Source organism: Alphaproteobacteria bacterium, assembly GCA_040218575.1.
In the GTDB taxonomy this organism is placed as follows: Bacteria; Pseudomonadota; Alphaproteobacteria; order JAVJRE01; family JAVJRE01; genus JAVJRE01.
This window is the reverse complement of the sequence record JAVJRE010000007.1, coordinates 401,432-516,774: the sequence shown is the minus strand read 5'-3', so window position 1 is coordinate 516,774 and position 115,343 is coordinate 401,432. Positions and strand designations below refer to the sequence as shown.

Annotated in this window: 96 protein-coding genes and 1 pseudogene (2 of these 97 running past the window's edge); 54 read left to right on the top strand and 43 right to left on the bottom strand. The window is 66.7% G+C overall.

Annotated features, from left to right (window positions below):
• From RIE31_11780 to RIE31_11765, 4 genes are all read left to right on the top strand, one after another.
• Positions 1-1,107, top strand: partial view of an ABC transporter substrate-binding protein gene (locus RIE31_11780; GenBank protein MEQ8641264.1) — the 3' portion only. 111 nt of this gene lie to the left of the window's left edge; the window shows 1,107 of its 1,218 coding nt (coding positions 112-1,218); the start codon falls outside the window, past its left edge; its stop codon occupies positions 1,105-1,107.
• Positions 1,108-1,239: 132 nt separating this feature from the next.
• Positions 1,240-1,578, top strand: a complete 339-nt coding sequence (locus RIE31_11775; protein MEQ8641263.1) for a metalloregulator ArsR/SmtB family transcription factor — start codon at positions 1,240-1,242, stop codon at positions 1,576-1,578.
• Between the two features lie 23 nt (positions 1,579-1,601).
• Positions 1,602-2,153 carry an arsenate reductase ArsC gene (locus RIE31_11770; protein MEQ8641262.1) on the top strand — a complete coding sequence of 184 codons (552 nt, stop codon included), beginning with the start codon at positions 1,602-1,604 and terminating at the stop codon, positions 2,151-2,153.
• A gap of 74 nt (positions 2,154-2,227) precedes the next feature.
• Positions 2,228-2,947: an MIP/aquaporin family protein gene (locus RIE31_11765; protein MEQ8641261.1), complete on the top strand. Its 720-nt coding sequence runs from the start codon at positions 2,228-2,230 to the stop codon at positions 2,945-2,947.
• Here RIE31_11765 and RIE31_11760 read toward each other — a convergent pair.
• Together RIE31_11760 and RIE31_11755 are read right to left on the bottom strand one after the other, a co-directional pair.
• The gene (locus tag RIE31_11760) at positions 2,944-4,461 is read right to left on the bottom strand and encodes a Ppx/GppA family phosphatase (protein ID MEQ8641260.1); all 1,518 of its coding nucleotides are present in this window, start codon (positions 4,459-4,461) and stop codon (positions 2,944-2,946) included. The genes RIE31_11765 and RIE31_11760 overlap by 4 nt on opposite strands.
• Before the next feature lie 52 nt (positions 4,462-4,513).
• Positions 4,514-6,751 (bottom strand): RNA degradosome polyphosphate kinase, encoded by a 2,238-nt coding sequence (locus tag RIE31_11755; protein MEQ8641259.1) that lies wholly within the window; start codon positions 6,749-6,751, stop codon positions 4,514-4,516.
• 278 nt (positions 6,752-7,029) lie between these two features.
• On the opposite strand from RIE31_11755, the gene RIE31_11750 reads away from it, so the two are divergent.
• From RIE31_11750 to RIE31_11735, 4 genes are read left to right on the top strand one after another with little or no spacing between them, the layout of a single operon-like run.
• A complete protein-coding gene (locus tag RIE31_11750; GenBank protein MEQ8641258.1) occupies positions 7,030-8,040 on the top strand; it encodes a hypothetical protein in 1,011 nt (336 codons plus the stop codon).
• Positions 8,037-8,957, top strand: a complete 921-nt coding sequence (gene puuE / locus RIE31_11745) for an allantoinase PuuE (protein MEQ8641257.1) — start codon at positions 8,037-8,039, stop codon at positions 8,955-8,957. Before RIE31_11750 ends, puuE begins: the two co-directional genes overlap by 4 nt.
• Positions 8,954-9,982, top strand: a complete 1,029-nt coding sequence (locus tag RIE31_11740) for an NAD(P)-dependent oxidoreductase (GenBank protein MEQ8641256.1) — start codon at positions 8,954-8,956, stop codon at positions 9,980-9,982. The genes puuE and RIE31_11740 overlap by 4 nt, the downstream gene beginning before the upstream one ends.
• Before the next feature lie 47 nt (positions 9,983-10,029).
• On the top strand, positions 10,030-10,164 hold the full coding sequence (locus RIE31_11735) for a hypothetical protein (GenBank protein ID MEQ8641255.1): 135 nt from the start codon (positions 10,030-10,032) through the stop codon (positions 10,162-10,164).
• Between the two features lie 31 nt (positions 10,165-10,195).
• On the opposite strand, the gene RIE31_11730 is transcribed toward RIE31_11735, so the two are convergent.
• From RIE31_11730 to RIE31_11715, 4 genes are all read right to left on the bottom strand, one after another.
• Positions 10,196-11,200, bottom strand: coding sequence for a 2-oxoglutarate and iron-dependent oxygenase domain-containing protein (locus RIE31_11730; protein ID MEQ8641254.1), 1,005 nt, complete (start codon positions 11,198-11,200; stop codon positions 10,196-10,198).
• Positions 11,201-11,246: 46 nt separating this feature from the next.
• Positions 11,247-12,497 (bottom strand): Xaa-Pro peptidase family protein, encoded by a 1,251-nt coding sequence (locus RIE31_11725; GenBank protein ID MEQ8641253.1) that lies wholly within the window; start codon positions 12,495-12,497, stop codon positions 11,247-11,249.
• A 198-nt stretch (positions 12,498-12,695) separates the two neighbouring features.
• Positions 12,696-13,121, bottom strand: a complete 426-nt coding sequence (locus tag RIE31_11720) for a VOC family protein (protein ID MEQ8641252.1) — start codon at positions 13,119-13,121, stop codon at positions 12,696-12,698.
• Positions 13,122-13,158: 37 nt separating this feature from the next.
• Positions 13,159-13,884 carry a Crp/Fnr family transcriptional regulator gene (locus tag RIE31_11715; GenBank protein ID MEQ8641251.1) on the bottom strand — a complete coding sequence of 242 codons (726 nt, stop codon included), beginning with the start codon at positions 13,882-13,884 and terminating at the stop codon, positions 13,159-13,161.
• Positions 13,885-14,015: 131 nt separating this feature from the next.
• Between RIE31_11715 and RIE31_11710 the strand changes: the two genes are divergently transcribed.
• The 3 genes from RIE31_11710 to RIE31_11700 all read left to right on the top strand — a co-directional run bounded on the left by RIE31_11710 (position 14,016) and on the right by RIE31_11700 (position 18,614).
• On the top strand, positions 14,016-15,509 hold the full coding sequence (locus RIE31_11710; GenBank protein MEQ8641250.1) for a M81 family metallopeptidase: 1,494 nt from the start codon (positions 14,016-14,018) through the stop codon (positions 15,507-15,509).
• A 71-nt stretch (positions 15,510-15,580) separates the two neighbouring features.
• A complete protein-coding gene (locus tag RIE31_11705) occupies positions 15,581-17,110 on the top strand; it encodes a tryptophan 7-halogenase (GenBank protein ID MEQ8641249.1) in 1,530 nt (509 codons plus the stop codon).
• Between the two features lie 31 nt (positions 17,111-17,141).
• Positions 17,142-18,614 (top strand): sulfatase-like hydrolase/transferase, encoded by a 1,473-nt coding sequence (locus RIE31_11700; GenBank protein ID MEQ8641248.1) that lies wholly within the window; start codon positions 17,142-17,144, stop codon positions 18,612-18,614.
• A gap of 6 nt (positions 18,615-18,620) precedes the next feature.
• Here the strand turns inward: RIE31_11700 and RIE31_11695 are convergent, their stop codons facing one another.
• The 5 genes from RIE31_11695 to RIE31_11675 all read right to left on the bottom strand — a co-directional run bounded on the left by RIE31_11695 (position 18,621) and on the right by RIE31_11675 (position 25,732).
• A complete protein-coding gene (locus tag RIE31_11695; GenBank protein ID MEQ8641247.1) occupies positions 18,621-19,892 on the bottom strand; it encodes a multidrug effflux MFS transporter in 1,272 nt (423 codons plus the stop codon).
• Between the two features lie 118 nt (positions 19,893-20,010).
• Entirely contained in the window at positions 20,011-20,454 is a 444-nt protein-coding gene (locus tag RIE31_11690; GenBank protein ID MEQ8641246.1) for a GNAT family N-acetyltransferase, read from the bottom strand.
• A gap of 5 nt (positions 20,455-20,459) precedes the next feature.
• On the bottom strand, positions 20,460-21,644 hold the full coding sequence (locus RIE31_11685; GenBank protein MEQ8641245.1) for an aminotransferase class V-fold PLP-dependent enzyme: 1,185 nt from the start codon (positions 21,642-21,644) through the stop codon (positions 20,460-20,462).
• Entirely contained in the window at positions 21,637-23,700 is a 2,064-nt protein-coding gene (locus RIE31_11680; GenBank protein ID MEQ8641244.1) for a CocE/NonD family hydrolase, read from the bottom strand. Before RIE31_11680 ends, RIE31_11685 begins: the two co-directional genes overlap by 8 nt.
• A 10-nt stretch (positions 23,701-23,710) precedes the next feature.
• On the bottom strand, positions 23,711-25,732 hold the full coding sequence (locus RIE31_11675) for a CocE/NonD family hydrolase (protein ID MEQ8641243.1): 2,022 nt from the start codon (positions 25,730-25,732) through the stop codon (positions 23,711-23,713).
• Between the two features lie 314 nt (positions 25,733-26,046).
• On the opposite strand from RIE31_11675, the gene RIE31_11670 reads away from it, so the two are divergent.
• From RIE31_11670 to RIE31_11645, 6 genes are all read left to right on the top strand, one after another.
• Positions 26,047-27,609, top strand: coding sequence for an ABC transporter substrate-binding protein (locus RIE31_11670; GenBank protein ID MEQ8641242.1), 1,563 nt, complete (start codon positions 26,047-26,049; stop codon positions 27,607-27,609).
• 130 nt (positions 27,610-27,739) lie between these two features.
• Entirely contained in the window at positions 27,740-29,761 is a 2,022-nt protein-coding gene (locus RIE31_11665) for a CocE/NonD family hydrolase (GenBank protein MEQ8641241.1), read from the top strand.
• A gap of 318 nt (positions 29,762-30,079) precedes the next feature.
• Entirely contained in the window at positions 30,080-31,024 is a 945-nt protein-coding gene (locus RIE31_11660) for an ABC transporter permease (GenBank protein ID MEQ8641240.1), read from the top strand.
• Complete coding sequence (locus RIE31_11655; protein ID MEQ8641239.1) at positions 31,005-31,934, top strand: ABC transporter permease; 930 nt, start codon at positions 31,005-31,007, stop codon at positions 31,932-31,934. Before RIE31_11660 ends, RIE31_11655 begins: the two co-directional genes overlap by 20 nt.
• Before the next feature lie 3 nt (positions 31,935-31,937).
• Positions 31,938-32,957, top strand: coding sequence for an ABC transporter ATP-binding protein (locus tag RIE31_11650; protein MEQ8641238.1), 1,020 nt, complete (start codon positions 31,938-31,940; stop codon positions 32,955-32,957).
• Positions 32,950-33,945, top strand: a complete 996-nt coding sequence (locus RIE31_11645) for an ABC transporter ATP-binding protein (protein ID MEQ8641237.1) — start codon at positions 32,950-32,952, stop codon at positions 33,943-33,945. The genes RIE31_11650 and RIE31_11645 overlap by 8 nt, the downstream gene beginning before the upstream one ends.
• A gap of 17 nt (positions 33,946-33,962) precedes the next feature.
• Here RIE31_11645 and RIE31_11640 read toward each other — a convergent pair whose 3' ends face one another.
• Complete coding sequence (locus tag RIE31_11640) at positions 33,963-35,975, bottom strand: CocE/NonD family hydrolase (protein MEQ8641236.1); 2,013 nt, start codon at positions 35,973-35,975, stop codon at positions 33,963-33,965.
• 89 nt (positions 35,976-36,064) lie between these two features.
• On the opposite strand from RIE31_11640, the gene RIE31_11635 reads away from it, so the two are divergent.
• From RIE31_11635 to RIE31_11625, 3 genes are all read left to right on the top strand, one after another.
• Positions 36,065-38,110 (top strand): CocE/NonD family hydrolase, encoded by a 2,046-nt coding sequence (locus RIE31_11635; GenBank protein ID MEQ8641235.1) that lies wholly within the window; start codon positions 36,065-36,067, stop codon positions 38,108-38,110.
• Between the two features lie 288 nt (positions 38,111-38,398).
• Positions 38,399-39,964, top strand: coding sequence for an ABC transporter substrate-binding protein (locus tag RIE31_11630; GenBank protein MEQ8641234.1), 1,566 nt, complete (start codon positions 38,399-38,401; stop codon positions 39,962-39,964).
• Positions 39,965-40,157: 193 nt separating this feature from the next.
• Positions 40,158-42,185 carry a CocE/NonD family hydrolase gene (locus RIE31_11625; GenBank protein MEQ8641233.1) on the top strand — a complete coding sequence of 676 codons (2,028 nt, stop codon included), beginning with the start codon at positions 40,158-40,160 and terminating at the stop codon, positions 42,183-42,185.
• Positions 42,186-42,209: 24 nt separating this feature from the next.
• Here the strand turns inward: RIE31_11625 and hemN are convergent, their stop codons facing one another.
• From hemN to metC, 3 genes are all read right to left on the bottom strand, one after another.
• Positions 42,210-43,574, bottom strand: a complete 1,365-nt coding sequence (hemN, locus tag RIE31_11620; GenBank protein ID MEQ8641232.1) for an oxygen-independent coproporphyrinogen III oxidase — start codon at positions 43,572-43,574, stop codon at positions 42,210-42,212.
• Between the two features lie 88 nt (positions 43,575-43,662).
• Positions 43,663-44,274, bottom strand: a complete 612-nt coding sequence (locus RIE31_11615) for a pyridoxamine 5'-phosphate oxidase family protein (protein ID MEQ8641231.1) — start codon at positions 44,272-44,274, stop codon at positions 43,663-43,665.
• Positions 44,271-45,461, bottom strand: coding sequence for a cystathionine beta-lyase (gene metC, locus RIE31_11610; GenBank protein MEQ8641230.1), 1,191 nt, complete (start codon positions 45,459-45,461; stop codon positions 44,271-44,273). Before metC ends, RIE31_11615 begins: the two co-directional genes overlap by 4 nt.
• 112 nt (positions 45,462-45,573) lie before the next feature.
• Between metC and RIE31_11605 the strand changes: the two genes are divergently transcribed.
• The 10 genes from RIE31_11605 (at position 45,574) to ccoS (ending at position 56,618) form a co-directional block, all read left to right on the top strand.
• Positions 45,574-46,653 carry a malate/lactate/ureidoglycolate dehydrogenase gene (locus tag RIE31_11605; protein ID MEQ8641229.1) on the top strand — a complete coding sequence of 360 codons (1,080 nt, stop codon included), beginning with the start codon at positions 45,574-45,576 and terminating at the stop codon, positions 46,651-46,653.
• Between the two features lie 82 nt (positions 46,654-46,735).
• Positions 46,736-48,058, top strand: coding sequence for an MFS transporter (locus RIE31_11600; protein ID MEQ8641228.1), 1,323 nt, complete (start codon positions 46,736-46,738; stop codon positions 48,056-48,058).
• Positions 48,059-48,241: 183 nt separating this feature from the next.
• Positions 48,242-49,885, top strand: a complete 1,644-nt coding sequence (ccoN, locus tag RIE31_11595; GenBank protein MEQ8641227.1) for a cytochrome-c oxidase, cbb3-type subunit I — start codon at positions 48,242-48,244, stop codon at positions 49,883-49,885.
• An 11-nt stretch (positions 49,886-49,896) separates the two neighbouring features.
• The gene (gene ccoO / locus RIE31_11590) at positions 49,897-50,619 is read left to right on the top strand and encodes a cytochrome-c oxidase, cbb3-type subunit II (protein MEQ8641226.1); all 723 of its coding nucleotides are present in this window, start codon (positions 49,897-49,899) and stop codon (positions 50,617-50,619) included.
• A gap of 42 nt (positions 50,620-50,661) precedes the next feature.
• On the top strand, positions 50,662-50,904 hold the full coding sequence (locus RIE31_11585) for a cbb3-type cytochrome c oxidase subunit 3 (protein MEQ8641225.1): 243 nt from the start codon (positions 50,662-50,664) through the stop codon (positions 50,902-50,904).
• Positions 50,905-50,906: 2 nt separating this feature from the next.
• Positions 50,907-51,818 (top strand): cytochrome-c oxidase, cbb3-type subunit III, encoded by a 912-nt coding sequence (gene ccoP, locus RIE31_11580; GenBank protein MEQ8641224.1) that lies wholly within the window; start codon positions 50,907-50,909, stop codon positions 51,816-51,818.
• Between the two features lie 170 nt (positions 51,819-51,988).
• Positions 51,989-53,530, top strand: a complete 1,542-nt coding sequence (ccoG, locus tag RIE31_11575) for a cytochrome c oxidase accessory protein CcoG (GenBank protein MEQ8641223.1) — start codon at positions 51,989-51,991, stop codon at positions 53,528-53,530.
• Between the two features lie 24 nt (positions 53,531-53,554).
• Positions 53,555-54,049 carry a FixH family protein gene (locus RIE31_11570; GenBank protein ID MEQ8641222.1) on the top strand — a complete coding sequence of 165 codons (495 nt, stop codon included), beginning with the start codon at positions 53,555-53,557 and terminating at the stop codon, positions 54,047-54,049.
• The gene (locus tag RIE31_11565; protein ID MEQ8641221.1) at positions 54,046-56,424 is read left to right on the top strand and encodes a heavy metal translocating P-type ATPase; all 2,379 of its coding nucleotides are present in this window, start codon (positions 54,046-54,048) and stop codon (positions 56,422-56,424) included. The genes RIE31_11570 and RIE31_11565 overlap by 4 nt, the downstream gene beginning before the upstream one ends.
• Positions 56,421-56,618: a cbb3-type cytochrome oxidase assembly protein CcoS gene (ccoS, locus tag RIE31_11560; GenBank protein MEQ8641220.1), complete on the top strand. Its 198-nt coding sequence runs from the start codon at positions 56,421-56,423 to the stop codon at positions 56,616-56,618. The genes RIE31_11565 and ccoS overlap by 4 nt, the downstream gene beginning before the upstream one ends.
• On the opposite strand, the gene RIE31_11555 is transcribed toward ccoS, so the two are convergent.
• Positions 56,597-57,367, bottom strand: a complete 771-nt coding sequence (locus RIE31_11555) for a DUF2189 domain-containing protein (protein MEQ8641219.1) — start codon at positions 57,365-57,367, stop codon at positions 56,597-56,599. The genes ccoS and RIE31_11555 overlap by 22 nt on opposite strands.
• 31 nt (positions 57,368-57,398) lie before the next feature.
• The gene (locus tag RIE31_11550) at positions 57,399-58,037 is read right to left on the bottom strand and encodes a glutathione S-transferase family protein (GenBank protein MEQ8641218.1); all 639 of its coding nucleotides are present in this window, start codon (positions 58,035-58,037) and stop codon (positions 57,399-57,401) included.
• 319 nt (positions 58,038-58,356) lie between these two features.
• Between RIE31_11550 and RIE31_11545 the strand changes: the two genes are divergently transcribed.
• The 7 genes and pseudogenes from RIE31_11545 (at position 58,357) to RIE31_11515 (ending at position 64,381) form a co-directional block, all read left to right on the top strand.
• The gene (locus RIE31_11545; GenBank protein MEQ8641217.1) at positions 58,357-59,901 is read left to right on the top strand and encodes an aromatic amino acid lyase; all 1,545 of its coding nucleotides are present in this window, start codon (positions 58,357-58,359) and stop codon (positions 59,899-59,901) included.
• Entirely contained in the window at positions 59,898-61,514 is a 1,617-nt protein-coding gene (locus RIE31_11540; GenBank protein ID MEQ8641216.1) for an aromatic amino acid lyase, read from the top strand. The genes RIE31_11545 and RIE31_11540 overlap by 4 nt, the downstream gene beginning before the upstream one ends.
• Before the next feature lie 30 nt (positions 61,515-61,544).
• The gene (locus RIE31_11535; GenBank protein ID MEQ8641215.1) at positions 61,545-62,216 is read left to right on the top strand and encodes a dimethylsulfonioproprionate lyase family protein; all 672 of its coding nucleotides are present in this window, start codon (positions 61,545-61,547) and stop codon (positions 62,214-62,216) included.
• Between the two features lie 131 nt (positions 62,217-62,347).
• Positions 62,348-62,806 (top strand): annotated as a pseudogene (locus RIE31_11530) (YeeE/YedE family protein).
• A 10-nt stretch (positions 62,807-62,816) separates the two neighbouring features.
• On the top strand, positions 62,817-63,269 hold the full coding sequence (locus RIE31_11525) for a YeeE/YedE family protein (protein MEQ8641214.1): 453 nt from the start codon (positions 62,817-62,819) through the stop codon (positions 63,267-63,269).
• A gap of 18 nt (positions 63,270-63,287) precedes the next feature.
• Positions 63,288-63,938, top strand: coding sequence for a hypothetical protein (locus tag RIE31_11520; GenBank protein MEQ8641213.1), 651 nt, complete (start codon positions 63,288-63,290; stop codon positions 63,936-63,938).
• Positions 63,935-64,381 carry a hypothetical protein gene (locus RIE31_11515; protein MEQ8641212.1) on the top strand — a complete coding sequence of 149 codons (447 nt, stop codon included), beginning with the start codon at positions 63,935-63,937 and terminating at the stop codon, positions 64,379-64,381. Before RIE31_11520 ends, RIE31_11515 begins: the two co-directional genes overlap by 4 nt.
• 7 nt (positions 64,382-64,388) lie before the next feature.
• On the opposite strand, the gene RIE31_11510 is transcribed toward RIE31_11515, so the two are convergent.
• The 3 genes from RIE31_11510 to RIE31_11500 all read right to left on the bottom strand — a co-directional run bounded on the left by RIE31_11510 (position 64,389) and on the right by RIE31_11500 (position 69,616).
• Positions 64,389-66,542, bottom strand: coding sequence for a S9 family peptidase (locus tag RIE31_11510; GenBank protein ID MEQ8641211.1), 2,154 nt, complete (start codon positions 66,540-66,542; stop codon positions 64,389-64,391).
• Between the two features lie 106 nt (positions 66,543-66,648).
• Positions 66,649-68,190 carry an AMP-binding protein gene (locus RIE31_11505; protein MEQ8641210.1) on the bottom strand — a complete coding sequence of 514 codons (1,542 nt, stop codon included), beginning with the start codon at positions 68,188-68,190 and terminating at the stop codon, positions 66,649-66,651.
• Between the two features lie 19 nt (positions 68,191-68,209).
• Positions 68,210-69,616 (bottom strand): aromatic ring-hydroxylating dioxygenase subunit alpha, encoded by a 1,407-nt coding sequence (locus RIE31_11500; GenBank protein MEQ8641209.1) that lies wholly within the window; start codon positions 69,614-69,616, stop codon positions 68,210-68,212.
• 178 nt (positions 69,617-69,794) lie between these two features.
• On the opposite strand from RIE31_11500, the gene RIE31_11495 reads away from it, so the two are divergent.
• Positions 69,795-71,027, top strand: a complete 1,233-nt coding sequence (locus RIE31_11495; protein MEQ8641208.1) for a glycosyltransferase family 4 protein — start codon at positions 69,795-69,797, stop codon at positions 71,025-71,027.
• Here the strand turns inward: RIE31_11495 and RIE31_11490 are convergent.
• Positions 71,016-71,777 carry an FkbM family methyltransferase gene (locus RIE31_11490; GenBank protein ID MEQ8641207.1) on the bottom strand — a complete coding sequence of 254 codons (762 nt, stop codon included), beginning with the start codon at positions 71,775-71,777 and terminating at the stop codon, positions 71,016-71,018. The two genes, RIE31_11495 and RIE31_11490, sit on opposite strands and share 12 nt — an antisense overlap.
• 120 nt (positions 71,778-71,897) lie before the next feature.
• Between RIE31_11490 and cysD the strand changes: the two genes are divergently transcribed.
• Entirely contained in the window at positions 71,898-72,692 is a 795-nt protein-coding gene (gene cysD, locus RIE31_11485) for a sulfate adenylyltransferase subunit CysD (protein MEQ8641206.1), read from the top strand.
• Between the two features lie 5 nt (positions 72,693-72,697).
• Entirely contained in the window at positions 72,698-74,575 is a 1,878-nt protein-coding gene (gene cysC / locus RIE31_11480) for an adenylyl-sulfate kinase (protein MEQ8641205.1), read from the top strand.
• A 71-nt stretch (positions 74,576-74,646) separates the two neighbouring features.
• On the opposite strand, the gene RIE31_11475 is transcribed toward cysC, so the two are convergent.
• Genes RIE31_11475 through RIE31_11465 form a run of 3 tightly spaced genes read right to left on the bottom strand, consistent with a single transcriptional unit; the run spans position 74,647 to position 76,642 of the window.
• Entirely contained in the window at positions 74,647-75,498 is an 852-nt protein-coding gene (locus RIE31_11475; protein ID MEQ8641204.1) for a hypothetical protein, read from the bottom strand.
• 8 nt (positions 75,499-75,506) lie between these two features.
• Entirely contained in the window at positions 75,507-75,968 is a 462-nt protein-coding gene (locus RIE31_11470) for a hypothetical protein (protein MEQ8641203.1), read from the bottom strand.
• The gene (locus RIE31_11465) at positions 75,965-76,642 is read right to left on the bottom strand and encodes a ParA family protein (GenBank protein ID MEQ8641202.1); all 678 of its coding nucleotides are present in this window, start codon (positions 76,640-76,642) and stop codon (positions 75,965-75,967) included. Before RIE31_11465 ends, RIE31_11470 begins: the two co-directional genes overlap by 4 nt.
• A gap of 307 nt (positions 76,643-76,949) precedes the next feature.
• Here RIE31_11465 and RIE31_11460 point away from each other — a divergent pair, with 307 nt between their 5' ends.
• The 3 genes from RIE31_11460 to RIE31_11450 are packed head-to-tail and all read left to right on the top strand — an operon-like array spanning position 76,950 to position 80,885.
• The gene (locus RIE31_11460; GenBank protein MEQ8641201.1) at positions 76,950-78,155 is read left to right on the top strand and encodes a multidrug effflux MFS transporter; all 1,206 of its coding nucleotides are present in this window, start codon (positions 76,950-76,952) and stop codon (positions 78,153-78,155) included.
• 4 nt (positions 78,156-78,159) lie between these two features.
• On the top strand, positions 78,160-79,404 hold the full coding sequence (locus tag RIE31_11455) for a multidrug effflux MFS transporter (GenBank protein ID MEQ8641200.1): 1,245 nt from the start codon (positions 78,160-78,162) through the stop codon (positions 79,402-79,404).
• Positions 79,401-80,885 carry an aromatic amino acid lyase gene (locus tag RIE31_11450; GenBank protein ID MEQ8641199.1) on the top strand — a complete coding sequence of 495 codons (1,485 nt, stop codon included), beginning with the start codon at positions 79,401-79,403 and terminating at the stop codon, positions 80,883-80,885. The genes RIE31_11455 and RIE31_11450 overlap by 4 nt, the downstream gene beginning before the upstream one ends.
• A 6-nt stretch (positions 80,886-80,891) precedes the next feature.
• On the opposite strand, the gene RIE31_11445 is transcribed toward RIE31_11450, so the two are convergent.
• Positions 80,892-81,593 (bottom strand): RraA family protein, encoded by a 702-nt coding sequence (locus RIE31_11445; GenBank protein ID MEQ8641198.1) that lies wholly within the window; start codon positions 81,591-81,593, stop codon positions 80,892-80,894.
• A 19-nt stretch (positions 81,594-81,612) separates the two neighbouring features.
• Entirely contained in the window at positions 81,613-82,446 is an 834-nt protein-coding gene (locus RIE31_11440) for an enoyl-CoA hydratase-related protein (GenBank protein ID MEQ8641197.1), read from the bottom strand.
• 261 nt (positions 82,447-82,707) lie between these two features.
• On the opposite strand from RIE31_11440, the gene RIE31_11435 reads away from it, so the two are divergent.
• From RIE31_11435 to RIE31_11420, 4 genes are all read left to right on the top strand, one after another.
• Entirely contained in the window at positions 82,708-83,712 is a 1,005-nt protein-coding gene (locus RIE31_11435) for a fatty acid desaturase (GenBank protein MEQ8641196.1), read from the top strand.
• 72 nt (positions 83,713-83,784) lie between these two features.
• Complete coding sequence (locus tag RIE31_11430; protein ID MEQ8641195.1) at positions 83,785-85,296, top strand: aromatic amino acid lyase; 1,512 nt, start codon at positions 83,785-83,787, stop codon at positions 85,294-85,296.
• Between the two features lie 50 nt (positions 85,297-85,346).
• Positions 85,347-87,077, top strand: a complete 1,731-nt coding sequence (locus RIE31_11425) for an IlvD/Edd family dehydratase (protein ID MEQ8641194.1) — start codon at positions 85,347-85,349, stop codon at positions 87,075-87,077.
• A 19-nt stretch (positions 87,078-87,096) separates the two neighbouring features.
• Positions 87,097-87,762 (top strand): RraA family protein, encoded by a 666-nt coding sequence (locus RIE31_11420; GenBank protein ID MEQ8641193.1) that lies wholly within the window; start codon positions 87,097-87,099, stop codon positions 87,760-87,762.
• 82 nt (positions 87,763-87,844) lie between these two features.
• On the opposite strand, the gene RIE31_11415 is transcribed toward RIE31_11420, so the two are convergent.
• Positions 87,845-88,192 carry a RidA family protein gene (locus RIE31_11415; protein ID MEQ8641192.1) on the bottom strand — a complete coding sequence of 116 codons (348 nt, stop codon included), beginning with the start codon at positions 88,190-88,192 and terminating at the stop codon, positions 87,845-87,847.
• A gap of 127 nt (positions 88,193-88,319) precedes the next feature.
• Here RIE31_11415 and hydA point away from each other — a divergent pair, with 127 nt between their 5' ends.
• The 4 genes from hydA to RIE31_11395 all read left to right on the top strand — a co-directional run bounded on the left by hydA (position 88,320) and on the right by RIE31_11395 (position 93,091).
• Positions 88,320-89,795, top strand: coding sequence for a dihydropyrimidinase (gene hydA / locus RIE31_11410; protein ID MEQ8641191.1), 1,476 nt, complete (start codon positions 88,320-88,322; stop codon positions 89,793-89,795).
• Between the two features lie 12 nt (positions 89,796-89,807).
• Positions 89,808-90,581: an SDR family oxidoreductase gene (locus RIE31_11405; GenBank protein MEQ8641190.1), complete on the top strand. Its 774-nt coding sequence runs from the start codon at positions 89,808-89,810 to the stop codon at positions 90,579-90,581.
• Positions 90,582-90,588: 7 nt separating this feature from the next.
• Positions 90,589-91,362 carry an SDR family NAD(P)-dependent oxidoreductase gene (locus RIE31_11400; protein MEQ8641189.1) on the top strand — a complete coding sequence of 258 codons (774 nt, stop codon included), beginning with the start codon at positions 90,589-90,591 and terminating at the stop codon, positions 91,360-91,362.
• A 139-nt stretch (positions 91,363-91,501) separates the two neighbouring features.
• Complete coding sequence (locus RIE31_11395; protein ID MEQ8641188.1) at positions 91,502-93,091, top strand: peptide chain release factor 3; 1,590 nt, start codon at positions 91,502-91,504, stop codon at positions 93,089-93,091.
• A 12-nt stretch (positions 93,092-93,103) separates the two neighbouring features.
• Here the strand turns inward: RIE31_11395 and RIE31_11390 are convergent, their stop codons facing one another.
• The 9 genes from RIE31_11390 to RIE31_11350 all read right to left on the bottom strand — a co-directional run bounded on the left by RIE31_11390 (position 93,104) and on the right by RIE31_11350 (position 104,577).
• Positions 93,104-94,741, bottom strand: coding sequence for a rhodanese-like domain-containing protein (locus tag RIE31_11390; protein MEQ8641187.1), 1,638 nt, complete (start codon positions 94,739-94,741; stop codon positions 93,104-93,106).
• Positions 94,742-94,843: 102 nt separating this feature from the next.
• Positions 94,844-96,313: an amidohydrolase family protein gene (locus RIE31_11385; GenBank protein ID MEQ8641186.1), complete on the bottom strand. Its 1,470-nt coding sequence runs from the start codon at positions 96,311-96,313 to the stop codon at positions 94,844-94,846.
• Positions 96,314-96,346: 33 nt separating this feature from the next.
• A complete protein-coding gene (locus RIE31_11380; protein MEQ8641185.1) occupies positions 96,347-98,209 on the bottom strand; it encodes an adenylate/guanylate cyclase domain-containing protein in 1,863 nt (620 codons plus the stop codon).
• Between the two features lie 149 nt (positions 98,210-98,358).
• Complete coding sequence (locus tag RIE31_11375) at positions 98,359-98,745, bottom strand: response regulator (protein ID MEQ8641184.1); 387 nt, start codon at positions 98,743-98,745, stop codon at positions 98,359-98,361.
• Between the two features lie 182 nt (positions 98,746-98,927).
• The gene (locus tag RIE31_11370; GenBank protein ID MEQ8641183.1) at positions 98,928-99,770 is read right to left on the bottom strand and encodes a protein-glutamate O-methyltransferase CheR; all 843 of its coding nucleotides are present in this window, start codon (positions 99,768-99,770) and stop codon (positions 98,928-98,930) included.
• Positions 99,767-100,990 (bottom strand): chemotaxis response regulator protein-glutamate methylesterase, encoded by a 1,224-nt coding sequence (locus RIE31_11365; protein MEQ8641182.1) that lies wholly within the window; start codon positions 100,988-100,990, stop codon positions 99,767-99,769. Before RIE31_11365 ends, RIE31_11370 begins: the two co-directional genes overlap by 4 nt.
• Positions 100,990-101,355: a response regulator gene (locus RIE31_11360; GenBank protein ID MEQ8641181.1), complete on the bottom strand. Its 366-nt coding sequence runs from the start codon at positions 101,353-101,355 to the stop codon at positions 100,990-100,992. The genes RIE31_11365 and RIE31_11360 overlap by 1 nt, the downstream gene beginning before the upstream one ends.
• Before the next feature lie 25 nt (positions 101,356-101,380).
• On the bottom strand, positions 101,381-101,866 hold the full coding sequence (locus tag RIE31_11355; GenBank protein MEQ8641180.1) for a chemotaxis protein CheW: 486 nt from the start codon (positions 101,864-101,866) through the stop codon (positions 101,381-101,383).
• A complete protein-coding gene (locus RIE31_11350; protein MEQ8641179.1) occupies positions 101,863-104,577 on the bottom strand; it encodes a hybrid sensor histidine kinase/response regulator in 2,715 nt (904 codons plus the stop codon). The genes RIE31_11355 and RIE31_11350 overlap by 4 nt, the downstream gene beginning before the upstream one ends.
• A 213-nt stretch (positions 104,578-104,790) precedes the next feature.
• Between RIE31_11350 and RIE31_11345 the strand changes: the two genes are divergently transcribed.
• Complete coding sequence (locus tag RIE31_11345; GenBank protein ID MEQ8641178.1) at positions 104,791-105,825, top strand: glycosyltransferase family 4 protein; 1,035 nt, start codon at positions 104,791-104,793, stop codon at positions 105,823-105,825.
• Here RIE31_11345 and RIE31_11340 read toward each other — a convergent pair.
• The 3 genes from RIE31_11340 to lptF are packed head-to-tail and all read right to left on the bottom strand — an operon-like array spanning position 105,816 to position 109,166.
• Positions 105,816-106,823: an NAD-dependent epimerase/dehydratase family protein gene (locus tag RIE31_11340; GenBank protein MEQ8641177.1), complete on the bottom strand. Its 1,008-nt coding sequence runs from the start codon at positions 106,821-106,823 to the stop codon at positions 105,816-105,818. The genes RIE31_11345 and RIE31_11340 overlap by 10 nt on opposite strands.
• A complete protein-coding gene (locus RIE31_11335; GenBank protein ID MEQ8641176.1) occupies positions 106,820-108,064 on the bottom strand; it encodes a glycosyltransferase family 4 protein in 1,245 nt (414 codons plus the stop codon). Before RIE31_11335 ends, RIE31_11340 begins: the two co-directional genes overlap by 4 nt.
• On the bottom strand, positions 108,054-109,166 hold the full coding sequence (lptF, locus tag RIE31_11330; protein MEQ8641175.1) for an LPS export ABC transporter permease LptF: 1,113 nt from the start codon (positions 109,164-109,166) through the stop codon (positions 108,054-108,056). Before lptF ends, RIE31_11335 begins: the two co-directional genes overlap by 11 nt.
• A gap of 159 nt (positions 109,167-109,325) precedes the next feature.
• On the opposite strand from lptF, the gene RIE31_11325 reads away from it, so the two are divergent.
• The gene (locus RIE31_11325; protein MEQ8641174.1) at positions 109,326-110,162 is read left to right on the top strand and encodes a class I SAM-dependent methyltransferase; all 837 of its coding nucleotides are present in this window, start codon (positions 109,326-109,328) and stop codon (positions 110,160-110,162) included.
• A gap of 4 nt (positions 110,163-110,166) precedes the next feature.
• Here RIE31_11325 and RIE31_11320 read toward each other — a convergent pair whose 3' ends face one another.
• Genes RIE31_11320 through RIE31_11305 form a run of 4 tightly spaced genes read right to left on the bottom strand, consistent with a single transcriptional unit; the run spans position 110,167 to position 114,740 of the window.
• On the bottom strand, positions 110,167-111,372 hold the full coding sequence (locus RIE31_11320) for an O-antigen ligase family protein (protein ID MEQ8641173.1): 1,206 nt from the start codon (positions 111,370-111,372) through the stop codon (positions 110,167-110,169).
• On the bottom strand, positions 111,369-112,526 hold the full coding sequence (locus RIE31_11315; GenBank protein ID MEQ8641172.1) for a glycosyltransferase: 1,158 nt from the start codon (positions 112,524-112,526) through the stop codon (positions 111,369-111,371). Before RIE31_11315 ends, RIE31_11320 begins: the two co-directional genes overlap by 4 nt.
• Entirely contained in the window at positions 112,523-113,302 is a 780-nt protein-coding gene (locus RIE31_11310) for a class I SAM-dependent methyltransferase (GenBank protein MEQ8641171.1), read from the bottom strand. Before RIE31_11310 ends, RIE31_11315 begins: the two co-directional genes overlap by 4 nt.
• 4 nt (positions 113,303-113,306) lie before the next feature.
• On the bottom strand, positions 113,307-114,740 hold the full coding sequence (locus tag RIE31_11305; GenBank protein MEQ8641170.1) for a glycosyltransferase: 1,434 nt from the start codon (positions 114,738-114,740) through the stop codon (positions 113,307-113,309).
• Positions 114,741-114,926: 186 nt separating this feature from the next.
• Here RIE31_11305 and RIE31_11300 point away from each other — a divergent pair, with 186 nt between their 5' ends.
• On the top strand, positions 114,927-115,343 hold the beginning of the coding sequence (locus tag RIE31_11300; protein MEQ8641169.1) for a hypothetical protein. Its footprint extends 1,284 nt past the window's final position; the window shows 417 of its 1,701 coding nt (coding positions 1-417); it begins with the start codon at positions 114,927-114,929; its stop codon lies beyond the right edge, outside the window.

The window sequence follows — 115,343 nt, the reverse complement described above, 5'->3', positions numbered from 1 at the left end:
GGACCGATCGCCGAGCTCGTGGCGCCGATCGTCGCCGCCCGCAATCTGGCGGCGCAGCATGTCAACGAGCAGGGCGGCCTGCTCGACGGCGATACCTATGTCCTGGTGCTGGGCGATTCGGCCTGCGATGCCAAGGCCGCGGTTGACGCCGCCAACAAGGTGGTCAATGTGGACCAGGTGGTCGCTGTGGTCGGTCCCAACTGCTCTGGCGCGACCAGTGCGGCGGCGCAGTCGGTGACCATGCCGGCCGGCGTCGTGCTGCTATCGGAATCGGCCACGTCGCCGGCGATCAGCGACCTGGCGGATGGCGACACGGTATTCCGCGTGGCGCCGTCGGATTCCTTCCAGGGCCGGTCCATTGCCGAGCAGGCGCGCGCCGCCGGCTATCAGCGGGTCGCCGTGACCTTTGCCAATGACGACTACAACAGCGGTCTGGCCCAGGTCTTTATCAATTCGTTCCAGGACATGGGCGGCACGGTGGTGGCCAGCCAGATGCACGAGCCGGACAAGGCCTCCTACCGTTCGGAGCTGGCGACCCTGGCGGCGGACGGCAACCCGCAGGCGCTGATGGTCTTTGCCTATTACGGCGGCAGCGGCATCACCATCCTGCGCAACAGCCTGGAGAATGAGCTGTTCGACAAGTTCATGGCGGCGGACGGCATGTTCGACAATTCGGTAGTCGAACAGATCGGCGCCGAGAACCTGGCCGGCCGGCTGGCCGTGTCGCAGGCGGCGTCGGATACCGACAGCGAAGCTTATCAGCGCTTCGCCCAGGCCTTTACCGCCGCCGGTGGCGATCCGCAGTCGCCGTTCGTGGCCCATGGCTATGACGCCGCCTTCCTGATGGCGCTGGCGATTCAAAAGGCCGGGTCGGCAGATCGCAGCCTGATCGCGGCGGCGCTGCGCGAGGTGGCCAATGCACCGGGCGAGATCGTCCTGCCCGGCGAGTGGGAAAAGGCGCGGGCGCTGATCGCCGCCGGTACCGACATCAACTATCAGGGGGCGTCGGGCGACATCGAGTTCGATGCCAATGGCGATGTGAGTGGTCTCTATTCGTCCAATTCGGTCAATGCCGACGGTAGCTGGACGACCAAGCTGCTGAAATAGGGCTACGCGCTTCTGTTCCGCGAGAACGCCCGCCTCCCGTGGAGGCGGGCGTTTTTCGTTTCCGGCGGCAGATCGTATCCGGCTGCACAAAGCCTGTTGCGTGTGCGCCTATAATTCGATAATTTCCGAAATATGGAAGATATAGAAGCTGTTGAAGCCCTTTCGGCTCTCGGACAGGAAAGTCGTCTGCGGGTGTTCCGCCTCCTCATGCAGGCCGGGCCGCAGGGGCTGCCGGCCGGCGACATCGCACGTCGCCTGGCCCTGCCGCCATCGACTCTGTCGACCCACCTGGCGCAACTGGAAGCGGCGGGCCTGCTGGCCGCGCAGCGAGACGGCCGGACCATCCGCTATGGCGCGCGGCTCGACGGGATCGGCGCCCTCATCGCCTATCTGACGCGCGACTGCTGCAACGGCAATCCACGCCTGTGCGGCGCCCTGGTGGACAGCCTGGAACTGCGCGCACCCGCCTGAAACGCAGCAACGGTCACCAGGTCATGAGCAACGACGAACCCACGGGCCCAGCCTCCGGTCGCAGCCGTCCCTATCGTGTGCTGTTCCTGTGCACCGGCAATTCAGCGCGCTCCATCATGGCCGAGGCGATCCTTACGCGCCTGGGCCATGGCCGGTTTCAGGCCTTCAGCGCCGGCAGCCATCCGACCGGCCAGGTCAATCCGCTGGCCCTGGCCTTGCTGCAACGGCTCAATCATGAGACGCAGACCCTTCGGTCAAAGGACTGGAACGAGTTCGCAGGGCCAGAGGCGCCGGAGATGGACTTTGTATTCACGGTCTGTGACCAGGCGGCCGGCGAAGTGTGCCCGGTATGGCCAGGCCAGCCGATGACCGCCCATTGGGGCTTCGCCGATCCGGCTGCCTTCGAGGGCAGCCGGGCGGAGCAGGAGGTGGCGTTCGCCGACATCTATCGTCAACTCGAAACGCGCTTGTCTGTCTTTGCCAGCCTGCCTCTGGAATCGCTTGACAGGCTGAGCCTGAAGGCCAGGCTGGACAGCATGCGCGGTGCGGCCGTCGCGCCCGCCGGCACCGCATGACGGTTTTCCGCGGCGTTGGCGCTTCGGCGCCCGGACCAGCGAATACCGACGTCATGCAAACCGTCGTTGCGACGATGGACAATGGCCATACGGTCGTCCATTGGAGTGTGACGCGGCGGCTGGCGGCCGAGGTGCTGGGCACCGCCTTCCTGCTGGCGGTGGTGATTGGCTCCGGCCAGATGGGCGAGGACCTGTCCAACGGCATCGCCGGACTTGGCCTGCTGGCCAACGCGCTGGCGACCGGCGCCATTCTGGCGGTGCTGATCCTGATGCTTGGCCCTGTGTCGGGGGCGCATTTCAATCCGGCGGTGACTCTGTCGCAATGGCGTCTGGGCACCATCCCCGGCCGCCTGGCCCTGGCCTATGTGGCGGCGCAGGTCGTCGGCGGTCTCGTCGGCGCGGCGGTGGCCCAGCTTATGTTCGACCTGCCGGTGCTTGCGGCAAGCCAGGTGGCGCGGTCGGGTTCAGGTCTGTGGCTGGCGGAGTTCGTCGCGACCTTCGGTCTGGTGGCGACCATTCTCGGCTGCATCCGCTTTCGCCCCGATGCGGTCGCCTATGCGGTCGGCCTCTACATCACCGCCGGCTACTGGTTCACGGCTTCAACTTCCTTCGCCAATCCGGCGGTGACGCTGGCCCGAACCCTGACCACTACCGGCGCCGGTATCCGGCCGGAACATGCACCGGCCTTCATGTTCGTGCAGGTGGTTGCGGCGTTGTCGGCGACGATCGTCTGCCGCTGGCTCTTTGCCCTGCAGTCACCGGGCGGACGGGCATCGGCTGACGTCCTGGACTAGACCGCCGGCTGTTCCGCGCGCCACGCTTGATACGCCTTGTCGGCGGCGACCAGCCGACGGCCGATCAGCTCGTCCATGATGGCGGCACCCGTTCCCGGCAGGTCCAGCGCCACGCCTTTTCCCGTCAAGGTCGGCCGCGTCGCCGCCAGAATGTCCGGCATGCCGCCTGAAAGCGACAGGGCCAGGCGCAGCGCCTGCCCCAGGAAGACGGCGCGCTTGCCGACCTCTTGCGTCAGAAGGTCGATAGGAAAGTCCTGCGGCGGCTGGCTGGCGCCGGCGTATCGGGCATGAACGGCGAGGGCGATAAAGACGCGCTCGTCATGGCGCAGCCCCAGCGTCGGTAGATAGAGAACGCGGTCGCGGGCGTGATCGGCACGGCGATCGGGATGGTTGCGCCAGCCGATATCCGCCAGGTGACAGGCGGCGAGACGCAGCCGCCGGTCATGCGGCGATTCCGTGGAAAAGAGAGGGGCCAGCCAGTCGGCCAGGGCCTGGCCGATGGCGGCGGACCGATTTTCGCGATGGCCGACCGCGCGGGCGGTGGCAATCAGCGGGTCCTGCCGCCGGACGGTCTCGTCCATCAGGTCATAGAGATGGCCTTCGCGCAGGCCGAATGAGGAAAAGACCAGCCGGGACGGCTGTAGCCGCAGCAGCACACGCTCCATCAGAATGGCCGCCAGGGGCAGAGTCTCTATGCGGCGGCGGGGCACGCCGGCCATGCGGCCGAGCGAGCCGTGGCTCATACCGGCAATGGCGCGGGCAAGATTCCGCATGTCGCCGGCCGCCATGGCGTAGCCATGAACGATGTCCAGGGGATAGTCATGCTGGCGCATATGGATGCGGGCCAGGGCACGCCAGGCGCCGCCGACCGGATAGAAGGTCTGGTGGCGTGCCCGGTCGATCCAGGAAATGGCGGCGAGCGCCTGATCCATGGCGCTGGTGGCGGCGGCGGCATCGAAGGACCCGTTATCGAGAAAACGCAGCGGGCCGACAGCCAGAGTGGCGGCGCCACCGATCCGGCCGCCATCAAGCTGCACCAGTTCCAGGCTGCCGCCACCCAGGTCGCCGGCGGTTCCGGTGGCGTCCGGGTCGGCCGAGGCAACGCCCAGGGCGGCCAGTCGTGATTCCTGCTCGCCGGTCAGTACGGTGACCGGGCTGCGGGCCCGGCGTTCCGCTTCGGCAACGAAAGCGGCGCCATCCGCGGCATCACGCACCGCCGAGGTGGCCAGCAAGTCCAGCCGGCTCGCGTGCATGGCGCGGGCCAGATGGGCATAGCGCTCCAGGCTGGCGAGGGCGAGGGCGACGGCGTCGGGGTTGAGGCGGCCGCCGTTGGCCAGGCCGCGACCGAGACCGCATAGGGTACGCTCGTTGAACAGCACCGCCGGCGCGCGGTCACGCGCCTCGAACACAACCAGGCGGACAGAGTTGGAGCCGATGTCGATGACGCCAATGCGCCCGGCCGGCGGCAGCGGCAGCGTGGCCGGATCGTCGTTCTGAGAGCGGTCCCGCCTCATGGCCCGGTCACGCCGTTGGCCGGCGGCCGTAGTGGCGCGCTTGCCAGCGCAATCAGGCGCTGTCTGGGGCCGGCACCGGACGCGGCCGGAAACGGGCGGTGGGCGAATCGGCCAGGCTCAGCGGCGCCGCCGCGTCGCCGGCAAGCGCCCGCCCCCGCCCCGACAGAGAGGGGTTGGTCATGAAATAGTTGTGGGCGCTGAACGCGTCGGCGGGCGCAGCGATCCGGGAGTAGGTGCCGTCGGGGCCTAGGAGCCAAGTCTGGGCCTCGTCCTTCAAATTGGCGACCATGATCTGATCAAGCACCTGACGGTGGACTGTCACGTTGCCGATGGGCACCAGGGTTTCCACGCGCCGGTCCAGATTTCGCGGCATCCAGTCGGCCGAGGAAATATATACCTTTGCCTGGTCCGATGGCAGACCGTGACCGGCCCCGAAACAAACTATGCGACTGTGTTCCAGAAAGCGGCCGACGATGGAACGAACGGTGATTCTCTCCGAAAGGCCGGGCAGTCCCGGCCGCAGGCAGCAGATACCGCGGACCACGAGCTGGATGTCGACTCCGGCCTGGCTGGCCCCATAGAGCGCGTCGATGATTCCGGCGTCCACCAGCGAGTTGAGCTTGGCCCAGATGTGCGCCGGTCTGCCGGCGCGGGCGTGATCGGCCTCCTCGGCAATGAGACGGAGCAGGGTCTGACGGAGATTCACCGGCGCCACCGCCAGCTTGGCCAGGGCCTTGGGCTCGGCATAGCCGGTCATATAGTTGAACAGCACGGCGGCGTCACGGCAGAGAACCGGATCGCACGTGAAGTAGGAGAGGTCAGTGTATATGCGCGCGGTGACCGGATGATAGTTGCCGGTCCCGAAATGGGCGTAGGAACGGAGCGTGTTATTCTCGCGCCGCACCACCAGCGCGACCTTCGCATGGGTCTTAAGGTCGAGGAATCCGTAGACCACCTGAACGCCGGCCCGCTCCAGGTTTCGCGCCCAGCGGATGTTGCGTTCCTCGTCGAAGCGGGCCTTGAGTTCGATCATGGCGGTGACCGATTTGCCGGCCTCCGCCGCCTCGGTCAGCGCCCTGAGAACAGGTGAGTCCTCACTGGTGCGATACAGAGTCTGCTTGATGGCAACCACCGCCGGATCCTGCGCCGCCTGGCGGACGAACTGCACCACCACGTCAAAGCTTTCATACGGGTGGTGGACGATGATGTCCTTATGTTGGATGGCGGCGAAGCAATCCCCGCCGAAATCGCGGATACGCTCTGGAAAGCGCGTCTCGAACGGCGGAAAAAGCAGGTCCGGGCGGTCATCCACGATGAGCTGTCTGATATCCGCCAGGCCAAGGATGCCGTCATGGACGACGACGTCATGCATGTGGGCATCAAGTTTGCGAACAAGAAAGGATCGCAGGTCAGATGGCATGCCGGCGCTGATGTCGAGACGGATGACGATGCCGCGACGGCGGCGGCGCAGGGCGTTTTCATAGACCCGCACCAGGTCTTCCGCTTCCTCCTCGATTTCCACGTCGCTGTCCCGGATGACGCGGAACAAACCGGTTCCCCGCACGTCAAAGCCGGGAAAAATCCGATCGACATGCGCCGCGATAATATCCTCCAGCGCAATGACGCGGCGCGGCCCGTCAGCCGCCGCTTCCACCGGCGATGCGGGCAGGGCGACAAAGCGGTCGATCTGCGGCGGGATCAGAACCAGCCCGTCCATGAGCTCGCCGTCGCTCTGGCGCCGCATTTGCAGCGCCATGCCGAAGCCGAGGTTGGGGATGAATGGAAAGGGGTGGGCCGGGTCGAGAGCGATCGGGGTCAGACAGATAAAGACCTCAGCGGCAAAATAATCGGCCAGCCAGCGGCGCTCCGCCGCGGTCAGGCTGTCGGCGCGGACCACCTCTATCCCGTGGTCGCTCAGTTCGCGCTGGGTGTTGATCCAGCAGGTCTGCTGATTCTCGATGAGACGGGCGGCCTCCAACCGGATCGGCTCCAGTTGCTGAGCCGGGCTGAGGCCATCATCCGCCGGGCTGACGATACCGGCCTGCACCTGCTCCACCAGTCCCGACACGCGGACCATGTAAAACTCATCAAGATTGCTGGCGGAAATGGACAGAAAGCGCAGCCGCTCCAGAACCGGATGGCGCGGGTCGGCGGCCTGCTCCAGCACACGGTTGTTGAAGGCGAGCCATGACAGTTCCCGATTGATGAAACGCTCGGGCGAGGTGGCCAGCGCGACGCGGTCAGGCGCGCTGGCCGGGTGGGCGGCGGACGGGACGGCGTCCAGGCTCATCAGAGACTCCGGGGCAGGGGGAACAAGTACATCTAGCAGCGAATTGTGACAGTAGAATGAACCGGACCCGGCTGACGGCGGCATGGGACGGCGGCAGGGGGCGGGACGTCCGGCCGAGTCCGGAGGTTGGGGCAGCCGGTTATCCTATCATACCGGAACGAACCGCAGGAGCGCGGCCCTGGGCTGTGGCCGGTCGGACCATTTGGGGGGACTGGTGGGCGGTGGCCGACCGCGCCATGGTAGCGCCGTATCGCCACCACGTTTCATCTCAGATCGCCATGCCCCAGCCCACTGTCACGATGCTCGGCGCCGACGGCCCTCTGTTACTGGCCGGCCGGCCGCCGGCCGGCCTGTCGCCGGTGGCGGGCGATGTGCGGTTCAGCGCCCGGCGGCACCTGGCGCCGGGCCGGCCCCGTCGTCGCATCCGGCTGGATGAGATCGGCTACAGCCGCCGCCAGGCGGAAGGGTTTCCGGGCCCGGTGGCGCTGGCCGGCCCCTTTCGCCTGCTGAGCGAGGAGGGTGTGCGGACAGCCGGACGGATCATCCGCCGTCTCGCCCGGGAGCGGCGACTGGCGCCGGACCTGCCGAGTCTGATTCGCGGCGGGGTTTATCGCTCGCGCTTTCTGGACGGGCTGTGCGCGTCGCCGGAGGTGACGGCCCATGTCTCGCATATGCTGCACTGCGCGGTGGCGCCGCACCCACTGCTGCTCAACCGCGCCCACACCAATCTGGCGCCGGACGACGCGGCACTGGGGCGTGACCGCTGGCATGCGGGCTCCGTGCCGTTTGTCATCATGCTGGCGATTGCCGAACCGGCAGATGACCATGCGGATGATTTTCAGGTGTGGCGCGGCCGCGTGGCCGACGGTCTGGCCCGTCTCGCCGCCGGCAAGCCGCTGACCGCGGGACGCCGGGAGTCCACCGGGCTGGTGCGGCCCGGATTTGCCATTGCCATGCAGGGACCGGCGATCCTCCACTGGATTCGCGACATCAGCCGTGTGCCGGGCCGCATTACGCTGGTCAACTGCTATGTGCCGGCCGATCCGGCGGCGGTGGACAGGACAGAACTTGCCGGATTACAGGCGACCGACCCGGACATGCTGCTGTTGCCGGAATATGCCCGCATGACCGCGCGGCAGACCGCCCGGCGGCTGGATCAAGTGGCCGACCAGATCCGCGCCGGCCAGCCGGCGGCGGATCTGGCCCGGACTCTGGCTGCCAGCCGTGACGGGCTGGACCGCGCCATCGCTCAGTTGACCAAAGCCAAAGCAAGAGGACGAAAGATATGAACGACGGCTATCCGCGTGACCTTATCGGCTATGGCGCCGAGCCGCCCCACGCCCAGTGGCCCGGCCAGGCCAAGGTGTGCATCTCGCTGGTCATCGCTGTCGAGGAGGGGTCGGAATATTCCATCCTGCACGGGGATGCCCACTCGGAGTCGATCCTGTCGGAAGTGGCCGGCCTGACGCCTCTGCCGGGCCAGCGCGAAGTCAATATCGAGAGCATGTATGAGTATGGCAGCCGGGCCGGCTATTGGCGGATCATGCGCTCGCTGACCTCCCGCGGACTGCCGGCGACGGTCTATGCGGTGGCCATGGCGCTGGAGCGCAACCCGGCCGCCGGTGAAGCCGCCGTCAAGGCCGGGTTCGAGGTCATGAGCCACGGGTATCGCTGGATCAACTATCACGGCATGGACGAGGCGCTGGAGCGTGAGCACATGGAGAAGGCGGTGGATATCATCGCCCGCATCTGTGGCAAGCGCCCGGTCGGCTGGTGCACCGGCCGGCCGAGCATGAACACCCGGCGCCTGGTGGTGGAGGAAGGCGGCTTTCTCTACGATTCAGATTCCCTGTCGGATGATCTGCCATACTGGGAGACGGTGGCCGGCAAGGGCCATCTGGTGCTGCCCCATCAGTTCGACAACAACGATACCAAGTTCGTGCACCCCAACGGCTTTTCCTATGGGGGCCACTACGAGCATTATCTCAAGGACAGCTTCGATGTGCTGTACCGCGAAGGCGAGGTGGCGCCGAAGATGATGACCATCAGCCTGCACTCGCGCATTGTCGGCCGTCCCGGCCGCATCCTGGCGCTGGAGCGGTTCCTCGACTACGCCATGAAGCACGACGGCGTGTGGTTCGCCACGCGGGAGGAGATCGCCCGGCACTGGATGGCGACCCATCCCTATCAGGCAGGTGGCGCATGACCCTTGTGGTCACCGGCGGCACCGGTTTCGTTCTCAGCCATCTGGTGCGCCAGTGGCTGGAGAAGGACCCGTCGGCCGAGGTCATCGTGGTGGACCGGTCGGCACCGGACAAGGCAGCGGAAGTGTTCTTTCGCCCGGTGCGTCACCGCATCCGCTTCATCGCCGCCGATATCGGCGACTGGCAGGCATGGTCTGGCGCAATAGACCCCGCGGTGGTGAGCCGGGTGGTGCACGGCGCCGCGGTCAGCCCCATCGCCCCCGACCCCAGCGTCAACCCGGACAAGGACAATCCGGCACGGACCCTGGCCATCAATATCATGGGCACGGTCAGGGCTCTGGACTGGGCGAGGCAGTTGCCCAACCTCAAACGCTTTATCTATCTCAGCTCCGGCGTATACGGATATGGCCATCAGGGCCAGCCGGACGATCCGCCGGAACCTCCGATCACGGAGGACGAGCCGCTGCAGCCGGATGCGGCGCTCTATGATATTTCCAAGGCAACGGGCGAGCGTCTGGTGCGGCGCTTTGCCGACCTGTTCGGCCTGTCGGCGCTGAGCGTGCGGCCGTCGGCTATTTATGGGCCCATGGACCGCGACACCGGCGCGCGCAACGTCCATCCGGTGCCCTGGCATATGGCGCACCGGGCAGTGGCCGGCCAGGCGTTCCGGGTCAACAGCCTGCAAGGATCCTATGACTGGCTGTACGCGCCGGACGTGGGCCGCGCCATGGTTCATCTGCTGGAGGCGGATGCGCCGCGCCACGCGGCCTACAACATCGGCTATGGCGAGCGGGCGACGATCAGCGATCTGGCCGAGGGCGTGCGCCTGGCGGCGCCCGACTTCGCCATCAGTGAAGCGCCGGCGGCGGCGGCCGACTATGTGCAGCCGCTGCACATGCGCGGCGGAGTCTGGCGGGTGCGCAGCCGGGCCCGTCTGGAAGACGAGTTCGGCTGGCGGCCGACACCGCACCGGGACGCCATGGCCGATTATGTGCGCTGGCTGCGGGACTCCGGCGCCGGCAGCTAGCGTCCGCCGGGCCCGAGCGCGCGGCGCTGGATCACGGCTATGACGAAATGCGTCTGAATACCCATGCAGACATGACGGAGACCATCCGGCTCTGCGAACGCAACGGCTGGGCGCAGATCGCTACGGCGGGCAAGACGGTCCGCATGGGCAAGACGCTGTCTTCGGGGAAGTCGCCGGTCTGACCGCGACGGCCGGCGGCCTCTCCGGCGCTGCTCAGGACTGTGCTTGTGCCTTTGCCGCTGCCGCCGCCTGGCGGCTGAACTTGTCGATATGGTGGGCACCGGCAGTGACCGGCGCGAAGCGCGCCGGATGCTCCGCATCAACACAGGTCGGCAAGGCGGTCACTTCGATGTCGGGATTGATCTCCTGGAAATAGGCCAGAGAGATACGGCGACTGCCCAGCGCCTTGTCACGGGGTGGATTGACCACCCGGTGCAGGGTGGAGACCCAGCGGTCATTGGTCCAGCGCGCCATCAGATCGCCGATATTGATGATAAAGCCGCCTGGCAGACGGGGCGCGTCGGCCCATTTGCCGGTCTTGTCCAGCACCTGCAGCCCGCCCGGTGCGTCGTCGGGACGGAGAATGGTGAGCGTGCCGAAGTCGCTGTGGACGCCGGCGCGGAGCTGGCCGGGTCTGGGCTCTTCGGCCTGGTCGGGATAGTGGATGGCCGAGAGGATGCTGAAATGACGATCCATGCGACAGAGGAAATAATCCTCCTCCAGATCCAGGGCGAGAGCAAAGGCGCGCATGAGGGTGCGGCCCAGCTCTTCCAGGTCGCGATAATAGGCCTGCCAGGCCGGGCGCAGCGCCGCCGGCTTTTCCGGCCACAGATTGGGAGAACGCAGGGTCGCCAGAGCCCCCGGCGCGGACGGGTAGGGCTGCAGCGCGCCGATGGTCAGGCTCTCCTTGAGGTCGGGCGGGGTTTCCTCGCCTTCGGTCGCGGCCAGAGCGCCGCCGCCGAGCGGAATATAGCCCCGCACGATGTTGGCGGCCGGCTGGCGGATGGCCATCTTCTCCGCCATGGGCCGGTCAAAAAAGGCGCGAGCGGAGTCGTAGCAGGCCTGGATTCGCGCCTCGTCAATGCCATGGCCGACGACGCCGAGAAAGCCGATTTCGCGGCACGTCTGGTCTATGAGACGAGCCACTTTCCGCTTGGCGGATTCATCGCCGGTGCGGAAGGGTGTCAGGTCTATGACCGGAAAGGCTGTATCCGCCATGGTGCGCTCATATTGCTGTAGTAGACCGGAACGGCGCCGCTGCCGGTCAGGACAGCAACGCCTCGTCGTAGGGATAGGTGGAGAGGAGCTGATAGCCATTCTCGGTGATCAGCACCTGCTGCTCCATCTTGACGCCCTCTGCGCCGCTATCGGCGCCGATATAGCTTTCAACGCAGATGGTCATGTTCTCCAGCATCACATCGTCCGGGTCGGTCAGCTTGTCCATTTCGCCGCGGTGAACGATGGCCGGCCATTCATCGGCCATGCCGACACCGTGATAGAGCGGGTAGGCGTTGGCCGCATAGGCATTGGGAATGCGCCAGCTCTTTTCCACCAGCTCACGGAACGACATGCCGGGCTTGAGCAGCGCCATGTTGTGTTCGATCTGTTCGACCGACAGCTTGTAGAGGGTCTTTTGCTCTTCGCTCGGCTTGCCGGGGCCGCAGTGGAACGTGCGGCTGATGTCGGCGCAATAGCCGAAGGGACCGATGAGGTCGGTGTCGAAGGCAATCAGGTCGCCGGGACGGATCATCCGTTCGCCGCATTCCTGGAACCACGGATTGGTGCGGCCACCGGAGGCCAGCAACCGCGTCTCAATCCACTCGCCGCCCATCTCGATATTGGTCTGGTGGAGGATGGACCACAGTGCGTTTTCCGTAAGGCCGGGCTTCAGCGCCTCGTGCATACGGGCCATGCCGGTCTCGCACACCGAAATGCAGACATTCATGCAGGCGATTTCTTCCGGCCCCTTGACGGCGCGGGCGCGCTCCACCGGCATCTGGGCATCGGTGACGGTTATTCCGCGATCCTGCAGCAGGGCGACGCCCTTATAGTCCAGATGGTCGAAGGCGATGCGATGATTGCCGCCGCAGCGTTCCTTGACCAGGTCGGCGATCTCGTCGGCCCATTGCACGGCCCGCTCGTCTGCCTTGCCGCCGGCGACAAAATAGAACCACATGATGGCCGGCCGCACCTCGCCGATGGACTCCAGCGCCCTGGCCGCCTGGAGAGCGCCTACCGCATCAAACTCAAACAGGACAGGCTTGCCCTCCGCCGGCACGAACGCATAGCGGCAGGCATTGTGCAGCGACCACACGGCCATCTGTCGGCTGCCGGTGGCATAGCGCACATTGATCGGGTCGTAGAGGACAGCGCCACCGAGGTCCAGGCGCCGTAGCTCCGCCTGCAACCGCTTGAGACGGAAGGCGCGCAGCGCCACCATGTCGATCTGCGCCTCATAGTCCTTGATCCCGGCGCCGGGCGTGTTCTTTGCCACCATCGTTATGTCAACCGACATGTCGCCTTCCCCCCAAAAAGAGCATTGAGCAGCGTTCTGAAAGGCTGCCGGTGTCGCACCACAGGGCTGTGCCGGATCCCGCGAGGGGTCAGGCACAGCCCTGTTTTCAACGGGGAGTGTGGACCCGGTTTGGTTCCGGCTCAAGCCGATTCAACGCGCTGCCTGAACTATTCCGGCCGGACCGATTCGGGGCCAGACCTATTCAGGGTGGAAGAGCGTCTCGGCGTGAGCGAGGCAGTTGAACTCCAGCGCATTGCCGCTGGGATCACGCAGGAACATGATGAGTTGCTCGCCACGGCGGCCGGCATCCAGCCGCTGCGGCCTGGTGATGAACTCCACGCCGGCGGCGGTGAGTCGTTCAGCCAGGGCGTTGAAGGCCGGCTCGTCAAGGATGGCACCGAAATGGCGCGACGATATGTCATCGTCGTGAATGGGCTGGCCAGCCGCCAGACGGTCGGCCCGGGGATGGCGATAGGCCGATACCTTGTGACCGAAGAAGTCGAGCACGATCCAGTCCGGGCTTTCCGCCCCCGCCGTGCACCCGATCAGATTGACATAGAAGTCCTTCGCTTCCGGCACGTCGCGTACGGTGAAGGCCAGGTGGAAGGGCGGTCGCGCGGTCATAGTTCCTCCTGCAGGGTCGCAGCATCGCTAAGGGTGGTCAGGCGGCGTGGTCATGGGCCGACATACCGTCAATCAGGGATTGAAGCGCCCGCGGCTCGGCAATGACAAGGCCGCGGCCCGCCCGGCTGGCGATGCCCGTGGCGGTCAGGTGGGAAAGGGCGCGGGCAACGGTTTCGCGCGTGGTACCGGCCAGGCTGGCGATGCGGGCATGGGCCGGCAGGCGCTCAATGCGTACGCCGTCGCCGTCGGTATTGCCGGCTGCATTGCCAGCCGCCTCCTGGGTCATGTGCTGTATCTGACGATAGACCCGCTGCAGGGCGGAGAGAGTGGTCAGGTCCATGACCCGGTCATCCAGCGCCCGCACCATGCCGGCGAGACGGCGCAGCACGGACCAGGCCATGTCCGGATGGTCGGCCAACAGGCGGCGGAAGGCGGCGCGCGGCAGCATGGCAAGACGGCAGTCGGTCAGGGCGACGATGGCGGCGGAGCGTGCACCGCCGTCTATGGCCGACAGCTCGCCCAGATAGTCGCCGGCCGAGAGGGTGGCGAAGGCCACTTCGTGGCCGGTGCGGGAATAGTTGAACACGCCGACCGCGCCCCGCGTGATGAACAGCACGTCGTGACCGCCGCTGTCGCGATCGAAAATGGTCTCGCCTTGGGCCACCTCGCGCCAGGCGCACTGGCCGGCCAGGCGGGCGCGGGCCGCGCCGTCGAGCGGCGCCAGCAGGGTGATGGCATCCAGTGCGGTCGTATGGTCAGCCATCCGCTCGGTCCTTCGGCAAGCTCCGCCGGTGAGTGTGGCAGACGGCGGCGGCGGCCTGAAGGCCGGCCGCGACCGCTTGGAGGCCGACACCGACCGGCGCATGATGTCGGCCTGGCCAACGGAGCGCTCCCATGAAACTGTTTGCCGCCTCTCTGGCGACCGAGACAAATGCCTATTCGCCGATCCCGACGGACCTGAACAGCTTCAGGGATACGCTGTGGTTTGAAGGCGGCAGCCATCCCGACCATCCGACCCTGATGACCGCGCCCCTATGGGTGGCGCGGCGGCGGGCGCAGCAGGAGGGGTGGAATCTGGTGGAGGGGCTTTCAGCCTGGGCCGAGCCTTCGGCTGTCGTGCGGCGCGATGCCTATGAGGCCATGCGCGACCAGATTCTGGCGGAACTCAGCGCTGCCCTGCCGGTGGATGGTGTGGTGCTGGGTCTGCACGGCGCCATGGTGGCGGACGGCTATGATGACTGTGAGGGCGATCTGCTGGCGCGCATGCGTGCCATGGTTGGGCCAGACGTGGTGATCGCAGCGGAACTGGACCTGCATTGCCATCTGACCCGGGCAATGACCGACGCCGCCGATATTCTGGTCATTTTCAAGGAGTATCCGCACACGGACTTCGTCGAACGTGGCGAGGAAGTGGTGGATTTGTGCCTCCGGACCATCCGCCACCAGATACGTCCGGTCATGTCGGTGCATGACTGCCGCATGATCGGTCTGCACCTGACCAATCGTGCGCCCATGCGCGGATTTGTCGAATCGCTGTTCGCGGCAGAGCGTGAGCCAGGGATTCTCTCGGTCTCGCTGGCGCATGGCTTCCCCTATGCGGATGTGCCGGAGACCGGCGCCAAGGTGCTGGTGGTGAGTGACGGCGAAGCCAGCCGGCCAGCCGGCGAAGCCCTGGCCACACGCCTGGGCCATGGGTTCTTTGCCTTGCGTGGTCAGACCATGCCGCCGCTGGTGGCGGCCGGACAGGCGGTGGACGAGGCACTGGCGGCGGGCGGCGGGCCGTGGGTGCTGGCCGACCCCACGGACAATCCCGGCGTCGGCGCGCCGTCGGATTCCACCGTGCTGCTGCGTCACCTGCTGGAGCGCGGCATCGCCGATGCGGCGGTGGGGCCGATCTGGGATCCGATGGCGGTGGCCATGTGCCATGCCGCCGGCGAGGGCGCGGAACTGGCCCTGCGGTTCGGCGCCAAGGTGGCGGCGGCGTCGGGCCAGCCGGTGGACGCCCGGGTGCGGGTCATCCGCGCCACGGCCGACGCCAGGCAGAGTTTTGGCAAGGCGCGGGTAGCCATGGGCGATGCGGCGGCGGTCGAAATACTGCCGGACGGCCGGACGGATGACGGAGCCGGCAGCGGCGGCGGCCCGGCGGTGGTGCTCACCAGCTTCCGTTGCCAGGGCTTCTCGCCGGACCTGTTCACCGGCATGGGAGTGACGCTGGCCGACCGGCGCGTGGTGGTGGTCAAGTCGACCAACCATTTCTCCGCCGCCTTCGCGCCCATCGCCAAAGGCATTGTCTATGCGGACTCCGGCGGGGTGGTGACCTATGACCATGCCAGCCTGCCGTATCAGCGGGTGCCGCGTCCCATCTGGCCGCTGGATCCGGTGAACTGATGCGGGCCGCGGTTTGACCGGCTGAACCGCGCTCCATAGTGTGCCCCGGATGAACGGGTCAGGGGGATCATGTGGCACTGAAACTCAATCGCATACTTGTGGTCGGCGGCGGCACGGCGGGCTGGATTGCCGCCACCTGTCTGAATGAGTGCATGCGTCGCGCCGGCGCCGGTGCGGAAGTGGCTTTGCTGGAATCGGAAGCCATCGGCATCATTGGCACCGGCGAAGGCTCGACCCCCATTCTGCGACGCTTTCTTGACGAGTTCATCGGCGACGAAGACTCCTTCCTGCGCGAGACCGGCGCCACCTTTAAACTGTCGGTGCTGTTCCAGGGCTGGCAGAAGGACAAGGTCTATACCAACCCCTTTGAGAGCGTGAACTTCGACGGCCTGCCGCCGGGGTCGCCGGTGCATTTCGACTATCTGCGCGCCGCCTGTGTGGCGCGGGGCGAGGATCTGGGACTGGCGCTGGGTTTTCATCCCCACCTGCTGCGCCAGAACAAGGCGCCGATGCTGCAGAAGGGTAATGAGGTGGAGCGGCTCGGCACCTATTCTTATCACTTCGACGGCCATTCGGTTGGCGCCTGGCTGTCGAAGCGGGCGCAGGCCGAAGGCGTCAAGCGCATCGAGGGCAAGGTCGTCGAGGTCCGGAAGGACGAAAGCGGCAATGTGGCCAGCCTGGTGCTGGAGGACGGCCGCATCGAGACAGCGGATTTCTTCGTGGACTGTTCCGGATTCCGCCGCCTGCTGGTGGGTGAGGCCATGGGCGAGCCGTGGATTGATTACACGCCGTTCCTGCCGGTCAATTCGGCCATTCCCTTCCCGGTCAAGCGCAAGGACACGGACCCCATCCGCAGCTATACCGGCGCCACCGCCATGAAAGCCGGCTGGATGTGGGAGATCCCGCTGCAGCACCGGATCAGCCAGGGCTATGTGTTCTGCGATGCCTTCACCACGGCGGAAGAGGCGCAGAAGGAAGTGGAGGCTCTGCTGGGGCACGAGATCGAGCCGGTGCGGCACATCCGCTTCACCACCGGCCGGCTGCGCAACATGTGGGTCAGGAACTGCGTCGCCATCGGCCTGTCCTCCAACTTTACCGAGCCGCTGGAGGCGACAAGCATCGGTATCTCCATCGCCCAGAGTCTGTCGCTCAGCTCAGTTCTGGTCGAGGGGCTGAGCGACGACTCACCGGTCAAGCGCAAATACAATGCTCAGATCGCCGAGGTCTGTGACGGCATCCGCGATTTCATCGCCCTGCACTACCGCACGCCGCGCAATGACACGCCGTTCTGGCAAGCGGTCAACGCCGAGATCAAGGTGCCGGACAGCCTGGCGGAGAAGATGGACCTGTGGCGTCAACGGATGCCACAGCCGGGCGACGAATGGGCGCACATGCAGATCTTCGGTCACGCCCAGGACTTCTATGTGGGGCAGGGGGTCGGCGTGTTGAGTCCGGAAGTGGCGCAGCGCGAGATGGACTTTCACGGGGCCTGGCCGCTGGCCGAACAGATTCTGGGGCAGATCAAGGGCGCCGTGCCGCAAATGACCGGCCAGGCCATGGACCACCGGGCCTATCTGGAGCGCGTGAATCAGGCTGGCTGAACCATGAGATCTGAACCATGAGGTCTGTACCATGGTAGCGCCGCCCAATGTGGTGTGGCTGGTGAGCGATCATCAGGCGCTGGGCAACCGCCCGGCCATGGCCCGGTCCTTTGCGGTGCAGTCAGGCCTGGCGGACCATGGGGTGACCTTCACCAACGCCTATACGGTCCTGCCCATCTGTACGCCGTCGCGGGCCAGCATGTTGACGGGGCTTTATCCGCACAATCACGGCCTGACCGAGAATGAAGGTCGTTTCGGCGGCCGGCCGGGACTGGACCATGGCGACTGGCTGGTTCATCAGCCTTTCGCGGCGGCGGGCTATCGCTGCGGCTGGTTCGGCAAGTGGCACCTGCATCCGACGCAATCGGCGGCTGACTTCGGCTTCGAAGGGTTTTCCCTACCGGGCTATGGCTATCCCTACGGGGCCGATGCCTATGGCGATTATCTGAAGCGGTGGCGGCTGCCGCCACCGGTGGTGGAAATCGAGATGCCGGGCGAGTCCGGCCGGCCGGCCGGGGAGAGGGTCGCGTTGCGCGACGCCGCGAGCTGGTTTGATTTCGAAGCAGGCACCGCGCTGCTGCACGGCCCGGCCGAAACCCACGAGGCCTTTTTCGTCGCCCGGCTGGCCGGCGAATGGCTGAAGACGGTGGCCGGCGAGCCTTTTTTTCTGCGGGTGGACCCATGGGGACCGCACCCGCCCTATATGGTCGCGCCGCCCTTCCGGGACACCGTGGCAAACAGCGGCTTTGCACTGGGCGCGGGCTTCCATGCGGACCTGCGCGAGCGGCCGGCCCATCACCGTGCCTATCGCGATGGCTGGGCCCGGACCCTGGGTCTGGACGAAGCGGGCTGGCGGCATATGACCGCCCGCAGTCTGGAGCAGGCCGCCCTGGTGGAGGCGGCGCTGGCCAGCGTGCTGACAATGCTGGAGGAGCTCGGCCTTCGCGACAATACCATTGTCGTGTTCTCCGCCGATCATGGCGATGCGGTGGGCTCCAATGGCGGTGTCGCCAATAAGGGCGGGCTGCTGGTGGAGGAGACCCTGCGGGTGCCGCTGGTCATGGCCGGTCCGGGCCTGCCGGCGGGGCGGGTCAGCCAGTCGCTGGCGGCCAATATCGACCTCGCGCCCACTTTGCTGGAGCTGTGTGGCCTGGCCGGCGATGCCAGCGATCAGCCGTTCGACGGGGTCAGCCTGGTGCCCGGGCTGAACCAGCCGGCCAGCCAAACGCGGCAGGGACTGATGCTGGAGCACTACGGGCTGCATGAGCTTATCGTGCAGCGGGCCTATCTGGCCGACGGTTGGAAGCTGGTGGTGCAGGATGATGGCTTCATCGAACTGTATGACCTGCCGCGTGATCCGTTCGAGATGAACAACCTGGCGCGGCGCGAGGAATGCGCCGGGCGCCTGGCGGAACTGCTGGCCGGTCTGCGCCGCGAGATGCAGCGGACCGGCGATGATGACAACCGCCTGGCTGGTCTGCTGCGCTCGCAAGCGGCCGGATGACGCCGGTCAATCGGTGACGGGCGCGGAGCGGCACAGACGCCCGCGCTCGGTGACCAGCAGGACGATCAGCGTGGCGCTGGCCGACACCGTAAAGCCGAGGGCCAGCGGCGTCGCCGAGCCGTCGAAAGCCTGGCCGATGAGAAAACCGCCGCCGGCGCCGATCAGGATGGTCACGGCGCCGATCAGCGACGAGGCGATGCCGGCAACCTTTTGCTGCGGCTCCATGGCCAGCGCGTTGAAATTGGCGAACACCAGACCCGCCAGCAGCATGGCCATGACCTGCAGAGGCATGAAGGTCCACACTGTCAGCCAGCCGGTCAGGGCGAGGGCCAGCATGGTCAGGGCGACCGCCAGAAAGGTGAGGGTCGCCCCGTGGCTCAGGGAGCGCATGCCCATGCGCTCCACCAATAGAGCGTTGATGAAGGAGGACACGGCGATACCTCCGGCCAGCACCGCAAAGGCCAGCGGAAACCAGTCGCCGAGGCCGAACACCTGGCCCAGAAGCTGTTGCGCCGAATTGACGAAGCCCAGGAGCGCGCCGAAGAAAGCGCCGCTGGCCAGGGTGTAGCCGACGGTCTGACGTGAGCCGAAAATGGAGCGGCCTGCCTGCAGGATCGGCCCCGGGCGAATGGCCCGCCGCCACTCCGGCCGCAGGGTTTCCGGCAGCCATCGCCAGCAGACAACGAACATGACCGCCGCATAGACCGCCAGGACGGCAAAGATCGCCTGCCAGGGGGCGGCCAGAAGAATCAACTGACCGATGGATGGCGCCAGTATGGGCATGGCCATGAAGACCATCATCACCAGTGACATGACGCGGGCCATCTGCCGCCCGCCATAGCAGTCGCGGACGGCAGCGACACCGACGACACGCGGCGCGGCGGAGCCGAGCCCCTGAATGAAGCGCGCCACCAGCAGCGCCGTCATGTCCGTCGAAACGGCGGAGGCAATCGCCGCCAGGCCATAGACCAGCAGGCCGGCCAGCAGAATCGGTCGCCGGCCAAAGCGGTCTGACAGCACGCCCATGAACACCTGGCCAACACCAAACCCCACCAGGTAGGCGGTGATCACCGTCTGCGCCGCGTTTGCATCGGCCAGAGCGAAGGCTTGCCGGAAGTGCGGCAGGGCCGGCAGCATGATGTCGATGGCCAGGGCGTTGAGCGCCATCAGGGCGGCCATGACGGCGACGAACTGGCCGACGCTGAGCGGCGCATGGACCTGCGCCGCGGTGGCGGCGGGCGACAATGCAGCGGGCTGGCCGGGAGAGGTCTGGGACATGGTGCCTGTGGATGGATGTGCGAAAGGAGAGCCGGGAGCGGCGCGGCCGGCAGTGTTCCACAGCAACGGCGGCGGGTCTTGCCCCCGCACCCGATCCGGCCGGTCGTGGTAGGCCCGTTCAGTCGGCCAGGCGACGGATGTAGCTGACGGTCCGCTCTACCTCGCTGAAGCCCATGCTGTGATGCCAGGCATGGCTGACGGTGTTGTCCAGCAGGGCGTCGGAGCCCAAGTCCTCGCATCCCTGCTGGCGGGCCCACGCCGCGACCCGGTGCAGCAGCGCCGTGGCGATGCCCTGCCGCCGGTGGTCGGGTGCGACCCAGATGCCTTCGAGGAAGGCGGTGTCGGGTGCCGCGGCACCCGGCACATAGGCGCGGCGGCGCACTTCGGCGAAGGCGACCGGCCGGCCGTGGCGTTCTGCGACGAACGCAGCGAAGCCGGGGTCGGCGAACAGGCGGTCCAGCTCGCTCTGGTGAGCCGCTGGCGTATGGGGCCACAGATTGCCGCGCAATACCGCCAGACTGTCCCGTTCGTCGGGCATGATCCGGCGAATGGGAACGGTCACCGCGATCAGCCGGCGACGGCCCGTCCCGCCGCCGTATCGCTTGCGCCCATGGTTTCAACCCTACGCAGGATGATGGCGCACATCTCCGCCATTTCATCATCGTTGAGCGCACGAGGATCGATGAACAGATAGTTACCCGCGGTTGGCATGGCGCGCACGGCGACCGCCGGATCGCCGGCATAGAGCGCGGCCGCCAGGGCGCGGGCGTCGACGCCGGTGGCCGCCTGATCGAAGTGGACTTCCAGATCAGGCCAGGGATTGCCGGTCGGGTCGGCGCCGACCCGCGTCGTAACGCCGGGCCGGCCGGCGAAAGCCTGCTCGGCGATGGCCAACCGGTCCAGCAGGGTCTGGCGCACGGCGGCCGTATCCTGGGTCTGCCAGCGTTCCAGTGCGGCAAGTGCCCCGAGAATCCCCTCCTTGCCTACCTTCATGGCACGACCGATGCCGGCGGCCTGGTGGGCGAGCACGGCGCGGATCAGGTCCGCCCGCCCGGACACCACGCCGGAGGTGGGGGCGGCGAGGAACTTATGGCCGCTCTGGATGACCAGATCGGCGCCATCGCGGTGAAAGCGGTGGAGGTCTGCCTCGGCCGCCGCATCGACGACGACCGGCACACCACGGCCATGGCAGATAGCGGCAAAGGTGGGCAGGTCCAGCAGCCCGTCCTGCTGGCTGTGCCACGAGGCGACGAACAGGCCCGCGGCAGTCTGCTCGGTGATGACTGATTCCAGGTGGCTGGCGTTGCACGATGCACCGGAGACCGGGCGCAGGCTCCGGGCCGGCGTACCGGCGGCGACCACCGTACCCCCGGCCAGCCGCACCGCCTGGGTCACCTCCTGGCCATAGCTGACGAAGTGGCCGGTCATCAGGACGATCTCGTTCTTCATGCCGCCTGTATCCGGCAACTGCCGCACTCTGGCTTCGTCTGCGCCGGCCATGCAGGCGGCCACGGCCAGGGTGATGCCGGCGGCGGAGCAGGCGGTGATGCAGCCACTTTCCGCACCGGTGGCACGGGCGATGACCGGGCCCGCCCGTTCGTGCAGCTCGGCCAGGACGAAGCTGCGGGCAAGCGCCCAGTCGGCCACCTGACGCAGCGCCGGCGGCACCGGCGAGGCGGTGTTGATGGTCAGGGTGCCGCTGGCGTTGAGCAGCCGGCGCAGTCCCCAGCGCCTGTAGAGATCGTCACACATGGTCGCGGGGAATGGTCAGGTTCCACACCTTGGAGTGGATGCGTTTGTCCTTTTCATAGGTGTCGCAGGTGCCTTCGAGGAAGAAGTGCGCCGTGTCGCAGGTCAGCCGCGTCTTCAAATCGAAATGGATGGGCGAGTCCGTACGACCCATGTCCTGGGTACGATACTCGATCATCTCGGCGCTGGTGGGATCGCCTTCGCGGATGCGCGCGGTCTCGTCCTTGGTGCCGCCGACGGTCATGCCATGAGTGTCGATGCGGTAATGGCCGGCATCCACCCGGTTGATCACGTCGGTGGTCTGGGTCGCCGCGTCGGTGTGGATGATGCGCGCATAGCTTTCCGGCCGCAGCCAGGTGACCGGCGGCGGTGAGGCGCCCTCGGGCTCGGAATTGGGCTGCTGCCAGTCGGCGTCGGGACGCGGCGCGCGCTGCGGCAAGGTCAGCACCGCGTCGGCCGTGTCCACCGTCAGGGTCGCCGCTTCCGGCGATGGCCAGACCAGCGGCCAGTAGGTGGTGGACAGGGCCAGGCGCATGCGATGGCCCTGGCGGAAAGCGTGGGCGCAGTCGTTGAGTTGCAGCCGTACGCGCACCTTGCGGCCCGGTTCCAGCGGCCGCGGATGCTCATGGCTTTCGCGATGGGTCAGGTTCAGCACGCCATAGCTGACCCGCGCCGAGGCGCCGTCCGGCGCCACGTCGCACAGGCGGGCGATGAGGTTGGCCTGGGGCTTGTCGCTGGCGAGCGTCAGCTCGATCACCGGTGCCCCCAGGATCTCTGTGCGCTGGTCGAGAACCGGCGAGTCGAAGACCACCGACTTGCCGTCATCCTCACGCTGGTCGGTGGCGAACTCCGCGCCGGTACCGCCGGTACCGCCGGGGCACCATTCGCCGCCGGCGAGCCCGTTGGTCTGGGGCGTGCGGACCGTGACAATGGCCTTTTCACCCTGCGCCCCGTCGAGACGACCGGGCGCCAGGTGCAGTGGAGTCGCCTTGATATGGGGCGAGGGCCAGGACGGTTCTGTCACCCAGCGACCGGGCACATAGTCATAGCGCGCGGTCAGGGGCAGGTCTTCCTGCATGTAGGCGCGGTACATGGGCAGGTTCATGATTCCGTTGTCCACGCTTTTGAGCCAGTGATCCCACCAGCCCACCGCCTCGGCCAGCCAGTTGTAGGCCGGATCGGGGAAGCCCACATGAGGGAAGGCGTGCTTCCACGGGCCCACCAGCCCCAGACGCGGCACGTCGAGATTCTGCAACAGGCGGGCGACGGTGTTGGAGTAGCCGTCGAGCCAGCCGGCGCAGGCATAGACCGCGCATTTGATGCGGCTGTAGTCCTCGCACGCCGATCCCGGCTTCCAATAGTCGTCGCGCCGCTGATGACGCAGCCAGGTTTCGATGGAAAACGGCATGTTATCGAGGCGCTCCTGCCACATCTGGCGCCAGCGCTGGCCGACGATCTTGCCGTCGGGCGGGCGCGGAAAATTGCCGAAGAAGACGGTGCCCCAGTCCATGATGTCGGTCAGCAGGCAGCCGCCCATATAGTGCATGTCGTCGGAATAGCGATCATCGGTGGAACAGCTTGTGATGATCGCCTTGAGCGACGGCGGAGCCTCGGTCGCCACCTGTAGCGCGTTGAATCCGCTCCACGAATTGCCCAGCATCCCGACGTTTCCGGAGCACCAGGGCATGCGGGCCAGAAGTTCGATAACTTCTGCGCCGTCCTTGATTTCCGGAATGTCATATTCGTCGAACATCAGGCCTTCGGAATCGCCCGAACCGCGCTGGTCCACCCTGACCGCGGCATAGCCATGGCCGGCGAAATACTTGTGCATGGTCTCATCGCGGACGGCGGTGAAGTCGCGCTTGCGGTAGGGCATGTATTGCAGAACCACCGGCACGGGATTGCGCTCTGCATCGTCCGGCATCCAGGCGCGGGCCGCCAGTTTCGTGCCGTCGGCCAGCGTCAGCCAGAAGTTCTCGATCTCCACAACCTTGTGCGGAAAGTCCGTCTGAATCTTGAGCGCCATGCGGCCCTCCCTTTCGCTGTGTAGTTTGCTCATGGCTGTGCGCTCAGTTGCCGTCGCGGGGAATTCGTGTGTCAAAGGTGCGGGCGAAGATCCGCGTGTCGCCTTCATAGGCTTCAATGTCGTTGCTCAGAATGAAATGGGTGTGGTCCGAGGCAATGCGCGAGCGTGTATGTACGCGCGTCTGCCAGTCGCCCTTGCCAAGCGAAAAGTCGTAGTTGATTTCACCCCGGGCCGACAGGGGATCGTCGGGGCAGATGCGCATGTCCTCACTGCGCCAGGCGCCCAGCGCATTGCCGGTGTCCTCCAGCCGCACCAGGCCCTGGTTGAAGGTGATGAGGCTGCGGAGCTCGCCACTGGCCACGTCACGGGTGACAGTCTGGGTCTCGGTGGATGGTTCGAGCACTGTGGTGCGGGCCGGCGGGGCTGTTTCAGGCGGCCGGAAGGAGATGCGCGCATCCTCCGGGCGGGGCGCGCGCAGCGGCAGGTGCACGGCGCTGGCGCCGGCAAAGACGGTCAGGCGCACCGGCTCCGGCGAGGGCCAGACCATAGGCCAGTAGGCGGTGGATATGGCGACGCGCAGCCGGTGGCCCTTCGGCACCTGCTGGCCGATGTCGTTGAGCTGCACCCGAACGCTTGTGCGCTCCCCCGGCACCATGGGCACGACCCGGTCATGGCCGTGGCGGTGGGTCAGGTTGAGAATGCCGAAACTGATACGGGCGACGGTGCCGTCTGGTCGCACATCGTTGAGCCGCACGGCGACGAGGGCGACCGGCCGGTCGCTGGCCAGCTCCAGGGTCACCACCGGCGCGCCGAGCATTTCTATGGTCTCTTCCAGCGGCTCGGAATCGAAGGTGAGCGAGAAGGCATCGTCCAGCCGCTGGTCGGTCGGCAGATCGGTGCCCGTGTCGTGGGCGCACCATTCGCCGCAGGCCTGGCCGGTATCCTGTGGTGAGGCTACGTCCAGCGGCACGGTCTGGCCGCGGCTTTCGGCCATGCCGTCATGATTGAGCGCCAGCTCGCGCACGGTGATGCCGTCCGCCGGCGGCCACACCGGCTCGGCGATCCAGCGGCCGGGGCGGAGGGCGTAGCCGGCGGCGGGCGGCACGCTTTCCTGCATCCAGGCGCGCAACATGGGTTCATCGGTGATGCCGGTGTCCACGTCCTTCAACCAGTGGTCCCACCAGCGCAGCATTTCCTGAAGCATGCCCACAGTGGGCCCCGGCCCGCCGTCGAAGCCCCACTTGTGCGACCAGGCGCCGATGATCGCCTGGCGTGGCACCGTCAGGCCGGCCATCAGGCGGGGAATGGCGTTGGTGTAGGAATCCGCCCAGCCGCCCAGCGCCATGACCGGGCACTGAATGGCGCCATGGTCTTCGCCGACGCTGCCGTGGCGCCAGAAGTCGTCACGGCGCTGGTGGGCCAGCCAGGTATTGAGCGGCGGCCGGTGGTTCTCCAACCGCTCCAGCCACATACGGCGCCAGCCGTCGCCGACGATGGCCGGATCCGGCGCCACGGTGAGCCTGGCGAACATGGTCGCGGCCCAGGAGAAATTGTCGATCAGGAGGCTGCCGCCCATGTAGTGGATGTCGTCGGCGTAGCGGTCGTCGGTCGAACAGCAGGTAATGATCGCTTTCAAGGCCGGCGGCCGGAGCGCCGCAATCTGCAGGGAATTGAAGCCGCCCCAGGAAATGCCCAGCATGCCGACACGGCCACTGCACCACGGCTGGGCGGCGATCCACGCCACCGCGTCCACCCCGTCCTGCAGCTCCTGCGGCGAATATTCATCATCGAACAGGCCATCGGAATCGCCGGTGCCGCGGATGTCAAGCCGGACGCAGACATAACCATGGCCGGCGAGATAGCCGAACATGGCGTCGTCGCGGATGCGGGAATTGTCACGCCGGCGATAGGGCAGATAGTCCAGCAGGGCGGGCAGCGGTGTCGTGTCCGCGCCCTGCGGCATCCACACACGGGCGGCCAGGCGGGCGCCGTCGGGCATGGCCACCCACATGTCCTCGATAACCCGCACGGCGTAGGGAAAGTCGCTGCGGATTGTTGCCGTCATGATGCCCCCCGTGGCGCTCACCCCCGTGGCGCTCACCCCCCCGTGGCGCTCACCCCCCGTGGCGCTCACCCCTGTGGCGCTCACCCCTGTGGCGCTCACCCCTGTGGCGCTCACAAAGCAGTGTGCGTGATTTGCGGCCCGGCACAAGCCGGCTTCACGCAGACGGAGAGCCGGATCGGGCCACGGCGGGGCAGGCACCGGGCGGGCGAGGCCGCGAATCGGCTGGCGTCTGGTGATCGCCCTTGTGCCAGCCCGCGGTTAGACTAGACTTTGCGGAGCCGCGGGGGCGGCGACATGGAACTGGGAGGGACCCCATGACAGATTTCAAGGTTTCGCGGCGCGGTTTCGTTGCCGGAACGGCAGCGGCCGGCGCGGCGGCGGCGGTCGTATCGGCGACAGGGCTGAAGGCCGGAACGGCGCTTGCAGCGCAGACCGACAAGACAGTGACGGTGCGCCTGGCGCGCGACATTCAGGTGCTGGACCCCGGCTATATGGTGGGCGGCGCCGAGCAGATTACCCAGTGGGCCGTATTGCCCCGCCTGGCCTTGATGCGGGCGGGCGACGAATGGGGCTGGGAGCCGACGGATTTCGTCACCAAGCTGGAGCAGACCGACGATCTGTCCATCGCCTTCACCCTGCGGCCCGGCCATATGTGGTCGGACGGCTTCGGCGAGCTGACGTCGGAAGACGTCAAATACTCCATCGAGCGTCTGAAGGACTCCGAGTGGTCAGGCAAGTGGGAGTCGATCAGCCATGTTGAGGTGATCGACAAGTATAACGGCATCATCAAGATGGCCTTCCCCTTCGCGCCGGTCTGGCTTGTGGCCCTGGCCTCGGTAGGCGCCATTACCAACAAGGAGGCGACGGAAGCTGTCGGTGGCCAGTTCACCACGGAAATCCCGGCGCAGCTTGGTCCATACCAGGTGAAGTGGACGCCTAACGAGCGGCTGTTCTACAGCCGCAACCCCAACTGGATCGGCACACCGCCGGACTGGGCCAATGTGGACTATGTGCTGGTGGAGGACGACAACTCCGCCGAACTGGCCTACGAAGCCGGCGAGGTTGACATCAGCGAAGTGACGACAACGACGGCCGAGCGCTGGAAGGACAATCTGCCGGCCAATTCCGTCATGAAGGCGGTGGGCGGCCTGCGCTACACCTGGATGGGCATGAACACGGAGCACCCGCTGCTTCAGGACATCCGGGTACGCAAGGCGATCCAGCGAGCGGTGGACGTGGAGCCGATCCTCCAGGCGGCCTATTCCGGCCTGGCGCCGCGGTCTTACGGCATCGTGCCGCCGGGACTGATCGGCAAGCGCAACCAGTCCAACTACAGCTATGATCCGGACGCGGCCCGCGCGCTTTTGGACGAAGCCGGTGTCAGCGGTCTCAAACTGACCCTGCAGGTGCTGAACCAGCAGAAAAACGTGACCGCGGCCCAGATCATCCAGCAGCAGTTGGGCGAGGTGGGCATCGAGGTGGAAGTGATTCCGCTCGATGGCGGCCCGTTCTGGGAGCTGGGCCAGCAGGCCAAGGGCGACGCCTACAAGGATCTGCAACTGTGGATCATGCGCTACGGCGGTTCGCCGGACCCGTTTGACCACTTCCAGTGGTTCGTTAAGGACCAGGTGGGTGTGTGGAACTGGGAGCGCTGGGTGATTCCCGAGTTCGACGAGCTCTATCAGCAAGGCATCGAGGAATCCAATATCGCCAAGCGCAACGAGATTTATCTGCGCATGGGCGACATCATGGAGGACACCGGCGCCTATGTATGGATCACCCACGAGCCGCCGATCGCCATCTGGCGTGACTTTGTCGGCAACGTGGTCAATCCGCGTGGCGTCTACGACTTCACCCAGATGACCTACGAAGGCTAAATGCACGTGCGGTCGGTTGTGATCTGACTGAACGGCACAGGCGCTTTATGTGAATTGGGCGGTGGCTACCGGCAACGGTGGTCGCCGCCCTTTTCGTTTCTGCACCGCAGCAACATCTGACAGGTGAGCGATGAACGAGATCGCCTGGGACGCCTTTCCCAACGCCATTGAGAAGCACGATCCGGTGTGGATTGAGATGCCTGACGGGGCCCGGCTGGCGGCAACCATATGGCGGCCAAAAGACTCCGACAGCCGGCCGGTGCCGGCAATCCTGGAGTATGTCCCCTACCGCCGGCACGATTTCACGGCGCTGGGGGATTCGCGCCATCATCCGTGGTTCGCCGGTCAGGGCTATGCGTCGGTGCGGGTGGATTGCCGGGGCAGCGGCGATTCCGACGGCATTATGTATGACGAGTATCTGGCCCGCGAGTTGCAGGACGGTGCCGATGTGATCGCCTGGCTGGCGAAGCAGCCGTGGTGCAGCGGCAGCGTCGGCATGATGGGTATTTCGTGGGGCGGCTTCAACGCCTTGCAGGTGGCAGCGCTTAACCCACCGGCGCTCAAGGCGATCATTACCTGCTGTTCGACCGACGACCGCTATGCCGATGACATTCACTACATGGGCGGCTGTCACATCACCGAACAACTCAACTGGGCATCCACCATGTTCGGCTTTAACTCCCGGCCGCCGGACCCGGCGGTGGTGGGCGAGCGCTGGCGCGACATGTGGATCGAACGGCTGGAAAAGAATGCGCCGTGGATCCTGGAATGGACCAGCCATCAGCGGCGCGACGCCCACTGGACCCATGGCAGCGTGTGCGAGGACTTCGCCGCAATCCGCTGTGCGGTCTATGCGGTGGGTGGCTGGTCGGACGGCTACTCCAACGCCATTCCCCGCCTGCTGGCGGGACTGTCGGTGCCGCGCAAGGGCCTTATCGGGCCGTGGGGCCACAATTATCCGTGGAACGGCCGGCCGGGACCGGCCATTGGCGGTCTGCAGGACTTCACCCGCTGGTGGGACCATTGGCTGAAGGACGAAGACAGCGGCATGATGGACGAGCCCATGCTGCGCGCCTGGCTTCACGACCTGACGCCGCCGGCGCCGCAATATGCCGAACTGCCCGGCCGCTGGGTGGCGGAGGAGACCTGGCCGACGGCACGCATTGCGCCGCAGACCTATGTGCTGGGCGACCGCATCCTGGCGCGGCAGGCGACGACCGATGCCGCACTGACGACGGTGTCGCCGCAGACGGTGGGGATGGGGCAGGGCGAATGGTGCCCCTATGGCCACGCGGCCGAGCATCCGGCCGACCAGCGGGCGGAGGACGGCCAGTCCCTGACCTTTGACACGCCGCCGCTGGAGGCGGACATGGCGCTGCTGGGCCAGCCGGTGGTGACGCTGGACCTGTCGGTGGATCGGCCGCAGGCCTTTGTTTCCGTGCGCCTGAACGCGGTCTTTCCCGATGGTGTGTCGCGCCGTCTGACCTATGGCCTGCTCAACCTCAGCCATCGCAAAAGCCACGCCGCGCCAGAGCCGATGACACCGGGCCGCCGTGAAAGCGTGCAGGTCAGGCTGAACGATCTCGGCCAGATGATTCCGGCGGGCACCCGGTTGCGTGTGGCCATATCCACCAGTCACTGGCCGCTGGTCTGGCCGTCGCCGGAGCCGGTCAGGCTGACGGTGCATGCCGGCACGTCGTCCCTGGCGCTGCCGGTGCGACCGCCGCGGCCGGAAGACGAAGACCTGGCGGAATTCGCGCCGGCGGTCTACGCCGCACCGATGAGCCACCGTCAGGACAGACCCTACAGCCGGTCACGCATGGTGCACCACGATGTGGAGACCGGTCAGATCGTCGTCGAGGCAATCAAGGACCGTGGCCGCATCTACCTGAGCGAACCGGATATTCTCTATGAGGGCGCGGGCCGCGAACGCTATGCCGTCACCGAGGGTGACCCGCTTTCGGCCGAGGCCGAGATCACCTACAGCCTTGGGCTGCAGCGGGGCGACTGGCGTATCCGCAGCGAGACTCACACCCACATGACGGTGACGCAAACGGACTATGTGATCACCGCCCGGCTCGACGCCTATGAGGGCGGGCACCGGGTCTGGGCCCGGACCTGGCATGTAAGGGTGCCGCGCGACCACAGCTAGGCGGGCCCGGTGGACGCGCCGCAGGATATGCGCGCCATGCGTCCCGGTGCCGGGTCTGTGGCCGACCGGGGAGCGGCACGCGTATCGACGGGGAGGCCGGCGGCGGGCGGCGGCGCCTCTTGGGTTTTGGCCCAAAGCCCGGACGGGCTTGCGCAACCGGCCGCCATGGCTAGCATGATGACCCATTGGGGCCAGACCGGGAATCGGCAGGTTCGGACAGATTGGGACGGGGGGCAGGGTGAGTCGTCAGCCGGGGGTGTATCTGCCAGAGGTGAGTCTCGGTGACCAGCGGGCCAGGCTGCGTATCCACGGGGCAGCATGCTGATCTACGCCATCCGACGCATCGGCCTGGCGGTGATTATTGCCTTCTCCGCCATGCTGCTGCTGTTCAGCCTGATTCACCTGATTCCGGGCGATCCGGTATCCATCGCGCTAGGCACCCGGGCGACACCGGAAATCCAGGCCAAATACATCGCCAAGATGGGGCTAGACCAACCAATCTATGTGCAGGTCGCGAAGTTTATCGGCAACGTGCTGCAGGGCGATCTGGGCCGCGACGTGTTCTCCGACCGACCGGTGTCGGCGATGGTCGGCCAGGTGCTGCCGAAGACGGTCATCCTTGGCCTGTCCGCGCTGGGCTGGGCGGCGGTGCTGGCGATTCCGCTTGGCTGCTTCTCCGCCGTGCGCCGCAACAGCCTGCTGGACAAGGTGACCGGCGTTGTCTCTGTCGGCGCCATCGCCGTGCCGTCGTTTGTGGTGTCCATCTGGGTGCTGCTGCTGTTCTCCGTGGAATGGCGCCTGTTTCCGGTGATCGGCGCCGGCGAGGCGGGAGATTTCTGGGACCAGGCCTGGCATCTAGTGCTGCCGGCCTTCGCCGTGGGGCTTGGCTGGGTCGGTTATCTGGCGCGCATGGTGCGCGCCTCCATGCTGGAGGTGCTTGGTGAGAACTATATCCGCGCCGCCCGCGCCTTTGGCCTGCGCCATCGCACGATTTCCTATCGCTATGCCCTGAAGGTGGCGGTGCTGCCGACGGTGACGCTGATCGGTGTCGGTATCGGCGGTCTTTTGGTGGGCACGGTCTTCGCCGAGACCATCTTTTCACGCCCCGGTCTTGGCAAGCTGATCGTCGACAATGCCCTGCAGCGCAATTTCCCGGTGGTGCAGGGGGCGGTCCTGGTCACCGCCTTCATCTATCTGGGCGCAGTGCTGGTCGCCGATCTGATCGCCGCCTCCCTGGATCCCCGTGTCCGACAGTCCCTCTAAGAGCATACCGCCAGCGGTGGTCGCCGGAGACCCCGTAGCGGCACCCGCGCCCGACGGTAAATCGGCTGGCCCCTTCCGTCGTCTGCTGCGCGACCCCATGGGGTTGACCGGTCTGATCCTGGTAGTGGTGTTCTTCGGCACGGCGATCTTCGCGCCGATGCTCACGCCCTATGAGCCGTCGCGCATCAGTATCGTGGACGGCAAGATCGAGCGGCAATTGCCGCCATCGCTGGCCCATCCGGCCGGCACCGACCAGCTTGGGCGGGACGTGCTGACGCGGGTCTTCTTCGGCGGGCGGGTGGCGCTGCAGGTGGCGGCGGTGGCCGTCACCGTCAGCCTGGTGACCGGACTGATGCTGGGCATGATCGCCGGCTACGGCCCGCGCTGGCTCGACAGTGCATTGTTGCTGGTGTTCGACACCATCAACTCCTTCCCGGCCATCGTTCTGTCGCTAGCCATCATTTCGCTGACCCAACCCAGCCTGTTCATGGTGATTCTGGTGATCATCATCAACTTCATACCGAACTACGGACGCATTGCCAGAACCCAGACCCTGGCGCTGCGCAATACGGAGTTCATCCTGGCGGAACAGTCGCTGGGCGCTGGCGCCGGGCGTGTCCTGGTCCGCCATGTGCTGCCCAATATCGTCGGCCCCCTGTTGATCCTGGCGGCAATGAATGTGCCGGTGGTGGTGACGGTGGAGGCCGGGCTCAGCTTCCTTGGTCTCGGCATCCGGCCGCCGACGCCAAGCTGGGGGAACATGCTGTCGGAAGGCCGGCAGATTCTGCGGGTGGCGCCGTGGGTGGTGATCGCCGCCGGTATTCCGCTGGTTCTGGTGACGCTCGGCTTTACCTTCCTTGGCGAATCGCTGCGCGATATTTTCGATCCCAAGCTGCGGCGAGGCCGATAGCCCGTGGCCAACGTTCTCGATATCCGCAACCTGTCGATCGATTTCGAGACGCCGCGTGGCCATGTCCATGCCCTGCGCGACGTCAGCTTCTCGGTGCCGGAAAAGAGCACCGTCGGAATCGTTGGCGAGTCCGGCTGCGGCAAGACGACAGTGATTTCCGCCGCCATGCGCTTGCTGGCCGACAATGCGGATGTGGTCAGCGGCGAAGTGATATTCGAGGGGCAGGACATTCTGAAGCTCAGCCCGGCTGAGCTGCGCGCCCTGCGCGGCGAACGCATCTCCATGGTGTTCCAGGACCCGATGACCGCGCAGAACCCGGTCATCACCATCGGCCAGCAGATGGTGGACATTCAGTACCGTCGCAATATGACCAAGGCGGAGAAACGACGGGTCGCCATCGACATGCTGCAGCGGGTTGGCATTCCCGACTCCGAGCAGCGCATTGACCAGCATCCCTATCAGTTCTCCGGCGGTATGCGGCAGCGCATCTCCATTGCCATGGCGCTGCTGATGAACCCGTCACTGCTGATCGCCGACGAGCCGACCACCGCACTGGACGTCACCATGGAGGCGCAGATCATTCACCTGATCCGCGAGTTGCAGAAGGAGTTTCAGACATCGGTTCTGTTTGTTTCGCACAATCTGGGCCTGATCGCCGAGCTGTGCGATTTCGTGGTGGTGATGTATGCCGGCGAGGTCGTGGAACAGGGCAGTGTGCGGGATATCTTCTATCGTCCGAGCCACCCCTATACCCAGGCGCTGCTGGAGTGTGACCCGGCACGGGTCATGGAGCGGACCCGCCATCTGCAGACTATTCCGGGCGAAGTGCCCGACCTCAACCTCATTCCCACGGGCTGCGTCTTCGCCGATCGCTGTCCCCAGGCGTTCGAACCCTGCGCCGGGCAGCGGCCAGCCGACCATCCGGCGCCGCTTGCGGATGATGGACCCGATTCCCGCCATGTGACGCGTTGTCACCTGCTGGATCCCGCGCGGGCGCGGATAGTGGAGCCGGTCGGTGGCTGAGCTGCTGGAAATCAACGATCTGCGGGTTCGGTTTCGCAGCATGAGCCGCCTGCAGGCGCTGCTGACCGGTACCAGTGATCCCTGGCTGGATGCGGTGCTGGACGTCTCCCTGACGCTGCAGGCGGGTCGGACCTATGGCCTGGTCGGCGAATCGGGATCGGGCAAGACGACCCTGGGCCGGGCGATCATTGGTCTGGTTCGGGCGCACAGCGGCTCCATCCGCATCAACGGCGATGAAATTACCGGCCTGAAAGGGCGTCAGTACAAAGCGATCCGTCGCAATGTGGCGATGATGTTCCAGGACCCGGTGGCGTCGCTCAGCCCGCGTCTGACCATCAAGTCCATCATCACCGAGCCTTTTCGCATTCACCACATCAAAGACAAGGATCTGGACCAGGAGGCGCGCCGCCTGCTGGACATGGTCGGTTTGCCGGCGGATTTCGTCAGCCGTTATCCGCACGAGCTGTCGGGCGGCCAGGCGCGACGGGTGGGTGTTGCCCGGGCGCTGGCGCTGGAGCCGAAACTTATCATTGCTGATGAGCCGACGGCCGGGCTCGACGTGTCGGTGCAGGGCGAGATTCTCAATCTGATGGCGGATCTGCAGGACCGGCTGAACCTGACCTATCTGGTCATCACCCACAATCTGCCGGTGGTGCGCCATGTAAGCGACCGGCTAGCGATCATGTATCTCGGCCGCTTTGTGGAGCAGGGGGAATCAGATCGCATCTTCGACAGCCCGGCCCATCCCTATACGGAGGCCCTGCTGCAGGGCGTGCCGCAGCCGGACCCGGACAAGCGGCGCGACCTGGTGTCGATTGCCGGCGAGGTGCCGAGCCTGGCCCAGCGCCCGGCCGGGTGTGAGTTCCACACGCGCTGTCCCTACGCCCAGGACCGTTGTCGCCGGGAAGTGCCGGAGCGCCGTCTGATCGGCGACGACCACTGGGTGCGTTGTCACTTCCCTCTGGGCGGCCGGCCGGTCGCCGCCTGAGCCGGTCCGGCCAGCCTTCACACGCTGTCGCGGCGGATCGTCAGGTCCCAGTCGCGTCGCGTCACGACCTCGCCGCCGGCGCGCGCCTCCAGATGGACGAGAAGGCGGAAGTCCTCGGCCGTTGCCCACATTTCGTGGCGTGAGTCGATGCGCGCGTCCCAACCGTCACGGCGCAGATGGTGGCTGCCGGTAATGACCGCCCGCGCCGTCAGGGGATCATCGGCTTCGACCGAATAGACCAGGTCACCGCCGCTGCTGACGGTCAGGTCCAGATCGTCGTGCCGCACCTCGCTGTTGCCGCTGCCGAAGGGTATGTGCAAGGCGGCCGCACCGCTGGCGGGGTCGAAGCGAATGTCGCGGCCATGGGCCGCCCGCGCCGGGGTTTCGTCCTGTGGCGGCGCGAAGTCCGGCAACGGTCGCCGGCTTTCCAGCGCCGGCTCATGCACCGGCAGATGGAGGCGGGCCGAGAGGCTGTCGAGAGTGACGGAGGCCGCCACCGGCGATGGCCAGACAGTGGGCCAGCAGGTGGTGGAGAGCGCCAGGCGCAGACGGTGGCCGGCCGGCACTACCTCGGCCAGATCATGCAGGCGCAGGCGGACCTCAACCGGCGCGCCGGGGACAAGCGCCCGGGCCGTCGCATGGCCGGCCGCATGGGTCAGGTTGAGCACACCATAGGACAGGCGCAGGCTGGTCCCGTCCGGCGCCACGCTGGTGAGGCGGGCAATAAGGTTGGCCTGGGGCTGGTCGGCGCTAAGCCGGCAGGTAAGGGCCGGCGTGCCCACCAGGCTGAGCGGCGCGTCCAGAGGCGCCGAGTCGAAGCACACCGACAGCGCGTCTTCCGGCGCCTGATCGGTTGGATGATCGGCCCGGCCAAAGCCGCACCAGGCACCGGAGTGAATGCCAACCGTCTGCACCGTGCGGATGGTCACCGGCGGATTGTTGGATGGCGCGCCGGCCGGTGCCGCAGGCGGCGTCAGAACGCCGGCATCCAAGCGCCAGTCCTGCCGGTTGCTGTGAAAGACAGCCGGATCATCAAGGCCGATCCAGCGGCCGGGCCGCGTATCATAATCGGCCCGCGGCGGCACCGGGTCCTGCAGCCAGACGCGCAACAGGGGGCCGTCCATGACCCCGGTAATCTCGCCGGCCAGCCAGTGTTTCCACCAGGCCAGCATTTCCTCGAGAAAGCCGATGCGCGGGCCGGGCCGGCCGTTATGGGGATACTGGTGGCCCCACGGCCCGATCAGCCCTTTGCGCGGGCAGGACAGGCCTTCGAGCATGCGCGCAACCGCGTCTGTATAGCCGTCGGCCCAGCCGCCCACCGCATAGACGGCACAGCGCACGGCGGCATAGTCCTCGCAGACGCTGCCATGGCGCCAATAACCATCGCGCCGCTGGTGGGCCAGCCACAGAGCGCTCGGCGGCTGCACATTGGCCAGACGGTCGGCCCACATGGCCTGCCAGGCATCGCCCACCACAGCAGGGTCAGGCGGCCGGGCAAGGCCGGTCAGGAACTGACTGCCCCAGCGCAGATTGGCCTCGATCAAACAGCCGCCCATGTAGTGGACATCGTCGCTGTAGCGGTCATCGGTCGAGCAGCAGGTGATGATCGCCTTGAGCGCCGGCGGGTTGAGGGCGGCCACCTGCAACGCGTTGAAGCCGCCCCAGCTTATGCCCATCATGCCCACATTGCCGGTGCACCACGGCTGGGCGGCGATCCAGGCGATGACCTGCACGGCGTCGGCATGTTCCTGGGCTGTGTACTCGTCGGTCATCAGCCCGTCGGAATCGCCGCTGCCGCGCATGTCCACCCGGACACCGGCGATGCCGCGGGCGGCGAACCAAGGATAGGTGATGCGGTCGCGCGGGCCGGTACCATCGCGCCGGCGATAGGGCAGGAACTCCAGCACCGCCGGCACCGGGTCGTCGCCAGCATCTGCCGGCAGCCACAGCCGGGCGGCCAGCCGCACGCCATCGGCCATGGGAATCCAGGCGGTCATGATTTCCCGCACCGGACGTAGGCTTTCGGCCATTTGGCGCTCCTCTCCCGCTGGTGACGCGAGACCAGTTTGACCGCCCGGCCGGGTAAGGCAAGATGGGCTCGCCAGGGCAGGGGGACGCCATGACCAAGCGCAGAAACTCACCGCCAACGGTGCGCACCGATTTTCCGCACCGCATCCGTGAAGTCCCGCACCTGTGGATTCCCCTGGCGGACGGCACCCGCCTGGCCGCCCGTCTGTGGTTGCCGGAGGATGCCGGGCCGGACAGTCGCGTGCCGGTGGTGATGGAATACATCCCCTACCGCAAGCGTGATTTCACGGCCGGCCGCGACGAGGCCATGCATCCGTATTGGGCCAGCCACGGCTATGCCGCTATCCGCGTCGATCTGCGCGGCAGCGGCGAATCGGACGGCGTGATGCTGGACGAGTATGTCAAGCAGGAGCAGGACGACGCCCTGGAGGTCATCGCCTGGCTGGCGGCGCAGCCGTGGAGCAGCGGCAGCGTGGGCATGATGGGAAAGTCGTGGGGTGGCTTCAATGTGCTGCAGGTGGCGGCGCGCCGGCCACCGGCGCTGAAGGCGATCATCTCGGTCTATTCGACGGTGGATCGCTACGCCGACGACATTCATTTCATGGGCGGCTGCCTGCTGGAATCCAATCTGGGCTGGGCCGATACCATGTTCGCCTATAACGCCCGGCCGCCCGACCCGGACCTGGCTGGCGCGGGCTGGCGCACCCGCTGGTTCGAACGACTGGAGGCTGGCGCGCCATGGGTCCTGGAATGGCTGGCCCACCAGCATCGCGATGACTTCTGGCGGCACGGTTCGGTGTGCGAGGACTATGGCGCCATCGAGACCCCATGCTACGCGGTCGGCGGCTGGTCCGACGCCTATACCAATGCGGTCTTTGAATTGCTGGCCAATCTGAAGGGGCCGCGCCAGGGCATTATCGGGCCATGGGGCCATCAGTATCCCCATCAGGCCTGGCCGAAGCCCGACTATGGATTCCTGCAGGATGCCCTGCTGTGGTGGGACCACTGGCTGAAGGGCGAGGCGAACGGGGTGATGGACCGGCCCATGCTGCGGGCGTGGATGGAGGACTGGACGGAACCCAGGGCGGTGCAGCTTGAGCGGCCGGGCCGCTGGGTGGCGGAGCCGGCGTGGCCGATTCCGCAGGCTGCAAGCCGCACCCTGCACCTCAACACCGATGGCCTGGGCGACAGACCGGCAGCCGGCCCGCCTCTGGTTTTGCCGCCGGCGCAGACCGTCGGCCTGACTTGCCTCAACTGGTGCGCCCACGGCGATGACGGACCGGAGCACCCGGAAGACCAGCGGCCCGACGACGCGCGAAGCCTGGTCTTCGACAGTGCGCCGCTGGACGAGCCGCTGGAGATTCTGGGGGCGCCGACCATCAGCCTGACCGTGGCCGCCGACCGGCCGGTGGCTATGGTGGTGGTGCGCTTGATGGACGTGGCGCCGGACGGTCGCGCGCTGCGGGTCACCTGGTCGCCCTTCAACCTGACCCACCGGGACAGCCGGTCAAGACCGCAAGCCCTGACTCCCGGCGAGGCGGTGACCGTGCGCTTTGACCTGAAGAACGCCGGCCACCGGTTCCCGGCTGGTCACCGCATCCGCGTGGCGGTCAGCGCGTCATACTGGCCCATCGTCGTGCCCTCGCCGCAACCGGTGACTCTGACGGTGACGCCGGGCGAGGGGTCGCTGGACCTGCCGGTCAGACGGCCGTCCGCGGCGGATAAACGGCTGGCCGACCTGCCGCCGGCGGAGCACGCGGCGCTGGCGCCGCGACGCCAGATGACTCCGCGGCGCAACCGGCCGCTGGCCGTGGAGCGCGACGTGGCCAGTGGCCGGGTGACCATACGCAGCGGTTCCGACACCGGTCTCGTCCAGCTCAGCGATGGCTGGGTGTTTGGTGAGGATTCGTGGCGTGAATTGTCCATAACCGATGAACGCACCGATTCGGCGCGCTCGGAATACTGGACGACCATGCGCTTTGAACGCGGCGACTGGTCGGTGCGCACGGTGACCCGTTCGCTGATGACCTCCGACGCCACCCATTTTCATATAAAGGCCGACCTTGAGGCCTTTGAAGGCGACACGCCGGTATTCAGCCGCACCTGGCTGCGGGCGATCCCCCGTCGTCTGGTCTGAGCCCGTTTCGCCTGGGCGCGGTTTGGTCGGGTCCAAGCGGCAGTCGTGATCCGCCGCTGGCCCCCCGCTGCCACTTCGGATTGCGCCACCACGGCCGACCGGCCAGGTCAACTCTTTGATTGTATTCAGATACCAGCCTTTGAGTCGGCGCCATGGTGGGCGGATTGGCTCTCGGCATGATTACCTGTGGGTCTGCTCCGATTCCGCATTGTCTGGCGCTGTAAACGCGCCCATGATTTCCGTTCAGGAATAAAAAGTGCACTGTCTGAATCCATCGGGGGCATGGCCATGAAGACTCTTGAGATATCGAGACGGCAGGTACTCGCGGGAGCGACAGCGGTCGGCGCTGGTGTCCTGGCGAGCGGGTTAACGGGACGAGGCATTGGCGAGACGGCGGCGGCGGCGACAGATCAACCTGTCGCGGTCCGCATGGCGCGGGACATTCAGGTGCTGGATCCCGGCTATATGGTCGGTGGCGCGGAGTACGTCACCCAACTGGCCGTGCTGCCGGCGCTGGCCCGTGTCGCGCCGGGCGATGAATGGCAGTGGCAGCCGACGGAGTTTGTCACCCGGCTGGAGCAGACCGACGATCTCAACATTGCCTTCGCGCTTCGACCCGGGCTGATGTGGTCGGGAGGCCATGGCGAATTCACGGCGGACGACGTCAAATATTCGATTGAGCGGCTCAAGGAATCAGAATGGTCCGGGCGCTGGGAGGCGGTAAGCCATGTTGAGGTCACTGACAAATACAATGGCGTAATCGTTCTGAACTATCCCTTCGCGCCAATCTGGCTGACGGCGCTGGCTGCGGCTTCGGGCGCCATCGTCAGCCGCTCGGCGACGGAAGCGGTCGGCGGCCAATTCACGACGCAGATTCCCTCGACGCTGGGTGCCTTCACCCATGAGTGGACACCCAATCAGCAGATCACCTTCACGCGCGATCCGTCCTGGACGGCCCGTCCAGCCGAGTTCGCGGTTGTGAACTATCTGCTGGTGGAGGACGACAACGCAGCAGAGCTGGCGTTCGAGGCCGGTGAGGTCAACCTTACGGAGGTGACCCCCTCGACGGCCGAACGCTGGCGCGACAATCCGCCCCGCAACTCAGTTATGAAAGCCATCGCCGGCCAAGGTTACACCTGGATGGGCATGAATACCGAACATCCGAAATTGCAGGATGTTCGCGTGCGCAAGGCCATTCAGCGGGCCATCGACCCGTCGGTCATTCTGCAGGCGTCCTATGGCGGGATGGCGCCGCGGTCGAACGGTATCGTCCCGCCGGGGCTGCTTGGGCACCGGACCTCCACCGCCTACGCCTACGATCCGGATGAGGCCCGCCGACTGCTGACGGAGGCCGGGGTGAGTGATCTCAGCCTGACGCTTCAGGTTCTCAACCAGCAGAAAAATGTGACATCAGCACAAATCATTCAGCAGCAACTGGCTGATATCGGCATCGCGGTTGAAGTGATCCCGCTGGACGCCGGCCCCTTCTGGAACATGGGGCAGGAATCCAAGGGCGATGCATACAAGGACCTGCAGCTGTGGATCATGGGCTATTCAGCGACGGCCGATCCGTTCGACCATTTTCAGTGGTTCGTAAGCTCGCAGGTCGGCGTCTGGAACTGGGAGCGGTGGTCGGATCCCGAATTTGACGCCCTGTATGAGCAGGGGACCAGGGAAACCGATTCGGCGAAGCGCAACGAGATTTATACGCGACTCGGCGACATCATGGAGGATACGGGCGCCTATGTCTGGATCACCCACGAACCGGCCATCCGCGCCTGGAGTCGCTTTGTCGGTGATCCTGTAGGCCCCGGCGGCGCCTATAACTTCGCGCTCATGACCTATCAGGGCTAGGACCGGCCCGTGGCCCGCCCGCCGCCGCTGGCCGGCGGCGGGGTTGTGTTCACGGCCCGACGCAGCGAGCCGGGTGAGGCCGGCTTCATCGGCCAAGGCTTGACGACTCGGCGGCCAGCCTTCTCAATCCCGGTTCATAGCCGGATTCCGCGAGGCCGATCCGCCGCCGCGGTCACAACAGGGGACCTCCATCATGCTTTATCGCCAGCCAGAAGACCTGCCGCACGGCGTGCGCGAGATCATGACCGAGTGGATCACCCTGAAGGACGGCACCAGGCTGGCGGCGCGGCTGTGGCTGCCGGAAGAGGCGAGCGCCGCCGCGCCGGTGCCGGCAGTTCTGGAGTATCTGCCCTACCGCCGGCGTGACGGCACTACCGGCCGCGACTCCGTCACCTATCCCTGGCTGGCTGGCCACGGCATTGCCGGTGTGCGCGTGGATGTGCGCGGCACCGGCGATTCCGAAGGCGTCATCCTCGATGAGTATGACCGACCGGAGTTGCAGGACGCGGTGGAGGTCATCGCCTGGATCGCCGCCCAGCCGTGGTGCACCGGCAATGTGGGCATGTGGGGCATAAGCTGGGGCGGGTTCAATTCCCTGCAGGTGGCGGCGCTGCGGCCGCCGGCCCTGAAGGCGATCATCACCATCGCCTCCACCGACGACCGCTATCACGGCGACTGCCATTTCATGGGCGGCTGCTGGATCGACGGCAATATGGGTTGGGGCAACCAGTTCTTTTCCAACACCACCCGGCCACCGGATCCCACGGTGGTGGGCGAGCGCTGGCGGGCCATGTGGCTGGACCGGCTGGAGAAGATGACCCTGCCGATGGAGATATGGCTGCACCACCAGCGGCGCGATGATTACTGGCGTCACGGCAGCGTTTGCGAAGACTATTCGGACATTACCTGTGCGGTCTATGCGGTGGGCGGTTGGGCCGACGGCTACACCAATTCCGTCTTTTCCATGATCGAGAATCTGAGTTGCCCGAAGAAGGCGCTGGTGGGTCCGTGGGCCCACGCCTTTCCCCATATGGCGCGGCCGGGGCCGGCCATCGGCTTCCTGCAGGAGGCAAAGCGCTGGTGGGACCACTGGCTGAAGGGCGAAGATACGGGCGTGATGGACGAGCCCATGCTGCGCCTGTGGATGCAGGACCATGTGCCGCCGCGACGGAGCTATGGCGAATGGCCGGGCCGCTGGGTGGCGGAAACCGCCTGGCCGCCGCCGGGGCTGACGCCGGCCACATTGTATCTGGGCGCCGACGGACTGAGCGACGGGGAAACCGCGGAAAGCGTACACAGCGCCACCACGCCGCAGGAGCTTGGGTTGAAGGCCGCCGACTGGTGCCCGTACGGCCGCGGCCCCGATATGAGCGATGACCAGCGTAGCGAGGATGGGCTGTCACTGTCCTTTGATTCGCCGCCGCTGGCGGAGCGCATGGAGATACTGGGCGCACCGGTGGTCACCCTCGACCTCAGCGTCGACCGGCGACAGGCGTTTGTTGCCGTGCGGCTCAACGATGTGGCGCCGGACGGCAGCTCACTCAGGGTTTCCTATGGCCTGCTCAACCTGTCCCACCGTGATGGCAGTGAGTTTCCGCAGGCGACTGAGCCTGGCAAACGCTATCGTGTGCAGGTCAAGCTGTGCCACATCGCCCACGCCTTCCCGGTCGGTCACCGTGTCCGCATCGCCGTATCTACCACCTACTGGCCCATCGCCTGGCCATCGCCGGAACCGGTGGCGCTGACCCTGTATGGCGGGAAAAGTGAGGTCCGGCTGCCGGTGCGGCCGGCGGATCCGGCGCTGGACGACAGCCTGGAGCCGTTTGCGCAGCCGGAAGCGGTGGCGCAGAACGCGCATGTGGCCCTGCGCACACCGGAACCCTTCCATCGCACGGAGTTCAACTCCGTGACAGGCGAGACGCGCTATATCCGGCGGCGTGACCGGGGCCGCACCCGCCACCTGGACGTGGACCTTGAAGAGGATGTGGGCGGCTATCTGACTCATTCGATCTTTGAGGGTGACGCGCAGTCGGCCTCCAGCGAAGCGGAGCAGACCCATCGCTTCCTTCGCGGCGAATGGGATGTCAGGACAAGCATCCGTTCGCACCTGACGGCGACCAGTGAGGACTTTTTGCTGCGCGCCAGCGTGGATGCCTATGAGGGGGAAACGCGGGTCTTCAGCCGGACCTGGAACGTACGGGTGCCTCGCGATCACCAGTAGGGCCCGGGCCACCCCGGCATGGGCTCAGACAGCGCGGGAGTGCTGGCGCGGGCTGGCCGGCAGGTAGGCGTCGAAGGCCGCCGCCGCGGCGCGCACCAGGAACCAGGCATCCTCGGCGACCGACACGCGGTTCCCGTCGAGACGGACAATGCCGTCGGCGGCCAGCGGCTGCAGCCGGCTCAGTGCATCGGCCGCAACAGTCGTGTCGCGACCATGGCGGCGGCATACGGCCGCCACGTCGACGCTCATATCGCACATGATGCGCTCAATCAGATCGCCACGCAGACGGTCCTCGGCGCTGAGCTGGTAGCCACGGGCGGTGGCCAGGTGACCGTCGGCGATGTGGGCGGCATAGCGTCCCATGGGCACATGATTCTGCACATAGCCGTGCGCCGTGCGGCCAATTGCCGATGCGCCGAGACCGATGAGCGTTTCGCAATCATCGACGGTATAGCCCTGAAAGTTGCGATGCAGCCGGCCGGTCGCGGCGGCGCGGGCGAGAGGGTCATCGGGAAGAGCGTAGTGGTCGAGGCCGATCCGCACATAGCCCGCGGCAGACAGCGCGGTGGCAATAGCTTCGGCCTGGTCCTGGCGGGCGCCGCCGTCAGGCAGCCATGACGGGTCAATTCGCTGCTGATGCTTTTTGAAGTCCGGTACATGGGCATAGCCGAAGACGGCCAGGCGGTCCGGCGCCATGGCGAGGCAGCGGGCGACCGTGTCCCGGCACGATTCAACACTCTGATGGGGCAGGCCATAGATCAGGTCGAAATTGATGGCGGTGACGCCTCTCGTTCGCAGAGCGGAGACGGCGGCGCTGGTCTCGTCCGGCGTCTGCAGTCGATTGATCGCCGTCTGAACGGCGGGGTCGAAGCTTTGTACGCCGAGGCTGGCGCGGGTGAAGCCGCAGTCGGCCAGGACATCGGCCATCGCAGAGGTCAGTGTGCGGGGATCAATCTCCAGCGCCACTTCCCCATCATCGGCGAACTGGAACAGGGTGCGCAGCACGGTCATCAGGTGGCGCATTTCGTCCGGCTGCATGATGGTGGGTGTGCCGCCACCGAAATGCAGGTGGCGGACAACCGGTGCAGTGGATATGCAGCCGGCGACCAGGCGCGCTTCCTGTTCCAGGGTCCCCACATAGCGGCTGACAGGCTCCGCCTTGCGGCTTACTTTCGTGTGGCAGCCGCAATACCAGCACATGGCCCGGCAGAACGGCACATGCACATAGAGCGACAGCGGCGTCCCGTCGCCTATGCCGGCAAGCCACCGGCCATAGACCGTATGGTCGACCGCATCGGTGAAATGGGGCGCGGTCGGATAGCTGGTGTAGCGGGGCAGGCGCGCGCCGCGCCAGCGGGCGACAGTTTCGCTGGTCATGCTCATGGGCATGATTTTATCACGCCGATGCTTGTGCGCCGGGAGCAGCGCCAATCGGTCGCAGCCCTGCACCATAGCCCGGTCCATTGTGGCGCCCGGCCTACCACATGGTGGCGGCGGCACGGCCCGGCCATTCCTGGTCATAGGGAGCGCCGCCGATCCTGTCGTCGCTGAGCGAAGCCAGAATCTGGCCGGGCGTCGGCAGGGTATCGGGGTCCGCATGGCGGGCCGGGTTCCACAGATCGGCGCGCAGGATTGCACGGGCGCACTGGAAATACACCGCCTGTACGTCCAGCACGATGACCGAGCGTGGAGCCTTTCCATCCACCGCAAAGGAGTCGCACAAGGCGCTGCCGGTGGCGAGATGGGCCCGACCATTGACGCGCAATGTGGTGCCGCTGCCCGGCACCAGAAACAGCAGTGCCGCGCGCGGATCGCGCACGATGTTGCGCAGGGAATCCACCCGGTTGTTGCCGCGCCTGTCCGGCAGCATCAGGGTTTGCCGGTCGGCAACGCGAACGAATCCCGGTCGGTCACCGCGTGGCGAGCAATCGAGCCCTTCGGGCCCGCCGCTGGCCAGAAGAACGAAGGGCGAGGCGGCGATGAACGCGCCATAGTGGTCGGTGATGTGATCCACCTCCTTGATGGTGGAAGTCTCGCCGGGTTGGCCGTAGATGGCCTCCAGCTCGGCAATGGTGGTGATGCGTGTCATGGGGCGTCTCCGGCGGCAGACAGGCGGGCCAGGCCGGCGGCAAGATCGGCCTGCAGATCGTCAGGGTCTTCCAGGCCGACGGCAAGCCGCAGGACCGGGCCTTCGGCGACCCATGATGTCACACTACGGTCGCGTGCAGGGTGAACCGGCAGAATCTGGCTTTCATAGCTGCCCCATGAGCTGCCCAGCGCGAAGACCGTCATGCCGTCCACCATGGCGGCAAGAGCGACGTCGGTTGCCGGCTTCAGGACCACGGAAAAGAGGCCCGAAGCGCCCAGCCAGTCGCGCTGCCACAGGCCATGGTCGTCGTGGCCCGGCAGACCGGGATGCAGCACCCGGGCCACCGCCGGCTGGCCAGCCAGCCAGCGGGCAAGCCGCAGGCCGCTGGCCTGGTGCCGGCGCAGCCGCACGCCGAGCGTGCGCAACCCGCGCAACGCCAGCCAGCAATCATCCGGTCCCACATTGGCGCCATGGTCGGTGATGCACTGACGCAGGGTTGCCGCCAGCTCGTGCCGCGCCGCGATCACGCCCATGCACAGGTCCGCATGGCCGCCGATATACTTGCTGGCCGAATAGACCGCTACGTCCACGCCATGATCGAACGGCCGGTAGAACAGCGGCGTAGCCCAGGAATTGTCCATGACCACACGTGCTCCGCCGGCGTGGGCGGCGGCGGCGATGGCGGGAATATCCTGCATCTCGAATGTATGGCTGGCCGGCGATTCCACATAGACCAGCCGCGTCGTCGGGCGCATCAGACCGGCAATGTGGCCGCCGGCGCGGGGATCATAATAGGCGACGTCCACGCCGGCGCGGCGCAGCCAGGTGTCGGCGAAGCGGCGCACCGGCAAATAGGCGGCATCGCTGATCAACACATGATCGCCGGCGCCGGCCAGCGCCGTCAGGACGTAGGCGAAGGCGGCGATGCCCGACGGCACGGCGAAGCACGCCTGCGCCTCGTCAATGGCGGCGAAGGCCTCTTCGAAGGCGTGAATGGTCGGCGTGCCACGACGGCCATAGACCGTACGCTTGCCGCCCGCATCATAGGCTGCCAGATTCTCCGCCATGGCCGCCATGGTCGGGTAGAGCACGGTAGAGGCGCGCAGCACCGGCGGGTTGACCACGCCGTGATGGGCAAACGGGTGCCGGCCGGCATGGGCCAGTATGGTATCGGTCTTGCGGACCATTGCGCGGCGGTCTCCCGGTTGCGACTGTGGACAGGCGCCAAGTCTGGGGGCAGGCACGGGCTGGCGCAATCGGGGCCGGGCCGGCGCAGGGCCGGAACAGGAGATGGCAGAAATGGCAGTGGTCTTGGGGCTGCGGGCAGACAATCTGGAAGCCTATGTGGCGGCCATCTTCCGCGCCCTTGGCTCGGACGGGAACGAGGCCCACCAGGTGGCGGCCCACCTGGTGGACGCCAATCTGACGGGCCACGATTCGCACGGGGTGGCGCGCATCCCGCGCTATGTGGGCTATGCCCGTGACGGCCTGCTGACCTTCAACGCCCGACCGAAACTCCTGCGTCAGTCGGCGACGCTGGCGGTACTGGATGGCGATGGCGGCCTTGGCCAGGCCATCGGCCACCGGGCCGTGGCGGAAGGCGTGGCCCGCGCCCGCCAGTCGGGTGTGGCGCTGGTGGCACTGACCAATGTCGGCCATCTTGGGCGCATTGGCGCCTGGGCCGAACTGGCGGCGGCCGATGGCATGGCCAGCCTGCATTTCGTCAATACCACGGGCGCCGGTATGCGGGTGGCGCCGTTCGGCGGCAGCGACGCGCGGCTGTCCACCAACCCCATCGTCATCGGCCTGCCGCGCCAGGACGCGCCGCCGGTGATCCATGACGCCGCCACGTCGTTCATCGCCGAGGGCAAGGCGATGGTCGCGCGCAGCCGCGGCGAGCCGGTACCCGACGGCGCGCTGTATGACGCGGCAGGCCGGCCGACGCGCGATCCGGCGGCGTTGTATACGGAGCCACCGGGGGCGTTGACAGCCTTTGGCCTGCACAAAGGCTCCGGCCTCAGCGTCATGGTTGATCTGCTGGCCGGAGCGCTCACCGGCGGCGGCTCCACCCGCGCCGGTGTGCGGCGACTGGCCAACAACATGCTGTCGGTCTTTATTCGACCGGACGGGTTGGGCGATCAAGCGGCCTATGAAGCGGAAGTCGGCCGGTTTCTCCACTGGGTCGCCTCGTCGCGGCCGCTTGTGCCCGGCCATCGGGTGCTTTTGCCGGGCGAGGTGGAGCGCGAGACCCGCGAGCGTCGCCGGCGCGACGGCATCCCCATGGACGAGGCAAGCTGGGCGGCGATCGGCCAGGCGGCGCAGGACGGCGGACTGGCGGCGGCGGAGAACGAGCGGCTGCGGGCAGCCGTGCCGGCCTGACGCCCGCGCTTGCGCTGCCGCCCCGGTTGAGCGCCAGATTGCGGGCGGCGCGCGACAGGCGGCCGCGCGGGCGGAGGACCCCATGACCATCAGCAGCCGGTTGGGCAGTATCGGCAGGGCGCTGGAGGACCGCAACTACCGCATACACACGGTCGGCTATACCGCGTCCTGGCTGACTTTCTGGGGACAGCGCCTGGCGACGGGCTGGGTGGCGTGGGAGCTGACCGGCTCGCCGTTCCTGGTCGGCGTCGCGGGCTTTCTCGATCTGGTGCCGGTGATCGTGCTGGGGCCGCTGTTCGCCGCCCTGGCCGACAGGCTCAACCGCCTGACCATGGTCATCATTTCGGCCTGGCTGGGGGTTGTCCAGGCGGCGCTTCTGGCGGCGCTGGCCTTCAGCGGGTCCATGACCTATGCCAGCCTGCTGGTGCTGGTGGCCATGCACGGCGTGGTCATCGCGCTCTACATGCCGTCCTTTTCCGGGCTGCTGCCCCATCTGTCGGCGAAGCGAAACCTGCCGGCGGCCATCGCCTTCAACTCGGCCATCGGGTCCACCGCCTTCTTTGTGGGCCCGGCACTGGCCACCTGGATGATCGCCGCCGACCCGGGCTATGCCTTTGCGTCCAACGCCGCAGGCTACGCCATCTATCTGGTGTCGCTGTACCGCCTGACGGTCAAACATGCGGCGGCGAGGCCCGCGGTGCGCCGCAGCCTGTTTGGCGATGTCGGCGACGGGGTGCGCTATGCGGTGGCGCACAAGGGCATCGGTCCGTTGCTGGTGCTGGCCTTCTTCGCCGGCCTGCTGTTTCAGTCGACCCAGAGCCTGATGCCGGTCATCGCCGACGGGGTCCATGGCCGCGGCGAGGCGGGGCTTGGCATTCTGCAGACCCTGTCCGGCTTTGGCGCGCTGGCGGCGGCGGTGTGGCTTTCGGTGCGCGGCCGGCTGGAGGGCACTTTGGCCCTGGTTCTGGCGGCTTTCGCCCTCTTCGCCGGCGCCGCCACGCTGTTTGCGCTGAGCCCGCTGTTCTGGCCGGCGGCGCTGCTCATCATCCTGTTCGGCGGCGCGCAAACCGTCTTTCGCACCGGCGCCATGACGCTTGTCCAGACCGCGGTGGACGACGCCATGCGCAGCCGCGTGGTCGGCGCGCAGCATCTGCTGCAAAGCGTCGCCGGGGCCGGTGGCGCGCTTGGCCTGGGGGCGCTGGCGGAGGTCATCGGCGTCGGACCGGCGCTTGCCACGGCCGGCATTGCGGCCGCAGCGGTGTTCGCGCGTGTCTGGCGCCGGCGGGCGGCCATGGCCCTGGCCCTGCCGTCGCGCGACGATGAAGAGGATAGCGGGCCGGGCGCGGCGACGGCGGTGGTATCGCCTCCTGCACCGCATGTGACACCTGGCCGGACGCGGGCATAATACGGCGCGACTGATCGGCGCAGGCAGCACGTACCGGCCGGAATTGATCTATGTCAGTCGCCTTGGGGGCTTGAATCGTTATAGCAGGGCGCTATTGAACGGAGCAGATCGCGGATCCGCCCTGCGGGCGGGCGGTTCGGGGCAACGGTTGCCGTTCAGAGTCAGGGTAAGGGGACAAGGCACATGCAGGCGACGGCAGTACATCCGGCAGCCAGTTGGCTGACCGGCGGGGCACTGATGATTGGGGCCGTGCTCGGGCTGATCCTGTTCGGCCGCGGTGACGATCCGGCCATGCAGTTCCATGGCCTTTTGTTCCTGCTGTTCGCGGTTGGCGGCATTTTCTTTCTGATCCGGCTGCACACCGCCGGTGGATCGGCGCCGCCGCGGCGCACCGGCGAGCGGCCCGACTATAATGATGCGGTGGTGAAGTTCGCCTCTCTCGCCGCTCTGTTCTGGGGAGTGGCGGGATTCGCCGTGGGCCTGGTGATCGCCTTGCAACTGGCTTTTCCGGTCCTCAACTTTGACCTGCCGTGGACCAGTTTCGGCCGGCTGCGGCCGCTTCATACCTCGGCGGTGATCTTTGCCTTCGGTGGCAACGTGCTGCTGGCCACGTCGTTCCATGTGGTGCAGCGCACCTGCCGCGCCCGTCTGGCCGGTGAAATCGCGCCATGGTTCGTGGTTGCCGGCTACAACCTGTTCATCCTCATCGCCGCCACCGGCTATCTGCTGGGCGTCACCCAGTCGAAGGAGTATGCGGAGCCGGAGTGGTATGCCGACATCTGGCTGACCCTGGTGTGGGTGGCCTATCTGCTGGTCTTTCTGGCCACCTTGTGGCGACGCAAGGAACCGCACATCTATGTGGCCAACTGGTTCTTCCTGGCGTTCATCGTCACCGTGGCCATGCTGCACATCGTCAACAACATGGCGGTTCCCGTGAGCCTGACCGGCGCCAAGAGCTATGTGCTGTTCGCCGGGGTCACCGACGCCATGACCCAGTGGTGGTACGGCCACAACGCGGTCGGCTTCTTCCTGACCGCCGGTTTCCTCGGCATCATGTATTACTTCGTGCCGAAGCGGGCCAACCGGCCGGTCTATTCCTACCGCCTGTCCATCGTCCATTTCTGGGCCATTATCTTTCTCTACATCTGGGCCGGACCGCACCACCTGCACTACACCGCCCTGCCGGATTGGGCGCAGACCCTGGGCATGACCTTCTCAATCATGCTGTGGATGCCGTCGTGGGGCGGCATGATCAACGGCCTGATGACCCTGTCCGGCGCGTGGGACAAGCTGCGCACCGATCCCGTCCTGCGCATGCTGGTCGTCTCCGTCGCCTTCTATGGCATGAGCACTTTTGAAGGCCCGGTCATGAGCATCAAGGCCGTCAATTCCCTGTCCCATTACACCGACTGGACCATCGGCCATGTGCACTCGGGGGCACTGGGCTGGGTCGCCTTCGTCAGCTTCGGCGCGCTTTATGTGATGATCCCGCAGCTATGGAAGCGGCGCGAGCTCTACAACCTGCGGCTGGTCAGCTGGCACTTCTGGATCGCCACCATGGGCATCCTGCTCTACATCACCGCCATGTGGGTGTCGGGCATCCTGCAGGGGCTGATGTGGCGCGCCTATGACAATCTGGGCTTCCTGGAGTTCTCGTTTGTGGAGACCGTCGAGGCGATGCATCCTTTCTATCTGATCCGGGCCGCCGGCGGCGCGCTGTTCCTCATCGGCGCCCTGATCATGGTCTACAACATCTGGCGCACGATCCGCGGTGACGTGCCGGAGCCGGCGGCGCAGCGTCGCCCGGCCGCCCTGGCGACGGCGTAGGGGAGGCGGACATGTTCAGCCACGCCCGCCTTGAGCGCAATTCCATCGTCCTGCTGATCGGCATCCTTGTCACCGTGGCGATTGGCGGCCTGGTGCAGATCACGCCGCTGTTCTACCTGGAAAGCACCATCGAGAAGGTGGAGGGCGTCAGGCCCTATTCGCCGCTGGAGCTGGCCGGTCGCAACGTCTACATCCGCGAGGGCTGCTACAACTGCCATAGTCAGATGATCCGCGCCCTGCGCGATGAGGTGGAACGCTACGGTCATTTCTCGCTGGCCGCGGAGAGCATGTACGACCACCCCTTCCAGTGGGGCTCCAAGCGGACGGGGCCGGACCTGGCCCGTGTCGGCGGGCGCTATTCCGACGCCTGGCACGTGGCGCACCTGGTCGATCCGCGCAGCGTGGTGCCGGAATCGATCATGCCGGGCTATCCGTTCCTCGCCGAGCGGCCGGTTCGGGTCCGTGACGTCGAAGCGCATCTGCGCGCCAACCGGGCGGTGGGTGTGCCTTATGACGATGCAATGATCGCGCAGGCGGCGGACGACCTGCGCGCGCAGGCCGATCCGGCGGCCGACGCCAGCGGACTGCTGGCGCGCTATCCCAAGGCGCAGGTACGTAATTTCGACGGCAATCCGGCGATGGTGTCGGAGATGGATGCCCTGATCGCCTATATGCAGATGCTGGGCACCCTGGTGGATTTTCAGACATTCGAGCTTGAAGACAATCTGCGCTGACCTTTGGCGACAGTGGCGGGGCGGGGAGCATGACGCGGCAATATGACCTATGACGGTGCACGGGCCTTCGCCGGATTCTTCGGCCTGTTCTTTTTCATCGCGCTGTTCATCGGCGTCCTGGTCTATGTCTTCTGGCCGCGCAACAAGGCCCGTTTCGAGCGGGCGGCGCGACTGCCGATGGAAGAGTCCACGGGCGAGCCGGGGGACGAAAGCGAAACCGATGGCAGCAATATTCGTCATGGCCGGCCAGGGTCTGACCGCCCAGTGTCTGATGGAGAGAGGTGAGCATGGCGCGACAGTCTGACCAACGCCGGTCCGATCGCGATCCGGGGCCGCGTGGCGAACACGCCGATGTGGGCACCAGCGGTCACGAATGGGATGGCATTCGCGAGCTGAACAACCCACTGCCGCGTTGGTGGACATGGACGTTCTACGCGACCATCGTGTTCGCCATCGGCTATTGGGTTCTGTACCCGTCGTGGCCGTTGATCAACAGCTATACCGAAGGCGTACTGGGTCACTCGCAGCGGGCGGAGGTCATGCAGGCCATTGCCAGCGCGCAGGCGGCGCAATCGGGCCTGCGCCAGGCGGTTCTGCAGTCCAGCCTGGAGGAAATCCGCCAGGACGGTGACCTCAGCCAGTTTGCCATTGCCGGCGGCCGCTCCGCCTTTGCCGTCAATTGTTCACAGTGCCACGGCCAGGGTGCGCAGGGCAGTGCCGGCTATCCCAATCTGAACGACGATTCGTGGCTGTGGGGTGGCAGTCTGGAGGCCATCGAGACAAGCATCCGCTTCGGCATCCGCAGTGACCATCCCGAGACCCGTCTCAACGACATGACCGCGTTCGGCACGCTGGACATTCTCAGCCGCGAGGAAATCGCCGATGTGGCCGCCCACGTGCTGGCCCTGTCGGGTCAGACGGCGGCGGACGGATTTGATCAGGCGGCGGCAGAACGCGGCGCGGTTGTCTTTGCCGAGCAGTGTGTCGCCTGTCACGGCCCGGCCGGCACCGGCGACCGGGAGCTTGGCGCGCCGGACCTGACCGATGCCCTGTGGCTGTATGGCGGCGACCGGGGGAGCATCATCGAGAGCGTGACGAACGGGCGCGCCGGGGTGATGCCGGCCTGGATTGACCGGCTGGACGAGGTAACGGTCAAGCAACTGGCGGTCTATGTGCACGCGTTGGGCGGCGGCGAGTAGCAACCTCTGAGCGAGCCGCCGTCAAAGGCCGGCCCGCCCTGCCGGCCCGGCGATGCGGCGAGGCTGATTGTCGCGGCGCCCCTGCCTTGAACGGATGCCGCCATTGGCCCAGATAAAGCACGGGACACTGGCGTGTTTCCCCTGTGTTTCGAGGCGCCAGATCGGGAGTCATGACGACAGAGATCGAAGCGCCCGTCGAAGCGGTCAACAAGGCCGATCAGCGGTCCCTCTACGCCAAACGTCAGGCGATTCGTCCGCTGGCGGTCCGTGGCACGTTCCGCCGCATCAAGTGGATCGTTATGGGGCTGACGCTGGCGGTCTACTACGGCACGCCATGGATACGCCTTGACCGCGGCGCCGGCGTACCGGATCAAGCGGTGTTGCTGGATATTCCGGCGCGCCGGTTCTTCTTTTTCTGGATCGAGATCTGGCCGCAGGAAATCTACTTCCTGACCGGTCTTCTGGTGATTGCCGCCCTGGCCCTGTTCCTTGCCACCGCCTTGCTGGGCCGGGTGTGGTGCGGCTATGCCTGTCCGCAGACGGTGTGGACGGATCTGTTCGTCCAGGTGGAGCGATTGTTTGAAGGCAGCCGCAACGCGCAGATCCGTCTGGCTCGCGCGCCGTGGGGTCCGGTGAAGATTTTCCGTAAGGGCGGCAAACATGTGGCCTGGCTGGTGATCGCCATGCTGACCGGCGGCGCCTGGGTGTTCTATTTTGCCGATGCGCCGAACCTGCTGGTGAGCCTGGTCACGCTGCAAGCGCCGTCGGTGGCCTACATCACCATCGCCATCCTGACCGGCACCACCTATCTGCTGGGTGGCCTGGCCCGCGAGCAGGTGTGCATCTACATGTGCCCGTGGCCGCGCATTCAGGGCGCCATGTTCGACGAGGACACTCTGATGGTGTCTTACCGCGCGGATCGCGGCGAGCCGCGCGGCGCCCACAAGAAGGGCGAGGCCTGGGACGGTCGTGGCCATTGCATAGACTGCAACAACTGTGTGGCGGCCTGTCCGATGGGAATCGACATACGCGACGGGGCGCAGCTCGAGTGCATCAACTGCGCGCTGTGCATCGACGCGTGCGACCGGATCATGGATCGCGTGGACTTGCCGCGTGGTCTGATCGGCTATGACACGTTCCGCCTGGCGGACGCCCGCGTCGCGGCGAAGGCGGCTAGCGCTCCGGCCGCCGTTCGCTCCGCGCCAACGTCCGGTCTGTCCGTGCCGAAGGCCTGGGGCGGCGGGCCGATGGCCTATCGTCTGGTGCGCCCACGCACCATCATTTACGCTCTGGCGCTGGGGCTGGTCTGCGCGGTCATGACTGTTGCCCTGTTGAGCCGTACGGACATGGAGGTCAATCTGCTGCGTGATCGAAATCCGCTCTATGTCACTCTGGCGGACGGGTCGATTCGCAATGGCTATACCCTGCGCCTGCTCAACAAGGCGCGGGAGAGCCGTGTTTTTGATCTGGCCATAGACGGCCTGCAAGGCAGCGAGATCGCGCTGGCGACGCCCGGCGGGCGTGATCTGGATAGCCTGGTGGTGGGCCCGGACACGGTGGAAAGCTACCGCGTCTTTGTCAGCGCGCCGCGCGCCAGCCTGCCGGATGATGGCAGCGCCGGGATTTATTTCATTGTCAGGGAACGGAGCAGCGGCGGCGCGCCGGCGACGACCTTGCGTCAGGGTACAAGTTTCAATGGCCCGCCTGGCTGATATGAGCGAGGTGGTGGCGAGGCCATGAACGACAAGACGGTCAAACGCCGCCTTACGGGCCGCCATGTGCTGGTGATGGTGCTGGCGTTCTTCGCTTTGATTTTCCTGGCTAATGGGGCGTTTATCTGGCTGGCGCTGGACACCTGGTCCGGCCTGACGTCGGATGAATCCTATGCCGAGGGACTGGCCTACAACGATACATTGCGTCAGGCCGAAACGCAGGCGGCGCTGGGCTGGCAGGTAGGGACCGACGTCCGGCCACTGGACGGCGGGCACATGGCCATTGAGCTGGAGCTCCGCGACCGCGACGGCAGCGTTTTGCGTGGTCTTACGCTGGAGGGTCGGCTGACGCGACCGACTGCCGCCGGGCTTGATCAGGCGCTGGCCTTCGTCGCGGTCGGCGACGGCCGGTGGCGCGCAGAGCTAGTGGCGCCGGTCGCTGGCCAGTGGGATCTGGAGGTAGAGGTGGCGCGCGACGACCAGGTGTTTCGCCTGCGCCAGCGGATTATGGCGCCATGACCGACACAGCCGCCACCAACGCCAACCCGGAGACTGGCAGCTTTGACTACAGCCGCTATGTGACTGAGCGGCCCGGCGGCGTGGCGGCGCTCAGCCTTCTGGTGGGAAATATCCACTGTGCGGCGTGTGTGCGTACCATCGAGACGGCGCTGGAAGGTCAGCCGGGCGTCGTCGAGGCGCGGGTGAACCTGACCAACCGCCGACTGGCGCTGGCCTGGCGCGACGGGGCCGCCGACCCGGCGCGGCTGCTCTCGCGGGTGACCGCGCGCGGCTACCGCCTGGCCCCGTTCGATGCGGCGCTGATGAACAAGCAGGACCGCACGCGCGAACGAGAGCTGCTCCGGGCTATGGCCGTGGCCGGATTCGCCGCGGCCAACGTCATGCTGCTGTCTGTCAGTGTGTGGGCCGGTCTTGCCGCCGACATGGGGCCGGCGACGCGCGGCCTGATGCACTGGGTCTCCGCCTTGATCGCCCTGCCGGCGGTGGTCTATGCCGGACGGCCCTTCTTCCACTCCGCCGTGGCTGCGTTGCGCGGCGGCCACGTCAATATGGACGTGCCGATTTCTCTGGCTGTGATCCTTGCCGCCGGCATGAGCCTGGCGCAAACCGCCAGCGGCGGCGACAGAGTCTATTTCGACGCTTCGGTGATGCTTCTGTTCCTGCTTCTGGTCGGACGCTATCTGGATCAGCGCATGCGTGGCCGGGCGCGGGATGTAGCAGCCAACTTGCTGGGCCTCAACGCGGTGGCGGCAACCGTGGTGGACCGTGACGGCCAGCGGCGGGCACTGCCGGTGGCCGATGTGCGCGCCGGGATGATTGTCCATGTGGCGCCCGGCGACCGGGTGCCGGTGGATGGCCGGGTCACCGCCGGTCGTTCGGAAGTGGACAACAGTCTGGTCAGTGGCGAGACGCTGCCGCAACCGGTGGCCCCGGGCGCACGGGTCTTCGCCGGCACACTTAATGGCGGCGGCGCGCTGACCATCACTGTGACGGCGGCCGGCGACGATACTTTGTTGGCGGATATTGTGCGGTTGATGGAGTCGGCCGGTCAGGGTCGTTCGGCCCTGGTGCGTCTGGCCGACCGGGCGGCGCAGATCTATGTGCCGCTGGTTCATGCGGCCGCCGCGCTGACCGCCGTGGCGTGGCTGGCGGCCGGCGCGCCGTGGACGGTGGCGGTCACCACCGCCATCGCCGTGCTCATTATCACCTGTCCCTGTGCCCTGGGCCTGGCAGTGCCGGCGGTGCAGGTGGCGGCGGCCAGCCGGTTGTTGCGCAGCGGCATACTGGTCAAGAGCGGCGACGCACTGGAGCGGCTGGCCCAGGTGGATCATGTGGTGCTGGACAAGACCGGCACCCTGACGCGGGGACAACCGGATCTGGTGGGCAAGGTCGAGGGCTGTGGCGGGTCCGTCGCCGATGATCTGCTGGCCAGAGCCGCCTCTCTTGCTTCGGCCAGCCGCCATCCGCTGGCGCGGGCGCTGGTGCGGGCGGCGGAAGGCGCCGGCCTCCACCTGACCGCGCCGGGCGATGTGCGCGAAGAGGCCGGCAGTGGACTGGAAGGAATGGTTTCCGGGCACCGTCTGCGGCTTGGCCGGCGCGACTGGTGCGGGTCCGCAGACAGTGATGGGGCTAGCCATAGCGAACCGGGCCCGGACAGGAGCGAGGGCGGGCTCAGGAACGCGGGCGGAGAGGCGGGCACGGGCGGGGATGGGGAACCCGCCGCGCCAGCGGGGCCGGAATTGTGGATCCGCGATGGCGATGCGCCGCCGCGCCGCCTGTGCTTTGTGGATCAGCCGCGCAGCGATGCGGCGAGCGTGGTGCGCGGGCTGCAGGGGCAGGGCCTGGGGGTCAGCCTGTTGTCCGGCGACCGGCCCGTCGTAGTGCAGGCGGTAGCCCGCCATACGGGTATTGACGACTGGGCCGGCGCCCTGCCGCCGGCCGGCAAGATTTCCCGCATCCAGGCGCTGGCGGCATCGGGTCGGCGCGTCCTGATGGTGGGTGACGGGCTGAACGACGCGCCGGCGCTGGCCGCCGCCTGGGTCTCCATGTCGCCGGCCAGTGCGGCGGACATCAGCCAGACCGCCGCCGATCTGGTGTTTCAGGGCGAGCGGCTGGCACCGGTCCATGAAGCTCTGGCGGTGGCCCGCAAGGCGCGCCGGCTGGTCCTGCAGAACTTCGGGCTGGCCGTGGCCTACAATCTGGTGGCGGTGCCCGTGGCGGCGCTGGGCCTTGCCTCGCCGCTGGTGGCGGCGGTGGCCATGTCGGCCTCGTCCCTGCTGGTGACGCTCAATGCCCTGCGCCTGCACCGCCGGCCCCGCGTCGTCGGCGCGGCGCCGTCGGGTGACGCGGCGGCGGACGTGATGGCGGCCACATGAGCATCATCATCTATCTTATGGCGGCGGCGCTGACTCTCGGCCTTCTGGGCCTCTGCGCATTCCTATGGGCGCTGCGCAACGGCCAGTTCGATGATCTGGAAGGCGCGGCCCATCGCATTCTGTTCGATGATGACGGCGCCGATGACGGCGACACGGGCCACCCGCCCGGCGATCAGTCCGCTGACCGCCCATAGGTGTCGCGGTAGGCGTGCCACGTGGCATGGCCGACCAGCGGAAAGGTGATAATCAGGCCGATGCCCAGTGTCACCAGACCGCAGGCGGTGACCATGACGATCAGCCAGGCCCACAGCAGCATGGGCTTCGGGTTTTCCCGCACCCGGCGCAGGCTTTCCAACATGGCATCGACCGGCTCTCTGTCGCGCTCGAGCAGCAGAGGAATGGAGAAGGCACTGATGGCAAAGACGAAAGCCGCCAGGACGCCGCCGACGGCGGTGCCCAGGGCAAGAAACACCAGGCCCCGGACGGTGAACAGCAAAGTGGTAAAGGCCTGATCAAGCGCCGGCGCCGCATGGCCATAGAACAGGGCGAACAGCACGGTGGCGAGATAGAGCCAGGCCAGCAGGGCGAGGGCCAGAAAAAGGCCAGCCATGGCCAGCCGCCCTGGCGCCCGCAGTGACAGCGACAGAGCACTGGCAAGGCTTACGGGCTGGCCCTTATCCAGCCGCCGGCTGGTGTCATAGAGACCGACCGCCAGCAACGGGCCAAGCAGCATGAAACCCGCCGCCAGCGGTACGGCCGCGTAGAGCATTTCCAGCCACATGAGACCGAGGGTCAGGGCCAGGCCGATAATGGTGAACAGGGCGCCATAGGTCAGGCCTATGTGCGGCACCCGCCACAGATCCTGCCAACCGGCCGCCAGCCAAGACCACGGCGCCTCCATAGGGATGCGCCGTGGCTCGCCGGCGGCCGGGTCGCGCGCCATGGTCATTGCCTGCACCGGGTGACCAGGAGATTCAGGCGGTGGCCTGGAGCTCAGCCCGCTCTTTGGCATGTTGCGCCACCACGCGCTTGACCGCCGGCCGCGCCGCCATGCGTTCCATATGCTTGCCCACATGACGGAAAGTGGCGGCAAGGCGCTTGGGGTCGGGATCCCACAGCTCCATCAGGTGAAGGTGGAAGTCGGGGGTCGTCACCGATTTGCCCAGCAGATAGGGGCCGCCGGCGGACAGGTGGCGATCCACCGCCTGCCACAGATCATCGAGCTGTTTGCGCGCCACCTCCTGCTTCTGCTTGCGGACTTTCGCGTTCTTCTCCTCCCGGCCGATGCGGAAGAAGCGGAAAACCGCTTCCTTCACCGTGTCGCCGACGAAGGCGGACCAGCGGTACCAGTCGGCCCGGCGCTTCGTGCCCACCTTGGGTGCCAGCTTGCCGGACTTGTCGGCAATGGTCATGAGGATCGCCATGGTCTCGGTGATGACCTGGCTGCCGTCGGTGACCGTCGGCACCTTTCCCTCGGGATTGAGTTTGAGATAGGCCTTGGTGCGCGGTCCGCGGCGGTCCACCAGCACCAGCTTGTAGGGCAGGCGGGTCTCCTCCAGTACCATATGCGGCACCAGTGACAGGGTGTTGGGATAGTAGTGCAGGTTCAGCATGGATCAGTTCCCCCGGGGCCGGCGAGGGCCGGCCCGCATGGGCCCATGATGCCAAAGGCCCGGCGAAGGGCAAGGCCCGTCGCATGACGGACGCCGCATTTTCATGGGCGAGGGTGAGAGGCCCGGTATACGTCCGGTCGTCGCCTCGGTCAGATACAGGGCCGGGCGTTGGGGACACGCGTTGGGGTCTGGCGCCAGGCGGCAGCCAGCGTCACAATGGACCGTTCGCCGGCGACGATATGCGAACACTCATTTCACTGGGGCAGTGAATCCGCGGCTGTGCGGCGGCTTGCCCGATGCGCCTTTGGGGAGATGCGGCATGACGGTAACCCTGGCCTCGCGGCGGGATTTTTCGCTGGCCAACCTGCAACGCGTGGCCATCGGCGGCGAATCGGTTCGCTTCTCGCCGGCGGCGCTTAAGGCCATCGGCAAGGCGCATGACGATTTCCAGGTTCATGTGGACAAGAATCGCGGCAAGTTCATCTATGGCGTGACATCCGGTGGCGGCCCCGATGCCAAGAACCATCGCGCGCCGGAAGAACAGAAAAAGCGCATGAGCCGTGGTATGCCGTTTGCCGCTCTGGCCTTCGGCGACGACGATCTGCCGGAGAGCGTGGTGCGCGGCGCCATTTTCGCCACCCTGGCCATGTTCATTGACGGCACCACCGCAACCCACCCCGACCGTGCCAAACTGATCGCCGGTATGCTGGACAAGCCGTTGCCGCCGGTGCCGGCACAGGGGCTGACGGCAGCCGGTGAGATCATGCCGTTGTTCGCGCTGTACAGCCCCACATGGCAGCAGAAGGTCAAGGGATACCAGGCCGGTAGCGGCAATGGCGCGCCCTTCGTCAGCGCCATGGGCGGTATCGCCGCTCTTCAGGCGCGTCGCCGGCTGGAGCTTGTGGAGAAGGTGTTCGCGCTGTCCATCGAAGGGTTGGCCGCGCCACTGGAAGCCTATGACCCGGCGCTCAAGCCGCTGTGGGCGGACCCCCACGAAGGAGCGGCGCTGGATGGCCTCAACCGCTGGCTCAAAGGGGTGCCGCGCAAGGGCCGGCGCACCTATCAGGCGCCGGTGTCGTGGCGCATCCTGCCGCGGGTTCTGGGCCAGGCCCACCGCGCGGTTGCCGCGCTGGAGGAGACGGCGGCCCATTCCATCGCCGTCACCGCCGCCAACCCCACCTTCGTCCCGCCGCGTCGTGGCCTGCCCTATGGCAAGACCATGAGCACCGGCACCTATCACAACGCCATCGTGCCGCCAACTCTGGACAGTGTGGCGGCGAGTTGGGTTGATCTGGCAACCCTCGCCCATCGCCATTCGGTCAAGCTGCACAAGGGCGAGTATTCACTGATCCCCGACCGCTTGCTGGTGCCGGGCACCGACTGGCTGTCAGGCCATTCGACCACCTATTTCGAGTATGTGCCGAACGGCTTTGTGGACGAGATGCGGCGCCTGATGGAGCCAAGTCTGCTGTCGCCGGCGGAGCCGGCCGCATCAGAGCAGGATGATATTTCCAGCCCCGGCTTCGCCGCCTGGCGGGCGGAAGCGAAGATCGCCCGGCTGCTGGACATGGTGCTGGCGGTGCTGGCGCCGGTGGCCAGCCAGGCCCTGTGGGTGACCAAGCGCAAGGCGCCGCCGTCGCTGGCCGGGTTCCTGGACGAAATCCGCCAGCTATTTCCGGTGGTGGAAAGCACCCGTCGTCTGGGCGATGACGGAAAGCGCCTGGCTGACGCTTTCTCTGCCATGGTGGAGAGCGGGTCGGACACTTTGCTTCCATCCGGACGGGCATCAGGGCGGGCACCAGGAAAGACCCCCCGTACGCGCGTCGCCACGCGCAAACGAACCGCAGGAGGGCGGACGCGATGACGGTCATCGTCAATAGCCGGCGTGACTTTACGCTGGAGAATTATCGTCGGGTCATGCTGGGTGGCGAGAGCCTGAAGGTGGGGCCGCGAGCAAAGAAGGCCATGACCGATGCGCGCAAGAGCTTTCGCGCATTTCTCGAATCCGATCCTACGCAGTTCATTTATGGTGTGACCAGCGGCTTCGGACCGCAGGCCAAGACGGCGGTCAGCCCCGAAGAGCAGCGCAAGCACGCCGAGCGGACCAACCCCACACGCCAGACCGGTGCCGGGTTCGGTACACAGATGCTGCCTGACCGGGTGGTGCGCGGCATCATCTTCTCACTGCTGTCGAGCCTGATCGAAGGCCATGGCAAGGTGCGGCCGGCCATCGCAGAGCGTCTGGCCGCCATGCTCGATCGTCCGCTGCCGGAGGTTCCCCTGTCGGGGCAGGTGGGCGCCGGCGAAATCCTGCCCCTGGCGCATGTGCTGTCGGCCATGCCGGAAGGCGACTGGGAGGAAGGCGAGCCCGGCGCTCTGTTCGCCGGCTCGTCGGCCACCGCCGGCCTGATTGCCGACGTGGCGCTGGTCGCCCGGCGTCGGCTGGAACTGGCGGAACAGGTCTTTTGTCTGTCCATAGAGGCCATGCGGGCGCCGCTGGAGGCCTATGATCCCGATCTGGTGCACCTGTGGGGCGACCCGTATGAGGGCGAGGCCATCCGTCGCATCAACGCCCTGCTGCGCGGCGGAGCAAAGGACCGGCGCTTCTACCAGGCGCCGGTGTCGTGGCGCATCCTGCCGCGGGTTCTGGGCGCGGCGCGGCGGGCGGTGGCCACCGCCGAGGAGGTGGCGGGCTATGCCATTGCTTCGGTCAACGGCAATCCGACCTATGTCCTGCCGACGAAGCAGAAGCCGCTGGGCTACACCGTATCGAACGGCGGCTATCACAATGGCACCGCCTATCCGGCCATTGATTCTCTCAACGCCGCCTATGCGGATCTGGTGACCCTGGCCGATCATCACACCACAAAGATGCAGAACACCGCGGTCAGCGAATTGCCCAACTACCTGACCAAGGGAGAGGGGTTTGGCACGGCTATTCTGGGTTTCATTCAGATCGGCTTCGGCGAGGAAGCGCGCCATGCCGCCCAACGCACCTTCCTGCCGCCCAGCGAAGGCGGCGGCTATGGCCAGAACGACGTGGCCTCACCCACCTTCTTCGCCTATCAGAAGCACCTCACGGCCAATCGCTGTTTCGATTCCGCCATGGCCATTCTGGCGACGGTGGCGAGCCAGGCGCTGTGGGTGACCGAGCGCAAGGCGCCGCCGCAACTGGCAGCGTTCCTGGACGGGGTCCGCAGCATCGTCCGGCCGTTCGATGGCAAGGGTGAGCGCAATACAGGCCGTGAGCTGGAGCGGCTGGCCACAGCACTGGGCGACGGCGCCCTGACCGGTGCTTTTCCGCCGCCCAGAACCAAAGCAGTCGCACGGTCCAGGGCCAAGGTCGTGACCCGCAAGCCGGCGCCGCGTCCGCCGGCGCGGCCAAAGCCAGTGGCGGGTCGCCGCCCGGCACCCAAACGCACCGCCGCCAAGCGCCCGGCGGCCAAGCGCGGCTCGCCGCGCCCCAAGCGCGGCTGATGGTCCGGGGAACGCCGCGCGGGAATGCCCATGAGTGACGGTGAGCCGGCGCTGGAACCGGACGAATCGAACCGGGTGCTGCGCTATCTGTTCAATGACCTGGCCGCACACCTTTCGCGTTGCGAGGCGCGGCAGAACGAACATGTGATGCAGGCGGTGACGGTTCTGAAGAGCCTGAAGCCGGATGCGGCGATGCAGGCGCCGCGGCCAATACCGGTGACGGCGCATCTGGCGGCCGCCACCAAGGCGGCAGAGGGCCAGCGCGCCTGGCGGTTGGCGCCCAATGTGCGCGGCCTGCGGCGGGCGCTGCAGTGGGTGCAGAATGCCAACTATTCGGGCAAGCCGGGATTCCTGCGCAGCTATGGCTACAGCCTGGTGGCGGGACCGGGCGGCCTGATGGAGAGCGATGCTCTGGCTCTGGGGTTCCTGTTGCTGGCGCCGGGCTTTCACTATCCGGCCCATGTCCACCCGGCAGTGGAACTGTATGTGCCGCTGACCGGCCCGGCGCAGTGGTATCGCCAGGGCGACGGCTGGGCCGAGCGCTCGCCGCCGGATGTGATTGTCCATGACAGCGGCCAGGCGCACGCCATGCAGGCGGGAGACACACCGCTGCTGGCGCTGTGGCTGTGGCTGGGTGATCTGGCGACGGCGGCGACCCTGGTGGATGGCCATCCGCCCCCGCAATCGCCGCCGACCGCCTGACAGGCGCCGGTCCGGCCCCTTAGCCCCGGGGCGGTCGGGCGAACTGTCGCATGGTCCTTGTATCGCCCCTGCCGGTCGCCACATTGTAAGGCACCGGACCGCCTGCCTGGCGGCAGCGACGGTCCGCCAATTGGCGGGAGAGGGTCATGACGGAGTTCACACCGGTGTCCGCCCTGATCGGCGGCGCTCTCATTGGTCTGGCGGCGACGCTGCTGATGCTGTTCAACGGACGCATCGCCGGCGTTAGCGGCGTTGTGGGCGGCGTGGCGCAGCGTCTTGGCGGCGGCGCCAAAGCATCGCCTGACTTTGCCTGGCAGGGGCTGTTCGTGCTTGGTCTGGTGGGCGGCGCCGCACTGCATCGGGCGCTGGCCGTTACGCCGCCGCCGGTGCAGATCAGCCAGTCGGTCCTGCTGCTTATTGCCGGCGGGTTGCTGGTGGGGATTGGCACCCGCATGGGCCATGGCTGCACCAGTGGCCATGGTGTTTGCGGAATGGCCCGTCTGTCTTCCCGTTCCATCGCCGCCACTCTGGTTTATCTGGCGGTGGCCATCGTAACGGTGTTCGTCACCCGCCACCTGATTGCCATATAGGAGGCTCCACATGGCCAATACATGGCGTGCCCTGGGCGGACTCACCGCCGGTCTGGTGTTCGGCTTCGGCCTCAGCCTGTCGCAGATGACCGACCCGGCGAAAGTGCTCAACTTTCTCGATGTGAGTGGCGCCTGGGACCCCAGCCTGGCGCTGGTCCTGGCCGGGGCGGTGGCGGTCGCCTTCATCGGCTATCGTCTGGTCTGGCGCCGGCCGGCGCCCCTGTTCGATGTGCGCTTTCACTTGCCGGAACGGCGTGACATTGATCCGCGCCTGCTGAGCGGCGCGGCGATTTTCGGAATCGGCTGGGGCCTGGTGGGGCTGTGCCCGGGCCCGGCCATCGCCGGGCTGGCGGCCGGACGCTGGCCCAGTTTCGTCTTCGTTGGCGCATTGATCGGCGGCATGCTGTTGTGGCGGGCCTATGACAGCCGCACCGCGCAGGACGCCGCAGGCCGCGGCGCCTGACACCGTGGCGGCGGCGCGATGATGGCGGTGGCGTTCTCCCGCCATCTGGTGGCCTCGCCACTGCAGGTGGCGGCGGCGCTGCGCTGTCTGGTGGCGGGAGACGCGGTCAGCCTGCGCCTGGTGGACCAAGCCGGCTGCGACATGTTGCTGGCGGCGGAGGCCGGCCTGCCGGTGCGCCGGTCGCGACCGGTACAGACGACAGGGGGCGCCACCGTCATGCAGGATTTCTGGATCTGCTGGCCGCCGCCGGCAGATACGCCCTTCCATCCGGCGGCGGACGCTATTGAGGCGCTAGTGAATGAGGGGCTGGCGCTGGGTGATCCGCCGCTGTGTGCGCCGCTTCGTCTGAGCGACCGGGTAGTGCAACGCTATCCCGTTGGGTCGGCCGGAATCGGCTTTCATCGCGACCATATCCGCTATGAGCGGCTGATTCTGATTCTGCTGCTCAAAGGGAAAGGGCGTTTTCGTATTGCGGAAGACCGCGCCGGCAGTGCGGCGAATGACGTGCCGCTGGGGCCAGGTGAGGCAGTGCTCATGCGCGCGCCCGGCTTTCCCGGAGACCGCAAGCGGCCATTCCATGCGGTTGATAACATTGTTGAAGAACGGGTGATCTTCAGCCTGCGCCACGATGCGCGGGCCGACCGGCCGGAATATCTGGAGCGAACATGAAACGATGGATGGTGATGAGCTGTGTCCTGGTCATGGCCATGACGCCGCCGGTGGCTCTCGCCCAGCAGGCAAGCCCGGCCGGCGGACTGACTTTCGCTTTGGAGCGGGCGGTGGTGCTGCGTGGCGCCTGCGTCGCTACACTATCGATAGAGAGCACCCTGGCCGGCGATCTTGATCGCTTCGCCATGGACCTGGCCGTGTTGGATGGGGCAGGCGTAACGGTGCGCCGCCTGCGGCTCGACCTGGCGCCGCTTGTAGCCGGGGCGTCCACGCGCTTTTCACTGCCACTTTGGGATGGCGACTGCGGCGGCGTCGCATCACTGCGGCTGGAGGCCATGCCGCAGTGCCGTGACGAGGCCAGTGGCGCCGATCTAGACTGTCTGGCGCTGACGACGCTGGCGACACGAGGCGCGACGGTATCCGGCATCCGTCTGCAACGCTGACCGGCCGTCAGTCGCCAATCCCGAACACCTTGAGCAGGAAGGCATAGGCCAGCGCCACTTCGCCCAGCTTGTCGAAGCGACCGGCGGACCCGCCATGGCCGGCTTCCAGATTGATCTTCAGCAGGGTCATCCGGTCATCGGTTCTGAGGGCGCGCAGCTTCGCTACCCACTTCGCCGGCTCCCAATAGGTGACGCGCGGATCGGACAGGCCGCCGGTGGCCAGCACATGGGGATAGGCCTGGCTCCGCACATTGTCGTAGGGCGAGTATTCCAGAATGTGACGATAATGTTCCTGTGACTCTATGGGATTGCCCCACTCTTTCCATTCAGGCGGGGTCAGTGGCAGGGACGGGTCGCACATGGTGTTCATGACGTCGACGAACGGCACGTCGGCAATACAGGCCATGAACAGGTCCGGCGCCATGTTGATGACCGCGCCGACCAAGAGCCCGCCGGCGGAACCGCCATGAATGGCGATTCGGCCGCGCCGTGCCAGGCCGTTGTCAATCAGCCCTTCGGCGGCTGAGATGAAGTCACGAAAGGTGTTCATCTTGCTGGCCATCTTGCCGTCGCGATACCAGCGATAGCCGCGGTCCTTGCCGCCCCGGATGTGGGCGTGGGCGTAGATGAAACCGCGATTCACCAGGGAAAACCGGTTAGTGGTAAAGGCCATGGGAATGGTGATGCCGTAAGAGCCGTAGCCGTACAGGAGAACCGGTGCGGTGCCGTCGAGCGGCGTATCCCTGTGCCACAGCAGCGACACCGGCACCTGTTCGCCATCGTGTGCCGGCACCATCAGTCGGCGTGTCTGATAGTCGGCCGGATCATGGCCGCTCGGCACTTCCTGGGTCTTGCGCAAGGTGCGCTGACGGGTGGCCATGTCATAGTCGAAGGTCTCGGCCGGGGTGCGCGGCGATGAAAAGACGAAGCGCAGTGTGTCCGTGGCAAACTCATAGCCTGGCCGGGGCGCCAGGTCGAACACCTCCTCGTCCATGGCGATGGAATGTTCGTCGCCGGTTGCGATGTGGCGAACCACAATACGCGGCATGCCGTCTTCCCGCTCGTGCCAGACCAGCCAGTCGCGAAACACCAGCATGGCCAGGATGAGGGTGCCGGGCCGATGCGGCACCACCTCCGTCCAGTGTGCGGGGTCGGGCTGGTCAAGCCGCGTGGCGACAATGCGGTAATCCTCCGCCATTGTGCCGTCGCAGGCGATGTTGGTGCGCAGATAGACACGCTCGCCATGATCGCTCAGGTCATAATCCTGATCGTGGCGGCGCGGCCGAAAACAGACCGGCGGTGTATCGGGCGCATCGGCCGGGACGATGTGCAGTTCCGCGGTGGAGTGATCGTGGGCATCGATAACGATGAGGCGACCACTCTCGGTCTTGCCGACCCCCAGATAGAAAGCGCTGTCCGCCTCCGCATAGACCCGCGCATCATCACCGGTCTGGCCGAGGGTGTGACGGCGCACCTCGGCCGGCCGGTGATTGTCGTCCAGCCAGGTGTAGAACAGGGTGGCGGAATCCGCCGACCACACAACGTCGCCCTGGGCGGAGGCGATTTCATCGGCGAGCCACTCGCCGGACTCCATGTCGAGGATGCGGATCAGGCTGTATTCAGAACCAGTGATATCCGTGGCGGTGGCCAGGCGGCGATGATCGGGGCTGTGCGCCATACCGGTGATTCGAAAGAACGGGTGTTGCAGGCTGGCGGCGTGGGAATCCAGCAGCACCTGTTCGCTGTCCGGCTGACCGCGGCGTGAGCGGCAATACAGAGGATGCTCCGCGTCTTCGGCAAAGCGCATGTAATAATCCCAGGGGCCGTCCGGGGTCGGGACCGATGAATCGTCCTCTTTGATGCGGCCGCGCATTTCCGCGACCAGTCTTTCCTGCAACGCTTCGGTGGGCGCCATGACTGCGGCGGTCCAGGCGTTTTCCGCCTCCAGATAAGCCAGAATATCGGGCCTGAGGACGGATGGGTCGCGCATGACCTGTTGCCAGTTATCGTCACGCAGCCAGGCATAGGGGTCGCTGTGGCGCTGGCCGTGGCGGACGGTCACCACCTCGCGGCGCTCCGCTACCGGCGCGTGAGCGGGGGGCGTATTGGTCGGGGGCGATAAGGGGGTCGATGACGGGGCGGAGTCGGGTCTTTGGGTCATGGGGTATCCGGGGAGCGTGGCCGGGCAAAGCCTGCCGGCAGAGTGATCACAGCTAGGCGCGGTTGGGCCGTCTTGCAAGACGGGACAGCAAACCCTGCGACAGAGCTCAGACGCGCGCGGTGAAGAGGTTCTGCCATTCCTTGCGCAGCCGCGCTTTTTCCACCTTGCCCATGGCGTTGCGCGGCAGGCTGTCGACCACCACCACGCGCTTGGGTCGCTTGAAGGCGGCCAGATCGCCAAGGCCGGCCAGAAGGGCGGATTCGTCTGGCGGCGGCCCACCCGCCGCGGCACAGACCAGCGCCACCACCGCCTCGCCCCACTCCTCATGAGGCACACCGATGACGGCGGATTCAGCCACCCCCGGCAGGCGGTCCAGCACCGTTTCCACCTCGCGCGGCGATACGTTGAGGCCGCCCGAGATGATGAGATCGCTGCTGCGGCCGGAGATCCAGAGCCGGCCTGCCTCGTCCAGCCGGCCACGGTCACCGGTGATGAACCAGCCGTCGTCACGGAACGCTTCGGCGGTTTTGTCCGGCGCCTGCCAATAGCCGGGAAAGACGTTGGGGCCGCGGATTTCGATGCCGCCGTCATGGTCGGCAGGCAGGATGCCGGACTCGTCCGTGATGCGCAGTTCCACGCCGGGCAGCGGCCGGCCGGCACAGCCGGGTCGCCGGTCATCCAGGGTGTTTGACGTGATCATCACCGCTTCGGTCATGCCGTAGCGCTCAACGATTGTCTGGCCGGTGCGGCCGGCAAAGGCGTGGAACAGCGCATCCGGCAGCGGCGCCGAACCGGACACGAACAGACGCATGTGGCGGCACGCGGCGGCAGTGAGCGCGTCTTCACGCAGCAGGCGGGCGTAGTAGGTGGGAACTCCCATGAACACGGTTGCCTGCGACAAGTGGCGCAGAACCGTGGCGGCATCGAAGGTGGCCAGCATGAGGCACTCTCCGCCGCCGGCCAGGGACAGGTTGAGGGCCGGAAACAGGCCGTGGGTGTGATAGAGCGGCAAGGCATGCAGCAGGCGGTCGTCGTCGCGCCAGGCCCAGACATCGCGCAGGGCCAGGGTGTTGGTGGCCAGATTGGCCTGGGTCAGGACCGCCCCTTTAGGCCGGCCGGTGGTGCCGGAGGTGTAGAGCATGACGGCGGCGGCGTCGGCGGCGGGCATGGGCAGCGGGGCCGCTTGCACCGTCGTCGCTGACAGGGCGTCGGCGAAGCCGCCGGCAGTGGTGGTTTCGAGGGGGAGAAGGCGGGAGCCTGCGGCACGCGCGACGCCGGCCAGGTCGTCTGCTCCGGCGGCATCGCACAGCAAAAGGGAAGGCCTTGCATCGCCGCACATATAGGCCAGTTCGGCGGGCCGGTAGGCGGTGTTGAAGGGCAGAAAGACGATGCCCGAGCGGATGCAGGCAAGGTAAAGCAGGGTCAGGGTCGGGCTCTTGCCGGCCTGCACCGCCAGCCGGTCGCCGGCGGCGAGCCCGAGGGCCAGCAGGCGGCCGGCCATGTCCTCCACCGCTGTCCACAACGCGCCATAGGTCAGGCTGGCGAGCGGCGAGGCCGCAGCCTCGGGCCACGACAGGGCCGGCCGCTCCGCATGGCGACGGCAGCTTTCCGCCAACAGGGCGGCGAGGGACGGTGCGCCGTCGCTCATGGTCCGCACAGCGTTCGGTTCAGGCGCCGGCGCTGACCGGGATACCCAGCTCCTCCAAAATGCGGCGGCGGATTTCCGCGGTGCGCGCCGCCGGCGCCAGGGTATCGCTCTCGACGACGAAGCGGGCGACGTTGCGGGCGATTTCCACCCGTTTGCCCTTGTCATCCTCATTGGCCGGCGGCACCCGCAGCACGGTGTCCTGGGAATAGGTGGCCAGCGTGCCATCGCCATTGCGCACCGGCTCCGGCAGGGGTTCGCCATCCTGCAGCATCTGGATATTGCGCCGCAACAAACGGCGGTAGAGCGCCACGCCGCCGTCGCTCATGCCCAGATTCTCTTTCTTGTGCAGGGTGATCGGCCCCTGCGAGGCGATGGCCTCATAGTCGCCGGGACGCTTCTGCCGTTCCTCGTAGGTGCGCTGCTCGGTCTGGCCCTCGAAATCAATCTTGTTGCGACCGACGCTGTCCCAGTCGGCCTTGCCGGAACTGTCCAGATGCTCGCCGAACCACCGCCAGCCGATGACCTTGGTTGTGGTGTCGGTCATCGGCGTCATCCATTTGGAGAGACCCACCCGGTTGAAGATCTTCTCCGTCTTGGGGTCCTGCCAGATGTCGCCGGTCTGGCTGAAATTGGGGCGAATGGCCTCCTGGACGCGGATCCACAGATTGTCCTGCACCCGCCGCACGTTGAACAGATAGAGGCCGGAGCCGCTTGGCATTTCGAACCACTCCACATGGGGCAACTGGGCAAAGGCATCGGAGAACTGGGTGCCGCTGACCCGGGTGTGGAGAAAGACCGTGTGATAGGGGTCCACCACGTTCTCGCCGATCTGCAGCCAGTTGCACGGCATGTCGATGGAGTAGGGCTTGGCCTCTACGTCCGGCAGGGTAAAGGTGTCGTAGATGGGAAAATCCGGCTTGTGGTCCGGCGGCCCCATATAGGCGAAGAGGATTCCCTTGTATTCCTGCACCGGATAGGCGCCCTGGCGGACGCGCTTGAACAGCGGGCTGTTCTCCGGCTCCGCCCCGGCATAGAGCAGGGTACCGTCCACATCGAACTGCCAGCCGTGGTAGCAGCAGCGGATGCCGTGGTCGCAGACGATGCCGAACTCCAGCGATGCCTGACGGTGCGCGCAGTGGGCGTGCAGCAGGCCCCAGTGGCCGGAGAGGTCCTTGAACAGCACCAGTTCCTCGCCCAGCACATTGAGCGCATAGGGCCGGTTGTCCGGCGGCAGTTCTTCGAGGATGGCGATGGGCTGCCAGTAGCGGCGCATGTATTCGCCGCATGGCGTACCAGGACCGGTACGGGTCAGATCGTTGTCGGGCTCCGGCTGGCTGGCCGTGTAATAGCCGCTGAAAGGCTGGCGCTCCGGCCGGTCAGCCGCACCGGTGCCGGTGGCGCGAGCGGCTTTGATATGCGTTGCCATCTGTATCTGTCCCGTCTTGCGAGGTCGCGGCGGAAGTGTGCCGCATGGCGGCCACCCGGGCAACATGGCCGGACGGGCGCGCCTGGCGGGCGGATCGGTTGAATCGGGATGACCGAAGCGGGACGACTGACAGGGCGATGTGCGATAGAAAGGCCCGTCAAGCCATTGTCGGTGGACCATGCGTTTCGTCGTTCATGACTATCCGGCCCACGCCTTTCCGCTGCAGCTTTGTCGCTGGCTGGCAGGTCGCGGCCATCACCTTCTCCATCTGTCGAGCCCGGCGGTGGGCTCGCCGCGGGGCGATGTTTCCCGGCGCCCGGACGATCCACCGACACTGCAGATCGAGCCGGTGGTGGGACGTCATGACCGGCTCGACAAATACAGCCTGGTGCGACGGGCGCGGCAGGAATGGGACTATGGCGGACGGCTTGCCCGGCGCGTCCGGTCGTTTCGTCCAGACGCCATTCTTGCGGGCAACGCCTCGCCGCTGATCCAGCGCCGTTTGCTGACGGCGGCCAGACGCTGTGACGCGCGTTTTGTCTACTGGCTGCAGGATATCTACGCGGAAGCGGCGGCGCGGGTGGCCATAGGCGGCGCGACCCGTGTGCCCGGCGCGGTCGATGGTCGCCGCCGACGGGCCCTGCTGGGCCGACTGGTCGGGGCCGTGGAGTATGGCGTACTGCGGGCCAGTGCGGCGGTCATCACCATTTCCCCCGATCATGTGCCGCTTTTGATACGCCACGGCATCAATCGCCAGGCGGTCACGATTATCGAGAACTGGGCCTCGCTGAACGATGTGCAGCCCGGCCAGAAGGCCAACGGCTGGAGCCGCCCGAACGGACTGGCGGACAGGTTTGTACTGCTTTATGCCGGCACTCTGGGGCTCAAGCACGACCCGGCGATCCTGGCCGACCTGGCCGATGACCTGGCCGGGGACAATGCCGTCGTGGCGGTGGTCAGCGAAGGCCGCGGCCGCGACTGGCTGGAGCAGGAGAAGGCCCGGCGCGGCCTTGAAGGCCTGCGATTGTTCGATTTTGCCCCGGCCTTTTCCTTCAGCGACGTGCTGGCGTCAGGCGACGTGCTGCTGGCCGTGCTGGAGCATGACGCCGGTGCGTTTTCAGTTCCCTCCAAGGTGCTGAGCTATCTGTGCGCGGGCCGGCCGATCCTGGCCACATTGCCGACGGAGAATCTGGCGGCGCGTCGGTTGCTGGAAAGCGGCGCCGGTGTGGTTGTGGCCCCCGGCGAGCGGCTGGCGATGGCCGACCAGGCGCGGCGGCTGATGGCCGACCAGGCGCAGCGCATAGCTATGGGCAAGGCCGGCCGCGCTTTCGCCGAACAAGCATTCGATATGGACCGCATCGGCCAGCGGTTTGAAGCGCTGCTGGCTGGCGGCAAGGCCTCAGCCGTCTGAGGCCCGGCTGAACAGCAGGTCGGCCTGCACCGGCCGGCCATCGCCATCGTGGCTCAGGTTGCGGGTGTCGCTCAAACGAAAGCCGCGCCCGGCGAGCCAGGCGATTACCTGATCGGCCAGCGCCTGGCCGGCATAGAGCTCAACCCACGAACATTCCACATAGAGTGCGCTAAAGCGGCCAAGCAGTGATTCGCACCCTTTGAGGACATCCAGCTCGCTGCCTTGAACGTCGATCTTCAGCAAGGCGGGCGCCACCACGTCCTGCGCCCTCAGGCTGGTATCGAGGGGCGCCAGACGGATCCGCGCCGTGCCGCCGGCCGTGGTGCCAAACAGACGTTCCTGCGCGTCGCCAATGGGCAGGAGGGATGAGGAATCACTGGCCGTCGCCAGGTGCATATCCGCCTCGCCGGTGATCGGCGCGACGGCCAGGGGAAACAGCCGCACCTTGGCGTCGCCGTCGAAGATGCGTGCAAAGTCCGCCGCTGGCGCGGCCTGTGGCTCGAAGGCATAGATCCGCGCGGCGGGCCAGCGGCGGCGGGCAAAAAGGCTGAACTGGCCGCGGTGGGCGCCAATATCCACCACCGTGGCAAAATCCGGCCATGCCCCGTCATGCTCTATCGCCGGGGCGACGCCGGTGGCGCGGAAGGCGCGTCGCCACCGGCCATGGCCGGCAATGGCCAGGAGTTTGCGCACACGCAGCCGGAAATGGGTCCAGAACCGGGGAGTGCTGGTGGACAGGGAGACAGGCACGACCTAGAGAAAATCCTTTGCGGCGGCGGGACCGGCCCCCTTATACCATCGCCAGACGATGTGGCGCCCGATGGCGGCATCGCGGCGCGGTCCGCCTGCAGGCATAAGACAGGACAGATCATGGACTCCCTGGACCGGTTGGAAGCGGAATCGATCTATATCCTGCGCGAGACGCACAGCCAGATCCGCCGGCCGGCATTGCTGTGGTCCATCGGCAAGGATTCCAACGTCTTGCTGTGGCTTGCCCGCAAGGCATTCTTCGGTCGCATCCCGTTTCCCGTGGTGCATGTGGATACCGGGCGCAAGTTTCCCGAAATGTATGCCTTCCGCGACCGCTATGCCAGGGAATGGGGCCTTGATCTGACCATCGGCGATTGTCCGCCGGTGGAGGAGATGGACCCGTCCCTGCCACCGGCGGCTCGCAGCGCGGCGCGCAAAACAGAGGGTCTGCGCCGGTTGATCGCCAGCCAGGGCTATACCGGCGTCATTGCCGGAATCCGTCGGGACGAACAGGCGATCCGCGCCAAGGAGCGTATCTTCAGCCCACGCAGCGCCACAGGCGAATGGGACGTGCGCGATCAGCCGCCGGAGTTCTGGGACCACTACAAGACGGAGTTTCCGCCGGGCACTCATGTGCGCATCCACCCGATCCTCGACTGGACAGAGCTGGACGTGTGGCGCTATGCGGCGCGCGAAGGCATTCCGCTGGTGGACCTGTATTTTGCCCGCGACGGCAAGCGCTATCGCTCGCTGGGCGACCAGGACATCACCTCGCCCGTGGCCAGTCAGGCGACGACGATCGAGCAGGTCATCGCCGAGCTTGAGGCAACGCGGGAGAGCGAGCGCGCCGGCCGCGCCATGGATCATGAGTCGGAAGACGCATTCGAACGGCTGCGCGCCGCCGGTTATATGTGATGGCCATGATGGCGGAATCGGAGCCCGGCTTCGGCCTGGTGGTGGCCGGTCATGTGGACCATGGAAAATCCACTCTGATCGGCCGTCTTCTGTATGAGCTGGATGCTCTGCCGCCGGAGGCCCGGGCGCGGGTGGAGGCGGCGTCGACCCGGCGTGGCCGCCCGCTGGAGTGGGCTTTTCTGCTGGATGCCTTTCAGGCCGAGCGCGACCAGGGCGTCACCATCGATTCAAGCCGGGTGCGGTTTCACCATGATGGCCAGTCCTATCGCATCATTGACGCGCCGGGCCATCGTGAGTTCATCACCAACATGGTCGCCGGTGCGGCCGATGCCGATGCCGCCCTGTTGCTGGTGGATGCGGCGGACGGGGTCCGCGAGCAGACGCGACGCCATGCCAGCCTGCTGCACCTGCTGGGCCTGAGCCAGATCATCGTGGTGGTCAACAAGATGGATCTGGTGAACCACGACCAGTCGCGCTTTGCCGCCATCGCCGATGAAGTGCGATCCTATCTGGGCGAGCTTGGGCTGACACCGCTGACGGTGGTGCCGGTGGCGGCGGCAACCGGCGCCAATGTCACGCAGCCTGCCGCCACCCTGGCCTGGCACCATGGTGACACGGTGCTGTCGGCGCTGGCGCGGCTGACCGCAAAGCCGTCGCTTGCCGACCAGCCCTTTCGCCTGCCGGTGCAGCATGTCTACCGCGTAGGAGAGCGGCGGCTGCTGGCCGGACGGGTCACCAGTGGCAAAATCAAGCGCGGTGACCCTGTGGTGCTGTCCCCATCCAATCGCCTTTCGGCAGTGGCGGCGGTCGAGACATGGCCGCCGGAGACATCGCCGGCGGAGGCCATGGCCGGCCAGTCCATCGCTCTGGAACTGACTGACGATCTGTTTGTTGAGCGCGGCGAGGTGGTCAGTCACGAGGCGGATGCGCCGATGGAGACCAATGTGTTCGCCGCCCGTCTGGTGTGGCTCGGCCAGCGCCCGCTGGAGGCGGGCGACGGCCTGACCATCAAACTGGGCACGGCGCGTCACCCGGTCATTGTGGAAGCGGTGCGCGCCCGTATTGACCCCGATACCCTGGCCCGTGATGCGGGCGGTATCGTGTCGCGTCATGGCATAGCCGAAGTGCTGCTGCGCACCCCCGCCATGGCGGTGGTTGAGATGGCCGGCGGACCGCCGGCGCTGGCCCGCTTCGTTCTGCTCGACGGTTTTGATGTGGTGGCCGGCGGCACAGTGGATATGCACGACTATCCCGACCAGCGCCTGTCGATCACCCGGCGCAGCAGCAACCTGACACCGGTGTTGCACAAGGTGACCGCCGACATGCGGGTGCGGCAGAAGGGGCATCAGGGCGGCGTGCTGTGGTTCACCGGCCTGTCGGGGTCGGGCAAGTCAACTCTGGCCATCGCCCTGGAGCAGGCGCTGTTCAGGCGCGGCTATCATGTCTATGTGCTTGACGGCGACAATGTGCGCGCGGGCCTGAACAGCAATCTGGGCTTTACGCCGGAAGACCGGGCGGAGAACATACGGCGGGTTGGCGAGGTGGCCGCCCTGTTTGCCGATGCGGGGGAAATCGTCATTTCGGCGTTTATTTCGCCATATCGGGCGGACCGCGAGCGGGCCCGCCAGGCAGCCGGATCGCGTTTTCATGAAGTTCATCTCAGCACCGACGTCACGGTCTGCGAAGAGCGTGACCCCAAGGGGCTCTATGCCCGGGCGCGGCGCGGCGAGATCGCCGACTTCACCGGCATCTCAGCGCCCTATGAAGCACCGGACTCAGCGGAACTGGTCCTGGATACCGCCAGTGCCAGTATCGATCATTGTCTGGAAACACTTGTGGAGTATGTGACGACACGGTTCCGCCTCGACTCCCGCAGCGACTAGCAGGCGATGGCCGGCGATCTGTGCCGGGCCCGACGAAGTGGTGATCGGCAGGATGGCAAGTGGGTCGCCGATTAGCCGGCCAACGGTGATTTCGCTACTCCGGGCGTCACCTGGCAGAGCAGGGAATCGATGCGCGTCTGGCTGGCGCTGAGCGGCAGAACGACGGCGCGCCAGCGCCCGCCGCCGCGGTCACTAGCGCCTTCGGCGCGGTCACCGGCGCCGTCGGCGCTGTCAAAAGACTCCGACACGTCAATGGCCCGCCCGACCCGGGCGGCCGTGCGCGCCAGATTGGCCAGCCAGTCAAAGCAGGCGTCGGGCGGGACCGGACCCTGCTCGCCGGTGCCTGGCTTGCCAGAAGTGGCCGGGCAAGCATCGGCCATGTGCCGGGCCTGCGGCCGCCGCTGCCAGGCCTGACGTATGGACGCCAGGGCGTCTGCGCTGCTGGCTGTCACCAGGCTGGCCGAGGCAATCTCGAAAGCCTGTGGCCAGTCGCGCGCCAGACGCGCCGGGTCGAGCTCAACCGCCGAGGGGCAGCGCCGTCCGTTGCGGCGCAAGGACCAGTAGTCAAACAGGTCCACGCCGGCGCCAGCGGGCCCGTAGTCGGCAAGCGCGGTCATGCTCTCTGGGGCCGTCGGCTGCGGCGTGGTGGCCCGCGGGTGGGCGTCCCATCCGGCCGTGGCCTGCCGCAGCGCGTCCATCAGCCGCTCAAGGGGCGGTTGGTGGTCGGCAGGGACGCTGTCAGCGGGGCTATCGTCCGTGGTGGTTGTCGGCACGGCGGTGGCGGGCTCCGGAGCTGGCGTGGCGAACCGCGTGGTGTGCGGCGCGCGTACCGGCTGGCGGGCGCGGACCGACTGCGGCGCGGCGGTGCGGCGACGCACCAGGCTGGCGTCGAGCGAGGCATGGTCGTTGGCAGGATCGCGCATGGCGTCTCTCAGCTGTTGCCGTCTGCGGCAGAGGCGTCGCCAGGCGGCCGGCGCGGCGCCAGGCAGAGGCAGGCCGGGTCGGCTGCGGCGGTGCGGTCCAGATAGACAGTGACCGCCTCGGCCAGCAGGCTTTGCAGGGTGGTGGCGCGATTGGCGGCGAGAATGCGCAGGCGTCGGTGATCATCAGGCGTCAGGCGCAGTGACAGGCGGGCAGGGGTCTGCCGGTTGGGCCGGGCGGAGCGGGCGGCTTGTGGCGGGGTGGCTGTGCGTGCGTCGCCGACGGCGCGCGGCGCATGGCCGAAGGGCGGCGGCAGACGGCGCACCGCCTCGGCATCGGTCGTGGCGGTGACGGACCTGCCGTTGGCCGGGCGTGCGGCGGCGGCCTTCGCCGCTTTCACCGTGGCGGCCAGCGTCGGACGGGCGTCGCCTTTGCGCACCAGCAGGGCGCTGGTCAGGTGCGGCTGGCTCATGATCGCCAGCCCAGGGCTACTGGCTGTCTGGCGGTGGCCACCGTCACGGTGTGTCGCCGTCCCAGGCGGTCGGCCAGATAGGTCCACAGGCTGGCGATTTCACCGGCCGAGCGTCCTGAGGCATTGGTTTCCAGCACCGTGCGGCCGTCGATCATGGACGCCGCGAAATCGGTTCGCTGGTGACAGATGACGGGCGCCACGGTGCCATGCTGGCTGAGCGCGATGGCTGCCTCCGCCGTGATACGGGCGCGCGGGGTGGCGCCGTTGATAACGAAGACGAAGGGCTTGTCCAGCTCTTCGCTGAGATCAACCGTGGCGCCGGCCGCGCGCAGATCATGGGGACTGGGCCGTGTGGGCACCACCACCAGATCGGCGACGCCGATGACCCGGGCGATGGTGTGGGTAATGGCCGGCGGCGTGTCCATGATGAGCAGGCGGATGCCGTCGCGGGTCATGCGTTCGATGTCATGGTCCAGCGATTCGAGGCCGGGCCGGGCGAAGGCCGGGGTCTCCTGCGCGCGCGCGTTCCACCAGTCCGACAGGCTGCCCTGCGGATCGGTGTCCATCAGGGCAACCGGCCCGAAGCCTGCCTGGTCCGCCGCCACCGCCAGATGGCCAGCCAGCGTCGTCTTGCCCGATCCGCCCTTTTGCGAGGCCAGAGCGATGATGTCCATGGGCCGCTCTCCGTTGCGGCCGTCCGGTCGGACGGCCTGTGGAAGGCGGACCATGCCGCCAAGACCCTGAACAGGTGATTAGGAAACCGTAGCGTTTGGGCCAATTTCGCTGGACATTGCCGGAACCCGCCGGCCGGGCGGCTGGACAGCCCCCGACCATCCCACTAGATCAAGGTCTAGCGGGTCTGTCCGCTGGTCGGCCGTGCGCTACCGCGCCTTCGTGGCCCGTCCCATCCCACTGCCGGTCATGCCGGCGTCTCTACCGCCGATCTGCCGCAGGGCACACCGGCAGATGGATTTGTGCGCTATGGCTCTGCCGCTGCGTCCGTCGCTCGCCATTCTGGTTGCCACAACGGCAACCGGGCCTTTGGCGCTGAACATCTTTCATCCGTCCATGCCCGGTCTGGTGGCGGTGTTCGACACCAGCTACGCCATGGTCCAACTGACCCTGACCCTGTATCTGCTGGCCATGGCCTTCTCGCAGCTCGTCTACGGCCCGCTGGCGGATCGCTACGGCCGGCGCATCACCATGCTGTGGGGGCTTGGGCTTTATGTTGCCGGCAGCATCATGGCGACAGTGGCGCCGACCCTGCCGCTGTTACTGGCCGGCCGCGTGGTGCAGGCCGCCGGCGGTATTGCCGGCATGGTCATAGCCCGCGCCATGGTCCGCGACCTTTATGACCGTGAACGCTCGGCCGGGGTCATCGCCTATATCACCATGGCCATGGTAGTGGCGCCGATGCTGGCGCCGACCATCGGCGGTTTTCTCGATGTTCATCTGGGCTGGCGATCGAGCTTTGCCTTTGTTGCGATCTTCGGCGGGGTGGTCATGGCCTTTGCGGTCTTTAACCTGCCGGAGACCCTGAAAGAGGCCGCGGCCCTGCCCAATATGGCGGAGATGGTCCGCGGTTATGGGCGGCTGATGCGCGAGCCGGCCTTTGTCGGCTATGCCTTTCAGGCGGCGTTTTCCACCGCGATATTCTTTTCCTTCATCACCGCGTCGCCCTTCATCATCATCAATCTGATGGGCCTGCCGCCCAGTGCCTTCGGCCTGCTGTTCGTCATGGTCTCGGGCGGCTTCATGGCCGGCAACTTTGCCGCCACCCGGGCGTCACGCCGGATCGGCAGCCATCGCACCATCGCCATCGGCATCGGGTTTGCCGTCGTCGGCATCGCCATCATGGCGGCGCTGGCGCTGGGCGGCGTGTTTACGTCGCTGGCGCTGTTCGGGCCGATGATGGCGGTGGCCTTTGGCAATGGTCTCAGCCTGCCCAACGCCATGGCCGGCATCGTCAGCGTCAATCCGCGCCTGGCCGGTACGGCTTCGGGCCTTGGCGGCTTCATTCAGATGGGGCTCGGCTCCGGCGCCACCTTTCTGGTGGGATCGCTGCAGGGCACCACGCAGATGCCGGTAATCGCGGTGATGACGGTTGGCGTGGTCTTCTCGGCCCTGTCCTACTGGCTGGCGACCTGGGGCAACCGGCGGCCCGCGCCGCACGGGCAGGGGGCCTGAACCCGTGCTGAGACTGGCCAAGGCACCGCCACTCTACATTCTGGTCCTGGCGACGGCGACCGGGCCGGTCGCCATGCAGATCTGGGTGCCGGCGATTCCGGGGCTGATCAATGTCTTCGATGTCACCTATGCCGCCGCGCAGTTCACGCTGACCTTCTTTCTGGTAGGCATGTCGGTGGCGCAACTGGCCTATGGTCCGCTGTCCGACCGTTTCGGCCGGCGGCCGGTGATGATCGCCGGGCTGGGACTGTATGTGGCCGGCAGCGTACTGGCGGCGCTGGCGCCGTCGCTGACTTTGCTGATCTTCGCCCGTGTGCTGCAGGCGTTGGGCGGAGTCGCCGGCATGGTGCTGAGCCGGGCCATCATCCGCGACGTCCATGGCCGTGATCGTTCGGCGACGATGATCGCCTATGTGACCATGGCGATGGTCGCGGCCCCCATGGTCTCGCCCTATCTGGGCGGCTGGCTCGACACCAATGTGGGCTGGCGGGCGATTTTCGTTGCCACATCGGTGTTTGGCGCGGTGGTGCTTGTGCTGGCGACTTTGCGTCTGCCGGAGTCCAATACGGAGCGCCAGGCCTTGCCGGGTCTGGGCGGCTTCTTCGCCGGCTATCCGGCCTTGCTGCGGTCGCTTCCGTTCAATGCCTATGCCTGGCAGCACGCCGCCAGCACCGGTATCTGGTTCTCGTTCCTTGGTGGCGCACCGTTCCTGATTTCCGGCGTGCTCGGACTGCCGAGTCAGGTATGGGGCGAGTGGTTCATCATCAGCGCCTTCGCCTTCATGACAGGTAATTTTCTCGCCGGCCGTCTCAGCGAGCGGCTGGGTATTGATCGCATGCTGCTGACCGGCACCCTGATTTCCTATTGCGGCGTTGGCGCCCTGTTCACCGGGGCGCTGATGGGATTGCTGTCGCCGGCATCACTGTTCCTGCCGATCTCTCTCATTTCCATCGGTCAGGGCCTGTCCATGCCAAACGCCCTGGCCGGCGTGGTCAGCGTCAACCCACGGGTGGCCGGCACGGCGTCGGGCCTGTCGGGATTTCTCCAGCTCGGCACCGGCGCCATCGCCACCCAGATTGTCGGCCGGCTGCTGGGCGAAACGGCTCTGCCTCTGGCTATCATCATGCTGTGTTTCGCAACCGTATCTCTGACTTTTTGCCTGATTGCCGTGAGGATCGGTCCCCGAACCCGCGGCTATGAGCTAGCATCCGCCACCGCAGCCGCCCGCAAAGAGGATCCCGCCGCATGACCGTCACACTCAACGCCATCGGCGATCTTGACCTGGATGCGGTGCGTCGCGTTGCGCTCGATGGCGAGGGGGTCCGCTTCGGCCCGGCGGCCCGGCAGCGCATCGCCAAAGCCCATAAGGACTTTCAGGCCTATGTGGAGGCCAATCGCGGCAAGTTCATCTATGGCGTGACCAGCGCCTACGGCCCTGACGCCAAGAAGCATACGGCACCCGAAGAACAGAAAAAGAAGATGCAGTCGGGCAACCCCTTCATCGGTCTCAGCTTCGGTCAGGGACACCTGCCGGAACACACCGTCAGGGCGATGGTGCTGGCGACCCTGTCGATGGTAGTGGAGGGCACCACCGCGGCCCATCCCGACCGTGCTGCGGCTATTGCCGCCATGCTGGACGGGCCGATGCCGGAGGTGCCGACCCAGGGGCTGGTGGGGGCCGGTGAGATTCTGGCCCTGTTCCACCTGTTCAGCCATATGCCGCGCTTTCCGGGCTATCAGGCGGGCACCGGCAACGGCACCCCGGCGACCACCGGTATGGGCGCCATAAGTGCGGTGTTCGCGCGCCGCCGGCTGGACCTGGCGACGCGTCTGTTCGCCTTGTCGGTGGAAGCGCTGGATGCGCCGCTGGAGGCCTATGACCCGGCGCTCAAGGGGTTGTGGGGCGATCCTTATGAGGCGCGCGCGCTGGACCGTCTCAACGCCGTGCTAAAGGGGGCCAGGACCAAGGGCCGGCGCTTCTATCAGGCGCCGGTGTCGTGGCGCATCCTGCCGCGGGTTCTGGGCCAGGGTGAGCGCGCCGTAGCGACGCTGGAGGCGGCGGCCCTGGACTCGCTTCATTCCATGGCCGCCAACCCGACCTATGTGCCGGCCGGCTGGCGCGGTCGCAAGGACGGCGGCAAGACGCTGTCCACCGGCGCCTATCACAATGCCAATGTACCGCCGGCCCTGAACGGTATGATGGCCACATGGGTTGATCTGGCGCTGTTGGCGCACCGTCACACCACCAAGCTGCATAAGGGCGAGGTGTCGCTGCTGCCCGATCGCCTGCTGCCGCCAGGCACCGATGTGGCGAGCGGCCGCTCCACCACTTATTTCGAGTATGTGCCGAATGGTTTCATCGAAGAGATGCGCCATCTGGCCCAACCGGTACTGCTGAGCCCGCTGGAGCCGGCGGCGTCAGAGCAGGACGATATCGCCGCCCCCGGTCCGGTCGCTCACATTATGGAGCAGCGGGTGGCGGCGCTGTTCGACATGACCATGGCCGTGCTGGCGGCAACCGCCAGTCAGGCGCTGCATGTGACGAAGCGGGCGCCGGCGCCGCCGCTCCAGCCACTGCTCAAGGAGATTCGTCGCCATTTCGCGCCCGTCGTCGACACCCGCAAGCTGGGCCCGGAGGGCGAACGACTGGCCGCGGCCTTTGGCGCAGCGGTGAGGGACGGCCACTTCGGGGCGGTCCGGCTGGACAGCCAGGCGGCGCGGGCGCGCTAGACCGGCTTACTCGATCGCGCCGCCGACCGTGCGGCGCAGGGCGTCGAGCGAGAAATCGCCGGCGCAGAGGTCGAGAATAACTTTCTCTTTGGCCATGATGCGCCCGACCGCGGCGGGAATGGCGGCCGCCACATGGTGCGGAATAACCACCGCGCCGTGACGGTCCGCATGGATCAGATCGTCGTCGGTGACGCTGAGACCACAGACCGTGACCGGCAGGCCGATCTCCTCGACGCGGATCCAGGCATGGCTGGGACCGATCTCCCCGGCGAGGATCTGAAAGCCCGGCGCCAGCATGTGGAGATCGCGCATGGAGCCATTAGTAATGGCGCCGAGAGCGCCGAGCCGCAAATGGACCCGCGTGTGCACTTCGCCCCAGAAGGCGCCGATCCCTGGCTCGTCATCGAGGTCTTCCAGAACGACGATGGCCGGCCCTGGCGCGGCCGCAACATGACCGTACCAGGCAAGCCGCCGCGCCGTCAGCTCCGCCCGGTCAGCGTCTGACGCCTGGGCCGCACGAATGGTCGCGGTGCGGGCATAGCCGACCATTGGCGGCAGGGACAGGTCAGCCACATGCAGGGTGCGCCGGGTGATGCCATCATCCACCGGCCGGCCGGTGGCCTCTTCGATGGCGTTGCAGATGGTTGGCGTGTCCCATTGGGCCAGGGTGGCGAGCAGGGCGGGATCATGCGGCGGGGCAGATGCCATGGCGGTCGGGACCTCCTGATTAGTCGGCGGCGGGTGGTGCAGGTTTGCGGCTGAAATCCGCCTTTCGCTGGTCGAGAAATGCGGCCATGGCCTCTTTCTGGTCGTCGCCGAAGAGGCTGGCGCAGGCCCGGGCATCGGCCTGCACCGCCTGGTCCAGCGGCAGGCCGGCGCTGTGGTTCATGTGCTGCTTGATGGTCGCCAGCGCGCCGGGGCTGAAGCCGGCCAGGCGCCGCGCCAGGCTGTCCGCGGCGTCGGCAAGCTGGCCAGCGGGAACCAGCCGGCTGATCAGGCCGATGGCCAGTGCGCGGTCGGCGGTGATGATGTCGCCCGACAGGACGAGGTCCAGCGCCACACCGCCGCCTACCAGGCGGCTGAGGCGGGCGATGCCGCCGGCGCCCGGCAGGATGGCCAGGGTCACTTCCGGCAGGCCGAAGCGGGCGCCGTCGCTGGCCAGGCGGATGTCAGAGGCCAGCGCCAGCTCCAGCCCGCCGCCGAGACACCAGCCGCCGATGGCGGCGACCACTGGCTTCGGCGCCTGCGCCAGGGCCTCGCCGACAGCGGCCAGGCGGCGGCAATAGTCCAGGGCCGCGTCCGGTGCCAGCGCGTGCAGTTCGCCAATGTCGGCGCCGGCGATGAAGGCCTGGTCGCCGCCGCCGGCGAAGACAATGACCCGCACTGCAGGGTCCGCCGCCGCATCCGCCACGGCGTTCGCCAGGGCCGCGACCAGGGCGCTGTTGAGCGCATTCATGGCGGCGGGGCGATTGACCGTCAGCCAGCGACAGCCGTGGCGATCACGGATCTGCAACGCACCGGCGTCTGGGCCGTCTGGACTGGCGGGCGGAGTAGGTGACATGCGGTGTCCCTTCGACGGGGCGTCGCGGTGATCTGGCGGCCCGCCAGCGGCCGAGAGTGGCAGCGGCCAATGAGCGCGTCAAACCGCTCCGCAGCGTGGCCTGGGGGCGGGCTGTGGCCCGTGACCTTCGATTTTGCCATAGAAAATCTCATGGGATTAAGCAAATATTCTCATTGAATGCCGCGCGGCCATAGCGTAATCAGATCGGACGGGTATGCGGTTGGACGCCCTGTTTCACGGGCCTCGTATAGGAGGTTGGCAATGTCGGTGTCAGCGGTCAGTGCGGGTCGCAGTCAGGCTCCCCGGACGCTGTGGAATCGTTTGACCGACGCCTGGTGGGCTTATGAAGCCCCCACCTATCTGCTGTTTGCCGGTGTCTATGTGGCGTGGGGTCTGCTGGTCTGGTTCCACGCCGCGCTGCCGTGGTGGTTGATGATCCCGCTCGGCGGCTATCTGGTGGCGCTCCATTCCAGTTTGCAGCACGAGAGTATTCACGCCCTGCGCCGTTCACCGGTGTGGCTGCGCACGGCGGTGGCCTACGCCCCCCTGGGGGTGTGGGTCGCCTATCCGGTCTATCACCGTATGCACTCCACTCATCATCGCAATGCAGACCTGACCCTGCCGGAGGCCGATCCGGAGAGCCGCTACGTCTCGCAGGATCGCTGGGCCCGCATGGACCCGGTCAGCCGCTGGCTGCGGATCGCCGACCAGACCCTGGTCTTTCATCTCACGCTGGGTCCGGCCCTGGCCTGGAGCCGTTTCTGGAGCGGCGAGCTACGCGCCCTGGCCGGCGGCGATACCAGCCATCTGCGCGCCTGGCTGTGGCATGTGGTAATGCTCGGGCTGCTCTTCGCCTTTGTCAGCGGCGTCGCCGGTATGGCCTGGTGGCAGTATGTGCTGCTGATCGCTTACCCCCATGTGGGCTTTATCCGCCTGCGCTCGTTCTTTGAGCATCGCTGGGCCGTCCGGCCCAGCGAACGGATAGCCAGCGTCGAGGCCGGGTTCGTCTTCGCCTTCCTGTTCCTGTGGAACAATCTGCATATCGTCCATCACATGCGCGCCACCATGCCGTGGTACCGCATCCCGGGCTTTTACAAGGCCAATCGCCAGCGGCTGCTGGCCATGAACGGGCACTATGTATTCACCGGTGGCTATCTGGACCTTATGCGCCGCTATGCGTTTCGCCCGACCTTCGTGCCGGCCCATCCGGCGACGCCGGGCGGTTCGGCGCCCGCACCTGCGGCCGTCGCCGACGGTGCCGCCTAAGCACCGCGGGCGCCCTCTTGCATGATGCTGGCCGACGGGCTTCCATAGCACCGGACTGATCCGGGGGAAGCCATGACCGTCACCATCCGCGACCGGCGGGATTTCTCACTGGACAATGTGTGCCGTGTCGCCATCGGTGGCGAGAAAGTGCGCTTTGCACCGGCCGCCATGGGCCGCATGACAAAGGCCTATGAGGCCTTTCAGACCTATGTGGATACCCACCGTGACCGCTTCATCTATGGGGTGACGTCGGGCGGCGGGCCCACCGCCAAGGTCCACAAGTCGCCGGAGGAGATGCGCCGGCTGCACGCCCGCGGCAACCCGTTCACCGGTCTCAGCTTTGCCCGGCGTGATCTGCCGCCGGAGGTGGTGAGAGCCAGTGTCTTCGCCATGCTGGCCATGTACGCGGAAGGGACCAACGCGGTGGAGCCGGGCCGGGCCAAGGCGGTGGCGAAACTGCTGGATGGCGATCTGCCGCGTATCCCCGAACAGGGGCTGGTGGTGCCCGGCGAGATTCTCGCCCGCTTCTTTCTGGTGGACCTGCTGCCGCCCAGGGCGCGCAAGGGGTTCGAGATCGGCGGCGCCAACGGCTCCCCCTTCACTAACGGCATGGGGGCGCTGGCGGCGGTCTATGCCGGCCGTCGCCTGGCGCTGGCCGAACGGGTATTCGCCCTGTCGGTGGAGGCCTTCAACGCACCGCTGGAGGCCTATGACCCGGCACTCAAGGCGCTGTGGGGCGACCCTTATGAAGGTCAGGCGCTGGACGCGCTGGGCCGCCTGCTGAAGGGCGCCAGGACCAAGGACCGGCGCTTCTATCAGGCGCCGGTGTCGTGGCGTATCCTGCCGCGGGTTCTGGGCCAGGCCCACCGCGCCCAGGCGCAACTGGCGGACACCGCCGCCATCTCCATGCGGGTGATCGCGTCAAACCCGACCTATGTGCCGCCGGCCATGGCCGATCGCAAGCGCGATCCGCACGGCAAGACCATGAGCACCGGTTCCTATCACAACGCCATCCTGCCGCCGGCCATGGACGCCATGGCGGCGAGCTGGGTCGATCTGGCGGAGCTGGCGCGGCGCCACGCCATCAAGCTGCACCGGGGCGATATTTCGCAACTGCCGGACCTGCTGATTCCCGAAGGCCAGAACGTCGGCTCGCCGGAGACCACCGCCTATCTGGAGTGGGTGCCGTTCGGCTTCGTCGAGGAGATGCGCCGCCTGGCCGAACAGCCGGCGGGCCTGTTGTCGCCGGTGGAGCCGGCGGCTTCCGAGCAGGATGACATTTCAGCGCCGGGCGAGTTCTCGTGGCTGATGGAGCGGCGTGTCGCCCACCTGTTCGATCATGTGCTGGTGGTGACAGCCGTATCCGCCAGCCAGGCCCTGCACCTGATGAAGCGTCGGCCGGCGCCGCCGCTGCGCCGCTTCCTTGACGAGATACGGGAGATTTTTCCGCCGGCCGGCCCGCGCGCCCTGGCGCCGGACGCGACACGCCTGACCGAGGGCTTCACCGAGGCGGTGGAAGGGGCGGCGGGCTTCGGCCTGCCATCGCTGGGCCGGCGGCCGGCCGCGGCCCGCCGCGCCGCATGACGGGCGTCGCATGATGGGCAAGACGGGGACGTCGGCTGGTGAGTGGGCCCATGAGTAAGAGCCGGCGGCCGTTCCGTTCCGCCGCCTGGTTCGGCAAGGCGGACAAGGACGGATTCGTCCACCGTAGCTGGATGAAAAACCAGGGGCTGCCGGACCACCTGTTTGACGGCCGGCCGGTCATCGGTATCTGCAACACCTGGTCGGAACTGACCCCGTGCAACGGCCACTTGCGCCGTCTGGCCGAACACGTCAAGCGCGGCGTCTATGAGGCCGGTGGTTTTCCGCTGGAGTTTCCGGTCACCAGCCTCGGCGAGACCCTGATGCGGCCGACCACCATGTTGTTCCGCAATCTGGTCAGCATGGATGTGGAGGAAAGCATCCGGGCCAATCCGGTGGACGCGGTGGTCCTGCTGGTCGGTTGTGACAAGACCACGCCGGCGCTGCTGATGGGGGCGGCAAGCTGTGACCTGCCGGCCATTGCCGTATCGGGCGGTCCCATGCTGAACGGCCGTTTTCGCGGTCAGACCATCGGCTCCGGCACTCATGTCTGGCGCTTCGATCAGGACGTCAAGGCCGGCGACATGTCGCTCGCCGACTTCATGGCGGCGGAGGCCGGCAACTCCCGCAGCGTCGGCTCGTGCAACACCATGGGTACCGCATCGAGCATGGCCAGTATGGTGGAGGCGCTGGGCATGGGACTGCCAACCAACGCCGCCATTCCCGCCGCCGACGCACGGCGCTATACGCTGGCCCATATGGCCGGGCGGCGCATCGTCGAGATGGCGCACGAAGACCTGCGTATGAGCCGCATTCTGACGCGCCAGGCCTTCGAGAACGCGGTTCGGATCAATGGCGCCATCGGCGGCTCCACCAATGCCGTTGTGCACCTTCTGGCGCTGGCCGGACGGGTCGGTGTGGCGTTCAGTCTCGATGACTGGGACCGGCTGGGCCGCGATGTGCCGACCATCGTCAATCTGCTGCCGTCAGGCGCTCACCTGATGGAGGATTTTTATTATGCGGGCGGCCTGCCGGCGGTGATTCGCCGGCTGGGAGAGGCGGGCCTGCTGCACAAGGATGCGCTGACGGCCAACGGGCAGAGCCTGTGGGACAACAGCCGGGACGCAGAGGTCTATGACGATGACGTCATCCGGCCGCTGGACCGGCCGCTGGTGGCGAGCGGCGGCATCGCCGTGCTGCGCGGCAATCTGGCGCCCGCAGGGGCCATTCTCAAGCCGTCCGCTGCCAGCCCGCATCTGATGACCCACAGCGGCCGCGCCGTGGTCTTTGAATCGATCGAGGATTATCAGGCGCGCATCGGCGACCCCGACCTGGATGTGGACGAGACCTCGGTACTGGTGCTGAAGAATGCCGGGCCGCGCGGCTATCCCGGTATGCCGGAAGTGGGCAATATGGGTCTGCCGCCGAAACTGCTGGCCAGGGGCGTGCGCGACATGGTGCGCATTTCCGATGCCCGCATGAGCGGTACCGCCTATGGCACGGTGGTGCTGCACGTCGCACCGGAAGCGGCGGCAGGCGGGCCCCTGGCGCTGGTGCGGGACGGCGACCGCATCAGTCTGGATGTGGCCGGGCGCCGTCTCTCCCTGGAGGTGCCGGACGAGGAGCTGGCGCGCCGTCGCGCCACCTGGCAGGCGCCGCCGCCGGCTATGGCCGGCGGTTATCAATCGCTTTATGTGCAGCGCGTTCTGCAGGCCGATCGCGGCGTTGATCTTGATTTCCTGGTTGGCTGTCGCGGCGCCGAGGTGCCGCGCGAATCCCACTGAACCCACAACGGAGACGGGCATGGCTCTCGACAAGGCACTGATGGATGAGGCCCGGCAGAAGCTCTATAGCGCGGTGATCTCTGACGTGCTGGATGGCCATGGTAACTTTGACCACGCCATGGGCGCACATGTGCGGCCGGTGGATGAGTCCCTGGTCATGGTGGGGACGGCGCGTACGGGTCTGTACATGGACGTCTATGACGTGGCGCCGGGAGAGAATCCCTATGATGTGGAGATCGCCCTGATTGACGACCTGCGGCCCGGTGACGTGCCGGTCTTCTCCTGCCCGCAAAGCGGCCGGGTCGCGCCGTGGGGCGAACTGCTGTCCACGGTGGCGCAGGTGCGTGGCGCCGCCGGGGCGGTCATGGACGGCTTCGCCCGCGATATCCGCATGATCCGTCAGATGGGGTTCCCGGTGTTCTGCGGCGGAATCAATCCGCTGGACAGCAAGGGCCGGGCCAAAATGATGCGGATGGATGTGCCGGTCATGTGCGGCGGCGTCAAAGTCTGTCCCGGTGATTTACTGTTCGGCGATGTGGACGGTGTGGTGGTTGTTCCGCAGGCCATGGCCGAGACCATCCTGCGTGAGGCCATCACCAAGGTCTCGGCCGAGAATACGGTGCGGGACGAGCTCCGGCGTGGTGATTCACTGAAGGACGTCTTCGCCCGTCACGGTATCCTCTAGCAGCCCGCGGTATTCCTGGAATGCGGTGTGGTGGCCGGCCCCGGCGGCCGGTCAGGCGACCGGCCGCACCGCCGTGCGCCGGCTAGCGTGCCGCCTCCACCATGATCTCCACGAGGATTTTCGGATTGGCCAGCTTGGCCTCCACGGTCGCCCGCACCGGCTTGTTGTCCGCGTCCACCCACGCCGTCCAGGCCTCATTCATCTGGGCGAAGGTGCGCATGTCGGTCAGCCAGATATTGGCCTTCAGCAGCTTTGATTTGTTCGTTCCAGCCTCCTTCAACAGGGCGTCAATCTTGGCCAGCACTTCCTCGGTCTGGCCCTTGACGTCGGCTTCCAGATTGTCCGGCGTGATGCCGGCCAGATAGACCGTGTCATTGTGAATGACGATGGCGCTGAAGAACTGTCCCGGCTTCTTGCGTTCGATGGTCATGACGTTCAGTCTCCCCGTGTTCTGGCCGTGTGCTGGGCCAAGCCCTGCAGTGATGTCGGCGCATGGTCGCCGGGTGCAGACGGTGAGACAAGGGCCGACGGCCCGTGATGGGGAGGGATGAAGGACTATGGCGGACTTCGATCTGGTCATCCGCAATGCCCGCGTGGCGACGGCATCGGATGTTTTTGAGAGCGACATCGGCGTCAAGGACGGCAAGGTGGCGGCCCTGGCGCGGGGCCTGCCGGCGGGGACAGAAGAAGTGGACGCGGCCGGACGCTGGGTCCTGCCGGGCGGTGTGGATACCCACTGCCATTTCGATCAGCCACTGGAGCCGCCGGTGGTGATGAGCGACGATTTCGCCTCCGGCACCGTGTCGGCCGCCCATGGCGGCACCACCACCATCGTTCCCTTCGCCTGTCAGCAGATGGGCCAGAGCCTGCGCGCCGCAGTCGAGGACTATCACCGCCGCGCCGCCGGCAAGCCGGTGATCGACTATGCTTTCCACATCATCGTCGCCGACCCGACCGACCAGGTGACCGGCCAGGAAATGCCGGCCCTGGTGCGCGAGGGCTATACCTCGTTCAAGATCTATACGACCTATGAGGGGCTGAAGCTGGATGACCGCCAGGTCATCCGGGTACTGGCCACGGCGCGGCGCGAGGGGGCCATGGTCATGGTCCACGCGGAGAACGCCGACTGCATCGACTGGATCACCGACCGCCTGCTGGAAGCCGGTCAGACCGATGCCTTTTTCCATGCCCGGTCACGGCCGCAGGCGGTGGAGCGGGAAGGAGCACACCGCGCCATCACCATGTCGGAGATCGTCGATTGCCCGATCCTGCTGGTACATGTGTCGAGCAAGGAGACGGTGGAGCAGATCCGCTGGGCCCAGAGCAAGGGGCTGAACATCTATGCGGAAACCTGCCCGCAGTATCTGGTGCTGACCGACGACGATCTGGACAAGCCGAAGTTTGAGGGCGCCAAATATGTTTGCAGCCCGCCACCGCGCGACGAGGCAAGCCGGCAGGCCATCTGGGACGGCCTGTCGAGCGGCGTGTTTCACTGCTTTTCATCCGATCACTCGGCCTACAGTTTCGACACGCCTGACGGCAAGAAGGCGTTCGGCGCGGATGCGGATTTTACCAAGATCCCCAACGGCTTGCCGGGGGTTGAGACCCGCCTGCCGCTGCTGTTTTCAGAAGGGGTGAACACCGGCCGTATCAGCATCAATCAGTTCGTCGCCCTGACCGCCACCAACCCGGCCCGGCAATACGGCCTGTACCCCCGCAAAGGTTCCATCGCCATTGGCGCCGACGCCGACATAGTGATCTGGAACGACAAGGCGAAGATCACCATGAGCAACGCCATGCTGCACCACAATTGCGACTACACGCCCTATGAAGGCATGACCTTTACCGCCTGGCCGGAGGTGGTGTTCTCGCGCGGCGAGAAGATCGTCGCTGACGGCAAGCTGAACGCCAGGGCCGGCCGTGGCCAGTTCCTGGAATGCGACCTGCCGGCGCCGGCCAGGCCATCACCCAAGCCCATGGCCAAACGACCGGTGCACGCCGCCGGCGCCGGCGGTCATGGCCACGCCCACTGAGGCCGCCGGGTCATGGTAGCCGAGCATGGCCGCATGGCCGGCAAGAAAGCCATCGTCACCGGCGCCGCCGGCGGCATCGGCCGGGCCATCGTCCGGGCTTTCGCTGCCGAAGGCGCGCAGGTGCTGGCCTGCGATATCAGTGGTGATGGCGCCGAAGAGACAATCCGTCTGAGCGGGCTTGGCCCGGCCGACGGCGTGGCGATGGGCTGTGACGTGGCGAAGTCCGCCGATTGCCAGGCGGTGGTGGCGGCGGCCCGGAATGCCTTCGGCGGGATCAATGTGGTGGTCAATAATGCTGCCTGGTTCATGCCGCGCCGGCCTTTCGCTGAGGTCAGCGAGGAGGACTGGGCGAAGAACATGGCGGTCAACCTGGACGGCCCTTTCTATATGAGCCGTCATGCAGTGCCGGTGATGACGGCGGGCGGTGGCGGCAGCATCATCCACGTGGCGTCACAGATGGCCCGCGTGGCGAACGAGGGCCAGACATCCTATTGCACCGCCAAGGGCGCCCTGTTGATGCTGGCCAAAGGCATGGCGGTGGATCACGCCAGGGACGGCATACGGTGCAACACCCTGTCGCCGGGCGGCATCGCGACGCAGGGCATGATCGACATGTATGGCGGCCGGGCGCAGGCCGAAGAACAGTGGGGAAAGCCCAAGCATGTTCTGGGTCGGCTTGGCCTGGTAGAGGAGATCGCCGCCGGCGCCGTGTTCCTGGCCAGCGAGGATTCCAGCTTCATGACCGGCACCGATCTGCTGATCGATGGGGGATACACAGCGGTATGAGCAGCCAATGAGCGGAAGCGGACGCCTGGCCGGCAAGCGGGCGATCATCACCGGCGCCGGCAGCGGCATCGGCCGGGCCATCGCGCTTGCCTATGGGGCGGAGGGCGCGCGGGTGGTGTGCAGCGACCTTGATCGCGACACCGCCGACGAGACCGCCTCGCAGATTACCCGCGCCGGCGGCCGCGCCGTGGCCAATCGCTGTGACGTTTCGCAGCCGGAGGCCGTTCAGCAGGCCATCGCCGTGGCCGAGGCGTCCTTCCTGGGCCTCGACATCCTGGTCAACAACGCCGCCTATTTCGCGCCGCGCAAACCCCTGGCCGAGCTGGAAGAGGACATCTGGCACCGCAATATGGCGGTCAACCTGACCGGCTGTTTTCTCATGAGCAAGTATGCCATTCCGGTCATGGCGCGGAGCGGCGGCGGCAGCATTATCCATGTGGCGTCAGCCCATGCGCGGGTCGCCAATTTCGGCCAGACCGCCTACAGCACTTCCAAGGGCGGCCTGCTGATGATGGCCAAGGGCATCGCGACGGACCATGCCCGGGACGGCATTCGCTGCAACACGCTATCGCCCGGCGGCATCGCCACCCAGGGCATGGCCGATCTCTATGGCGGCGACTGGCAGCGGGCGGAAGAGGAATGGGGCAAGCCCATGCACGTTCTGGGCCGCAACGGCACGGTGGAGGAAATGGCGGCGGGCGCCGTATTCCTCGGCAGCGACGAATCCAGCTTCATGACCGGCACCGACCTCCTGCTGGACGGCGGCATGACGGCGCGCTAGGGCCACGCGCAAAAGGCCCCCGGATTCGGCCCGGACGTGGTATAATCGCGAACCGGGCCGCCGATGAGCGCGCCCGGTCGTTTCATCAGCCCGGACGATTGCCTTGACCCTGGCGGAAGACAGACCAGCCCCCTCCGGCATGCCAGCCGAATATGAGAGACGGCGCACCTTCGCCATCATCTCCCATCCCGATGCCGGCAAGACCACATTGACGGAGGCCATTTTGCTTGCGGCCGGTGCGATCCACCTGGCCGGTGAGGTGCGGGCCCGCGGTGAGCGCCGCCGTACGCGCTCCGACTGGATGAAGATCGAGCAGGCCCGCGGCATTTCGGTCACCACGTCGGTCATGACCTTTGCCCGTGACGGGCTTGTCTTCAATCTGCTGGATACGCCCGGGCACGAGGATTTCAGCGAGGACACCTATCGCACACTGACCGCAGTGGACTCGGCCATCATGGTTCTGGATGCGGCGCGTGGCATTCAGTCCCAGACCCGCAAACTGTTCGAGGTCTGCCGACTGCGCGACATGCCGATCATCACCTTCATCAACAAGATCGACCGTGAAGCGCTGGACCCCTTCGCCCTGCTGGATGAAATCCACGATACGCTGGCCCTGGATACGACGCCGGTAACCTGGCCTGTGGGCATGGGCGGGCTGTTCCACGGACTCTACGACCTGCATGCCAATACGCTGATTGCGCCGGATGCGACGGGCGATGCGGGTCCGCCCCAGGCGCTCAGCGGACCGGATGACGTTGCCCTGGCGAGCAAGCTGCCGGCGGAGCGGCGCGCGGCGCTTGCAGACGAAAGCCTGCTGGCGCGTGAGGCCTGCCCTCCCTTTGACCTGCAGGCCTATCGCGAAGGCCATCTGACCCCGGTTATCTTTGGCAGTGCCCTGAAGAAGTTCGGCGTGGCCGAACTGGTGTCGGCCATCGCCCGCTGGGCGCCGCCGCCAAGGCCGCAGCCGGCCGAACCTGCACCAGTCGCACCGGGCAGCGACAAGGTGAGCGGCTTCGTCTTCAAGGTGCAGGCCAATATGGACAAGAACCACCGGGATCGGGTGGCATTCATGCGTGTGTGTTCGGGCCGTTTTCAGCGCGGGATGAAGCTGCGGCAGGAGCGCACCGGGCGGCAGATGGCAGTGCAGAATCCAATCTTTTTCTTCGCCCGTGACCGCGATCTGGCGGAGGAGGCGGCAGCGGGAGATATCATTGGTATCCCCAATCACGGGACCATCAGTGTAGGCGATACGCTTAGTGAGGTGGATGCGCTGCGCTTTACCGGATTGCCCAACTTCGCGCCGGAAATCCTGTGCCGTGTGCGGGTGCGCGATGCCATGCGTACCAAACACCTGCGCAAGGCGCTGGAGGATCTTGCCGAGGAGGGCGTGACCCAGGTGTTTCGCCCGCGTCTGGGCGGCGACTGGATCGTCGGTGTGGTTGGCCCCTTGCAGCTTGATGTTCTGGCGACCCGGATGGAGGCGGAATACAGCATCGAAGTGGTGCTGGAGCCGGCCCCCTATGACACGGCACGCTGGGTGGACGGGCCAGCGGACGAACTGGCCCGCTTCGAGGCAGCCAACCGCGGAGCGCTGGCCGATGACAAGGATGATCGTCCCGTCTTTATGGCGCGCAACCGGTGGGATCTGGACCGTATGATCCAGGACTGGCCAAAGCTGAGCTTCCAGTCCACGCGCGAACGGGCCACGCCCACGCGCGAACGGGCCTGAGGCTGGCCTGACCTAGCCGGCGGCTAGGGTGGCGGCCGGTTGTAGCGCGGCGGGCGCAGTCAGATAGGGGGCGGTGCCATCCTTGCGGATCTGCTCCAGCACACCGGCCTCCCAGTCCAGATAGGCCTGCATACCGTCGACGGAAATGCCCCGTCGATGCCACACATCGTCGGCCGGCGTGGTCATATGACTGGCGCCGGTCTCCAGCATGCCACCGGATTGACGCCAGGCGGCGGTGCCGCCGTGCAGGACGATCACCGGCCGGTCCGTCAGGCGATTGAGCTCTGCCGCGGCAAAGCGCGCCACAAGACCGCCGGGCGAGGTCAGGACCACGGTCGCCGGTTGCTCAGGGAGGGCCTGCAGCAAGGCCTCGGGACGCGAGCGAATGGAAAACCAGGCGCCGGGGATGTGGCCCGCGGCGTATTGACCGCTGGTCGCCATATCCACAACCTGCACCCGTCCCCGCGCCATGGCGCGTCGCAGCACCCCGGCAGTAACCGTGCGGCAGCGGGTCTGACCAAGGCCGAGGACGGTTGGCACGAAGTCACCGATGGCCAGTTGACGCCCTTTAAAGCCATCGCTGAGCACAGCCACATCGAACCAGCCCATGCGTTTTAGCCACATGGCGGTGACAAGGGCGCGGGTACCGTCATTGTCCGCCAGGACAAGCCTGGCGTTGAGCGTTGCCACATGCTGGAAAGGGGACATGACCAATTCGGTGCCGGGGGCGCTGATAGAGCCCGGAATATGCCCTTCGCGATATTCCTGGCGGCTGCGCACGTCCAGCAGATAGGTGGTGCGGCGACGGTCGGCCCGCAGTTCCGATACCTGCTCGCGGCTGAGGCGGGGAATGGAAAACTGTTCGGCCAGACGCTCGGCCGCTGCGGCCGCGTGATGGCGGGCCTGCGCCGACAGGCGCGGCGGCAGGTTCTGTGATCCCGCCTGCAGATCATAGCCGGCCAGACGCCAGCCCCAGGTGCCGCCGTCCAGGCCATAGACCGGGTTCGGCACACCGGCGTCGATCAGGGTCTGAGCGCCCAGCAGGCCACGGGTGCGGGTCATGCAATTGACCACCACCGGCGTCTTATCGTCGGGCACTACGTCCTTGAAGCGACGGAGCAGGTCAGGCCCCGGGCAGACGATGGCGCCGGGCAGGGCGCCGGCGCGGAACTCATTGACCGGGCGGCTGTCCAGCAGGACAAAGGTCTCGCCGGCGGTCAGCCGACGGCCGAGATCGGCCGGCGCGATCCGTGGCGTGTCATTCTGTGCCACCGTGGCGGCGGCAAAGCCCTTGATCGGCACATTGACGTCGTCAAAGACTTCAAAGCCGGCGTCGGCCCAGCCATTGACCCCGCCGGCAAGGCACTCGACCGCGCTGTAGCCAAGCTGGCGCAGTCGGGCGGCGGCACGGCTGGCCAGTGTTTCGTCATCGCCGCCGTCAATGGTGATCAGCGGCGTATCACGCCGCGGCACCATGTCGGCGATGCGCAACTCCAGTCGGCTGAGCGGCAGGTTGACGGCAAACAGGAGATGGCCGTCGCGGCCGAAGCAGAGCTCCTCGCGTACGTCCAGCAGAGCCAGTTCCCGGCCTTCCGCCATGGCACGGCGCAGGCGCTCGTGCAGCGCGGCGGGCGACAGACCGTCCGTCATGGTTCCCCTTGCCCCTCGTGATCCGGCTGTAGAAAGCCATGGAACAGCATATGAAGCAAGGCTTCCAAGTCCCTGCGACTGTTAATGAAAACCGCAGACAGGTCAGGCGCGGACTTCGAGCGACATGGGGAAGGCCTCGTCCACGCCACGGCCGTGGATATCCTTCTTGGCCATGAGCGGCACCATCTCCTGGATGCCCGGCGCCAGTTCGGCCAAGGCCGCGGCGTGGTCTATGGTCACCACTTCGCCGTCGCTGACTACCTGTCGGCCATCGACCCAGACATCGCGCAGCGGCCGCTCGACGCCACTGAAGATCAGCGTACGCAAGGGGTCGCGCACGGGCCGCATCAGCGGGTGGTTCAGGTCGATGGACAGAATATCGGCCTTGCAGCCAGGCGATAGGCGGCCGATATCATCGCGGCCCAGGGCCTTGGCGCCATTGACCGTGGCGGCGTGCAGCACCTGGCCGGTGGTGGTCGCCTGCTTGACGCCCTCGGCCACGCGGCAGCCGATCACCGTCCAGCGCATCTCGTCGATCATGTTCATCGGCGACGCATCGGTGCCGATTCCCACATTGATGCCGGCTGCCAGATAGCTGGCGAAGCTGTGCATGACGCGCCCGCTATTGGCCTGCACCCATGGACAATGAGCCACGGTGGTGCCGGTCTCCGCGAGAATGCGCCGGTCATTGTGATGGGCCCAGTGCAGCCACGGGTGGTCATCGATGAAGAGACAATGACCAAGGATGGTGCGGGGGCCCAGAAAGCCAATGTCGTGCAGCCACTCCACCGGGGTGCGGCCATGGCGCTGAATCATCTCCTTGAACTCAACGACGCTCTGGCTGGCATGGGTGCTGACCGGCATGTTGCGCTTGTCGGCCTCGGCCTTCAGTTCCTGGATCAGCTCGGCCGTGCAGGTATCCACCTGGCCCGGCGCCAGCAGACCGTGCAGGCGGCCGGACGGGTGCTTTTCCGCCTCGTCAACGATGGTCAGGGCTTCCTGCAGGCCGCGCTGTCCGCCCTGTGTGTTCCACCGCCATTCCGGCGTGTGGCCATTGGGCGTGGTGTGCAGGGCATCCACCACCTGGGCACCGGCATAGGCGCGCAGGCCGCTTTCGGCGAGAGTTTCGATCCAGCCTTCAACCGCAGGATAGGTGTCCGTTGACGGCGCATAGGACAGGTCCAGCACGGTGGTCGTGCCGCCCTTGAGCAGCTCGCACAAGGCGGCGCGCAGATTGGCCTGCTTGTAGGCGGGCGGCAGGTTCAGCAGCTTGTAGTAGTCATGCATCAGGGTGGAGCCCATGACCTGATTGCTGACTTCCTCGATAAAGCCGCTGCCCTCCAGCGTGGAGCTGGGGTGGCCATGAATATTGACCAGCCCGGGCATCAGCATGCGGCCACGGCAATCAACCACCTCATGGGCTGTTCCGGTCCAGCCCTTGCCCACATGGCTGAGACGGTTGCCTTCGCTCACCACGTCGGCGTCGCGCAAATAGACGTGGCGTTCGTTCTCGCCGTCCCAGGCGATAACGAAGTCGGCGTTGCGGTAGTGACGGGTGATCGGGCTGGCCATAATACGTCCGGATGGTCGTGTGGGAGGGTCAGCCTAACGGGGCGTTCCGGCCGGCGCCATCCCGCTCTGACCAGTGGCCAGGCGGACGAACGGCACCGGTTCGTCGAAGCCCTTGAGGCGGGCCTGGTCGGCGGCGGCCGGCAAGCCGTCGAGCAGGGCGTCTGCCTCCGGATCGGCCCTGACCGCCGCCGAAAGAACAATGTCGCCGCCCTGGCTTTCGCCCTGCAGACGGGCCGCCAGATTGACGGTGGAGCCGAAATAGTCAAGCCGGTCATTGAGGGTGACGGCGATGCACGGCCCGGCATGCAGCCCCAGCCGGATGAGGATGGGGGTATCCGGGTGGGCGTGGTTGAAAGTCGCCACCTCGGCCTGGATGGCGAGGGCGGCACGCAGCGCATCGGCCGGCTGGTGGAAGGAGGCCATGACCGCATCGCCGATGGTCTTGACCACGGCGCCATCGTGTCGCCGGACGATATCCGCCAGGAAGGCGAAGTGATCGCGCACCAGACGGTAAGCCGTGGCATCGCCGACCCGGCCATAGAGCGCGGTGGAGCCGCGTAAATCGGTGAACATGAGGCTGACATGGCTGATGCTGACTTCATCACCCGGTCGCAGCACCTGGTCGGAAAACAGCGAGCGAAACGCCTGCAGGGTGGTCACCCGATCGGCGGTCAACGCATCGCGGGTCCAGGTGCGATCCTCGATGACGACGGTTCTATCCTGGCGCGACCGGTTGGTCAGGCGAACATGGCCGGCGGCGGCGTCGGCCGCCGTTGTGATAGAGCCATCATTGACCACCACCTCGGGGAACGCTCCGCCGGCCCAGTCGAGATCATGGGAGGGTCCGGGCTCCAGCGTACGCAGACGCCACAGGCCCGGCGACAGGTCAACCGCCAGATCCACGCTGTCGCCGGCGAGCACCGTCACATGGACCTTGATGTGCGGCGTGGACATGGGACCGGCCAGACAGAAAGCGCCGGACTCGAAATCACGGATCGCCGGCGCCGGGCGAAAGCTCAACTCCACATTCTGCGAAAAATCGCTGTCATAGTCGATGTCACAGGTGCTGCAGTGGGCGCCGCGCGGCAGGTCGTCGAGGGACTCCGCGCTGGCCTTGGCGACACGACAGCGCGGGCACAACACGTCCCAGCGCATGTCCAGCAGGCCGGCTTTGGTTGCTTCGAGAAACAGCTCCGTCGCCTCGCGCGGCTGCAGCGACCACGGACGGGCAAGCGCCAGGGGGCGCAGGCGCTCGACCTCGCTGTCAGCGGCATTGAGCAAAAACGTTGCCAGGCGGTGCGCCGCACCATGGCCATAGGGCGTTGCCTCCACATTGGCGGCGATGGCCGCGGCCCGACGCGATAACTGCGGCGAGCGGCGCGGCGGCGGTATATCGAAGACGCTGTCCCGTCGCCCGCCGGCGAAGTCCCGCGCCTGCGCCGCCAGTCGGCCGAACCGCCGGCCATTCTGGCGGTGAAAGCCGGCCAGCAGGATGAGCCGCCCGAGCAGTCCTCGCGGCACCACGTCAAGGTCGTATTCCGCGAGGGTGCCGGTGGCGTCTTCCGCCGGGGCGCCGGTGAGGTTGCCGGTGCCGTCGGCGGCGGTCGGTGTGAGAGTGAGAGTCGCCGTCAGTTCGCGGAACGGACCGGAATCGAACACCCGGCTGTGCCGGAACCAGTGGTTCCATACCCAGTTGAGCGGCACCTCGCGCCAGGTGACGGCCAGCGGGCCAAACTGTAGCCGGCCATGCTGGACGGAGCCACCGTCCGGCCGGCGGGTTTCCGTAATGGCGTGGCGTGGAACGCCGGCTGCCTCGTTGAAGCGGACCGTATCCGCCAGCAGGGGCCATACGGCCTCGGGCGGACTGTCGAACTGCCAGCGAAAGGTGCGCTTCATGGGACGCTCGGCCGTGGTCCTGCCGCACCGGGCCCGATCAGGATGATCAGGCCCGGCGGCGGACCATCTTGCCGGCTGGCCTGGTGTCTGGCCAGCGGCGTCTCAGGCCGGAGCCGGCCGGCGGGCAGGAGCCCCGGCAGGGAACGGTGTCAGAGCGGACCCATGACCGTGGACAGTTTGGACTTCAGCGTATCGACGCTGAACGGCTTGACGATGTAGTTCGAGACCCCGGCCTGTTTGGCGGCCAGCACGTTCTCGGCCGAGTTTTCCGAGGTGACCAGGATGAACGGAAGTTTCTCGAAAGACTTTGTGGCCCGCACTTCCTGCAGCAGTTCGAGGCCGCTCATGGCGTCCATGTTCCAGTCGCACAGCACCAGGCCATAGGCCTTTGCCTGCATCTTGGTCAGCGCGACGGGCCCGTCATCCGCCTCGTCAACATTCTGAAAGCCAAGCTGCCCCAGAAGGCCGCGTACGATCCGGCGCATGGTTGCCTGATCATCAACAATGAGAATCGAGAGATTCCTGTCCACCGCCATGGCTGCTCGTCCTTCCTGAACTATTCTTCTCTTCGGTTCTGGCGCGGGCCTCTTTGTTACGAGCCGCTGATTTCGCCAGGGCCATCCTACGCCCGGACCGTTAATTCACCGCTAATCCTCCGGTGCGCCACGCTGTCCCAGACAGCAGACCGCGCGGCGCACCGTGTGACGTGACGCCGCACCTACGCGGCACTGGCGGCTTTCGCCGAGGTGTTCACAAGTCCGTAAACGCCCCGCTGGTCGCCCAGCGGCCCGAAACGGTCGGTCACCCCGTAGACCGTCTCGACGCCGCCCAGATAGAGCATGCCGTCGGCCGCCATCGCCTGGCCGATCCTGTCCAGAACCGCACCCTTCGTCGGGAAGTCAAAGTAGATAAGCACGTTGCGGCAGAACACCACATCGAAGCGACCAAGCGAGCGTGGGTCATCCAGCAGGTTGAAGGGCTGAAACGTGACCATGTCCCGGACCGCCGGCTTCAGCCGCCAGCTATCGCCGTCCTTCTCAAAGTACTTCGCCAGATACAGGCTAGGCAGGCCGCGCTGCACCTCGAAGTGCGAGAAGCGTGCCTCTCGTGCCTTCTGCAAGACGCCTTCGGAGACATCGGTGGCGATGATCTCAAACCGCCAGCCGGTCAGCTTTGCCTGCTCTTCCAACAGGATCATGGCCAGGGAGTAGGGTTCCTGACCGGACGAGCAGGCGGCGCTCCAGATGCGCAGGGTCCGCACATGACTGCGCGTCTCGGAAAAGTGTGGCAGGCCGACCTTCCGGAAGTGGTTGAACGGTCCCATGTCGCGAAAGAACAGGGTCTCGTGGGTGGTCATGGATTCAACAACGGCGGTCGCCAGCGCCGGGTCGCCGCCGCGCAGCCTGGCCGCCAGGGCGTCAAAGTCGGCAAGGGCAAATCGCTGCATCAGACCGCGCAGGCGGCTCTGCCACAGATAGGTCTTGTCCAGACCTATGATCAGCCCGGCCCGCTGCTTGACGAATTCGCCGAGATAGATGAGCGCCGCATCACCTTCGCTCATGACGGTGCCCCCGCGACCAGACGGTTGATATAGCCGGCGACGTCCGCAAGCGGCAGAATGGCGTCGCAGATGCCCGCCGTGGCGACGGCGCCGGGCATGCCCCAGACGACGCTGCTGGCTTCGTCCTGGGCGACCACATGACCGCCGGCGTCGACCAGATGGCGACCGCCGGCCAGACCGTCCTGACCCATGCCGGTCAGGATGACGGCGACGACGCTGCCGGCATAGGCCTTGGTAATGGACCGCAGCATCACATCGACGCTGGGCCGGCAATAGTTTTCGGCGGCATCCTGATTGAGGCGGATGACTTTGTGCCCGTCCTTGTCCTGCACGGTCATGTGATAGTCGCCGGGGGCGATATAGGCGTGGCCGGGTTCGACGGCCATGCCGTCGGCCCCCTCGTGGCAAGCCCATTTGCCGTGGTTGGTGAGCTGCTCGGCGAGGATGGCGGTGAAGGTCGGCGGCATGTGCTGGGTGATGAAGATCGGCTGCTGGCGGCTGACCTCCAGGGCTTCGAATACGGCAATGAGGGCCTGCGGCCCACCGGTCGAAGAGCCGATCGCCAGCGCCGCCGGCGCGCGGATGGCCTTGCTGTGGCGCAGCGGCACATGGGTGCCGGCGCTGGCCCGCGGCGCGGTTGTGGGCCTGGTTGCGGGCGTGGCGGCCGGGATGGTGGAGCCGGGCGGCCGGGTCGCCGCCGGTGCGTTGGTCGGTGCTCTGGCGTCAGTCGCCGCCGCCGGCAGAGTGGTGCCCTGGCGGCGCCGGTCGCGGTGCGCCTGGCCCAGACCGATGATCTTGCCCAGAAGGTCGCGGCGGAAGGACTCTGCGGCGGTGATGGCGCTGGTCGGCTTGGTCAGATAGTCGGCGGCGCCGTCTTTCAGCGCCTGCATGGTAACCACCGCGTTTTCCCGGGTCAGGGTGGATACCATGATCACACAGCACCACGGGTCGGCGGCCATCAGCTTCGGCAGGGCGGTCAGACCGTCCATGACCGGCATCTCGATGTCCAGCAGGATCACGTCCGGCTTGTGCTGCGTCTGGGCGCGCAGCGCGATCTCGCCATTGGCTACGGAGGCCACCACCAGCAGCTCTTCATGGACCTCCAGCGTACGGACCAGGATGCCGCGGACGACAGCAGAGTCGTCCACAACCATAACGCGCAAAGGCGAATGGCGCTGTGTAGCAGCCGGAGCGCCGGCACGGACCTGGGGCTGGGTCATCAGAGCGCGCCGGCCTGCTCGAACTTGAGCTGGACGATTTCGGCGTCATAGGGCTTCATGATGAACTCGTTGGCGCCGGCTTCTATGGCTTCGGAGATTTTCTCCGGGTCAGATTCGGTCGTGCAGAAAATGACAATCGGATGATCGCCATTGTCCATGGCGCGCAGCGCCCGCAGGAACTCTATTCCGCTCATCACCGGCATGTTCCAGTCGAGCATGATCGTATCGGGCATGGCGCTGCGACAGGCGGCGAGAGCTTCCTCACCGTCGGCGGCCTCACTGACGTCATAGGTCATGGATTCAACGGCGCTGCGGGCAAGCCGCCGCATGAGCCGGGAGTCATCAACCACAAGACATGTCTTCATGGCAGGTCCGTTCGTCATCTGGGAATCAGGCAAGTTCAAGCTGGCTTTCAACCAGCCGATGGACATCCAGCACCACCATGAGGCGGCCATCGAGCCGGATGATTCCGGCCGAAACCTCACGCAGGTCCGCCGCCAGATTTGGTGGGTTGCGATCAAAACGATCCGACGGCAGGCTCACCACTTCATCAACCGCGTCCACCAGCAGGCTGTAGAGATGGTGGTCATGCTCCACCACCACGTTCATCGGATTTTCTGATTCGTCGCGCGGGCGCAGGGCGAAACGCTGGCGCAGATCAATGGCGGTCACGATCCGGCCGCGCAGGTTGAGATTGCCGGCAATCTCCTTGCGCGCCAGTGGGATGGGTGTGATCCGCTGAGTCTTGAGGACCTCCTGAACGGCAGTCAGTGGAATGCCGAACAACTGATCATCGACCATGACGCTGACCAGTTCCGGCGTCATGTCCATGGAGTCGCCGGTTGAGTCCTTGTCGCTGGCGTGTGGTTCGCTCATGCCGCTTCTCCCTGCTCCACGAGGACGCGGGCGACAGCGTCCAGCAGCGCGTCCCGCTCAAACTTCGCCACATAGTCGCGGAAGCCGGCGGCGCGGCCTTTTTCGATGTCGCCGGGCGTGGCAAAGCTCGACAGGGCGACAAGCGGCATGTTCTTCCAGCGTTCGTCGCTGGTGACCTGGCGGGCGAACTCCAGGCCGTTGAGGTCAGGCATCTCGATGTCGCTGATGATCAGATCGAAGCCATGCCCCTGGTTGAGGATGTCCAGCGCCGCCTCAGCTTTATCTGCCGTCGTCACGTCATAGTCGGCGGCGCGCAGCAGGGGCCGCAGCAGATTGAGGAAGAAGGGGCTGTCGTCGACCAGCAGGATTGACCGTCGCTTGCGCTGATTTCTGTCACCCTGTGATCGGGGGCGCTTGTACCAGTCGCTGTTCGACTGACCCAGCCAGTGGCTGGCATCAACGATCTCGGTCGCTTTTCCGGCAATCACCGCGCTGCCCATGATTCCGGGGCGGCGGGTCTGCAGGTCCAGGCGGAGACGTTCCTCGACGATATCAATGACCTGATTGACCATCAGGCCCATGCTGTTTTCATCGTCGCCGAACACCAGGACCTGCTGGACCGCGTTTGCGTCGCTGGCCAGCGTCATGCCCGGCTCGAAGGGAATCAATGGCATCAGATGGCCACGATACTGAATGGCCATGCCATCGCCGCCTTGCTCCAGTCGTTCAACCGGGAACTCTTCCAGCCGCGTGACCAGGGCCAGAGGAACCGCCTTTGGCCCGCCTTTGCCGGCGCTGAACAGCAGCAGCAGCTCCTTCTCGCTGCGGCCGTCGCCGTCGCGCTCTGCCTGCAACTGCGACTCCTCGCCAATGGTAATCTCGCCGGTGGAAGAGGCGATGGCGTTAGGGTCGAGGATCATGATGGTGCTGCCATCGCCGAGGATGGTATTGCCCGAGTAGATCTTCAGATCGCGCAGGACAGGCGCAACCGGTTTGACGACGATTTCCTCGGTGTCAAAGACACGGTCAACGATGACGCCGAAGCTGTAGGTGCCGACCTGGGCAACGACGATAAAGGCATCGTCTGCAGACGTACCGCCGTTGTTCTTCTGTTCGGTCTGCTGCCCGGTCGCCGGCGGGGTTATTTGCGCCGGGCTCTCCGCGGTAACGCCAATCTTCAGCAGCGTACGCAGATCAAGCAGTGGCAGGAGGCGATCACGCAGCCGCAGGACGTTGGTCCCCTGCAACCGCTCGATCCTGTGTTCGGACGAGTCCGAGGCGCGAACCAGCTCCACCACGTTGATTTCCGGAACGGCGAAACGCTGGCCGGCGCACTCGACAATGATTGCCGAGACAATCGCCAGGGTCAGCGGGATCTTCAGCGTGAAGGTGGTGCCGCGCCCGACGACAGACTGGATTTCGACGGTGCCGCCGATCTGCTCGATATTGGACTTGACCACGTCCAGACCGACGCCCCGGCCCGACACATTGGACACCTTCTCCGCGGTTGACAGGCCGGGCTTGAAGATGAACTGCATGAGCTGCTGTTCGGTTATTGCCTCCAGCTCGGCTTCCGTGGCAAGGCCCGCGCGCAGGACTTTTTCGCGCAGCTTCTCCAGTTTGATGCCCGGACCATCGTCGGCCAGTTCAATGATGATGTGACCGCCTTCGTGGCGGGCCGACAGAGTGACCTGGCCGGTTTCCGGCTTGCCCGCCGCGCGACGGCCTTGCGTGGTCTCCAGACCATGGTCCGCGGCGTTCCGCACCATGTGGTTAAGCGGATCCTTGATCAGCTCCAGAACATGGCGATCCAGCTCCGTCTCGGCGCCGAACGTCTGCAGTTCGATCTTCTTGTCGAGCTGATGGGCCAGGTCACGCACCATACGGGGTAGCGTTGACCAGGCGTTGCCGATCGGCTGCATACGCGTCTTCATGACCGCTTCCTGCAGCTCGGTCGTAATCTGGTTGAGGTGTTGCAGGGGTGTCGCCAGACGGCTATCGCCGCCGCTGCGGACCAGCTGCATGAGCTGATTGCGGGTCAGCACCAGCTCGCTGGTGGTGTCCATCAGCTTTTCCAGCAGGGTAACGGCGACGCGGACTGATGACGCCGCCGACTTTTCGACCGCCGCCGGCGCCGCGGCTTTGGCCCTGTCGGGCTTGCCTTTCGCCGCCTTGGTCGGTGTTGCTTTGGCCGGTCGCGCCGGCGGAGCGGGCTGCGCCGCCGCGCCAGTGTCGTCGTCGGCGATTGCCGCATCTGCCGGAGCCGTGTCCTGAGCAACTGCGGGATCGGTTTCGGGAGCGGCCTCGGTGGTGGCCTCGGTGGCGGCGGCCGGCGGGCCCTGGGTGATGGCGCTGAGCTGGCCGATCAGATCGTCGTCGTCGCCGTCCGGTTCCGTCCCATCCTGAGAGATGGCCACAAGAATCGCCTTCACCCGGTCGAGCGCCGACAACACCACGGTGACGATCTCCGGTGTCACCGGCAGCGCGCCATCGCGCAGTTTGCTGAGAACGCTTTCCGCCGCGTGGGCCAGTTTCTCCAGACGGGACAGTCCGAGAAAGCCACAGGCGCCCTTGATCGAATGGACAACACGGAAAATCTTGGTGAGCGGAGACGGGTCGTCCGGCGACTGCTCCAACCGGACCAGATCCACTTCGATATCGCTCAGACCCTCATTTGTCTCGGCAAGGAATTCCTGGAGCAGATCATCCATGGCATTGTCCCGAAGGGCTGTGCGCCGGATATCCGGTCGCGGAGCGGAGGAGGCGCAGGCGCCCGAAGTCCCGCTGACTGTCGCCGAAGCCGGTAAAGATCAGGTAAAAAGCCGGCTATCATCCGCCCCTATGAGGCGGCGCGGGGCAGGGAGGCGGGGGACGGTGGCAGGACCATGTGACAGCGGCCGGGCGGCTCGCACCGGGCGACGGCGATGACCGCGGCGGCGCAGATGATCGCGGCGGCGACCGTCGGCATTGTGGTGTGGGCCGGCTGTGGCCTGGCGCACGCAATGCTTGTGCGCTGGCAGGTCCTCGACCGGCCAGGCCAGCGGTCCAGCCATACGCGGCCGACGCCACGCGGCGGCGGCTGGGCGGTTCTGGCCGGCCTGTTGCCGGCGTGGCTGTGGGTCGCCATGACCAGCGACAGCATCGTGTTCGCTGGCCTCGGCTGGTTGCTGCTGGCGGCGGTGTTCGTGGCGCTGGTGTCGTGGCGTGATGATTTGCGTGACGTGCCGGTCGGTCTGCGTCTGGCGGCACAGGTGGTGGCGGTAGCGGTGGGTGTGTGGACCCTGTCACCGGCGCCGGTCTTTCAGGGTCTGCTGCCGCCGCTGCCTGACGCCATCGCCGCCGGCCTGGTGTGGCTGTGGTTCGTCAATTTGTACAACTTCATGGATGGCATTGACGCGATCACCGCGGTGGAGACCATGGCCATCGGCCTGGGGGTTGCAGCGCTGGCGCTTGCGGTTGCCGTAGCCGGCGAATCCATGAGCCTGCGATTACCGGAGGACGCCGCTGTCCTGGCCGGGCCCGGCCTCATTCTGGCGGCGGCGGCTGGCGGGTTCGTGTTGTGGAACTGGCCGCCGGCGCGATTGTTCATCGGTGATGTGGGCAGCGTTCCTCTGGGGCTACTGGTGGGTTGGCTGTTGCTAAGCCTGGCTCAGTCCGGTGCGTGGCCGGCGGCGCTGCTGCTGCCGGCATATTATCTGGCGGACTCCGGGGTGACCCTGCTGCGTCGGTTGCTGCGCGGCGAAGCGGTATGGCGTGCCCACCGCAGTCACTTCTATCAGCAAGCGGTGATCCGCAGCTGGTCACATGGCCGCACGGTGGGCCTGATCACGTTGTGCAACGGCGCGCTGGTGGCGCTGGCCATTGTCTCGCTGCGGGCGCCATGGCTGGCCCTGGCCGGTGGCGCGATTGTGGTAGTGGCGACCCTGCTTGTTCTGCGCGGCCATCCGTCTCAGGCCTGAGGTCGGCCAGCCCGCCACCACGCCGCCAGGTCGGTCAGCTCTTCATCGAGGGATCGCTCCGCAGTCCAGGCCAGGTGTTCTTGCGCCGCGGCGGTATCGAGCACGAAGGAGCCGGTAAGCCCGGCCATGGCCGCGGAACGGCCGGCCACCACCGCCGCCAGACGCAGCACACCAGACGGGCATGGCCACAGACGACAGGGGCGCTGCAGGGCGCAGGCCACCGCACGGATCAGCGCCGGCGGTGAAACCGGGTGTTTGTCGGCGACCAGCATGGTGCGATTGGCGGCGCCAGGTGCGCTCAGCGCCGCGGTGATGGCGTCACACAGGTTGGTCAGGCCGATCAGGCTGAACCGATTGGCAAGCGTCGCGAAGGGCAAGGGCCAGCCACGATCCACCGCCGCCACGAGACGAGCCATGTTGGCGCCGACCCCCGGACCATAGACCAGCGGTGGCCGCAGAATGACGATTTCAGGGGGGACGATTTCGTCAGGGCCTTTCGCGCCTGCTTCGTGCAGTTGATGCAGGGCTGCTTCGGCCGCTGCCTTGGAGCGGGCATAGGCATCGGCCGGATGCACCGGTGCCTTGTGGTCCAGGATGCGCCCGGCCGGCACGGACCGGCCGAGCACCCGCGCAGTACTGATGAAGATAAAGCGGCGAACGCCGGCCGCGCCGGCAGCCTCAGCCAGCCGCGCCGTGGCGTCCGTATTGACCCGCCGCCAAAGCGCCTCGTCGCCGTCACTCGGGCGATGGGCCAGGCCGGCCAGGTGAACGACGGCGCCAATACCGCCAAGCGCCGGGCCCGGGTCGAACCGGGGATCGGCCATGTCACCGACCACGCGCGTCTCTGCCGCTCCCGGTATGGCCGGGGCACGGGGCTGACGCACGCCGGCGACGACCCGCCAGCCACGCGCCGCGAGATGAGGAAGCAGGGCGCGGCCGATGAAGCCGGTGGCGCCGGTCACCAGCACGGACGCAGAACCGTCGGCGGCGGAGGTCATGGCATCAGCGCGCGATACAGGCCAGCGGTGGCGTCCTCCACATGGCGGTCGGAGAAACGGTCCAGCACACGCTGGCGCGCGGCCAGGCCCAGACGCCGGCGCAATGGTGCATCTCCGGCCATGCGAATCATGGCCAGGGCCAAGGCCCGGGCGTCACGCGGCGGCACGGTCAGGGCCGTATCGTCGGCCACGGCGATTTCGCGGCAACCCGGGACGTCACTGGCGATCAACGGACGGCCGGCGGCGGCCGCTTCCAGCAATGTCTTTGGCAGTCCCTCGCGGTAGGACGGCAGCACCGCCACATGAGCCTCTCGCCAGAGGGCGGCGATGTCAGAGACCGATCCACGCCAGTCAAGAATGCCTTCCTCCTGCCAGCCGCGCAGCGTCGCCGCCTGGAGGCTGGCCGGGTTACCGTCATCCACGTCGCCGACCAGCCAGAAACGCGCCGCCACTCCCTCCGCCCGCACCAGCCGGGCCGCCGCGGCGAACTCCATAATTCCTTTGTCGCGCAACATGCGGCCAACCAGCGCGAAGATGACTGGCGGCGGTGGTTCCGGCGAAGGCTGGAAGTGGTCGGTGTCCACCCCCGACCCGCCGATCAGGACGATTGCCTGTGCCGGCGCCAGGCCATGGACGGTGAGGAACGCACGATCATCTCCATTCTGCACGATGACCCGGTGGAGCGGTCCGCGCAGCGCAAAGCGCAAGGCACGCCGCAACAGCGGCCGGATGAGGCGGGCCTTCAGGCTGGTCGACGAAAAGCCATAGCCAAGACCGGCCAGGGCATTGACCACCGTTGCCACGCCGGCGAGGCGCGCTGCCACAGAGCCATAGATCACCGGCTTCATGGCAACATGATGGACAATCGCCGGCCGCTCGCGCCGATAGAGACGAAGCAGCGCCATGAGGGTGCGGGCCTCGAACCACGGATTGATACCGCGGCGGCGAATGGCCAGCGGCAAGACCCGAACACCGGCGGCTTCGATCCTGGCCCGGTGGGCGTCGACCCGACAGGCCACGGCCACATCGAAGCCGGCGGCTCTGGCGGCGCGCGCCTGCGGCAGACGATGTGACCAGAAGTACCAGTCCTCGGTGACCACGAAGAGCAGGACCGGCCGCGCCCGTCCGGCGCGTCCGTCGGCGGACCCGTCGCCCGCCCCGGCGGGCGCCCCCGTGTTTGTTGCTGTGGCTGCCCCCGCGCTGGCCGGTGTGGCGCTTTGCAGCGGACCGTCAGACGCCATGCGATGCCGCGACGACCGGGCGGGACCGGCGTGTGCCCAGCGCCAGCCACGCCACACCGGCTACCGCCGGCAGCAGCGCCGAGGCATAGATCAGAGGAACGAACAGAGGCAGGCGCCCGGCCAGATTGACCGACCACAGATGCAGCGCCTCGATAGCGATGGCCACCGCGGCAAGGACCCAGAAGCGCCAGGCGCGTCGCCGCCGGCCGAATTCACCCGACAGCAGAATAGCCGCCGCCACAATGGCGAAGGTCAGGGGCAGGAGAGGCCCGGCCAGCCGGCCGTGACCATGGGCGATCAACTTGCTGTGGAAATAGCGGTCATTGTCGGAGCTGCCCGGAGCCAGAAGCTCACCCAGAAACCGTTCGCGCGGTTCGCGCCAGCGGTCACCGCTGAACTCCCGAATGGTCTGCAGATCAATGGCGTAGCGATCAAAATACAGCAGCGAGAACTCACCGCTGGGATTTGCCGTCTGACGATTACCGTTGATCAGGACAATGCGCGGCCCGTTCGGTCCCTGAATGATAGTGCCTTGCTCGGCCATGATGGTCACCGGCGCATCGGCATCGCGTTGATCATGGATCAGGAGACCTTGCAGGACCCCGCCGCCGTTGCGCTCGCGAACAAAAACCGTAAGACCGTCCCCCATATTGTTGAACACGCCAGCGCTGACCAGCACGGCTGCATAATTACTGCGCGCAAGCTGCTGCATGTCCTTGAAGTTGCGATATGACGCCGGCACCAGATAGAGCGATAGCGCAAAACTGGCGATTGACAGGACCAGCCCAAGCGCCAGCGCTGGCCGGGCCAGGGTGAGGGCGCTGAGCCCGGCTGAGCGCATGACCACCAGTTCATGGTCGCTTTCCAGCTTGTTATAGACATAGACCACGGCGACAAAAGCCGGAATCGGCAGGACCACATAGATGAATGTGGGCAGGAGCAGCGTGACCAGCGACAGGAAGTCGGTGTAGGACAGACCTCGATTGACGATCAGATCGACAAAACGCACCGACTGGTTCAGCCACACCATGCAGGTGAAGATGATCGCGACTAGCAGAGTCGCTATTATGAGCTGGCGAAAGATATAGCGGCGAAGAGACATGTCAGGCCCTGTTGGCGAACCTCACCACATATACCGCCGAAGCGGCATATCCGAAACCGTCTTGGCGCGTAGAGCCCTCCGGGTGCCTCAGAGGGGCCGGACGGACTGGATTGATCGGTGGGGCCGGGCGTCGTGGCGGCCGGGTGGCGGGTGGCGAGTATGAGCGACAATCTTGACCGGCGCACAGTGGCCGACTTCGGCCGTGAGTGGCAGGCTTTCGACTATGCGGATGCGGATCAGGATGATCTGCAGGCGGGATTCGACGCCTATTTTCAGGATTTTCCCTGGGACCGACTGTCGTCGCACGCGGTCGGCTTCGACCTTGGCTGCGGCAGCGGTCGCTGGGCCCGGCTGCTGGCCGGGCGGGTGGCGACCCTGCTTTGTTTCGACGCCAGTCCGGCGGCGCTGGCGGTGGCCGGGCGCAATCTGGCGGCGATGAAGACGACGGCCCTGGCGGCGGCGTCGGCCGGACGCCTGCCGCTCGCCGACCGCAGCATGGACTTCGGTGTGTCACTGGGGGTGCTGCATCATGTGCCGGACACGGCGGCGGCCATTGCCGACTGCGCCCGGGTGCTGAAACCGGGCGCGCCGCTGCTTTTGTATCTCTATTACCGTTTCGACAACCGGCCGGTCTGGTTCCGTGCATTGTGGCGGGCCAGCGACCTGATGCGGCGCGCCATCGCCGGTCTGCCGTTCCGCCTCAAGCAATCGCTGTGCGCGGCTCTGGCGGTGCTGGTCTACTGGCCTTTGGCGCGACTGGCGGCGCTGGGCGAGCGTTGCGGTGCGACGGTGGATGGGTGGCCGCTGTCGGCCTATCGTCGGCGGCCATTCTATATCATGCGGACCGACGCCCTTGACCGCTTCGGCACACGGCTGGAGCAGCGCTTCACCCGGGTCGAGATCAGGGTCATGCTGCAGGCGGCCGGGCTGCATGACCCGGTTTTTGGCCGCCAGGCGCCTTACTGGTGCGTGGTTTCTTACAAGGGGGAAGGTTGAACGACTAGTGGCGATGGGGCAGCAGGGCGGCGGCGATGGCCACCGTCAGCCACAGGCTGGACAGCCACCAGGATTGCCACAGGCCGAAGGCGACACTGGCGACCATGACCGCGCCGGCGGTGCCGGCGAGCGCCGCCGGGCCGCGCTCTGCCGCGGCGCGGGCGACGGTGACGACCAGAGCCAAAGCAAGAACCAGTCCCGGCAGACCGAACTCCAGCCAGGCCTGTAGAAAGCCGTTGTGGGGATGGAGCGGCAGCAGCGCGATCGCGTCGCCGGCGACCGGTGCATAAGCGGGCCGGAATGTCTCCGCCAGATATCGCACACCATCGCCGCCAATGCCGATCCATGGCGATGCAGCGATCCGGGTGGCGGCAAAGTCCCAGATCGACAGGCGATGCAGGGCCGAGAAAGGCAGGAGGTCCGTGGCCGCGGCGCCTGGCGTCAGGTTCAGCAACAGGGCGCCGGCTGGTATGGCAAGAGCGACACCTGCGATGGCGCCGATAGCCAGCGCGCGGCCGGCCACCCCGCCCATGCCGGCCACGGCCAGAACCGCAATACCGACCAGCCAGGCGGTGGCGCCGACCCCGTCATGGACCAGCAGCAGACAGCCCAGCGCCACCGCCGCCAACAACGTCGCTGTGGCCACGCCGAGGCGCTGCCGTATGAGAGCCAGGGCCGGCCACAGGGCGAAGACCAGCACGGCCCGGCCCGGCTCCATGGCGATCAGGGTGCGGACCTTCGGCCCCCACAGCGCGGTATCGGTGATCTGTGCATGTACTTCTGCCAGGGCCATGAGCAACAGGCCGGCGGCAAGGCCATAGAGCCAGGCTGTGGCAAGGGCATGGCGGTCGGCGCCGGCCGCACTGGCGTAGCCGCTGAGCACCGTCAGCCCGGCCAGCGACAGGACCAGCACCTTGAACCACAGCAGCGGGTTCTGCGGTTCCGGCGAGGGCAAAGCGAGGCGTATGAGCATCCAGGCGGCAATGAATAGCACCAGCCACGGGACAAGGCGGCGCAGGGTCGCGCGCAGGGCCTGTCCGCCGGATTGGCGCGGTGTGGTGGTCAGCCACCTGCCGGCCACGATCAGGGCGCTGAGCAGAAGCAGGATTACAGCGCCCTTGGGCGCCAGGGCGATGATCGGCCCATAGAGGAAGACGAGCCCGCGAAACGTCCAGGTCCATGCGGGAGCGGTGGTGGCTGGCCCGCTCACGAGGCGGCCACCTGGCCATAGAGTTCGCCGTAGCGGCGTAGAACCTCGTTCAGGTCATAGTTGTCAGCGATGCGCTGGCGGGCAGCCCGGCCGAGCGCTTTGCGGGCATCCGGCGTTATGGCCGCCAGCTCGCAAAAGGCGCGGGCGAAGCCCTCGACGTCGCCAGCCGCCACCACCCGGCCGGTGTCGCCGACCATCACCGCCATGTCACCGGCGTCACTCACTACCGCCGGCAGGCCGGTGGCCATGGCCTCGCCAATGACATTGGGAAAGCCTTCGCTGTGTGACGTGAGACAGGCCATATCGAGCCCCTGCATCAGGCGGGTCGCGTCATGGCGGGGCCCGAGCAGATGAAGGTTGCGGGGCTTTGCGGTCGCTGCCAGCAGCCGGGCCAGAGCGGGGTCGTCCCGTTCAAGGCCACGGCCCACCAGGACGAAGGCCAGGTCCGGCCTGTGCGTCTCGGCCAGGGCGGCGGCGCGCAGGAAGGTGGCATGATCCTTGATCGGATGCAGGCGGGCGAACAGACCGATGGCAACCGTTTGGTCGGCCAGGCCCAGCTCACGCCGCACCTCTGAACGCATACTGGCATCGGGCGCGAGAGAGGCAGTATCGAAGCCGTTGGCGATCAGCGCCCAGCGCCGCGGCCGATAGCCGATGCCTTCGTGATAGGCCTGACCGGCCGCGGAGTTGACCACCACGGCCGCGGGCCGGTGGGCGTTACGGGCCAGAGTCTTCAACATGCGCCAGGCCATGGGCGAGCGGCCGGCAAGTCCCGTATCGGCGCAGCGGATGTTCCACAGGAAGGGTGGCGAACGCCCCGGCAGGGCGTCGGCCAGCAGCCCGAACAGGTCCGCGTGATAGAGCCAGGTTTGGATGACGTGCGGTCGCACTTGCCTAAGCAGACGGCGAAAACGCAGCAGACCGAGGGGCCAGGCGGCGAGGGAGGTGAGGCCGAGGGACTCGACCCGCGCTCCGGCGGCGCGGATCGCCGGCGCCATGACGCCGGCCGGCGCCAGCGATACCACCGTTTGTGAAAACTGGTCGCGCGGCAGGCCGTGCGCCAGCTTGACCACCATGGTCTCGGCCCCGCCCTGGTCGAGGCCGGTGATGAGATGGAGCAGTCGCAACGGTGTGTCGGTGCCGACGGTGGTCATGGCCTCGCGCGCTCCATGACCATGAGCATACGGAACGCCATGAGGCGCCCGAGCGCGCCTTCCAGCGCCCGCTCCAGACGGAGCAGCGGCCGGGTCAGGCCGGCCGGCAGCAGAGACCAGGCCTGAAAGCCGCCGGACAAGGGGTAGGCGAGAAGGGCGAAGCGCCGCACCTCGTCAAGGCGAAGATCAGGTACCGCCTCGGCCAGACGCCGCCGGTGACGGCCTGCCAGCAGGGTCGGATAGGCCTGATTGGCGTGCCACGGATCGCGGCCCGGCGACAGGTCGCCATCGGCCAGCGGATCGTCCGCCATGACCACCGGCTCCGGGTGAAGCCAGGCATAGAAGGGATAGCTGAGTGGGGTAATCGCCGGCTCCACCATGATCAGACGGCCGCCCGGCCACAGCACGCGCGCAGCCTCCCGCAGGAACAGCCGTGGTCGCTCCAGATGATGCAGCACGTCGAACAGGACGATGGCGGCAAAGCTGGCGTCGGCAAAGGGCAGGCGGTGGGCGTCGGCGGCGGCGTCGAGCCACGGCGCGGTCTGCACGTCCATGCTGATGACCGGTCCCGGCACGGTGCTTTGCAGGGCATGACGCAGATTGCCGGTGCCGCCGCCGACCTCCAGGACCGGCCCGGCCGGACAGCGGGCGCTGATGCGCTCATAGGCATCCTGATAGACCGCCCGCAGGACGGCCTTGTCGCGCCAGATGCGGCGATGGCGGCCCAGCAGCGTCGTGGCCTCGCTGGTATGGTCGGGTGAGGCGCCCGCCGTCACAGGATTACAACGCCTTCAGACGGCGGTAGGCAAAGATCACCATGCGCAGCAGCAGCCAGCCATGGGCAAAGCGCGAAATCTGGGTCTCGCCATAGGTGCGCGGAGCATAGCGCACCGGCACTTCGACGATCTTCAGATTGAGTTTTGAGGCGCCGAATATGAGATCGAAGTCGCCGAACGGATCGAAATCGCCGAAATAGGCCCGGCCGGCCTTCAGCCGCTCATAGTCGCTGCGCCGCAAGACCTTTGTGCCACACAGGGTATCGGTGAATCGCTGGTTGAGCAGCCAGGTGAACAGAAGCGAGAAGGCCTGGTTGGCCAGCCGGTTGAGAAAGCGCATGGACTCCCGTTCCAGCGGATAGACCAGACGGCTGCCATTGATGAACTCGCCCTTGCCCTCGGCCATGGCCTGCCAGAACTTGGGCAGTTGTTCCGGCGGCATGGTCAGGTCGCCGTCGAGGATCATCAGCACCTCGCCACGTGCCGCATCGAAGGCCTTGAACACCGCATCGGCCTTGCCCTTGCCGTCCTGGCGCATGAGCTTGATGTCACGCTCGGGGTGGGCCGCCACCACCCGCTCGGCTTCCTCGAAGGTGCCGTCCTGGCTGTGGCCCTCTACAAAGATCACCTCAATGTCAGGGCAGAAGGCGGGCAGGCGCTCTATGGCCGGCGCAACATTGCCGCGCTCGTTGCGCAGCGGCACCACCACCGTAGCGGAACGAGGCGCCGGCGCGGTTTCGCGGCGTGGTCGGCCCACCACATAGTTGCGCAGGCACAGATGGCGGATCAGCGGCAGGGTCGCCACATAGCGGTTGATCAGGCGGCCGAGACCCAACAGGTGCAGCGGCACAAGCTGGCGCCACTCCCGTTTGACCGGTTCAAAGTCCGCCAGATCCATGAGGTTGGTAATGTCCTCGGTGGACAGCCAGTTCTGCGGCTCTTGCGGCATTTTGCGGCCAACCATCTCAGCCAGCCGCAGAACCGGCTCCCAGTGGCTGGCGTAATAGGCGACGATCAGGCGTGTCTGAGGCGTGCACAGCGGGTGCAGCGCGGCCAGGGTCCCCTGAATATCGTCCAGCGCGCCAATGCTGTCCGCCAGAATGATGACGTCGAAGGGCCCGTTGAGGGCGGCCAGGGTCGCCGGATCTTCCATGTCGCCGGCCAGGAACTCCAGCCCCGGCCAGTTCTGCCGGGCCATCTCCACCATGGCCGGACTGAAGTCGACGCCGACGCCACGGGATGGCCGCAGGCTGCCAAGCAGGTCGCCGATGCCGCAGCCCAGATCCAGCACCCGCAAACCCGGCGGCACCAGAAAGCGCATATAGGCACGGTCGGCCTGGTGGAAGGCGCTGTTGCGCTCCTGCCAGCGGCGGCGTTCCCGCGCCTGGCGGTCGGCGAGGTCGCGGATGCGTTGCTTGCGGCGGCTTATGTCCGGCACGGGACGGTGGCGGGTGGGCGAGTCATGACAGGCAGGTCATAGCGCCTTGCGCTGGCCCGGTCCATTGTCTCAATTCCCACAGCGTCGCTTCTTACGCCGGCCCTAGCATTTCCCCTTATGCCACCCTTCTGCGTTGCCAGGTCGGCGACGCGCGGGTATCAAGCGCCGGATGAGCATGACACCACCATGACCGCTACCGGCGACGGCGCCAGTGGCGCGGAGACCGGTAGGGCGGAGACGGGCGGAGGGCGGCGTGTCCGATGGGATGCGTCGGCCGTCCTGTTCGTCGCGCTGGTTACCGGCCTGGTGCTGGCATGGCTCGCGTCCATCCGGTTGCTGGCGCCTGACACACCCAACATCATCCTTGGCCTGTGGCAGTGGTCTGATGCGGCGGCCTATGACTGGGGCGGCCTCTCCTTGCTGGCGGAAGGCCGGCTGGACGAATGGAACACCCGCCGGCCGACGACGGCGGCGGTGATTGCCGTGCTGCACGCCACAAGCCACGGCTCAGTCGGCTGGGCGCAGGCCTGGCTGGCCGGGCTCAACGGCGTGGCCATAGGGGCTGTTGGCCTGCTGCTGTGGCGGCGGGTCGGCCTGCCGTCG

What these genes read in the sequence shown, in the direction of transcription:
- RIE31_11775 (MEQ8641263.1), top strand. Translation starts at nt 1,240, where the DNA reads ATGGAAGATATAGAAGCTGTTGAAGCCCTTTCGGCTCTCGGACAGGAA.
- RIE31_11770 (MEQ8641262.1), top strand. Translation starts at nt 1,602, where the DNA reads ATGAGCAACGACGAACCCACGGGCCCAGCCTCCGGTCGCAGCCGTCCC.
- RIE31_11765 (MEQ8641261.1), top strand. Translation starts at nt 2,228, where the DNA reads ATGGACAATGGCCATACGGTCGTCCATTGGAGTGTGACGCGGCGGCTG.
- RIE31_11760 (MEQ8641260.1), bottom strand. Translation starts at nt 4,461, where the DNA reads ATGAGGCGGGACCGCTCTCAGAACGACGATCCGGCCACGCTGCCGCTG.
- RIE31_11755 (MEQ8641259.1), bottom strand. Translation starts at nt 6,751, where the DNA reads ATGAGCCTGGACGCCGTCCCGTCCGCCGCCCACCCGGCCAGCGCGCCT.
- RIE31_11750 (MEQ8641258.1), top strand. Translation starts at nt 7,030, where the DNA reads ATGCCCCAGCCCACTGTCACGATGCTCGGCGCCGACGGCCCTCTGTTA.
- puuE (MEQ8641257.1), top strand. Translation starts at nt 8,037, where the DNA reads ATGAACGACGGCTATCCGCGTGACCTTATCGGCTATGGCGCCGAGCCG.
- RIE31_11740 (MEQ8641256.1), top strand. Translation starts at nt 8,954, where the DNA reads ATGACCCTTGTGGTCACCGGCGGCACCGGTTTCGTTCTCAGCCATCTG.
- RIE31_11735 (MEQ8641255.1), top strand. Translation starts at nt 10,030, where the DNA reads ATGCGTCTGAATACCCATGCAGACATGACGGAGACCATCCGGCTCTGC.
- RIE31_11730 (MEQ8641254.1), bottom strand. Translation starts at nt 11,200, where the DNA reads ATGGCGGATACAGCCTTTCCGGTCATAGACCTGACACCCTTCCGCACC.
- RIE31_11725 (MEQ8641253.1), bottom strand. Translation starts at nt 12,497, where the DNA reads ATGTCGGTTGACATAACGATGGTGGCAAAGAACACGCCCGGCGCCGGG.
- RIE31_11720 (MEQ8641252.1), bottom strand. Translation starts at nt 13,121, where the DNA reads ATGACCGCGCGACCGCCCTTCCACCTGGCCTTCACCGTACGCGACGTG.
- RIE31_11715 (MEQ8641251.1), bottom strand. Translation starts at nt 13,884, where the DNA reads ATGGCTGACCATACGACCGCACTGGATGCCATCACCCTGCTGGCGCCG.
- RIE31_11710 (MEQ8641250.1), top strand. Translation starts at nt 14,016, where the DNA reads ATGAAACTGTTTGCCGCCTCTCTGGCGACCGAGACAAATGCCTATTCG.
- RIE31_11700 (MEQ8641248.1), top strand. Translation starts at nt 17,142, where the DNA reads ATGGTAGCGCCGCCCAATGTGGTGTGGCTGGTGAGCGATCATCAGGCG.
- RIE31_11695 (MEQ8641247.1), bottom strand. Translation starts at nt 19,892, where the DNA reads ATGTCCCAGACCTCTCCCGGCCAGCCCGCTGCATTGTCGCCCGCCGCC.
- RIE31_11685 (MEQ8641245.1), bottom strand. Translation starts at nt 21,644, where the DNA reads ATGTGTGACGATCTCTACAGGCGCTGGGGACTGCGCCGGCTGCTCAAC.
- RIE31_11680 (MEQ8641244.1), bottom strand. Translation starts at nt 23,700, where the DNA reads ATGAGCAAACTACACAGCGAAAGGGAGGGCCGCATGGCGCTCAAGATT.
- RIE31_11675 (MEQ8641243.1), bottom strand. Translation starts at nt 25,732, where the DNA reads ATGACGGCAACAATCCGCAGCGACTTTCCCTACGCCGTGCGGGTTATC.
- RIE31_11670 (MEQ8641242.1), top strand. Translation starts at nt 26,047, where the DNA reads ATGACAGATTTCAAGGTTTCGCGGCGCGGTTTCGTTGCCGGAACGGCA.
- RIE31_11665 (MEQ8641241.1), top strand. Translation starts at nt 27,740, where the DNA reads ATGAACGAGATCGCCTGGGACGCCTTTCCCAACGCCATTGAGAAGCAC.
- RIE31_11660 (MEQ8641240.1), top strand. Translation starts at nt 30,080, where the DNA reads ATGCTGATCTACGCCATCCGACGCATCGGCCTGGCGGTGATTATTGCC.
- RIE31_11640 (MEQ8641236.1), bottom strand. Translation starts at nt 35,975, where the DNA reads ATGGCCGAAAGCCTACGTCCGGTGCGGGAAATCATGACCGCCTGGATT.
- RIE31_11635 (MEQ8641235.1), top strand. Translation starts at nt 36,065, where the DNA reads ATGACCAAGCGCAGAAACTCACCGCCAACGGTGCGCACCGATTTTCCG.
- RIE31_11630 (MEQ8641234.1), top strand. Translation starts at nt 38,399, where the DNA reads ATGAAGACTCTTGAGATATCGAGACGGCAGGTACTCGCGGGAGCGACA.
- RIE31_11625 (MEQ8641233.1), top strand. Translation starts at nt 40,158, where the DNA reads ATGCTTTATCGCCAGCCAGAAGACCTGCCGCACGGCGTGCGCGAGATC.
- hemN (MEQ8641232.1), bottom strand. Translation starts at nt 43,574, where the DNA reads ATGCCCATGAGCATGACCAGCGAAACTGTCGCCCGCTGGCGCGGCGCG.
- RIE31_11615 (MEQ8641231.1), bottom strand. Translation starts at nt 44,274, where the DNA reads ATGACACGCATCACCACCATTGCCGAGCTGGAGGCCATCTACGGCCAA.
- metC (MEQ8641230.1), bottom strand. Translation starts at nt 45,461, where the DNA reads ATGGTCCGCAAGACCGATACCATACTGGCCCATGCCGGCCGGCACCCG.
- RIE31_11605 (MEQ8641229.1), top strand. Translation starts at nt 45,574, where the DNA reads ATGGCAGTGGTCTTGGGGCTGCGGGCAGACAATCTGGAAGCCTATGTG.
- RIE31_11600 (MEQ8641228.1), top strand. Translation starts at nt 46,736, where the DNA reads ATGACCATCAGCAGCCGGTTGGGCAGTATCGGCAGGGCGCTGGAGGAC.
- ccoN (MEQ8641227.1), top strand. Translation starts at nt 48,242, where the DNA reads ATGCAGGCGACGGCAGTACATCCGGCAGCCAGTTGGCTGACCGGCGGG.
- ccoO (MEQ8641226.1), top strand. Translation starts at nt 49,897, where the DNA reads ATGTTCAGCCACGCCCGCCTTGAGCGCAATTCCATCGTCCTGCTGATC.
- RIE31_11585 (MEQ8641225.1), top strand. Translation starts at nt 50,662, where the DNA reads ATGACCTATGACGGTGCACGGGCCTTCGCCGGATTCTTCGGCCTGTTC.
- ccoP (MEQ8641224.1), top strand. Translation starts at nt 50,907, where the DNA reads ATGGCGCGACAGTCTGACCAACGCCGGTCCGATCGCGATCCGGGGCCG.
- ccoG (MEQ8641223.1), top strand. Translation starts at nt 51,989, where the DNA reads ATGACGACAGAGATCGAAGCGCCCGTCGAAGCGGTCAACAAGGCCGAT.
- RIE31_11570 (MEQ8641222.1), top strand. Translation starts at nt 53,555, where the DNA reads ATGAACGACAAGACGGTCAAACGCCGCCTTACGGGCCGCCATGTGCTG.
- RIE31_11565 (MEQ8641221.1), top strand. Translation starts at nt 54,046, where the DNA reads ATGACCGACACAGCCGCCACCAACGCCAACCCGGAGACTGGCAGCTTT.
- ccoS (MEQ8641220.1), top strand. Translation starts at nt 56,421, where the DNA reads ATGAGCATCATCATCTATCTTATGGCGGCGGCGCTGACTCTCGGCCTT.
- RIE31_11555 (MEQ8641219.1), bottom strand. Translation starts at nt 57,367, where the DNA reads ATGGCGCGCGACCCGGCCGCCGGCGAGCCACGGCGCATCCCTATGGAG.
- RIE31_11550 (MEQ8641218.1), bottom strand. Translation starts at nt 58,037, where the DNA reads ATGCTGAACCTGCACTACTATCCCAACACCCTGTCACTGGTGCCGCAT.
- RIE31_11545 (MEQ8641217.1), top strand. Translation starts at nt 58,357, where the DNA reads ATGACGGTAACCCTGGCCTCGCGGCGGGATTTTTCGCTGGCCAACCTG.
- RIE31_11540 (MEQ8641216.1), top strand. Translation starts at nt 59,898, where the DNA reads ATGACGGTCATCGTCAATAGCCGGCGTGACTTTACGCTGGAGAATTAT.
- RIE31_11535 (MEQ8641215.1), top strand. Translation starts at nt 61,545, where the DNA reads ATGAGTGACGGTGAGCCGGCGCTGGAACCGGACGAATCGAACCGGGTG.
- RIE31_11525 (MEQ8641214.1), top strand. Translation starts at nt 62,817, where the DNA reads ATGGCCAATACATGGCGTGCCCTGGGCGGACTCACCGCCGGTCTGGTG.
- RIE31_11520 (MEQ8641213.1), top strand. Translation starts at nt 63,288, where the DNA reads ATGATGGCGGTGGCGTTCTCCCGCCATCTGGTGGCCTCGCCACTGCAG.
- RIE31_11515 (MEQ8641212.1), top strand. Translation starts at nt 63,935, where the DNA reads ATGAAACGATGGATGGTGATGAGCTGTGTCCTGGTCATGGCCATGACG.
- RIE31_11510 (MEQ8641211.1), bottom strand. Translation starts at nt 66,542, where the DNA reads ATGACCCAAAGACCCGACTCCGCCCCGTCATCGACCCCCTTATCGCCC.
- RIE31_11505 (MEQ8641210.1), bottom strand. Translation starts at nt 68,190, where the DNA reads ATGAGCGACGGCGCACCGTCCCTCGCCGCCCTGTTGGCGGAAAGCTGC.
- RIE31_11500 (MEQ8641209.1), bottom strand. Translation starts at nt 69,616, where the DNA reads ATGGCAACGCATATCAAAGCCGCTCGCGCCACCGGCACCGGTGCGGCT.
- RIE31_11495 (MEQ8641208.1), top strand. Translation starts at nt 69,795, where the DNA reads ATGCGTTTCGTCGTTCATGACTATCCGGCCCACGCCTTTCCGCTGCAG.
- cysD (MEQ8641206.1), top strand. Translation starts at nt 71,898, where the DNA reads ATGGACTCCCTGGACCGGTTGGAAGCGGAATCGATCTATATCCTGCGC.
- cysC (MEQ8641205.1), top strand. Translation starts at nt 72,698, where the DNA reads ATGATGGCGGAATCGGAGCCCGGCTTCGGCCTGGTGGTGGCCGGTCAT.
- RIE31_11475 (MEQ8641204.1), bottom strand. Translation starts at nt 75,498, where the DNA reads ATGCGCGATCCTGCCAACGACCATGCCTCGCTCGACGCCAGCCTGGTG.
- RIE31_11470 (MEQ8641203.1), bottom strand. Translation starts at nt 75,968, where the DNA reads ATGAGCCAGCCGCACCTGACCAGCGCCCTGCTGGTGCGCAAAGGCGAC.
- RIE31_11465 (MEQ8641202.1), bottom strand. Translation starts at nt 76,642, where the DNA reads ATGGACATCATCGCTCTGGCCTCGCAAAAGGGCGGATCGGGCAAGACG.
- RIE31_11460 (MEQ8641201.1), top strand. Translation starts at nt 76,950, where the DNA reads ATGGCTCTGCCGCTGCGTCCGTCGCTCGCCATTCTGGTTGCCACAACG.
- RIE31_11450 (MEQ8641199.1), top strand. Translation starts at nt 79,401, where the DNA reads ATGACCGTCACACTCAACGCCATCGGCGATCTTGACCTGGATGCGGTG.
- RIE31_11445 (MEQ8641198.1), bottom strand. Translation starts at nt 81,593, where the DNA reads ATGGCATCTGCCCCGCCGCATGATCCCGCCCTGCTCGCCACCCTGGCC.
- RIE31_11440 (MEQ8641197.1), bottom strand. Translation starts at nt 82,446, where the DNA reads ATGTCACCTACTCCGCCCGCCAGTCCAGACGGCCCAGACGCCGGTGCG.
- RIE31_11435 (MEQ8641196.1), top strand. Translation starts at nt 82,708, where the DNA reads ATGTCGGTGTCAGCGGTCAGTGCGGGTCGCAGTCAGGCTCCCCGGACG.
- RIE31_11430 (MEQ8641195.1), top strand. Translation starts at nt 83,785, where the DNA reads ATGACCGTCACCATCCGCGACCGGCGGGATTTCTCACTGGACAATGTG.
- RIE31_11425 (MEQ8641194.1), top strand. Translation starts at nt 85,347, where the DNA reads ATGAGTAAGAGCCGGCGGCCGTTCCGTTCCGCCGCCTGGTTCGGCAAG.
- RIE31_11420 (MEQ8641193.1), top strand. Translation starts at nt 87,097, where the DNA reads ATGGCTCTCGACAAGGCACTGATGGATGAGGCCCGGCAGAAGCTCTAT.
- RIE31_11415 (MEQ8641192.1), bottom strand. Translation starts at nt 88,192, where the DNA reads ATGACCATCGAACGCAAGAAGCCGGGACAGTTCTTCAGCGCCATCGTC.
- hydA (MEQ8641191.1), top strand. Translation starts at nt 88,320, where the DNA reads ATGGCGGACTTCGATCTGGTCATCCGCAATGCCCGCGTGGCGACGGCA.
- RIE31_11405 (MEQ8641190.1), top strand. Translation starts at nt 89,808, where the DNA reads ATGGTAGCCGAGCATGGCCGCATGGCCGGCAAGAAAGCCATCGTCACC.
- RIE31_11400 (MEQ8641189.1), top strand. Translation starts at nt 90,589, where the DNA reads ATGAGCGGAAGCGGACGCCTGGCCGGCAAGCGGGCGATCATCACCGGC.
- RIE31_11395 (MEQ8641188.1), top strand. Translation starts at nt 91,502, where the DNA reads ATGCCAGCCGAATATGAGAGACGGCGCACCTTCGCCATCATCTCCCAT.
- RIE31_11390 (MEQ8641187.1), bottom strand. Translation starts at nt 94,741, where the DNA reads ATGACGGACGGTCTGTCGCCCGCCGCGCTGCACGAGCGCCTGCGCCGT.
- RIE31_11385 (MEQ8641186.1), bottom strand. Translation starts at nt 96,313, where the DNA reads ATGGCCAGCCCGATCACCCGTCACTACCGCAACGCCGACTTCGTTATC.
- RIE31_11380 (MEQ8641185.1), bottom strand. Translation starts at nt 98,209, where the DNA reads ATGAAGCGCACCTTTCGCTGGCAGTTCGACAGTCCGCCCGAGGCCGTA.
- RIE31_11375 (MEQ8641184.1), bottom strand. Translation starts at nt 98,745, where the DNA reads ATGGCGGTGGACAGGAATCTCTCGATTCTCATTGTTGATGATCAGGCA.
- RIE31_11370 (MEQ8641183.1), bottom strand. Translation starts at nt 99,770, where the DNA reads ATGAGCGAAGGTGATGCGGCGCTCATCTATCTCGGCGAATTCGTCAAG.
- RIE31_11365 (MEQ8641182.1), bottom strand. Translation starts at nt 100,990, where the DNA reads ATGACCCAGCCCCAGGTCCGTGCCGGCGCTCCGGCTGCTACACAGCGC.
- RIE31_11360 (MEQ8641181.1), bottom strand. Translation starts at nt 101,355, where the DNA reads ATGAAGACATGTCTTGTGGTTGATGACTCCCGGCTCATGCGGCGGCTT.
- RIE31_11355 (MEQ8641180.1), bottom strand. Translation starts at nt 101,866, where the DNA reads ATGAGCGAACCACACGCCAGCGACAAGGACTCAACCGGCGACTCCATG.
- RIE31_11350 (MEQ8641179.1), bottom strand. Translation starts at nt 104,577, where the DNA reads ATGGATGATCTGCTCCAGGAATTCCTTGCCGAGACAAATGAGGGTCTG.
- RIE31_11345 (MEQ8641178.1), top strand. Translation starts at nt 104,791, where the DNA reads ATGACCGCGGCGGCGCAGATGATCGCGGCGGCGACCGTCGGCATTGTG.
- RIE31_11340 (MEQ8641177.1), bottom strand. Translation starts at nt 106,823, where the DNA reads ATGACCTCCGCCGCCGACGGTTCTGCGTCCGTGCTGGTGACCGGCGCC.
- RIE31_11335 (MEQ8641176.1), bottom strand. Translation starts at nt 108,064, where the DNA reads ATGGCGTCTGACGGTCCGCTGCAAAGCGCCACACCGGCCAGCGCGGGG.
- lptF (MEQ8641175.1), bottom strand. Translation starts at nt 109,166, where the DNA reads ATGTCTCTTCGCCGCTATATCTTTCGCCAGCTCATAATAGCGACTCTG.
- RIE31_11325 (MEQ8641174.1), top strand. Translation starts at nt 109,326, where the DNA reads ATGAGCGACAATCTTGACCGGCGCACAGTGGCCGACTTCGGCCGTGAG.
- RIE31_11315 (MEQ8641172.1), bottom strand. Translation starts at nt 112,526, where the DNA reads ATGACCACCGTCGGCACCGACACACCGTTGCGACTGCTCCATCTCATC.